At 61.6% G+C, this 91,845-nt stretch carries 82 protein-coding genes and 1 pseudogene (1 of these 83 running past the window's edge); 37 read left to right on the top strand and 46 right to left on the bottom strand.

Annotation, left to right across the window (positions count from 1 at the left end):
* A partial coding sequence (locus tag BT125_RS02305; RefSeq protein WP_139271660.1) for an OprD family outer membrane porin occupies positions 1-695 on the bottom strand: 695 nt, incomplete at its 3' end.
* A gap of 702 nt (positions 696-1,397) precedes the next feature.
* On the opposite strand from BT125_RS02305, the gene BT125_RS02300 reads away from it, so the two are divergent.
* Positions 1,398-1,742 carry a DUF6124 family protein gene (locus tag BT125_RS02300; protein WP_072404937.1) on the top strand — a complete coding sequence of 115 codons (345 nt, stop codon included), beginning with the start codon at positions 1,398-1,400 and terminating at the stop codon, positions 1,740-1,742.
* 125 nt (positions 1,743-1,867) lie between these two features.
* Positions 1,868-2,488 (top strand): TetR/AcrR family transcriptional regulator, encoded by a 621-nt coding sequence (locus BT125_RS02295; RefSeq protein WP_060741719.1) that lies wholly within the window; start codon positions 1,868-1,870, stop codon positions 2,486-2,488.
* 145 nt (positions 2,489-2,633) lie between these two features.
* Here the strand turns inward: BT125_RS02295 and preA are convergent, their stop codons facing one another.
* From preA to hydA, 3 genes are all read right to left on the bottom strand, one after another.
* Positions 2,634-3,908: an NAD-dependent dihydropyrimidine dehydrogenase subunit PreA gene (preA, locus tag BT125_RS02290; RefSeq protein WP_072404936.1), complete on the bottom strand. Its 1,275-nt coding sequence runs from the start codon at positions 3,906-3,908 to the stop codon at positions 2,634-2,636.
* Entirely contained in the window at positions 3,909-5,276 is a 1,368-nt protein-coding gene (locus BT125_RS02285; RefSeq protein ID WP_072404935.1) for an NAD(P)-dependent oxidoreductase, read from the bottom strand.
* A gap of 181 nt (positions 5,277-5,457) precedes the next feature.
* Entirely contained in the window at positions 5,458-6,897 is a 1,440-nt protein-coding gene (hydA, locus tag BT125_RS02280; RefSeq protein ID WP_072404933.1) for a dihydropyrimidinase, read from the bottom strand.
* Positions 6,898-7,504: 607 nt separating this feature from the next.
* Here hydA and BT125_RS02275 point away from each other — a divergent pair.
* The 4 genes from BT125_RS02275 to BT125_RS02260 all read left to right on the top strand — a co-directional run bounded on the left by BT125_RS02275 (position 7,505) and on the right by BT125_RS02260 (position 12,512).
* Positions 7,505-8,989, top strand: a complete 1,485-nt coding sequence (locus BT125_RS02275; RefSeq protein WP_072404931.1) for an NCS1 family nucleobase:cation symporter-1 — start codon at positions 7,505-7,507, stop codon at positions 8,987-8,989.
* 150 nt (positions 8,990-9,139) lie between these two features.
* A complete protein-coding gene (locus BT125_RS02270) occupies positions 9,140-10,423 on the top strand; it encodes a Zn-dependent hydrolase (protein WP_072404930.1) in 1,284 nt (427 codons plus the stop codon).
* A gap of 118 nt (positions 10,424-10,541) precedes the next feature.
* Complete coding sequence (locus BT125_RS02265; protein ID WP_072404929.1) at positions 10,542-12,026, top strand: PAS domain S-box protein; 1,485 nt, start codon at positions 10,542-10,544, stop codon at positions 12,024-12,026.
* Between the two features lie 240 nt (positions 12,027-12,266).
* A complete protein-coding gene (locus BT125_RS02260; protein ID WP_072404928.1) occupies positions 12,267-12,512 on the top strand; it encodes a DUF1652 domain-containing protein in 246 nt (81 codons plus the stop codon).
* A 31-nt stretch (positions 12,513-12,543) separates the two neighbouring features.
* On the opposite strand, the gene BT125_RS02255 is transcribed toward BT125_RS02260, so the two are convergent.
* Both BT125_RS02255 and BT125_RS02250 read right to left on the bottom strand, forming a co-directional pair.
* Positions 12,544-13,929, bottom strand: coding sequence for a sensor histidine kinase (locus BT125_RS02255; protein WP_072404926.1), 1,386 nt, complete (start codon positions 13,927-13,929; stop codon positions 12,544-12,546).
* Positions 13,907-14,590 carry a response regulator transcription factor gene (locus BT125_RS02250; RefSeq protein WP_053122824.1) on the bottom strand — a complete coding sequence of 228 codons (684 nt, stop codon included), beginning with the start codon at positions 14,588-14,590 and terminating at the stop codon, positions 13,907-13,909. The genes BT125_RS02255 and BT125_RS02250 overlap by 23 nt, the downstream gene beginning before the upstream one ends.
* Before the next feature lie 276 nt (positions 14,591-14,866).
* Between BT125_RS02250 and hcnA the strand changes: the two genes are divergently transcribed.
* From hcnA to hcnC, 3 genes are read left to right on the top strand one after another with little or no spacing between them, the layout of a single operon-like run.
* Positions 14,867-15,190 carry a cyanide-forming glycine dehydrogenase subunit HcnA gene (gene hcnA / locus BT125_RS02240; RefSeq protein ID WP_072404983.1) on the top strand — a complete coding sequence of 108 codons (324 nt, stop codon included), beginning with the start codon at positions 14,867-14,869 and terminating at the stop codon, positions 15,188-15,190.
* Positions 15,187-16,596 carry a cyanide-forming glycine dehydrogenase subunit HcnB gene (gene hcnB / locus BT125_RS02235; protein ID WP_072404921.1) on the top strand — a complete coding sequence of 470 codons (1,410 nt, stop codon included), beginning with the start codon at positions 15,187-15,189 and terminating at the stop codon, positions 16,594-16,596. Before hcnA ends, hcnB begins: the two co-directional genes overlap by 4 nt.
* On the top strand, positions 16,589-17,848 hold the full coding sequence (gene hcnC, locus BT125_RS02230; RefSeq protein WP_072404919.1) for a cyanide-forming glycine dehydrogenase subunit HcnC: 1,260 nt from the start codon (positions 16,589-16,591) through the stop codon (positions 17,846-17,848). Before hcnB ends, hcnC begins: the two co-directional genes overlap by 8 nt.
* Before the next feature lie 225 nt (positions 17,849-18,073).
* On the opposite strand, the gene BT125_RS02225 is transcribed toward hcnC, so the two are convergent.
* Both BT125_RS02225 and BT125_RS02220 read right to left on the bottom strand, forming a co-directional pair.
* Positions 18,074-18,685, bottom strand: a complete 612-nt coding sequence (locus tag BT125_RS02225) for a glutathione S-transferase (protein WP_072404917.1) — start codon at positions 18,683-18,685, stop codon at positions 18,074-18,076.
* A gap of 29 nt (positions 18,686-18,714) precedes the next feature.
* The gene (locus BT125_RS02220) at positions 18,715-19,638 is read right to left on the bottom strand and encodes a MurR/RpiR family transcriptional regulator (RefSeq protein WP_003202885.1); all 924 of its coding nucleotides are present in this window, start codon (positions 19,636-19,638) and stop codon (positions 18,715-18,717) included.
* 314 nt (positions 19,639-19,952) lie between these two features.
* Between BT125_RS02220 and iolC the strand changes: the two genes are divergently transcribed.
* The 14 genes from iolC (at position 19,953) to BT125_RS02155 (ending at position 37,112) form a co-directional block, all read left to right on the top strand.
* Entirely contained in the window at positions 19,953-21,890 is a 1,938-nt protein-coding gene (gene iolC / locus BT125_RS02215; RefSeq protein WP_072404915.1) for a bifunctional 5-dehydro-2-deoxygluconokinase/5-dehydro-2-deoxyphosphogluconate aldolase, read from the top strand.
* Between the two features lie 161 nt (positions 21,891-22,051).
* Positions 22,052-22,945: a myo-inosose-2 dehydratase gene (gene iolE / locus BT125_RS02210; RefSeq protein ID WP_072404913.1), complete on the top strand. Its 894-nt coding sequence runs from the start codon at positions 22,052-22,054 to the stop codon at positions 22,943-22,945.
* On the top strand, positions 22,942-23,751 hold the full coding sequence (gene iolB / locus BT125_RS02205) for a 5-deoxy-glucuronate isomerase (RefSeq protein WP_072404911.1): 810 nt from the start codon (positions 22,942-22,944) through the stop codon (positions 23,749-23,751). The genes iolE and iolB overlap by 4 nt, the downstream gene beginning before the upstream one ends.
* Positions 23,752-23,781: 30 nt before the next feature.
* Positions 23,782-25,284, top strand: coding sequence for a CoA-acylating methylmalonate-semialdehyde dehydrogenase (locus tag BT125_RS02200; protein WP_072404909.1), 1,503 nt, complete (start codon positions 23,782-23,784; stop codon positions 25,282-25,284).
* A gap of 33 nt (positions 25,285-25,317) precedes the next feature.
* Positions 25,318-26,139 carry a TIM barrel protein gene (locus tag BT125_RS02195; protein WP_072404907.1) on the top strand — a complete coding sequence of 274 codons (822 nt, stop codon included), beginning with the start codon at positions 25,318-25,320 and terminating at the stop codon, positions 26,137-26,139.
* A gap of 166 nt (positions 26,140-26,305) precedes the next feature.
* Positions 26,306-28,237 carry a 3D-(3,5/4)-trihydroxycyclohexane-1,2-dione acylhydrolase (decyclizing) gene (gene iolD, locus BT125_RS02190; RefSeq protein WP_072404905.1) on the top strand — a complete coding sequence of 644 codons (1,932 nt, stop codon included), beginning with the start codon at positions 26,306-26,308 and terminating at the stop codon, positions 28,235-28,237.
* A 29-nt stretch (positions 28,238-28,266) separates the two neighbouring features.
* Positions 28,267-29,277 (top strand): bifunctional inositol 2-dehydrogenase/D-chiro-inositol 1-dehydrogenase, encoded by a 1,011-nt coding sequence (locus BT125_RS02185; RefSeq protein ID WP_072404903.1) that lies wholly within the window; start codon positions 28,267-28,269, stop codon positions 29,275-29,277.
* Between the two features lie 194 nt (positions 29,278-29,471).
* Complete coding sequence (locus BT125_RS02180; RefSeq protein ID WP_072404901.1) at positions 29,472-30,524, top strand: Gfo/Idh/MocA family protein; 1,053 nt, start codon at positions 29,472-29,474, stop codon at positions 30,522-30,524.
* 142 nt (positions 30,525-30,666) lie between these two features.
* Positions 30,667-30,819, top strand: a complete 153-nt coding sequence (locus BT125_RS29385; protein ID WP_170866794.1) for a hypothetical protein — start codon at positions 30,667-30,669, stop codon at positions 30,817-30,819.
* 51 nt (positions 30,820-30,870) lie between these two features.
* Positions 30,871-31,797: a sugar ABC transporter substrate-binding protein gene (locus tag BT125_RS02175; protein WP_072404899.1), complete on the top strand. Its 927-nt coding sequence runs from the start codon at positions 30,871-30,873 to the stop codon at positions 31,795-31,797.
* 74 nt (positions 31,798-31,871) lie between these two features.
* Positions 31,872-33,425, top strand: coding sequence for a sugar ABC transporter ATP-binding protein (locus BT125_RS02170; RefSeq protein WP_072404897.1), 1,554 nt, complete (start codon positions 31,872-31,874; stop codon positions 33,423-33,425).
* 148 nt (positions 33,426-33,573) lie between these two features.
* The gene (locus BT125_RS02165; protein WP_072404895.1) at positions 33,574-34,596 is read left to right on the top strand and encodes an ABC transporter permease; all 1,023 of its coding nucleotides are present in this window, start codon (positions 33,574-33,576) and stop codon (positions 34,594-34,596) included.
* A gap of 327 nt (positions 34,597-34,923) precedes the next feature.
* A complete protein-coding gene (locus BT125_RS02160) occupies positions 34,924-35,328 on the top strand; it encodes a TraR/DksA family transcriptional regulator (RefSeq protein ID WP_003202859.1) in 405 nt (134 codons plus the stop codon).
* 116 nt (positions 35,329-35,444) lie between these two features.
* Positions 35,445-37,112: a methyl-accepting chemotaxis protein gene (locus BT125_RS02155; RefSeq protein ID WP_371857776.1), complete on the top strand. Its 1,668-nt coding sequence runs from the start codon at positions 35,445-35,447 to the stop codon at positions 37,110-37,112.
* Between the two features lie 248 nt (positions 37,113-37,360).
* On the opposite strand, the gene BT125_RS02150 is transcribed toward BT125_RS02155, so the two are convergent.
* From BT125_RS02150 to BT125_RS02140, 3 genes are all read right to left on the bottom strand, one after another.
* A complete protein-coding gene (locus BT125_RS02150; RefSeq protein ID WP_060741743.1) occupies positions 37,361-37,597 on the bottom strand; it encodes a DUF2789 family protein in 237 nt (78 codons plus the stop codon).
* 87 nt (positions 37,598-37,684) lie between these two features.
* Complete coding sequence (locus tag BT125_RS02145) at positions 37,685-37,915, bottom strand: hypothetical protein (RefSeq protein ID WP_060741744.1); 231 nt, start codon at positions 37,913-37,915, stop codon at positions 37,685-37,687.
* Positions 37,916-38,046: 131 nt separating this feature from the next.
* Positions 38,047-38,283 carry a hypothetical protein gene (locus tag BT125_RS02140; RefSeq protein ID WP_139271658.1) on the bottom strand — a complete coding sequence of 79 codons (237 nt, stop codon included), beginning with the start codon at positions 38,281-38,283 and terminating at the stop codon, positions 38,047-38,049.
* Positions 38,284-38,711: 428 nt separating this feature from the next.
* On the opposite strand from BT125_RS02140, the gene BT125_RS02135 reads away from it, so the two are divergent.
* From BT125_RS02135 to BT125_RS02120, 3 genes are all read left to right on the top strand, one after another.
* The gene (locus BT125_RS02135) at positions 38,712-39,161 is read left to right on the top strand and encodes a hypothetical protein (protein ID WP_072404893.1); all 450 of its coding nucleotides are present in this window, start codon (positions 38,712-38,714) and stop codon (positions 39,159-39,161) included.
* Positions 39,162-39,313: 152 nt separating this feature from the next.
* Positions 39,314-40,324 carry an ABC transporter substrate-binding protein gene (locus tag BT125_RS02130; RefSeq protein WP_072404891.1) on the top strand — a complete coding sequence of 337 codons (1,011 nt, stop codon included), beginning with the start codon at positions 39,314-39,316 and terminating at the stop codon, positions 40,322-40,324.
* A gap of 299 nt (positions 40,325-40,623) precedes the next feature.
* A complete protein-coding gene (locus BT125_RS02120) occupies positions 40,624-41,061 on the top strand; it encodes a DUF3995 domain-containing protein (RefSeq protein WP_072404887.1) in 438 nt (145 codons plus the stop codon).
* A gap of 201 nt (positions 41,062-41,262) precedes the next feature.
* Here BT125_RS02120 and BT125_RS02115 read toward each other — a convergent pair whose 3' ends face one another.
* The 7 genes from BT125_RS02115 to BT125_RS02085 all read right to left on the bottom strand — a co-directional run bounded on the left by BT125_RS02115 (position 41,263) and on the right by BT125_RS02085 (position 48,614).
* Entirely contained in the window at positions 41,263-41,625 is a 363-nt protein-coding gene (locus tag BT125_RS02115) for a Na+/H+ antiporter subunit G (RefSeq protein ID WP_072404885.1), read from the bottom strand.
* On the bottom strand, positions 41,622-41,900 hold the full coding sequence (locus BT125_RS02110) for a K+/H+ antiporter subunit F (protein ID WP_003202841.1): 279 nt from the start codon (positions 41,898-41,900) through the stop codon (positions 41,622-41,624). The genes BT125_RS02115 and BT125_RS02110 overlap by 4 nt, the downstream gene beginning before the upstream one ends.
* Complete coding sequence (locus BT125_RS02105; RefSeq protein ID WP_072404883.1) at positions 41,897-42,385, bottom strand: Na+/H+ antiporter subunit E; 489 nt, start codon at positions 42,383-42,385, stop codon at positions 41,897-41,899. The genes BT125_RS02110 and BT125_RS02105 overlap by 4 nt, the downstream gene beginning before the upstream one ends.
* Complete coding sequence (locus BT125_RS02100; protein WP_072404881.1) at positions 42,382-44,067, bottom strand: monovalent cation/H+ antiporter subunit D; 1,686 nt, start codon at positions 44,065-44,067, stop codon at positions 42,382-42,384. The genes BT125_RS02105 and BT125_RS02100 overlap by 4 nt, the downstream gene beginning before the upstream one ends.
* Entirely contained in the window at positions 44,064-44,408 is a 345-nt protein-coding gene (locus BT125_RS02095; RefSeq protein ID WP_003202835.1) for a Na+/H+ antiporter subunit C, read from the bottom strand. Before BT125_RS02095 ends, BT125_RS02100 begins: the two co-directional genes overlap by 4 nt.
* Positions 44,408-47,332, bottom strand: coding sequence for a monovalent cation/H+ antiporter subunit A (locus BT125_RS02090; protein WP_072404879.1), 2,925 nt, complete (start codon positions 47,330-47,332; stop codon positions 44,408-44,410). Before BT125_RS02090 ends, BT125_RS02095 begins: the two co-directional genes overlap by 1 nt.
* Positions 47,333-47,609: 277 nt before the next feature.
* A complete protein-coding gene (locus BT125_RS02085) occupies positions 47,610-48,614 on the bottom strand; it encodes a DMT family transporter (protein WP_177344970.1) in 1,005 nt (334 codons plus the stop codon).
* Between the two features lie 12 nt (positions 48,615-48,626).
* Between BT125_RS02085 and BT125_RS02080 the strand changes: the two genes are divergently transcribed.
* Positions 48,627-49,190 carry a helix-turn-helix domain-containing protein gene (locus BT125_RS02080; protein ID WP_072404875.1) on the top strand — a complete coding sequence of 188 codons (564 nt, stop codon included), beginning with the start codon at positions 48,627-48,629 and terminating at the stop codon, positions 49,188-49,190.
* Positions 49,191-49,207: 17 nt separating this feature from the next.
* The gene (locus BT125_RS02075; protein ID WP_072404873.1) at positions 49,208-50,647 is read left to right on the top strand and encodes an FAD/NAD(P)-binding protein; all 1,440 of its coding nucleotides are present in this window, start codon (positions 49,208-49,210) and stop codon (positions 50,645-50,647) included.
* Between the two features lie 174 nt (positions 50,648-50,821).
* On the opposite strand, the gene BT125_RS02070 is transcribed toward BT125_RS02075, so the two are convergent.
* The 3 genes from BT125_RS02070 to BT125_RS02060 all read right to left on the bottom strand — a co-directional run bounded on the left by BT125_RS02070 (position 50,822) and on the right by BT125_RS02060 (position 54,027).
* On the bottom strand, positions 50,822-51,937 hold the full coding sequence (locus tag BT125_RS02070; protein ID WP_072404871.1) for a Gfo/Idh/MocA family protein: 1,116 nt from the start codon (positions 51,935-51,937) through the stop codon (positions 50,822-50,824).
* A gap of 231 nt (positions 51,938-52,168) precedes the next feature.
* The gene (locus BT125_RS02065; RefSeq protein WP_003180553.1) at positions 52,169-52,936 is read right to left on the bottom strand and encodes an SDR family oxidoreductase; all 768 of its coding nucleotides are present in this window, start codon (positions 52,934-52,936) and stop codon (positions 52,169-52,171) included.
* A 23-nt stretch (positions 52,937-52,959) separates the two neighbouring features.
* Positions 52,960-54,027: a phosphotransferase family protein gene (locus tag BT125_RS02060; protein WP_072404868.1), complete on the bottom strand. Its 1,068-nt coding sequence runs from the start codon at positions 54,025-54,027 to the stop codon at positions 52,960-52,962.
* A 195-nt stretch (positions 54,028-54,222) separates the two neighbouring features.
* Between BT125_RS02060 and BT125_RS02055 the strand changes: the two genes are divergently transcribed.
* Positions 54,223-54,618 (top strand): DUF4280 domain-containing protein, encoded by a 396-nt coding sequence (locus BT125_RS02055; RefSeq protein ID WP_072404866.1) that lies wholly within the window; start codon positions 54,223-54,225, stop codon positions 54,616-54,618.
* A 77-nt stretch (positions 54,619-54,695) separates the two neighbouring features.
* Here the strand turns inward: BT125_RS02055 and BT125_RS29900 are convergent, their stop codons facing one another.
* The 7 genes and pseudogenes from BT125_RS29900 to BT125_RS02025 all read right to left on the bottom strand — a co-directional run bounded on the left by BT125_RS29900 (position 54,696) and on the right by BT125_RS02025 (position 62,110).
* A complete protein-coding gene (locus BT125_RS29900; RefSeq protein WP_371857781.1) occupies positions 54,696-55,196 on the bottom strand; it encodes a methyl-accepting chemotaxis protein in 501 nt (166 codons plus the stop codon).
* A gap of 372 nt (positions 55,197-55,568) precedes the next feature.
* Positions 55,569-56,723 (bottom strand): annotated as a pseudogene (locus tag BT125_RS29895) (FIST signal transduction protein); the annotation flags it as partial.
* Between the two features lie 518 nt (positions 56,724-57,241).
* Positions 57,242-58,081, bottom strand: a complete 840-nt coding sequence (yghU, locus tag BT125_RS02045) for a glutathione-dependent disulfide-bond oxidoreductase (protein ID WP_072404861.1) — start codon at positions 58,079-58,081, stop codon at positions 57,242-57,244.
* Between the two features lie 43 nt (positions 58,082-58,124).
* Positions 58,125-58,859, bottom strand: a complete 735-nt coding sequence (locus BT125_RS02040; protein WP_072404859.1) for a substrate-binding periplasmic protein — start codon at positions 58,857-58,859, stop codon at positions 58,125-58,127.
* 28 nt (positions 58,860-58,887) lie between these two features.
* A complete protein-coding gene (locus BT125_RS02035) occupies positions 58,888-60,231 on the bottom strand; it encodes a GGDEF domain-containing protein (protein WP_072404857.1) in 1,344 nt (447 codons plus the stop codon).
* Position 60,232: 1 nt separating this feature from the next.
* On the bottom strand, positions 60,233-60,991 hold the full coding sequence (locus BT125_RS02030) for a substrate-binding periplasmic protein (RefSeq protein ID WP_072404855.1): 759 nt from the start codon (positions 60,989-60,991) through the stop codon (positions 60,233-60,235).
* A gap of 123 nt (positions 60,992-61,114) precedes the next feature.
* Complete coding sequence (locus tag BT125_RS02025) at positions 61,115-62,110, bottom strand: aldo/keto reductase (RefSeq protein ID WP_072404853.1); 996 nt, start codon at positions 62,108-62,110, stop codon at positions 61,115-61,117.
* Positions 62,111-62,223: 113 nt separating this feature from the next.
* Between BT125_RS02025 and BT125_RS02020 the strand changes: the two genes are divergently transcribed.
* Positions 62,224-63,147, top strand: coding sequence for a LysR family transcriptional regulator (locus tag BT125_RS02020; protein ID WP_072404850.1), 924 nt, complete (start codon positions 62,224-62,226; stop codon positions 63,145-63,147).
* A gap of 229 nt (positions 63,148-63,376) precedes the next feature.
* Here BT125_RS02020 and BT125_RS02015 read toward each other — a convergent pair whose 3' ends face one another.
* From BT125_RS02015 to ppk2, 7 genes are all read right to left on the bottom strand, one after another.
* On the bottom strand, positions 63,377-64,120 hold the full coding sequence (locus BT125_RS02015; RefSeq protein WP_072404847.1) for an SDR family NAD(P)-dependent oxidoreductase: 744 nt from the start codon (positions 64,118-64,120) through the stop codon (positions 63,377-63,379).
* Between the two features lie 187 nt (positions 64,121-64,307).
* On the bottom strand, positions 64,308-65,075 hold the full coding sequence (gene phnE, locus BT125_RS02010; RefSeq protein ID WP_072404845.1) for a phosphonate ABC transporter, permease protein PhnE: 768 nt from the start codon (positions 65,073-65,075) through the stop codon (positions 64,308-64,310).
* The gene (locus tag BT125_RS02005) at positions 65,072-65,899 is read right to left on the bottom strand and encodes a PhnE/PtxC family ABC transporter permease (protein ID WP_072404843.1); all 828 of its coding nucleotides are present in this window, start codon (positions 65,897-65,899) and stop codon (positions 65,072-65,074) included. Before BT125_RS02005 ends, phnE begins: the two co-directional genes overlap by 4 nt.
* Positions 65,893-66,693 (bottom strand): phosphonate ABC transporter ATP-binding protein, encoded by an 801-nt coding sequence (locus BT125_RS02000; protein ID WP_072404840.1) that lies wholly within the window; start codon positions 66,691-66,693, stop codon positions 65,893-65,895. Before BT125_RS02000 ends, BT125_RS02005 begins: the two co-directional genes overlap by 7 nt.
* Positions 66,690-67,541 (bottom strand): putative selenate ABC transporter substrate-binding protein, encoded by an 852-nt coding sequence (locus BT125_RS01995; protein ID WP_060741774.1) that lies wholly within the window; start codon positions 67,539-67,541, stop codon positions 66,690-66,692. Before BT125_RS01995 ends, BT125_RS02000 begins: the two co-directional genes overlap by 4 nt.
* Before the next feature lie 284 nt (positions 67,542-67,825).
* Positions 67,826-69,445, bottom strand: coding sequence for an inorganic phosphate transporter (locus BT125_RS01990; RefSeq protein WP_072404838.1), 1,620 nt, complete (start codon positions 69,443-69,445; stop codon positions 67,826-67,828).
* A 67-nt stretch (positions 69,446-69,512) separates the two neighbouring features.
* Positions 69,513-70,430 carry a polyphosphate kinase 2 gene (gene ppk2 / locus BT125_RS01985; protein ID WP_072404977.1) on the bottom strand — a complete coding sequence of 306 codons (918 nt, stop codon included), beginning with the start codon at positions 70,428-70,430 and terminating at the stop codon, positions 69,513-69,515.
* Between the two features lie 302 nt (positions 70,431-70,732).
* On the opposite strand from ppk2, the gene BT125_RS01980 reads away from it, so the two are divergent.
* The 4 genes from BT125_RS01980 to BT125_RS01965 all read left to right on the top strand — a co-directional run bounded on the left by BT125_RS01980 (position 70,733) and on the right by BT125_RS01965 (position 75,132).
* Positions 70,733-71,668: a Ppx/GppA family phosphatase gene (locus tag BT125_RS01980; RefSeq protein ID WP_072404836.1), complete on the top strand. Its 936-nt coding sequence runs from the start codon at positions 70,733-70,735 to the stop codon at positions 71,666-71,668.
* A gap of 250 nt (positions 71,669-71,918) precedes the next feature.
* The gene (locus BT125_RS01975; RefSeq protein ID WP_072404834.1) at positions 71,919-73,016 is read left to right on the top strand and encodes a carboxynorspermidine decarboxylase; all 1,098 of its coding nucleotides are present in this window, start codon (positions 71,919-71,921) and stop codon (positions 73,014-73,016) included.
* A gap of 25 nt (positions 73,017-73,041) precedes the next feature.
* Entirely contained in the window at positions 73,042-74,286 is a 1,245-nt protein-coding gene (locus BT125_RS01970) for a saccharopine dehydrogenase family protein (protein WP_072404832.1), read from the top strand.
* 318 nt (positions 74,287-74,604) lie between these two features.
* Positions 74,605-75,132 carry a GNAT family N-acetyltransferase gene (locus tag BT125_RS01965; protein ID WP_072404975.1) on the top strand — a complete coding sequence of 176 codons (528 nt, stop codon included), beginning with the start codon at positions 74,605-74,607 and terminating at the stop codon, positions 75,130-75,132.
* A 39-nt stretch (positions 75,133-75,171) separates the two neighbouring features.
* On the opposite strand, the gene BT125_RS01960 is transcribed toward BT125_RS01965, so the two are convergent.
* Entirely contained in the window at positions 75,172-75,600 is a 429-nt protein-coding gene (locus tag BT125_RS01960; RefSeq protein WP_072404830.1) for a DUF1810 domain-containing protein, read from the bottom strand.
* A gap of 245 nt (positions 75,601-75,845) precedes the next feature.
* On the opposite strand from BT125_RS01960, the gene BT125_RS01955 reads away from it, so the two are divergent.
* Together BT125_RS01955 and BT125_RS01950 are read left to right on the top strand one after the other, a co-directional pair.
* Positions 75,846-76,628 carry a DUF3108 domain-containing protein gene (locus BT125_RS01955; protein ID WP_083564425.1) on the top strand — a complete coding sequence of 261 codons (783 nt, stop codon included), beginning with the start codon at positions 75,846-75,848 and terminating at the stop codon, positions 76,626-76,628.
* Positions 76,629-76,659: 31 nt separating this feature from the next.
* Positions 76,660-77,280, top strand: coding sequence for a LuxR C-terminal-related transcriptional regulator (locus BT125_RS01950; RefSeq protein ID WP_256573677.1), 621 nt, complete (start codon positions 76,660-76,662; stop codon positions 77,278-77,280).
* Positions 77,281-77,285: 5 nt separating this feature from the next.
* Here BT125_RS01950 and BT125_RS01945 read toward each other — a convergent pair whose 3' ends face one another.
* From BT125_RS01945 to BT125_RS01905, 9 genes are all read right to left on the bottom strand, one after another.
* Complete coding sequence (locus BT125_RS01945) at positions 77,286-78,938, bottom strand: sensor domain-containing diguanylate cyclase (RefSeq protein WP_072404826.1); 1,653 nt, start codon at positions 78,936-78,938, stop codon at positions 77,286-77,288.
* Between the two features lie 286 nt (positions 78,939-79,224).
* Positions 79,225-79,923 carry an outer membrane protein gene (locus BT125_RS01940; RefSeq protein ID WP_072404823.1) on the bottom strand — a complete coding sequence of 233 codons (699 nt, stop codon included), beginning with the start codon at positions 79,921-79,923 and terminating at the stop codon, positions 79,225-79,227.
* A gap of 45 nt (positions 79,924-79,968) precedes the next feature.
* Positions 79,969-80,439 (bottom strand): SRPBCC family protein, encoded by a 471-nt coding sequence (locus tag BT125_RS01935; protein WP_072404821.1) that lies wholly within the window; start codon positions 80,437-80,439, stop codon positions 79,969-79,971.
* Between the two features lie 57 nt (positions 80,440-80,496).
* Entirely contained in the window at positions 80,497-83,907 is a 3,411-nt protein-coding gene (locus BT125_RS01930) for a beta-ketoacyl synthase N-terminal-like domain-containing protein (protein WP_072404819.1), read from the bottom strand.
* A gap of 74 nt (positions 83,908-83,981) precedes the next feature.
* Positions 83,982-85,061 carry a phosphopantetheine-binding protein gene (locus tag BT125_RS01925; RefSeq protein ID WP_072404817.1) on the bottom strand — a complete coding sequence of 360 codons (1,080 nt, stop codon included), beginning with the start codon at positions 85,059-85,061 and terminating at the stop codon, positions 83,982-83,984.
* 119 nt (positions 85,062-85,180) lie between these two features.
* Positions 85,181-86,944 carry an FAD-dependent monooxygenase gene (locus BT125_RS01920; RefSeq protein ID WP_072404815.1) on the bottom strand — a complete coding sequence of 588 codons (1,764 nt, stop codon included), beginning with the start codon at positions 86,942-86,944 and terminating at the stop codon, positions 85,181-85,183.
* Positions 86,945-86,947: 3 nt separating this feature from the next.
* Positions 86,948-87,559, bottom strand: coding sequence for an HAD-IB family hydrolase (locus tag BT125_RS01915; protein ID WP_072404813.1), 612 nt, complete (start codon positions 87,557-87,559; stop codon positions 86,948-86,950).
* Entirely contained in the window at positions 87,549-89,069 is a 1,521-nt protein-coding gene (locus BT125_RS01910; RefSeq protein ID WP_072404811.1) for a class I adenylate-forming enzyme family protein, read from the bottom strand. Before BT125_RS01910 ends, BT125_RS01915 begins: the two co-directional genes overlap by 11 nt.
* Before the next feature lie 80 nt (positions 89,070-89,149).
* Positions 89,150-90,163: an SDR family oxidoreductase gene (locus tag BT125_RS01905; protein WP_072404809.1), complete on the bottom strand. Its 1,014-nt coding sequence runs from the start codon at positions 90,161-90,163 to the stop codon at positions 89,150-89,152.
* A gap of 510 nt (positions 90,164-90,673) precedes the next feature.
* On the opposite strand from BT125_RS01905, the gene BT125_RS01900 reads away from it, so the two are divergent.
* Entirely contained in the window at positions 90,674-91,270 is a 597-nt protein-coding gene (locus BT125_RS01900) for a TetR/AcrR family transcriptional regulator (protein ID WP_072404807.1), read from the top strand.
* A 385-nt stretch (positions 91,271-91,655) separates the two neighbouring features.
* On the opposite strand, the gene BT125_RS01895 is transcribed toward BT125_RS01900, so the two are convergent.
* Positions 91,656-91,845, bottom strand: partial view of a GntR family transcriptional regulator gene (locus BT125_RS01895; protein WP_072404805.1) — the 3' end only. It continues 554 nt past the right edge of the window; 190 of the gene's 744 nt are visible here — the last part of the coding sequence; its start codon lies beyond the right edge, outside the window; its stop codon occupies positions 91,656-91,658.

Genomic DNA, 91,845 nt, shown 5'->3' with positions numbered 1-91,845 from the left:
TTTTCGTTGAAGGCGTATTCACCGCCACCGAAGTTGAAACGGTCGGAGGTGAACGCGCCGCGGCCGTTCATCGACATGTCTTCCATGCTCGCGTCATTGCGCGGGCTGTTACCGCGGAACTGGCCGCCGTAGAGGTTCAGGCCGTTGATTTCGGTGGAGGTCACCTGGCCGCCACGGAAGGTTTGCGGCAGGGAGCGACCGTCGTCGGAACGCAGGATCGGCAGCACTGGCATCCACTCGCCGACCTTCAACTCAGTCTTCGACACCTTGGCCTTCAGGGCCACGCCCAAACGGCCGAAGTCGTCGGCCGGGCGACCGTCGTCATGCACTGGCAGCAACTGCGTACCCGCCGTGCCACGGCCGCCGTCGAGCTTGACCGAGTACATACCCAGCACGTCCACGCCGAAACCCACCACGCCCTGGGTGAAGCCGGACTTGGCGTCGAGGATGAAACTCTGGGTCCATTCTTCGGCTTTGCCCTGGGCGTTGTTCGGGTTGGTGAAGTTACGGTTGAAGTAGGCGTTGCGCAGGTTCAGCGTGGCCTTGGCGTCATCGACGAAGCCTTCGGCGCTGGCGGCGGTTGGCAGAAACGCGGTAAGGCTGCTGCAACCGAGCAGGATTAGGGCGGGGCTGGCATTGAGAAGGGTACGGCGGTTTGGACGGCGATCGGGCGAAAAACGGACACGTGTGCTCACTATGACGCTCCCTACTTTTTTGTTGTTTTTATTTTTGTCATACGTCGTCGTACAACATTGGAGGGATTATTTGGAAGCGGCTGCTCATTGTCAACTGGCCATTACCGGAATTATCCAACTCGGCTGTGCTTCAAAATGAGGCGTTTCAATGGCTGTTTTCTGAACGAGGACAAGATCGCAGGCCGTGGCGCCGGGCAGATCTGTGGTTTGAGGATAGCGGGGAGGGGGCTTGGTTGTGCGATGACTGGTCTAAGACATTAGTCGAATGCCCGCACTCTCATGGACGGTGAGGTCTCTTGTGGCGAGGGGATTTATCCCCTCGCCACAAGTGTGTGGTTGATCCTAATCCCAGTCTAAACAGGGCTGTGTTTATCCAGATGTAGGAACGTTCGGGATCAAGCTACGTTGTCTTGCGCCATTGCCTACACCTGCGCCAGAATCCGCCGGCTTGTGCGCCTTGCGGTCGGGTTTTATCGTTTCCGGGTCGCTGAGGAGTCAGCGATCGGGTTTGGTAGCCCGGTTTTTCTGGCGCAAGTGCACCTGATGCAGAAGATTTTACGCCTCTGCTTTATGGTGGTCATGCGTAGGGCGTCCTCGGGCGCGCCGGGTGCCAGATGACCGGTCTACCAACCTTCGTATGGCCACCACCCTTCGTTTGGTAGCGAGAGTGATGGCTCCAATTTTCTCATCTGGAGTTTCATCATGTTCAAAGCAACCCCGAATCCACCGAATACCGATCCAACGTCGCCGCGCAAGAAACTCGACGAAGCCGCTGAGCGCGCCATCGACTACTACCTCAACCCAAAACCGGACAAAACCGAAGCAGCAACTGCGCCCGGACAACTCTTCACCGTCGCCCATGGCGTCGACACCGAAACCCTGCTCGCCAACCTCAGCGAAAACCTGGCCTCGGCTAATGCCATGGTCAATGACCTGGCCTTCGACCTGGAAGGTCCCAGGCGTCACATCGCCTTGGGCATCCAACAATTGATCGAACTGAGCGGATTATTGGCGAACCGCGCGCTGGATAACGTCGAAGCACGCTAGCCGACTCACCACAAGGGCATTGTGTACATCCGCCTGAACGTGCACGGTCAATGGGAAGCGAGCCCCAGTGTTTTCGAAAGTGGGCGGATGCTAGTCTTGAGCAACGCTGTTGCCAGGGAGCCCTCATGGGCAATCACAAGATCGAGATTCGTCGCAGTAACGTCGAGAAAATCCTGCTGGCCGCCGAGAAGGTCTTTGCCGAGAAAGGCTTCGGCAGCACCGCCATGGCCGACATCGCCGCCGAAGTGCAATTGCCTCGTTCCAACCTGCATTACTACTTCAGCACCAAGAGCGAACTGTACAGCGCCGTGCTGTTCGATCTGCTGGAGGTGTGGAAGCAGGATGCCTTGTGCTTCGAAATGTTCGACGACCCGCGGGTGGTGCTCAGCAGCTACATCCGCGCCAAGATGAACCACTCCCGCAGCCGGCCCTACGGCTCCAAGGTCTGGGCCAACGAAATCATCCACGGTGCCCCGACCCTGGGCCAGGCGCTGGATGCCAGCCTCTATGACTGGGCCAAGATGAAGGAAGCGAAAATTCGCCAGTGGGTGGAGGACAAACGCATCCTCCCGGTGGAGCCCTCGAGCCTGCTCTACATGATCTGGGCCTCGACCCAGCACTACGCCGACTTCGACCACCAGATCAATATTCTCAACGACCACCAGCCGCTGTCCGACATGCAATTCGAACGGGCGGTGCAGACGGTGACCGGGGTGATTTTGCGGGGCATCGGGTTGGAGCCTTGAGAATTTTTGGTGAGGCTGATGGCCCCTTCGCGGGCAAGCCCGCTCCCACATTGGGTCTGTAGTGAACACACTATCTGTGAACGGCAGCGATCCATTTGTGGGAGCGGGCTTGCTCGCGAAGAGGACAGCCCTGACACCTCAAATTTCAAACCGCAACATGATAGGGATTGCGCGGATCATGGTTCCAATCCAGAAACGGCTTGCCGGTGTCCACCGTCACCATCTCGATGCAGTCCTGCACCGGGCAGGTGATCTGGCACAGGTTGCAGCCCACGCACTCTTCATCGATCACTTCATATTTACGCGTGCCATCAGCCTGCTTGAGACTGGCGATGGCCTGGTGTGAGGTGTCTTCGCAGGCGATGTGGCAGCGACCGCATCCGATGCAGGCCTCCTGGTCGATCTTGGCGATGACCTGGTAGTTGATGTCCAGGTACTTCCAGTCGGTAGTGTTGCCCACCGCGCGTCCGGAGAACGCCTGGAGGTTGGCGTGGCCGTGCTCGTCCATCCACCGCGACAAACCGTCCTTCATTTCGTCGACGATGCGAAAACCATGCAGCATCGCCGCCGTGCAGACCTGCACCGCGCCGCTGCCCAGGGCGATGAATTCCGCCGCGTCGCGCCAACTGCCGATGCCGCCGATGCCGCAGATCGGCAAGCCTTGGGTCTGCGGGTCGCGGGCGATTTCAGCGACCATGTTCAAGGCGATGGGCTTGACCGCCGAGCCGCAGTAACCGCCATGGGTACTCTGGCCGCCGACGCTGGGTAGGGCGACCATGCGGTCCAGGTCGACGCTGGTGATGGAGTTGATGGTGTTGATCAACGACACTGCGTCCGCACCGCCGCGATGGGCCGCCCGTGCGGCGACGCGGATGTCGGTGATGTTCGGTGTGAGCTTGACGATCACCGGCAACGAGCAATAGGTCTTGCACCAGCGGGTCACTTGCTCGACGTACTCCGGCACTTGGCCGACCGCCGCGCCCATGCCCCGTTCCGGCATGCCGTGGGGGCAGCCGAAGTTCAGCTCGATGCCGTCGGCGCCAGTGGCCTCCACCAGGGGCAGGATGCGTTTCCAGGATTCTTCGACGCAGGGCACCATCAGCGACACGATCAACGCCCGGTCGGGCCAGTCCTTTTTCACCTGGGTGATTTCCCGCAGGTTGATCTCCAGGGAACGGTCGGTGATCAGCTCGATGTTGTTAATGCCCAAGACCTCGCGGTTGGCACCGTAGTGGGCCGAATAACGCGAGGACACATTTACGGCTGCCGGATCCTCGCCGAGGGTTTTCCAGACCACGCCACCCCAGCCGGCCTCGAAGGCGCGGACGACGTTGTAGGCCTTGTCGGTGGGCGGTGCGGAGGCCAGCCAGAACGGGTTTGGGGCTTTGATGCCGGCGAAGACAATCGACAGATCGGCCATTTACGCAGCCTCCACGTTAAGCATCAGTTGAGCGTTGATCGCCTCGGCGGCGAGTTTGCCGTGCTGCACGGCCTGCACGGTGAGGTCCTGGTCCAGGCTGGTGCAATCGCCGCCGGCATAGACACCGGGAATGCTGGTGCGCAGGTGTTCGTCCACCAGGATTCTCCCGTCCTGGCGCTTGAGTTCCCGGGCCAGTGGGTCCACCAGTGCGTTGTCATCGAAGGCTTGGCCGATGGCTTTGAAAACGGCGTCGGCGGCCAGGTCGAAGGTCTCGGCCCCGATGACCAGTCGACCGTTTTCCAGATGGGTACGGGAAAAGCGCATGCCGCGCACATGCCCGGCGTCATCGAGCAACACCTGTTGCGGTTGGGCCCAGGTCAGCAGACGCACCTGATTGGCCTTGGCGATGTCTTGCTCATGCAAGGTGGCCCCCATGTCCTCAAGGCCACGACGGTAGACCAGGCTGACGTCCCGGGCGCCGAGGCGAGCCATCTGCACGGCCATGTCGATGGCGGTGTTGCCGGCACCGAGCACAATGCAACGATCGGCCAGGGGCAACTGGCTGAGGTCGTCGGCCTGGCGCAGTTCGCGGATGTACTCGGTGGCGGCCAGCAGCCCCGGCGCCTGCTCGTCGCTCAGGCCCAGTTGTTTGCTGGCGGCCAGGCCGAGGCCGAGGAACACTGCGTCGAATTGCTGGTGCAGGTCGCTCAGGCTCAGGTTTTCCCCGAGTTTCTGGCCATGACGGATTTCGATGCCGCCGATGTCCAGCAGGAAATCCAGCTCGCGTTGGGCGTAATCGTCCACCAGTTTGTACTTGGCGATCCCGTATTCGTTGAGGCCGCCGGCCTTGTCCCGGGCTTCGAAAATCACCACGTCATGGCCGTGCATCGCGCTGCGATGGGCGCAGGACAACCCTGCCGGGCCGGCCCCGACCACCGCGATGCGCTTGCCAGTGGCGGCGGCACGCTTGAACGGGTGTTCGCTGAAATGAGCGTTGTCTACGGCGTAGCGTTGCAGCTGGCCGATCAATACCGGCGCGCATTCATGGGCGTTGTTGCGCACGCAGGCTTGCTGGCACAGGACCTCCGTGGGGCAGACCCGGGCGCAACTGCCGCCGAGGATGTTGGCCGAGAGAATTTTCTGTGCCGCGCCTTGGACGTTGTCCTGGTGGATGTTGCGAATGAACGAAGGAATGTCGATCTCGCTCGGACAGGCGTTCACGCACGGTGCGTCGTAGCAGTACAGGCAGCGGGACGCTTCCAGGTGGGCCTGGCGCGCGTTGAGCGGCGGCGCCAGGTCGCTGAAGCGGGCGGCGAGGGTGGCCGGGTCTTCCTGGGAATGGGGGAGGTGACTCAAGGGCTGGATCATGGAGTGGGCCTCACGGTGTTTGAGGTGCTGCCTCTGGTGGGCAGTGGTTTTTTCGGTGTTTGGACTGACGCCTTCGCGGGCAAGCCCGCTCCCACAAGGGATTTGCGGCACACCACATATCTGCGTCTATCCCAGATCCAATGTGGGAGCGGGCTGCTCGCGAAGGCCGAAGGCCTGGATGTCAGCGTTTCACGGCGGTTGGCTTATTCAGCTCCGCCCGCTTGCTCAGCAAATCGAACACCGCCGGGTACGCCGGCCGTTCGATGTAGCGCCCGGCGCCGCGCTCGGCCCGCAGGTCGCCGTCGGCCCACACCAGCCGACCCTGGCTGATGGTGTGGCTGGGCACGCCGAGCACGGTCTTGCCTTCGAAGATGTTGAAGTCCACTTGCTGGTGGTGGGTCTTGGCTGAGATCGTGCGGCTGCCCTGAGGATCCCAAAGCACCAGATCCGCGTCGGCGCCGACGCGGATCGCCCCCTTGCGTGGGTAAAGGTTGAAAATCTTCGCGGTGTTGGTGGAGGTGAGGGCGACGAAGTCCTGCATCGACAATTTGCCGCTATTGACTCCCTCGTCCCAGAGCACCGCCATGCGATCTTCGATTCCGGCGGTGCCGTTGGGGATCTTGCTGAAGTCGTCACGCCCGGCGGCCTTCTGTTCGGCGCAGAAGCAGCAGTGGTCGGTGGCGGTGGTGTGCAGGTTGCCGGACTGCAAGCCGTGCCAGAGTGCCTCTTGATGCCCGCGTGGGCGGAAGGGCGGGCTCATCACGTAGCCAGCGGCGGTCTGCCAGTCGGGATCGCGATAAACACTGTCGTCCAGCAACAGATGCCCGGCCAGTACTTCACCGTAGACCGGTTGGCCCTTGCTGCGGGCATAGGTGATTTCGTCCAGGGCTTCCTTGGTGGACACGTGCACCAGGTACAGCGGCGTGCCCAGGGTTTCGGCGATGCGGATGGCGCGGCTCGCGGCTTCGCCTTCCACTTGCGAAGGGCGTGACAACGGATGGGCTTCGGGGCCGGTGATGCCCTGGGCCAGCAGCTTGCGTTGCAGGTGATAGACCAGTTCGCCATTCTCGGCGTGCACGGTGGGCACCGCGCCCAATTCCAGGCAGCGCTCGAAGCTCGCCACCAAAGTGTCGTCGGCGGCCATGATTGCATTCTTGTAGGCCATGAAATGCTTGAAGCTGTTCACCCCGTGATGGCTGACCAGCTCGGCCATTTCTTCGCGGACCTGTTCGCTCCACCAGGTGATCGCCACGTGGAACCCGTAGTCGCTGGCGCTTTTCTCGGCCCAGCCCCGCCATTCATGAAAGGCTTCCATCAGCGACTGTTGGGGGTTGGGAATCACGAAGTCGATGATCGAGGTGGTGCCGCCGGCGAGACCCGCCGCCGTGCCGCTGAAGAAGTCTTCACTGGCGACCGTGCCCATGAACGGCAACTGCATATGCGTATGGGGATCGATGCCGCCGGGCATCAGGTATTGACCGCTGCCATCGAGCACTTCGACAGCGGCCGGAACATCCAGGTTGTCACCGATGGCCTTGATCACGCCGTCGGCGCAAAACACATCGGCGCGATAACTTTCATCATGGGTAATAACGGTGGCGCCACGGATCAACAGAGACATTCCGAGTTCCTCGCAGGCATGACCGACTGTTGCCGGTTCTTTATGTTTTATCGATCACGGTAGGTAAAGTCGTGCCGGTTTATATTCTTGTCACAACTGTCAGGATTAGACGCTAGCTGGAGTTTATGAAATGAGCAAGATTATTTTTTATAAGCTTATTCGTTAAATAACTTATTGAAAATTAAGGATTAAATTATAAATTCACCAAAATGGTGAGCCTGCTCACCATTTTGACGCACTTGACAGGATTGTTATTTGAGCGAGATTTGTCATGGTAAATCAGCGGCTTGAAAGCGTTGCAAGTGCGGTCTAGACACCTCGCGTTGATCCGAGGTGCACCACTTTGAATCTTCCTCTCGACAGGGCGTGAAGGTCATCTAGCCTAAAGGGCGATATGCAGGGAGTGAAACAAGGCAATACCGTGGCTTTAAACGTTAAACATCAAAAGGTTGGAAGGGTTATATCGATCATCCGGTCAGCTCGGCGCATTATCCGGCACGGTTATTGAGTGCCGTCGTGGGTCTGGCGGGGTGGTCGGTAGCACGCGTGCAAGTACTCCGGCCATCGCCCGTCGATGAGCAAAAATAATGAAAACAGTGGAGCGGACATGACCAGATCAACAGTGACCGAGCGCGACGGATTGTTCGAGCTTGAAGCCGGCAGCGACGTCCTCGACAGCCCCCGTTATAACCACGACATCGCGCCGACCAAGGTGCACGAGCGAACCTGGAACAAATGGCACATCACCGCACTGTGGGTGGGCATGGCGATCTGCGTGCCGACCTACACCCTCGGCGGCGTGCTCACCGCTTATTTCGGCCTGACGGTGGGCGAGGCACTGCTGGCGATCCTGTTTGCCAACATTATCGTGCTGATCCCCCTGACCCTGAACGCCTTCGCCGGGACCAAGTACGGCATTCCGTTTCCGGTGCTGTTGCGCTCGTCCTTTGGCGTCATCGGTTCCAACGTGCCGTGCCTGATCCGCGCCCTGGTGGCGTGCGGTTGGTTCGGCATCCAGACGATGTTCGGCGGGCTGGCGATCCACCTGTTTCTTGGCTCGGTGTTCGACGGCTGGAAGAGCCTGGGCGGCACCGGCGAAGTGATCGGCTTCATGGTGTTCTGGGTCATCAACCTGTGGGTGGTGTTGCGCGGCGCCGAGTCGATCAAGTGGCTGGAAACCTTGTCAGCGCCGCTGCTGGTGCTGGTGGGTGTCGGCCTGTTGGTGTGGGCGCTGCCAAACGTTTCATTGACTGAACTGATGGCGGTCCCGGCCAAGCGGCCCGAAGGTGCCGGGGTGACCGGCTATTTCCTCGCCGGGCTGACGGCCATGGTCGGTTTCTGGGCCACCCTGTCGTTGAACATTCCGGACTTCAGCCGTTATGCCAAGAGCCAGAAAGACCAAGTCGTGGGGCAGATCATCGGCCTGCCGTTGACCATGTTCCTGTTCGCCTCCCTCGGCGTGGTCATGACCGCCGCCTCGGAAAAACTGGTAGGGGTGACCGTCTCCGACCCGGTGACCTTGATCGGGCACATCCAGAGCCCGGTGTGGGTGGCGCTGGCCATGGTGCTGATCATCGTCGCCACGCTGTCGACCAACACCGCGGCCAACATCGTTTCGCCCACCAACGACTTCCAGAACCTGGCGCCGAAACTGATCGGCCGCACCAAGGCCGTGATGCTCACCGGGCTGGTGGGGCTGGCGCTGATGGCCCATGAGCTGTTGAAGAAACTCGGCCTGATCGTCTCCGAGGTCAGCCTCGAGTCGGTCTACTCCAATTGGCTGCTGGGCTATTCAAGCCTGCTGGGGCCGATTGCCGGGATCATGGTGGTGGATTATTTCCTGATCAAGAAACAGCACCTGGACCTGGCCGGGCTGTACCGCGACGACATTTACCCGGCGTGGAACTGGAACGGCTTCATCGCCTTTGGCGTGCCGGTGGTGCTGACCTTGTTATCCCTGGGCAGCGACGCGTTCAGCTGGTTCTACAGCTACGGCTGGTTCACCGGCTCGGCGCTGGGTGGGGTGATTTATTACGGGTTGTGCAGTATGCAGGGGGCCAGCCCGGCTGTCGCCAAGTCACCTCTGCAATAACAGATGAATGCGGTTCCTGTGGGAGCGGGCTTGCTCGCGAATGCGGTGGGTCAATCAACATCAATGCGGGCTGATACACCGCATTCGCGAGCAAGCCCGCTCCCACACTGGACCGCGTTGAAATGAGATAACTGCCTGAAGGAGATCCCCATGAACGCAGCCATCGACGTCCTGCAATCCACCCACTCGCACATCAACCGCGACCGTCTGTGGCAATCGCTCATGGAGCTGGCCCAGCTCGGTGCCACGGTCAAGGGCGGCGTGTGTCGGCTGGCCCTGACCGACCTGGACCGCCAGGCCCGCGACCTGTTCGTGCAATGGACCGAAGCCGCTGGCTGCACCGTCAGCATCGATGGGGTGGGCAACATTTTCGCCCGGCGCCCGGGGCGCAATCCGAACCTGCCACCGGTCATGACTGGCAGCCATATCGACACCCAACCCACCGGCGGCAAGTTCGACGGCTGCTTTGGCGTACTGTCCGGGCTGGAGGTGCTGCGCACCCTCAATGACCTGAACATCGAGACCGAAGCGCCGTTGGAGGTGGTGGTCTGGACCAACGAAGAAGGCTCGCGCTTCGCCCCGTGCATGATGGGCTCCGGGGTGTTCGCCGAGAAATTCACCCTTGAAGAAACCCTCGCCAAGACCGACGCCGAGGGTATCAGCGTGGGCCAGGCGCTCAACGCCATTGGCTATGCCGGCCCGCGCCCGGTCAGTGGGCATCCGGTGGGGGCGTATTTCGAGGCGCACATCGAACAGGGGCCGATCCTCGAGGACGAGGGCAAGACCATCGGCGTGGTGATGGGCGCCCTGGGGCAGAAGTGGTTCGACCTGACCTTGCGGGGCGTCGAGGCCCACGCCGGCCCGACCCCGATGCACCTGCGCAAGGACGCCCTGGTGGGCGCCTCGATCATTGTCGGCGCCGTCAACCGCGCCGCCCTCGGTCATCAGCCCCATGCCTGCGGCACGGTCGGTTGTCTGCAGGCCTATCCGGGCTCGCGCAACGTCATCCCCGGCGAGGTGCGCATGACCCTGGATTTCCGTCATCTGGAACCGGCGCGCCTGGATTCGATGATCGCCGAGGTCAAGCAAGTGATCGAAGACACCTGCCGGCAGCACGGCCTGACCTTCGATTTGAAACCCACCGCCGACTTCCCGCCGCTGTATTTCGACCAGGGCTGCGTCGACGCCGTACGCGGTGCCGCCCAGGGGCTGGGCCTGTCCCATCTGGACATCGTCAGCGGTGCCGGCCATGACGCGATCTTCCTCGCCGAACTGGGCCCGGCCGGGATGATCTTCGTACCCTGCGAAGGCGGCATCAGCCACAACGAAATCGAAAACGCCGATCCGGATGACCTCGCCGCCGGTTGTGCGGTGTTGCTGCGAGCGATGCTGGCGGCCTCCCAGGCGATTGCCGAGGGGCGCATGGCGGCGTGAAGGGTAGAAGATCGCAACCTCGTTGCCCTCTACAGCTCCTATACGGCTGCTACGGGGAACGTGTCATCAATGGGAATGGTCGTAACTTCCATGCGCGCCTGAATCACATGGAGACCCAATGAATCAGCAAGTTCCGACCACCGATACCAACCGTCGTCAATTGCTGCAGATCATTGCCGGACTGTCCGACGGGGTGATGTTGATCGAGGTCGATCAGACCATCGCTTGGGCCAACGCAGCGGCCTTGACCATGCACGGGGTCGAGGACCTCAAGGCGCTGGGTGCCAACGCCGAGGAATACGCCCAGCGGTTCAATTTGCGTTACCGCAACAATCATCCGCTGACAGAAGACAACTACCCCATCGCCCGGGTTGCCCGTGGCGATGAATTCAGCGATGTGTTGGTGGAAGTCACGCCCCAGGCCGAACCGGATCGCACCTGGGTGCATCGGATCCGCAGTATGGTCCTGGCCGACCGCAACGGCGAGCCCGAACTGCTCGTGTTGATCCTCAGCGATGCCACCGAATGGGCCAGCGCCGAGCAGCGCTTCGAGAAAACCTTTGGGGCCAACCCGGCGCCGGCGGTGATCTGTCGCCTCAGCGACCTGCGCTATATCAAGGTCAATCCGGGGTTCCTGGAGATGACCGGCTACAGCCGCGAGCAGGTGATCGGGCGTTCAGTGTATGAACTGGATGTGCTCGAGGCTGCCGAGAAGCGCGACCTGGCCGTCGAGCGTCTGGGTCAGGGCGCGACGATTCCGCAGATGCAGGCCGAGTTGAAATTGCCCGATGGCACCAGCAAGCAGGTGGTCGTCGCCGGTCAGCCCCTGGACCTGCATGACGAAGACTGCATGCTGTTTTCCTTCATGGACATGGAGCCGCGCCGCAAGGCTGAAACGGCGCTGCGCCAGAGCGAGGAGCGTTTTGCCAAGTCGTTCCGGCTGTCGCCCGTGCCCACCCTGGTGTGCAGCGCCGAACAACAATTGCTGGAAATCAACGAAGCATTTCTCCAGACCACCGGTTACGCCAGCGAAGAGTTGCTGGGTAAAACCGTGGAGGAGATCGGTTTTCTCGACAAGGACGCCGGCGCCGCGCTGTTTGCCCGGCTGGAAAAGGCTGCCGCGGTCTCCAGTATCGACGTCAAGGTGCATAAGAAAGGCGGTCAGCTCATCGACTGTGAGGTCGCCGCCGACACCTTGCTCATCCAGGACAAGCCCTGTTACCTGTTGGTGCTGATGAACATCACTGAACGCAAGCGCTCGGAGCTGGAGCTGGTGGCGGCCATTGAGGAGGTGATGAAAGACGCCTCCTGGTTCAGCCGGACCCTGATTGAGAAACTGGCCAACGTGAAGAGCATCAACGCCCAGGTGCCGAGCGTGTCATTCACCGAGCTGACGGCCCGGGAACGGGACGTGCTGGGGCTGATCTGCGAGGGGCTGGCCGACAAGGAAATCGCCGCGCGGCTGAAGCTGGCGCCCAACACCGTGCGCAATCACGTGGCGACACTGTATTCGAAACTGGATGTCCACAGCCGCAGCGAGGCGATTGTCTGGGCGCGAGAGCGGGGTTTGTTCGCCGGCGAATGGCGGATGAAGGCACCATGATAGCCAGTGCAAATGTACCGGGTGTACTGGTGCAAATTCGGGTTTTGCACGGGGGGGCGGTTCCTTAGGCTATGAGAGTGCGACATCGTTTGTGATGTCGCGTCCCCCACGAAACACTCAAGGAATACGCCACGATGTGCAGTGAACGAACCCGATACGAGCGCGACAGGATATCTATTCGGACCAGGAGGTCGGCGCTGTCTACCGTTCATTTGTCCCCTCAGGGCTAAGGTGCATCGCATGACCCATTTGTCCCCCTTGCGTGCCCGCCTCGAAGAAAGCTTTACGCCGCTGGCCTGCGAATGCAGCCTCAATGGCGACGGTACCCTCACCGTGCGCCTGTATCACCGTGAAAGCGGCGAGGTGGACTTGGTGGTGAGCGGCATGAGCGTCGATAGCGTCCGCTCGGAAGACAGTATCGCGAAGCTGATCGATGAGCTGCGCTATGAACTGCAAAACACCCCGTTGCATCGCGGTGAGCTCTGATAGGTAAAGATCCAGCGCACCCATCCCATGGCTACAACAATGTCCCCCGGCAATCGAGTACCAATCGCGCGCCGCCGTGTTCGCTGCTGCCCACCTCCAATGTAAACCCGTGCAGGTTGACGATCGCTGCGACGATCGACAGGCCCAGGCCGAATCCGCCATGCTGGCTGCTGCCCTCTGCGCGGTAGAAACGGCGGAATACGGCCTTGCGCTCCGCCTCGGGGATGCCCGGGCCGGAGTCGAGCACTTCGATGCGCGTGCTGTCGCCCTGGTCGACTCCACGCAGGATCACGGTGCCCCCCGGCGGGGTGAACTTGATGGAGTTGCTCAGCAGGTTCGACACCGCCTCGAACAGCAAGGCCCGGTCGCCGTTGAGCAGGGGCAGGGCGTCGGGCGCCTCCAGGATAAAGGTCAGTTCGCGCTCCTCGGCCAGGGGCAGGTAAAAATCATGCAACTCCTGCAATAACTGCAACGGGTCGAGGCGTACGAAGCCCGAGCGCCGTTGCTGGTCTTCCAGTTCGGAAATCCGCAACAAACCGCGAAACCGCGCCATCAGGGTGTCGGTCTCGGCGATCACCTGGTCCATCTGCAAGGCCTCGGGGGAGCCGTCCGGCGCTTGCTGCTGGATGCGATAAAGCTGGGCACGCAGGCGCGTCAACGGGGTGCGCAGATCATGGGCGATGTTGTCGCACACGCCCTTGACCTCGTTCATCAAGCGTTCGATGCGCTCGAGCATGGCGTTGACGATCGCCGCCAGCATGTCCAGCTCATCGCGCCGGCTCGACAGCGGCAGGCGATGGGTCAGGTCGCCGGCGACGATGGCTTCGGCGCTGGCCTGCAACTGGCGAATCCGGCGTAGCGGGCGGCGGCGCAGCAGGTGCCAGCCAGCGATGCCTGGCAGGATGGTCAGTGATACGCCCCAGAACAGCGCGTGCAAGATGATCCGTGTCACTGCGAACAGCGAGCCGTTGTCCCGGGCCAGGATCAGCCAGCGGCCGTCCTGGGTCCGGGTCGCCACCGCGTCGCAACTGTCGGAAGGCACGCCCGGGTCATCGGAATCGACGCAGCCGCCGAGCATGTGGATCTTGCCGTCAAGGGGCAGGTCGGCGGGCACACGCAGGATCGGCCCGCTCAAATGGCGCAGTTGCGGATCGAACAGCCCGTAGGCGTCGACACCGCGCTCGTCCAGCGTCAGGCTGGCCATGAGCGCATCTTCCAGTTGGTCGCCGTGGATCCGGGCGAACAGGTGCTGGCGCTGCATCAGGGAGTGTTTGGCCAGGCTGTCGAGGTAGCCAAACACTTCGTAATACATCACCCCCATCAGGATCGCGCTCCAGATCACGAACAGCGAACTGTACAGCGCCAGCAGGCGGCTGCTGGAGGAGCGCCAGCCCTTAGCGGGGTTCAGCAATGACATAGCCGGAACCCCGTACCGTGCGAATCAGCGGTTCCAGGCCCGGCGGGTCGATTTTCTTGCGCAGGCGGCCGATGTGGACGTCGATCAGGTTGGTGCCGGGGTCGAAGTGATAGCCCCAGACTTCCTCGAAAATCATCATGCGCGAGAGGATTTGCCCGCTGTTGCGCATCAGGAATTCCAGCAGCTTGTATTCGGTGGGCAACAGGCTGAGCAGTTGTCCGTTGCGGCTGGCTTCGCGGCTGATCAGGTTCAATTCCAGGTCGGCCACCCGCAGCGCGGTTTCCGGCTCGCGGGTGCCATTGTTGCGCCGCAGCAGCACTTCGACCCGGGCGGCCATTTCGTCGGTGGCGAATGGCTTGGTCAGGTAATCGTCGCCGCCGGCCCGCAGGCCACGCACGCGCTCGTCCACATCGGAGAGAGCGCTGATCATCAGGATCGGCGTGGCCACGCCCATGGTGCGCAGGGTGGTGACGATCACCAGACCGTCGAGCTCAGGCAGCATGCGGTCCAGCGTGATCAAGTCGTAGTCGCCGCTGACCGCCCGTTCCAGGCCTTCGCGGCCGTTGTCGACCCAATCGACGTCCAGGCCGTTGCGGGTCAGCTCGGCAACGATTTCACGGGCGGTCACGGCGTCGTCTTCGATGGTCAGGATGCGGTTCATGGGCGGTACCGTGTGAGGAAGTTGGAGCGATTGCGCAGCATTCTGCCAAAAATTACCTGTCGGCTTTCTGAAAAAAAGTTCATGGATCGATACGTCGATTCGCTGGCCTGGATCAACACTTGGTCACAAATTATCCCTAACATGAATTTCGCTCGCACTATCATGTTGCGTCTGTTGCCCCGCCTCGGTGCGCTGTTGCCGGGTACCGACGCGAACCGGTGGATGTGTGCCGCAAGGAGCCGAAACCTCACTGAACCTTCAAGGAAGAGCAGCATGATGCAACCTCAAGACGTTCTACGCCGAACATTCGATATCCAGCCGTTGACCCGCGCCGACATGACGGTGCGCCTGGACGGGCAAGCCGTCAACGCCGCCCACGGGGAAACCGTCCTCACCGTCATCCAGTCCCTGGGGCAACGCCAGGTCGCCCGCAACGACCACGACCAGATCAGCGGCGCCTACTGCGGCATGGGCGTGTGCCAGTGCTGCCTGGTCAAGATCGACGGCCGCCACAAGCGCCGCGCCTGCCAGACCCTGGTGCGCCCTGGCATGCAGATCGAAACCCGGGCCAACCGCATGACCGAAACGGAGGCGCCATGAGCCTCGATCCGGTGATTGTCGGCGGTGGGCCGGCGGGCATGGCTGCGGCCATCGAGCTGGCCACCCACGGGGTGCGTTGCACCTTGCTCGAAGAAGCGCCACGCCTCGGCGGCGTCGTGTACCGCGGGCCGCTGCGCGATGGCGTCAGCCTGGATTACCTGGGGCCGCGCTACAGCGAAGCCCTGGAAAGACTCCACGGAGAATACCAGCGCCACGCCGGGTTGATCGAGGTGCGATTGGGCAACCGTGTCATCGGTGCCGAAGGCTTCCGGGCGTTGATGCTGCTGGATGCCGACGAGCGCCTGGGCGAGGTCGCCTATTCCCACCTGGTCCTGGCGGCCGGTTGTCACGAACGCAGCGTGCCTTTTCCTGGCTGGACGCTGCCGGGAGTGCTGATGCTCGGAGGCCTGCAATTGCAGATCAAGAGCGGCGTGGTCCGGCCACCAAGCCCGGTGGTGATCGCCGGCACGGGGCCGTTGCTACCGCTGGTGGCCTGCCAGCTGCACGCTTCGGGCGTGGCGGTGGCGGGCGTCTTCGAAGCCTGTGGGTTCGGTCGGATCGCCAAGGAAAGCCTGGCGTTGCTGAACAAGCCGCAGTTGTTCCTCGACGGCCTGAGCATGCTGGCCTACCTCAAGCTCAATCGCATTCCCGTGCGCTATGGCTGGGGCGTGGTGCAGGCTGACGGCGAGGGTGAGTTGAGCCACGTCACCGTCGCGCCTTATTCCGCGACCTGGGAGCCGGACCTCAAACGCGCCGAACAGGTGCCGGCCCAGACCCTGGCGGTGGGCTACGGGTTTATCCCGCGGACTCAATTGAGCCAGCAGATGGGCCTGGAGCACGGTTTCAGCGAGGACGGCTATTTGCGGGCCGTGTCCGATGCTTGGCAACAAAGCAGCGAAGCGCACATTCATCTGGCCGGCGACATGGGCGGGATCCGTGGCGGTGAAGCGGCCATGCTCAGCGGGCGCATCGCGGCGTTGTCGATCCTCATGCAACGCAACGTGCTGGATCCGTCCACGGCCCGGGCCCACCGGGAGCGCTACCAGACGCAACTGGCGCGGATCATTCGCTTTCGCGCCGCCGTGGATCGCTACACCCAGCGTGGTGCCGGGCAAACCGCGTTGCCTGCCGCCGACACGGTTATCTGCCGCTGCGAGCATGCTACCCGCGCCGATATCGACCTGGCACTGGAGCAAGGCGTGCAAGACATGGCCAGCCTGAAGATGCGCACCCGCGTGAGCATGGGCGATTGCCAGGGGCGAATGTGCGTCGGCTACTGCAGCGATCGCTTGCGCGAAGCCACCGGACGCGCCGACGTGGGTTGGCTGCGGCCACGTTTCCCCATCGATCCGATTCCCTTTTCAGCGTTCCAGAACGTCGGCACGGAGACCGTTTCCCATGATTAAGGACTATGACGTGGTCATCGCCGGTGGCGGTGTGATCGGGGCCTCGTGTGCCTATCAACTGTCCAAGCGCAAACACCTGAAAATCGCCCTGATCGACGCCAAGCGCCCTGGCAACGCGACTCGCGCCTCGGCGGGTGGGCTGTGGGCCATCGGTGAGTCGGTGGGCCTGGGTTGCGGGGTGATCTTCTTTCGCATGATGTCGGCCAACCGCAAGCGCCAGACCCAGGGCGCCGCGGTGGCGGTGGATGCCAGCACGCCGCACATCCTGCCGCAGTCGTTCTTCGATTTCGCCTTGCAGTCCAATGCGATGTACCCGCAGTTGCACCGCGAATTGATCGACCGTCATGGCATGGATTTCAAGTTCGAGGAGACCGGGCTCAAGTTCGTGATCTACGACGACGAAGACCGTTTGTACGCCGAGCACATCGTCGCCTGCATTCCCCACCTGGCAGACCAGGTACGCTGGCTTGACCAGGCGGCCCTGCGTGCGGCGGAGCCGAATGTGAGCCATGAGGCCCTGGGCGCCCTGGAGTTTCTCTGCGATCACCAGCTCAGTCCGTTCCGCCTGGCCGACGCCTACACCGAAGGCGCCCGGCAGAACGGGGTCGACCTGTTCTTCAACACCAACGTGACCGAGGTGGTGCGCAGTGGCACACGGGTGACAGGGGTGCAAACCGCCGAGGCGGGGACCTTCCACTGCCGGACCCTGATCAACGCGGCCGGCGCCTGGGCGGCGGACCTGAGCGAGCAGGCCACCGGCGTGCGGATTCCGGTCAAGCCGGTCAAGGGCCAGATCCTGCTGACCGAGCGCATGCCGAAAATCCTCAACGGCTGCCTGACCACCAGCGACTGCTATGTGGCGCAGAAAGACAACGGTGAAATCCTCATCGGCAGCACCACCGAAGACAAGGGTTTCGACGTGACCACGACTTATCCGGAGATCGAAGGGCTGGTGCAAGGCGCGGTGCGCTGCATTCCGCAGTTGGTCGATATCAACCTGAAACGAACCTGGGCCGGCCTGCGCCCGGGTTCGCCTGATGAACTGCCGATCCTGGGGCCGATGCGCGGGGTGGAAGGCTATCTCAACGCGTGCGGGCATTTCCGCACCGGCATCCTGACCTCGGCCATCACCGGCGTGTTGCTGGACAAACTGGTGAACAACGAGTCCTTGCCGTTGGACATCACGCCGTTCCTGGCGGACCGCTTCGAGGTGGCACCGGTGGTAAAGCCAAAGGAAATGGAGCTGGCCTGAGCAAATCCTGTGTGGAGTCTGTGATCAATACATATCCCGCAGTCACCCGAAAACAAACTGTGGGAGTTGTGGTAAGTGCATATCCCGCAGACGTCCGGGAACAAACTGTGGGAGCGAGCTTGCTCGCGATGGCGTCAGGTCAGTCAGTATCCATATTGACTGGTACACCGCTATCGCGAGCAAGCTCGCTCCCACAGCGATCCAGGGTGAATCGCAATCCTGCGCTTATTCCATCGGCGTGCTGACAAAAGCCTCCAACCCTTCGACATAGGCGGTGAACGCGCTAATCGATGGGAATGACTTGCCCTGCACCTGGTCCGGCACCACCAGGTTGGTGAAGCTCCAGGCCACTGCCACGGTGATGCCCGCCTGATCGAGTGTGCCATCGGTGGCCAGGGGCTGTTTCACCAGTTCCTGTTCGAGCATGCCATAGGCCGCCGCCAACTGGCCTTCCACGCGTTCGACCCAAGGGGCGTGTTGGATTTCTGTCGGCCGCAGGTTGCGTTCGTAGTAGATCTGCACCGACTTCTCGCACGCCGCCAGGGCCAGGCCGATCAAGCGCAGTGTGCGCAGCCGTTGCCCACTGTCGACCGGCATCAGGCTTTTGCCCGGCGCGCCCAAGGCCTCGAGGTAGTCGATGATCAATGTGGAGTCCATCAGCACGTTGCCATCGTCCAGCACCAGGGTAGGGGCCTTGACCACCGGGTTGATGCGCTGGAACTGGTCGAAATGCCGGAACACCGAAACGGACTCGTGTTCCAGGGCAACCCCCAGGCACTTGGCGGAAATGGCGACGCGTCGCACGTAGGGCGAGTCCAGCATGCCGATCAGTTTCATGACGTCTCCTTGAGAAAATCTTGCGGGCGTTAATCCTCGAACCCGACCTGTTCATGGATTTCATCGACCTTGAGTTCCAGCCGGTAAGCCACGGCGATGAACAATGCCTGGCACAGGCACAACGTGGCGCTCAACGAACGAAAGGCGAACGAACTGCCTTCGTTCACCAGCAACACGGCGTTGGCCCGCTTGGCCAGGGGCGAGAGGTTGCTGTCGGTGATGATCAGGGTCTTGGCCTGATGATGCTGGGCAATACGCAGGCAGTGCTGGGTTTCCTTGCCGTAGGGCGTAAAGCTGATGGCGATGACCAGGTCGTTGGCCCGCACACTGCGCATCTGCTCGCGGTAGCTACCCCCCAGGCCGGACACCAGGTGAATGCGTTTGTTGGTGTGTTGCAGGTTGTAGACCAGGTAATCGGCGACCGCGAACGAGCGGCGTACGCCCACCACATAGATGTTGTCGGCGTTGACCACCAGGTCCACGGCCTTTTCGAACGCCTGGTCGTCCAGCTCCAACCCCAGGCGCTCGATGCCCGACAGGGTCGCGTTGACGCACTCGCGGGCCAGGTCGCCGCCGCTGGCTTTCTGCGACTTGTTGGCGATCATGCTGCGGATGCGCTGCTGGTAGTTCTGCACCGGCGTGGTCTTGTGGGTGTAGGCCTCGCGGAACAACGCCTGCATTTCGCTGAACCCACTGAAGCCGAAGCGCTGGGAAAACCTGACGATGGCCGAGGGGTGCACTTCGCATTCCCGGGCGATGTCACTGATGCGATCGACCATGATCCGGTCGCTCTGCTGGCTCATGTAGCTGGCGATGCGTTTGAGCTGGCGCGGCAGGCTTTCGTATTCGTCGGTGATCAGTTGCAGCAGGCGCTCGGCATTGATCGGTGGGCTCGGGAGGGCGGGTTCGGACGCGCTCTCGGACGGCGCCGGCAGATCATCGGGGCGGGTCATAGAAAATCCTTCTGGCTTGTTCTTATAGGGCGGCCCGAAAAAAGGCCGGCCCTCGACAATAGGTTGGCTGGTCGCAGTCTACAGCGTAGGCGCAGGGAAAATCATGGGCGGACAAATGTTGCAGCAGGTGCTGAAACGATGCACTGGGTCTGGTTTCGCTTTGGTCATAGCGTATTGGAAAAAATATTCCACGTAAAAAACTTATAGAATAATTATTGATTTTTGCGCGCTGCTCGTTTTAGTCTGCATGCACCAACAGCGTTGCCGCCGGTGTCGGCGACAAGCGCAGGCTGATAAAAATAACAGGAGCCAGCATGGGCCAGACTCGTTTTGCCAGTGGGCGTCAATTGGATGTGATCTGCCTGGGACGCCTGGGCGTCGACCTTTACGCGCAGCAAGTCGGCGCGCGCCTGGAAGATGTTTCGAGCTTCGCCAAGTACCTTGGCGGTTCCTCGGCCAACATCGCCTTCGGCACGGCGCGCCTGGGGCTCAGGTCGGCGATGTTGAGCCGGGTTGGCGATGACCACATGGGGCGCTTTCTGGTGGAATCCCTGGCCCGCGAAGGCTGCGATGTCAGTGGCATCAAGGTCGATCCCGAACGTCTGACGGCCATGGTCCTGCTGGGGATCAAGGACCGGGAAACCTTTCCCCTGGTGTTCTATCGGGAGAACTGCGCCGACATGGCGCTGCGCGCCGAAGACATCGACGAAACCTTCATTGCTTCCAGCAAGGCTTTGCTGATCACCGGCACGCATTTCTCCACCGACGGCGTCTACAAGGCCAGTATCCAGGCGCTGGACTATGCGCAAAAACATCAGGTCAAGCGGGTCCTCGACATCGATTACCGGCCAGTGCTTTGGGGCCTGGCGGGCAAGGCCGATGGCGAAACGCGGTTTGTGGCCGACCAGAAAGTCAGCCAGCACGTGCAGAGCATCCTGCCGCGTTTCGATCTGATCGTCGGCACCGAAGAAGAATATCTCATCGCCGGCGGCAGCGAAGACCTGCTGACCGCGTTGCGTACCGTGCGCTCGCTGACGGCGGCGACCCTGGTGGTCAAGCTCGGCCCCCAGGGTTGTACGGTGATCCATGGTGCCATTCCGGCCCGGCTCGAAGACGGCGCCATTTACCCTGGCGTGCGGGTCGAAGTCTTGAATGTACTGGGCGCTGGCGATGCGTTCATGTCCGGATTTCTCGCCGGCTGGCTGGAGGACGCCAGCGACGAACGCTGCTGCCAATTGGCCAATGCTTGCGGTGGGTTGGTGGTGTCGCGCCATGCCTGCGCCCCGGCAATGCCGACCCGGGCCGAACTCGACTATTTATTCGACAGCCCGGTGCCCATCACCCGGCCGGACCAAGATGTCGTGCTGCAACGGCTGCATCAGGTCAGCGTGCCCCGCAAGACCTGGAAACAGCTGTTTATCTTCGCCTTCGACCATCGCGGACAATTGGTGGAACTGGCCCAGAAGGGCGGCCGCGAGTTGAGCAGCATCGGCGAACTCAAGCAGTTGTTCATCCAGGCGGTGGCGCGGGTCGAAGCCGACCTGCGGCACCAGGGCATCGAGGCTGACGTCGGTCTGCTGGCCGACCAGCGCTTCGGCCAGGATTCGCTGAACGCTGCCACCGGCCGCGGCTGGTGGGTGGCGCGGCCGGTGGAAGTGCAGGGTTCGCGGCCACTGGCCTTCGAGCATGGGCGCTCCATTGGCAGCAACCTGATCGCCTGGCCACAGGAACAGATCATCAAGTGCCTGGTGCAATTTCACCCTGACGACGAACCGCTGCTGCGCCTGGAGCAAGAGGCGCAATTGATGGGGTTGTACAAGGCCTCCCAGGCCAGCGGCCATGAATTGCTGCTGGAAGTCATTCCACCCAAGGATCATCCATCCCCGCACCCGGACGTGCTCTATCGCGCCCTCAAGCGCCTCTACAACCTGGGTATCTTCCCGGCGTGGTGGAAGATCGAGGCCCAGAGTGCGCAGGAATGGAAACAGCTTGATGAGTTGATTCAACAGCGCGACCCGTATTGCCGCGGCGTAGTGCTGCTGGGCCTCAACGCCCCGGCCGCGGCCCTGGCCGAAGGGTTCCGCCAGGCCAGCCAGAGCAGCACCTGTCGCGGCTTTGCCGTGGGCCGCACGATCTTCCAGGAACCGAGCCGGGCCTGGCTGGCCGGGGAAATCGATGATGAAACGCTGATCCAACAGGTGCAGGGCCGGTTTGTGGAGTTGATCGAGGCCTGGCGTGCTGCGCGGGATTGATGAGTTAACGCAAATCCAATGTGGGAGCGGGCTTGCTCGCGAAAGCGGTGTGTCAGGCGACATCAATATTGAATATGCCGCCGCCTTCGCGAGCAAGCCCGCTCCCACAAGTGTTCAGCGTCGTTCTTACTGATTTGTGAAAAACAATAAAAGGTGCAGCCATGCCCGCTATTCGAATTGGCATCAACCCGATTTCCTGGAGCAACGACGACTTGCCATCGTTGGGCGGCGAGACGCCGTTGAGTACGGCGCTGAGTGAAGGCAAAGCCATCGGCTACGAAGGCTTCGAACTCAACGGCAAGTTTCCCAAGGACGCCAAGGGCGTCGGCGATGTGCTGCGGCCGTACGACCTGGCGCTGGTCTCCGGCTGGTATTCCAGTCGCCTGGCCCGGCGCTCGGCGGCCGAGGAAATCGACGCCATCGCCAGCCACGTTGAGCTGTTGTCGCACAATGGCGCCAACGTGCTGGTCTACGGCGAGGTCGCCGATTCCATTCAAGGCCAACGCATTCCATTGGTCGAGCGGCCCCGTTTTCACACCGACGCGGCCTGGCAAGCCTACGCCGACAAACTCACCGAACTGGCGCGTTTCACCTTGTCCCAAGGCGTGCGCCTGGCCTATCACCACCACATGGGCGCCTACATCGAGTCGCCCGCGGACATCGACAAATTGATGGCCCTGACCGGCAGCGAAGTGGGTCTGTTGTTCGATTCGGGTCACTGCTACATGGGCGGTGGCGAACCATTGCAGGTGCTGCGCAAACACATCGAACGGATCTGTCATGTGCACTTCAAGGACGTGCGCAAACCGGTGGTGCAATTGGCGCGCAATAACCTTTGGAGCTTCCCCGACTGCATCATCAACGGCACCTTCACCGTGCCGGGGGATGGCGACATCGACTTCGCCGCGTTGCTCGATGTGCTGCTGGCCGCCGACTACCAGGGCTGGCTGGTAGTGGAAGCCGAGCAGGACCCCGCCGTAGCGCCGAGTTATGCCTACGCCAAGAAGGGCTACGACACCCTGCGCGCCTTGCTGCAAGAAAGGAGACTGTCATGAGCCTGTTGATCAAGAGCCACTCCAGCGGCCGGACCATGGTCCAGTTGCCAGCGGGCGAGCTGGAATACGTCGGGTTCGCCGCCTACCGCCTGAGCCTGGGTGAAACCCTGCCGGTGGCCGCTGGCGACCAGGAACTGTGCCTGGTGCTGCTCAGCGGGCGAATCAGCCTGAAGGGCGAAGCGCCGGGGCAGGGCGCCTTTGATTGGGACAACCTCGGGGATCGCCAGTCGGTGTTCGAGGAAAAGTCGCCCTATGCCGCGTACCTGCCGCCCGGCAGCCAGGCCCAGGTGACCGCCCTCAGCGATGTACAAATCGCCGTGTGTGCCGCACCGGGTTCGGCCCAAAACGAATACGGCCCGCGGTTGATCCGGCCCGACAGCATGAAGCGCAGCGTGCGCGGCAAGGGCGCCAACACCCGTTATGTCTGCGACATTCTGCCGGACAGCGAACCGGCCCACTCACTGCTGGTGGTGGAAGTGCGCACGCCGTCGGGGCACTCCTCGAGTTACCCGCCGCACAAACACGACACCGATGACCTGCCGCACCAGAGCTTCTTGGAGGAAACCTATTACCACCAAGTCAACCCGTCCCAAGGCTTCGTGTTCCAGCGGGTCTACACCGACGACCGCAGCATCGACCAGGCCATGGCCGTGGAAAACAGCGACCTGGTGGTGGTGCCCAAAGGTTATCACCCGGTCAGCGTGCCCTACGGGTATGAGTCGTATTACCTGAACGTCATGGCCGGCCCGAAGCGGGTCTGGCAGTTCCATAACGACCCGCAGCACAGTTGGCTGCTCGACCTCTGAATGCCACACCTTCCATGGAGAACAAGAACAATGAGCGACGCCCCGGTAGTAGGCCATTACATCGACGGTCGAATTCAGGCCAGCGACAACGCGCGCCTGAGCAATGTCTTCAACCCGGCCACTGGTGCGGTGCAGGCCCGGGTGGCCCTGGCCGAATCGGGCACTGTCGACGCGGCGGTGGCTTCGGCGCTGGCGGCGTTCCCGGCCTGGTCCGAGCAGTCGTCCCTGCGCCGTTCGCGGGTGATGTTCAAGTTCAAGGAATTGCTCGATCGGCATCACGACGAACTGGCGCAGATCATCAGCCGTGAACACGGCAAGGTGCTGTCCGACGCCCATGGTGAAGTCACTCGCGGCATCGAGATCGTCGAGTACGCCTGCGGTGCGCCGAACCTGCTCAAGACCGATTTCAGCGACAACATCGGTGGCGGCATCGACAACTGGAACCTGCGCCAGCCCCTGGGGGTATGCGCCGGGGTCACGCCGTTCAATTTCCCGGTGATGGTGCCGCTGTGGATGATTCCCCTGGCGCTGGTCGCCGGCAACTGCTTCATCCTCAAGCCTTCGGAGCGCGACCCGTCCGCCAGTCTGTTGATGGCTCGGCTGCTGACTGAAGCTGGCTTGCCGGACGGTGTGTTCAACGTAGTCCAGGGTGACAAAGTGGCGGTGGATGCGCTGTTGCAGCACCCGGACATCGAGGCGATTTCCTTTGTCGGCTCCACGCCCATTGCCGAATACATCCACCAGCAGGGTACGGCCCATGGCAAGCGAGTCCAGGCCCTGGGCGGGGCGAAGAACCACATGATCGTCATGCCCGACGCCGACCTCGACCAGGCGGCGGATGCGTTGATCGGTGCGGCCTACGGCTCGGCCGGCGAACGCTGCATGGCAATTTCCATCGCGGTGGCGGTGGGTGATGTGGGGGATGAATTGATTGCCAGACTGTTGCCCCGCATTGATCAACTGAAGATCGGCGACGGCCAGCAGCCCGGTACCGACATGGGGCCGCTGGTCACCGCCGAACACAAGGCCAAGGTGGAAGGTTTCATCGACGCCGGCGTGGCCGAGGGTGCCCGACTGATCGTCGATGGCCGTGGCTTCAAGGTGCCGGGGGCCGAGCAGGGGTTCTTTGTCGGCGCGACGCTGTTCGACCAGGTCACCGCCGAGATGAACATCTACCAGCAAGAGATTTTCGGGCCGGTGCTGGGGATCGTCCGTGTACCGGACTTCGCCACGGCGGTGGCGCTGATCAACGCCCATGAGTTCGGCAACGGCGTGTCGTGTTTCACCCGTGACGGCGGCATCGCCCGGGCGTTTGCCCGCAACATCAAGGTCGGCATGGTGGGGATTAATGTGCCGATTCCGGTGCCCATGGCCTGGCACTCTTTCGGTGGTTGGAAACGCTCGCTGTTCGGCGATCATCACGCCTATGGCGAAGAAGGCCTGCGTTTCTACAGCCGCTACAAAAGCGTGATGCAGCGCTGGCCCGACAGCATCGCCAAGGGGCCTGAATTCAGCATGCCGACTGCCCAATAATCCGTTTTTTACAGTGCCGGAGGGAGAACAACAATGAATAAGCCCCTGCGTTTTGCCTTGAATCGAATGGTTGCCCCGCGCCTGTCACTGCCCGAATTCATTGACCTGGCGCTTGCGTTGAAAACCGATGCCATCGAGATCCGCAACGATCTGAAGGGTGTCGAGATCGAGGACGGCATGCCGCCCGGCCGCGTGCGTGAGTTGTGTGAGGAAAGGGGCATCAAGGTGCTGTCGATCAATGCCCTTTACCCTTTCGACGTGTGGAACGAGGAGCGTCGCGCCCAGGCCGTGCGGCTGGCCGATTACGCCCGTGAATGCGGCGCCGAGGGGCTGGTGATGTGCCCGCTCAACGACCGCGCCGACCCGCGCAGCGAAGCTGAACGGGCGGCGGGGCTACGTACCGCCCTCAGCGAACTGGCGCCGATCCTGCGCGCCTTCGGCATCTACGGTTTCATCGAACCCCTGGGTTTCGAAGAGTGTTCGTTGCGGCGCAAGCGCACGGCAGTGGAGGCGATCAAGGCCATCGGCGGGCTGGATGTGTTCCGCCTGGTGCACGACACCTTTCACCATCATCTGGCGGGGGAGCAGGAGTGCTTTCCCGAACTGACCGGGCTGGTGCACATCTCCGGGGTCGAAGATGCCCAGGCGCCGTTGACGACCATTCGCGATGGCCATCGGGTGCTGGTGGGCGCGGCTGACATTCTTGGCAATGCCAGGCAGATCGAGGCGTTGCGGGCCGGGGGGTATGAGGGCTACCTCTCCTTCGAACCGTTCGCCGAGAGCGTCCATGAACTGGCAGATATCCGCCAGGCGCTGGGGGCGAGTATGAATCACCTGCGCAATCCCCAGGCCTGACACGATTGTTGGTCTGGCGCCGACCCCATGTGGGAGCGGGCTTGCTCGCGAAGGCGGTGGCACATTCAACATCGATTTCGCCTGGCACACCGCTTTCGCGAGCAAGCCCGCTCCCACAGGAAATTTGGGCCAGCCACAAGATGTGCATTCCAAAAAAGGTGCAAGCATGACCACAACACGACTGACCATGGCCCAGGCCCTGGTGAAATTCCTCGATAACCAATACATCGAGGTCGATGGCGTCCAGAGCAAGTTCGTCGCCGGGGTCTTTACCATTTTCGGCCACGGCAACGTGCTGGGCCTGGGCCAGGCGCTGGAACAGGACAGCGGCGACCTGGTGGTCCATCAGGGCCGTAACGAACAGGGCATGGCCCTCGCGGCCATCGGTTTTGCCAAGCAGCACCTGCGCCGCAAGATCTACGCTTGCAGCTCGTCGGTCGGCCCTGGCGCGGCGAACATGCTGACGGCCGCGGCCACCGCGACGGCCAACCGGATCCCGTTGCTGTTGTTGCCCGGCGATGTCTATGCCAGTCGCCAACCGGACCCGGTGCTGCAGCAGATCGAGCAATTCCACGACCTGAGCATCAGCACCAACGACGCCTTCAAGGCCGTGAGCAAATACTGGGACCGCATCAACCGCCCCGAGCAGTTGATGACTGCGGCGATCCAGGCCATGCGCGTGCTCACCGACCCGGCTGAAACCGGCGCGGTGACCCTGGCGCTGCCCCAGGACGTGCAGGCCGAGGCCTACGATTACCCGGATTACTTCCTGCAAAAACGCGTGCACCGCATCGACCGTCGCCCGGCCACCGAAGCGATGCTCGGCGATGCCCTGGCGCTGCTCAAAGGCAAGCGCAAGCCGTTGATCATCTGTGGCGGCGGCGTGCGGTATTCCGGAGCCAATGCGGCGTTGCAGGCCTTCGCCGAGCGTTTCGACATTCCCTTCGCCGAGACACAGGCTGGCAAGAGTGCCGTGGTGTCGAGCCATCCGTTGAACGTCGGTGGCGTCGGCGAGACCGGCTGCCTGGCGGCGAACCTGCTGGCCAAGGACGCCGATCTGGTCATAGGCATCGGGACGCGCTACAGCGACTTCACCACCGGCTCCAAATGGTTGTTCCAGCACCCGGACGTGCGGTTCCTCAATCTCAATATCAGCCCGTGCGACGCCCTGAAGCTCGACGGTGTGCAGTTGTTGGCCGACGCCCGCTCAGGCCTGCAGGCGCTGTCTGCGGCAATGGGCGACTACCGCGCCGAGTGGGGCGGCCAGATAGCCGATGCCAAGGCTCGCTTGGACGCCGAGGTGGACCGCGTCTACCAGGCCGATTACCGCGTCGAGGAGTTTCTTCCGGAAATCGACGACCACATGGACCCGGCGGTGTTTCGCGAATTCATCGAACTCACCGGTTCCTGCCTGACCCAGAGCCGCGTGCTGGGCACCCTCAACGAAACCCTGGCCGACGATGCGATTATCGTCGCCGCCGCCGGCAGCTTGCCCGGCGACTTGCAGCGCGCCTGGCGCAGCAAGGGCGTGAACACCTATCACGTCGAGTACGGCTATTCGTGCATGGGCTATGAGGTGAATGCGGCCTTGGGCGTGAAACTCGCCGAGCCCGACAAAGAGGTGTACGCCCTGGTGGGCGATGGCTCCTACATGATGCTGCACTCGGAACTGGCGACCTCGATCCAGGAGCGACGCAAGATCAACGTGGTGCTGTTGGACAACATGGCCTTCGGCTGCATCAACAACTTGCAGATGGGAAATGGCATGGACAGCTTCGGCACCGAGTTTCGTTTCCGTAACCCGGACACCGGCAAGCTCGACGGCGCCTTCGTGCCGGTGGACTTCGCCATGAGTGCCGCGGCTTATGGCTGCAAGACCTACAAGGTGACGACCCTGGAAGAACTGCGCGCGGCCCTGGCGGATGCGCGGCGCCAGACGGTCTCTACCTTGATCGACATCAAGGTCCTGCCCAAGACCATGATTCACAGCTACCTATCGTGGTGGCGTGTGGGCGTGGCGCAAATCTCCACCAGTGCCCGCACCGATGCCGTCGCCAAAACCCTCAATGAACGACTGGCCCAGGCCCGTCAGTATTAATTGCCCCAACCCTACGAAAGGAGTTCTACATGTCTTTGAAGCTGGGCGTCATCGGCACCGGGGCCATCGGCCAGGACCATATCCGTCGTTGCAGCCAGACCTTGCTCAACAGCCAGGTGGTGGCAGTGACGGACATCAACCTCGCCCAGGCGGCGAAGGTGGTGGCCGATTTGAAACTGACCGCCGAGGTGTATCCCGACGGTCATGCGTTGATCAAGGCGCCGGACGTGGAGGCGATCCTCGTCACCTCCTGGGGCCCGAGCCATGAAGAGTTTGTGCTGGCGGCGATTGCGGCGGGCAAACCGGTGTTCTGCGAAAAGCCCCTGGCGGTCACGGCCGAAGGTTGCCGCAAGATCGTCGACGCCGAAGTGGCCCATGGCAAGCGCCTGGTGCAAGTCGGTTTCATGCGTCCTTACGATGAAGGCTATCGGGCACTCAAGGCGGTGATCGACAGTGGCCAGATCGGTGAGCCCCTGATGCTGCACTGCGCCCACCGTAACCCGCGCGTGGGCGAGAACTACAAGACCGACATGGCGATCACCGACACCCTGATCCACGAGCTGGATGTGTTGCGCTGGTTGCTGGCCGATGACTATGTGTCGGTGCAGGTGGTGTTCCCACGCAAGACCAGCAAGGCCCTGGCTCACTTGCGGGACCCGCAGATCGTCCTGTTGGAAACCGCCCGGGGCACGCGCATCGACGTCGAGGTGTTCGTCAATTGCCAGTACGGCTATGACATCCAATGCGAAGTGGTGGGGGAGACCGGCATCGCCAAGCTGCCAGAACCGTCCCAGGTGCAACTGCGCAGCGGCGCCAAGCTGTCCAATGCGATCCTGATGGATTGGAAGGACCGCTTCATCGCGGCCTACGATGTCGAATTGCAGGCCTTCATCGATGGCGTGCGCGCCGGGCAAGTGGGCGGGCCCTCGGCCTGGGATGGGTTTGCGGCGGCGGTGGCGGCGGATGCCTGTATCGAAGCGCAGCAGAGTGGGCAGATCGTCAAGGTCGACCTGCCCGAGCGCCCGCGTTTCTACGTCTAACCCCAATCCCTTGTGGGAGCGGGCTTGCTCGCGAAGGCTTAGTTTCAGTCGACATCAATGTTGAATGTACCGCCGTCTTCGCGAGCAAGCCCGCTCCCACAGTCGGCTGCGTTCTCTCAAAGGTACTCGGTCAAACTGTGGGGGCTCAGCTCCCACAGGGATTGCATTCATTCAGTGATGAACAAGGAGCTTTCATGCGAATCGGACTAGTCGGCTACGGCAAGGGTGGGCGGTTCTTTCACGCGCCGCTGATCAGCAGTCTGCCGGGGGCTACTTTCGTCGGCGTGGTGACCCGGTCCGCCGAGCGCCGCCAACAATTGGCCAGCGATCACCCGCAGGCCCAGGCCTTCGATACCCTCGAACAATTGGTGGCGGCCGGCGTCGATGCAGTGGTGGTGTCCACGCCTTTGGACGGTCGCCCGGCCATTGTGATGCAAGCCATTGAACTCGGCGTGGCGGTGGTCAGCGACAAACCGTTCGCCCCTGACGCCGCCCAGGCCGAGGCGATGGTGCTGGCCGCCGAGCGTCGCAATGTACCTTTGAGCGTGTACCAGAACCGCCGCTGGGATTCGGATTTCCTGACCCTGCGCAAACTATTGGCCTCCGGGGCGCTCGGGCAAGTCATTCGTTTTGAGTCGAGTGTCGAACGTTATTCGCCAACCTCGGTAGGCAAAGGCAGCGGTGGTGGGTTCCTGCGGGATTTGGGCAGCCACTTGGCGGACCAGGCGCTGCAACTGTTCGGGCCGGTGGTACGGGTCTACGCCGAACTGGACTACCGGCAGCCGGACCAGGTGTTCGACAACGGCTTCTTCATGTCCTTGACCCATGCCAACGGCGTGATCTCCCACTTGAGCGGCAATTGCGTGCAAAACGCACCGCGCCCGCGCTTTCGGGTCAACGGCACCCAGGGCTGCTACACCGTCGATGGCCTGGACGGGCAAGAAGCCCAGGCATTGGCCGGCTTGAGTCCGGCGACCGAGGGCGAGCGCTGGGGGGCTGAAGAACATCGGCGTTGGGGCTGGTTCGAACACGGCACCGAGCGCGAGCGGGTGACCTCGGAGCGTGGCTGCTGGCTGACGTTCTACCAACACTTGCAAAGCGCGTTGGTGGGCGCTGGCCCGCTGCCGGTGGAGGCCCGTGATGCGCTGGCGACCACCCGCATCCTCGACGCTGCCAGGCAGAGTGCCGAGCAGGGCGACGTGGTGCGGTTGTCCACACCGGTGGGTCATGGAATAAAAAACGAATAAAATTCTAAAATCAGTTGATATGGAAAATATTTTCCAATAAAGTCGATTCCAGGTTACCGACAACCCTGTTTGTCTTCCGCCATGCCAGCTTTGAACGGACGATAGACGAAACAAAAACAAGAAACACAGCTAGGTACCGTCGATGAAAACCTTTAGCCGCTCTGCGTTTCACCTGCCACGTCTACTGCGCCTGTCCGCAGTCTTTTCCCTGTTCGAATCCCTGTGTATCCAGCGCAACGGCGCCATGGTCTGTTGCGTGCCCGGCGCGCCCATCGTGCGCTTGCCCCGTTCCTGATCCGCTACGCCTTATCCATAAAACCAACAAAAAAGTGGAGAAAGACCGTTCATGAAGACCAAGACCCGTATCGCCTCGCTGGCCCTGTCGTTGATGCTCACCAGCGGCGCTGCCCTGGCGGACCTGAAGATCGGCGTCAGCATGTCCCAGTTCGATGACACCTGGTTGACCTACCTGCGCGAATCCATGGACAAGAAAGCCAAGTCCCTGCCCGACGGCGTCACCCTGCAGTTCGAAGATGCCCGCAGTGATGTGGTCAAGCAACTGAGCCAGGTGGAAAGCTTCATCAGCCAGAAGGTCGACGCAATCATCGTCAACCCGGTGGACACCGCCGCGACCCAGCGCATCACCAAGGCCGCCGTGGCCGCCGGTATCCCGCTGGTCTACGTCAATCGCCGTCCCGACGACCTGAAACTGCCGGCAGGCGTGGTCACCGTGGCCTCCGACGACCTGGAAGCCGGGCGCATGCAGATGCAATACCTGGCTGAAAAAATGGGCGGCAAGGGCAACATCGTGATCCTGTTGGGTGACCTGGCCAACAACTCCACCACCAACCGCACCAAGGGCGTCAAGGACGTGCTGGCCAAATACCCGGGCATCAAGATCGAACAGGAACAGACCGGCACCTGGTTGCGCGACAAGGGCATGACCCTGGTCAACGACTGGCTGACCCAGGGACGGGAGTTCCAGGCGGTGGTGGCCAACAACGACGAGATGGCCATCGGCGCCGCCATGGCCCTCAAGCAAGCGGGCACCGAGAAGGGCAGCGTATTGATTGCCGGGGTCGATGGCACGCCGGATGGCTTGAACGCCATCAAGAAAGGCGAAATGGCGGTCTCGGTGTTCCAGGACGCCAAGGGCCAGGCCGATGGCTCGATCGACACGGCGGTGAAAATGGTCAAGAAGCAGCCGGTCGAGCAGGCCGTCTGGGTGCCGTACCGCTTGATCACGCCGGAAAACGTCGATCAGTTCAAGTGACGTTCAACCCGGCCCCACCACAATAATAAGCAGGCAGGGTCGCAACGCCGACCTTGCCGAGGGAGTACCTGATCATGTTCGCTTCAGCGACTGCTTCGAGCGCCCCGGCCATGACTTTCCAGCCGGATGTATCACTTGATGAGCCGTACCTGCTGGAAGTCGTCAATGTCAGCAAGGGCTTTCCCGGTGTGGTGGCCCTGTCCGATGTTCAATTGCGGGTACGCCCCGGCTCCGTGCTGGCCCTGATGGGCGAGAACGGTGCGGGCAAATCCACCTTGATGAAGATCATCGCCGGCATCTACCAGCCCGACGCCGGTGAACTGCGCCTTCGCGGCAAGCCGGTGAGGTTCGACACGCCGCTCGCGGCGTTGCAGGCCGGCATCGCGATGATCCATCAGGAACTGAACCTGATGCCCCACATGAGCATCGCCGAAAACATCTGGATCGGCCGCGAGCAGCTCAACGGCCTGCACATGGTTGACCATGGCGAGATGCACCGTTGCACCGCCCGGCTGCTGGAACGCCTGCGCATCAAGCTCGATCCCGAGGAGCAGGTGGGCAACCTGAGCATCGCCGAGCGGCAGATGGTGGAGATTGCCAAGGCCGTCTCGTATGACTCCGACATCCTGATCATGGACGAGCCGACCTCGGCCATCACCGAGACCGAAGTCGCCCACCTGTTCTCGATCATTGCCGACCTCAAGTCCCAGGGTAAGGGCATCATCTACATCACCCACAAGATGAACGAAGTGTTCGCCATCGCCGATGAAGTGGCGGTGTTTCGCGACGGCGCCTACATCGGCCTGCAACGGGCCGACAGCATGGATGGCGACAGCTTGATTTCGATGATGGTCGGGCGCGAACTGAGCCAGTTGTTCCCGGTGCGGGAGCAACCCATCGGTGAGTTGGTGCTGTCGGTGCGCGACCTGAGCCTGGACGGCATTTTCAAAGGTGTGTCCTTCGACCTGCATGCCGGGGAGATCCTGGGCATCGCCGGGTTGATGGGCTCGGGCCGGACCAACGTGGCCGAGGCGATTTTCGGCGTGACCCCGAGCACCGGCGGCGAGATCCGGCTGGACGGCCAACCCGTGCGCATCAGCGATCCACACATGGCCATCGAGAAGGGCTTCGCGCTGTTGACCGAGGACCGCAAGCTCAGCGGCCTGTTCCCGTGCCTGTCGGTGCTGGAGAACATGGAGATGGCGGTGCTGCCCCATTACGTCGGCAACGGCTTCATCCAGCAGAAAGCCCTGCGCGCCTTGTGTGAGGACATGTGCAAGAAGCTGCGGGTCAAGACCCCGTCGCTGGAGCAGTGCATCGACACCTTGTCCGGCGGCAACCAGCAGAAAGCGCTGTTGGCGCGCTGGCTGATGACCAACCCGCGCATCCTGATTCTCGACGAGCCGACCCGCGGCATCGATGTTGGCGCCAAGGCCGAGATCTATCGGCTGATTTCCTACCTCGCCAGCGAAGGCATGGCGGTGATCATGATTTCCTCGGAACTGCCGGAAGTATTGGGCATGAGCGACCGGGTCATGGTGATGCACGAAGGTGACCTGATGGGCACCCTCGACCGCAGCGAAGCGACCCAGGAACGAGTGATGCAACTGGCTTCGGGCCTGTCCTGATGCCTATTGGTAGAGAAGTGACATCGAGCAATATTCCCGTGGCGAGGGAGCTTGCTCCCGCTGGGGCGCGAAGCGGCCCTGTTCAAGAGCAACGGCGGTGCCCAGCGGCGACGAGCACCCTGGACAAAGAATAAAAAGGTGAATGGCTATGAACGCAATACTGGAAAACAAACCCGCGGCAGCACCGACCAGGCCCCGGCGGCGTCTGCCGACGGAGTTGAGCATCTTCCTGGTGCTGATCGGTATTGGCCTGGTGTTCGAAATGTTCGGCTGGATCATGCGCGACCAGAGTTTCCTGATGAACTCCCAGCGCCTGGTGTTGATGATCCTGCAAGTCTCGATCATCGGCCTGCTGGCCATCGGCGTGACCCAGGTGATCATCACCACCGGTATCGACTTGTCGTCCGGCTCGGTGCTGGCGTTGTCGGCGATGATCGCCGCCAGCCTGGCCCAGACCTCGGACTTCGCCCGGGCGGTGTTTCCCTCGCTGACGGATTTGCCGGTGTGGATACCGGTGGTGGCGGGGCTCGGGGTAGGGCTGCTGGCCGGGGCGATCAACGGTAGCATCATTGCAATCACCGGCATCCCGCCATTCATTGCCACCCTCGGCATGATGGTCTCGGCCCGTGGCCTGGCGCGCTACTACACCGAAGGCCAGCCGGTGAGCATGTTGTCCGATTCCTACACCGCCATCGGCCATGGCGCCATGCCGGTGATCATCTTCCTGGTGGTGGCGGTGATCTTCCACATCGCCCTGCGCTACACCAAGTACGGCAAGTACACCTACGCCATTGGCGGCAACATGCAGGCGGCGCGGACCTCGGGCATTAACGTCAAGCGTCACCTGGTGATCGTCTACAGCATTGCCGGGTTGCTGGCGGGCTTGGCCGGCGTGGTGGCTTCGGCGCGAGCGGCGACCGGGCAGGCGGGCATGGGCATGTCCTACGAGCTGGACGCGATTGCGGCGGCGGTGATCGGCGGCACCAGCCTGGCGGGCGGGGTGGGACGCATCACCGGGACCGTGATCGGGGCGCTGATCCTCGGGGTGATGGCCAGCGGCTTTACCTTCGTTGGCGTCGATGCCTATATCCAGGACATCATCAAGGGCTTGATCATCGTGGTGGCGGTGGTCATCGACCAGTACCGCAACAAGCGCAAACTCAAGCGCTGATCCCCCTGAGGTTGCGACAAAGCGCCACGCCTGACCCGCGTGGCGTTGCCATTTGTCTTCTTAATACAGCTATTGCACCGAATTTCTTGTTATAAACGCACTCCGATGACTGCCAAAAGCCTGTCAGAGAACATTTGAGGGGGTTGTCGGACATTTTCCCTATGTTTTCAGTTGCTGAGGCCTCGACTCGGCCTTAGACTGCCGCCCCTCGTAAATTGAGTGCCGGGTGGCGCTTGGAATAGACGGCGCCTTCCCGATGAGCGTGGCAGCTGCGCTGCGGGACGCTCCATAATTCGCCTTAATGCACGTTTTTTTATAGAGAAATCAATGACAAAGGAAAAGTTGCTGGCCATGCCGGCGGATGACTACATGAATGCCGAGCAGCTGGCTTTCTTCACCAAGCTGTTGCAGAACATGAAGGTCGAAACCCACGAGCGCATCGAACAGAACCGAATCGCCATTGAGAGCCTGGACACCCCGGCCGACCCGGCGGACGCTGCTTCCGTAGAAGAAGAGCGTACCTGGCTGGTCAACGCCATCGATCGCGACCAGCGCATGCTGCCTCAACTGGAGCAGGCCCTGGACCGTATCAACGACGACAGCTTCGGCTGGTGCGACGACAGCGGCGAGCCGATCGGCCTCAAGCGCCTGCTGATCAGCCCGACCACCAAGTACTGCATCGAAGCCCAGGAACGTCACGAACAGATCGACAAGCACCAGCGTCAGGCCTGATTCGCGTTTTCCGAAAAAAGATCGCGACCTTTTGACGAAGGCCGCGATCTTTTGCTTTCGCCTGTGCCTGTTCGCCTACTTCCGTTGACCTGCTGCAAGAACCCGACTAATGGACCATGGATAATGGCTCGGTAGTGGCGTTTAATGCGGTCATAACAACGAAAATGTGGGTGACGAACATGGCGACAGACGGAACGCTGGCGGGTGCGGTGCCGGCCTCGGTACCTGCGACAAAAAGCGCGGCACGCTGGCTGACGCCGACCTTGCAGAGCCTCGCCCTGGCCTTGCTGCTGTGCGGCATGGCCCTGGGCGGTTGGTCGCTGTACCTGGGCCTGCCGCTGGTCATGCTCATCGTCTGGTTGCCGCGCCTGCGTTCGCGCGTGGCCGCGGCACCCGCATCCACGACCGACACATTGGCCGAGCTGACCCGCGACCTGTCCTACACCACCAGCCATAACGCGCTGTCGGCGGCCGGTGTCGCCTATTCGGTCAAGCAACTGGCCGGCAAAGTCCAGTCCCAACTCGATGCGGCGGCGCAGATCGTCAGCAATGCCGAATCGATGATCGCCACCGAACAGGCCACTTCGCAACTCAGCCAGCAGGCCTTGGGCGCTGCCAGCGAGGCCCATCGCAGCAGCGTGGCCGGGCGTAGCGAACTGGTGGAGTCCATCAGCCGCATGCACCAGCTCAGCCAGCGCGCGAATGACAGCCGTGAGTTGATCGAAGCCTTGAGCGTACGCAGCGATGAAATCCAGCGAGTCAGCCTGGTGATCCAATCGATTGCCAGCCAGACCAACCTGCTGGCGCTGAACGCGGCCATCGAGGCGGCCCGCGCCGGTGAGCATGGCCGTGGGTTCGCGGTGGTGGCCGATGAGGTCCGTGGCCTGGCCGGGCGCACCGCCGCGGCCACCGGCGAAGTCGGGGTGATGGTGGCCGACATCCAGCAGCGCACGACCCAGGTGGTGGAGCAGATCCGTCAATTGGCCGCTGACCTGGACAGCGGCGTGCAGCAGGTGGAGCACACCGGTCAGCATCTGGAAAACATCGCCCGGCTCGCCGCCGGCGTCGAAACCCAGGTCAGTGCCATCGCCCAAGGCACCGATACTAATCGCGAACAACTCGACAGCCTGTTCCATGCCATCGAGCAGATGCGCAGCGACCTGTCCATCAGCGACCAGCAGACCCAGCGCCTGGCCGAGGCGGCGGTGCAGATGGAAGGCCAGGCCGAAACCATCAGCGAACGCCTGGCCGAGGTGGGGCTCGACGATTATCACCAACGGGTCTACGACCTGGCGCGGGAAGGGGCGAGCCAGATCGCCGCGCAGTTCGAGGCTGACATCGACCAGGGCCGTGTCAGCCTGGAGGACCTGTTCGACCGTAATTACCAGCCGATCCCCAATACCCAACCGGCCAAATTCCAGACCCGTTTCGACCGCTACACCGACCAGGTCCTGCCGGCGATCCAGGAGCCGTTGCTGGCCCGCCACGAAGGGTTGGTGTTTGCGATTGCCTGCACCCAGCAGGGTTATGTGCCGACCCACAACAAGGTGTTCAGCCAGCCACTGACTGGCGATACCCAGGTGGACACGTTGAATAATCGCACCAAGCGCAAATTCTCCGATCGCACCGGGATTCGTTGTGGCAGCCACCAGCAACGCGTATTGCTCCAGACCTACACCCGCGACACGGGAGAACTGATGCACGATCTCTCCGTGCCGATCATGCTCAAGGGGCGTCATTGGGGTGGTTTGCGGTTGGGCTATAAACCCGAGAAGCCGCGTTAGGCCTGATTGCAGATGGTGGGATTCCTGCCACCACAATCCTGTGGCGAGGGAGCTTGCTCCCGCTGGGCTGCGCAGCAGCCCCAAAGAGCTGGATGCAGCCAATAGGGTGAAATACCGAGCCGGCAGCACGCAGGGCGACTGCTGCGCAGTCGAGCGGGAGCGAGCTCCCTCGCCACAAGAGCTGCCTTGCACTCAGTCAAAGGTCCTGGCTGCCATAGCAGTCTTGGCTCTGGCTAAAGGTCTGGCTGCTATTTACCGTCGTGCAGCCGCACATTCAGTTGATCCACCAGCACCGCTTCTTCGCCGTCGGCCAGCAGCCATTCGCGCAGCAGGTCTTTTTGCTGGTCCGACCAGAAGTCGGCTTCCACCAGCTTGATCTCCGGAGCCAATGGGTGCGCCACGATGAAGTCGTCGATGGCGTTGCCGTCCGAGGGCAGGCCGAGTTGGTCGAACAGGGTGCTGAGTTCGTGAGAAGGCTGTTCCATGGAAGTCTCCTTTAGGTGGGGCGCCGTCGTGGCGCCTCGGGGCTTACCTTTATCTGAGGCAAGCGGTCATCAGGAGTTCGATTGGAATCAGGCTTTCAAGGCCCCTTCATCCACGGCGGCCTTCAACGCCCTGGCTGCTTCCCTGGCAGCCTCGGCCGCGAGTTGCGAAGTCTTGAACCAGCGATCCTTTTCCACCTGGTGGCAACTGACGGTGGTCAACGGTGGTTTGGCACGCATCACGATGACGGCCTGGAACTCGCCTTCGACTTCTCTGGCTTCGCCCCGGATAAAAAACTCGCCAATATCAAATTCCGTCACGTCGCGCCTTCTCCTCGAAACCATTATGGGTGCGCGATCCGCCGATTTACGACGATCTTCGCTGGGCGGGCAGTATGGCAGTAGTTGCCCATCGGCGGCTGAGTTAACTCATGTACGGACACATAAGCGTTTCAGGCGCTGTTTTCGAGGCGTCTGGCGAGGTAGCAGGCCTCGTTATGGTCGGTGCGGAATCCTCTTACACGTCCAGTCGATGTTTCTTCAATGTGAAAAAAACACTTGCCGGCCAAGACGACCCGATAACGCGGTTGAATCAACGAAATTGGCAGGCAATCGGTGCCGTCGACGCTGTTGCCTGGTTCAACGATGCACGGGGCGGCGGGGAGGGCTTGAGTGGTGAAAGTGGCCATTGTGAATTCCTTTTCATGGTTTACCGACGAATTGCCGGGTACTTCGAGTAGTCTCCACGCCTTCGGCTGCTCTAGAATCGGCAGCGTCTTGTGGACGGTTGCGCCTATCTAAAGCAATTTTTTTTGGGCTCGATGTCAGAAAAATGCTTTTTTAAGTGAGAAATTTCCCTAAAGTTAGTAGTCCCATCTTTTCCGATGCTCAGAGTGGCGTTTTCCTTCAGCCTCTGGCGACCCCCCGGGAAAGACGGCGAGAGCGGCAACCTTTAGTCTGCTCTCGGCTCGGGACAGGGGCGCGCCGTTCATTTCGAATTTCAGTGACAGGTCCATTACGACACTACAGTCGGTACGGGTTCTCGTGGTCCGTCCTTTGCGCAGGGCGGGTCTTTTTCAAAAATGGGGATGTTTCCTTGGCAGTAAGTAATCTCGACATGCATGCGTTATTTGTACTTGGTGACCTGCGGGCAAAACTGGTCAAACAATTCCAGTCGCGTTTCGTCTACATCACCGAGCAGACCGCCGAAGGTATTTATGTCGCCGAAATCGACACCGAGTCGGCCCTGGTGGTCGATGACAAGCCCAGGCTCGAGCTCAAGGTCGGTGATCATTTTCGTGCAGCGGTATTGCCCAGTCGCGAAGGTGGCAAGTTTGAAATCCGCTTTCGCGAAATCAAGCTGACGGTCTATGGCCTGGGCGATTACGCCTTCGTCACGACCTCTGGTGGTCACGCCATCCTGTTCAAGGAAGGTCACAGCGTGGTGACCGTGTTTGCGGCCAACGAACAGTTGCAGGAAGGCTTGACCAAGACCTTGAAGGCGGTGACCGCCAAGGCCGCCAAGTGGCGCAAGGGCGAGCTGGTGACTTTCAAGGCCAGCGAGTGACTGTTTCGGAGCCTGTGCGCCCAAACCACTGACAGTTTCGCAAGAACTCGCTGGAACCTCGGCTACAGTCAATTGACTGAACTATTCAGGGGCTTGCGTTCGGTTACGCAGGGCCGTTCAGCTATTGCTGTATCTGGCATGAGGTGCAAAGCATGAAACGAGTTCGACAGTGGCTGGCTGCCTGGGCCACCTTCGCTGTGTTGGTTTCACCCCTTCCGGTGTCGGCTGCCACAGCGCCGATCCACTTTGCCGACTTGAACTGGGAAAGTGGCAGCCTGATCACCGATATCCTGCGAGTCATCGTTGAAAAGGGCTATGGATTGCAGACCGATACATTGCCCGGCACCACCATTACCCTGGAAACCGCCCTGGCCAACAACGACATACAGGTGATCGGCGAAGAATGGGCCGGTCGCAGCCCCGTGTGGGTGAAGGCCGAGGCCGAGGGCAAGGTGGTCGCCTTGGGCGATACGGTCAAAGGCGCGACCGAAGGCTGGTGGGTGCCTGAGTACGTCATCAAGGGCGACCCGGCCAAGGGCATCAAGCCCCTGGCGCCGGACCTGCGCAGCGTCGAAGACCTGGCGCGCTACAAGCACGTGTTCAAGGATCCGGAGAGCCCCGACAAGGGCCGCTTCCTCAACAGCCCCATCGGCTGGACCTCCGAGGTGGTCAACAAACAGAAGCTCAAGGCGTATGGCTTGTCCGACAGCTACGTGAATTTTCGCAGCGGCTCGGGGGCGGCGCTGGATGCGGAAATCACCTCGACGATCCGCCGGGGCAAGCCGATCCTGTTTTACTACTGGTCGCCCACGCCGCTGCTCGGGCGCTTCAAGCTGGTGCAGTTGCAAGAGCCGCCGTTCGATGCCGAGGCCTGGAAAACCCTGACCGATGCCGATAACCCCAACCCGAAGCCGACCCGCTCACTGGCCTCGAAACTGTCGATCGGTGTCTCGGTGCCATTCCAGAAGCAGTATCCGGAGATTGCCGAGTTCTTCAGCAAGGTCGACTTGCCCATCGAGCCGTTGAACAAGGCCCTGGCCGACATGAGCGAGAAGCGCACGCCACCCCGTGAAGCCGCCGAGGCGTTCCTCAAGGCCCATCCTGAGGTCTGGCAGGCCTGGTTGCCCAAGGAGGTCGCCGACAAGGTGTCCGCCGGCCTCTAGTGTCCTGTATCACAAATACTGTTCCTTTTTGACGGCGTCTGTTGTCGTGATGCTGCGTTGCCGTTCCTCGCCGTAGCGGGCTATGACTCGTCGCGGCGCCTTGCCTGACGACAACAGCCACTCGCCAAAAAAGAAACGTATTTGCGAAACAGGACACTAGGGTGGCGCGCGTGCCAGCGGGTTGAACGCTTGATCCTGGGCAATGAATCATTCACTGGAAACTGGCACCCTGCGCCCGTCCAGCGAAATGCCAAATTCGAGCTAGGATGATTGTTCAACCTTTTTCAGGAGGCTGGCGAATGACGCTTTTATTGGCTCGGTCGCTGGTCGCAGTGTTTGCGACCATCAGCTTGATTCATTTGTATTGGGCCCTGGGTGGGCGGTGGGCGGCCCTGGCGGTGGTGCCCCAGGTGCCGGTGAGGCAGGGGGAGGCGCTGCGACCGGCGTTCGACCCCTCGGGCTGGCTGACGTTGCTGGTCGCCCTGGCACTGCTGATGATTGCGCTGCTGGTGTGCCTGCGGGTCGGCCTGCTGGCCCAGCCGGTCACCCATCGGGCGTTGCAGTGGCTGATCAGTGCGATCGCCTTGCTGATGTTCGCCCGGGCCATTGGCGAGTCGAACCTGGTGGGCTTCTTCAAGGAGGTCAAGGGCTCGACGTTCGCCAGGCTCGACACCTGGGTCTATTCGCCGTTGTGCGTGGTGCTCGGGGCGGGGTTGCTGACGGTGGCGTGGGCCTGAACGGCAGTGCAAGGGTGGGAGGGACTTACACAAGACGACCCGTTTTTGTGGCGAGGGAGCTTGCTCCCGCTGGAGGGCGCAGCCCTCCCAAAAGCTGAACACAAACAGCCTGACACTCCGAGGTGACAGGTCTCGGGGCTGCTGCGCAGCCCAGCGGGAGCAAGCTCCCTCGCCACAAGGGTGTTCGCCTCAAGGTAGCGGTCAGCCGTCCTGTCCGGTTCGGCGACTGCTCACTTCCGCCGGCACATCATCCCCAGCCATGCGTTTGCGGAACAACGCTGCCCGTGCCAGCAGCAGGGTGGTCACCGGTACGGTGATCGACAGCAGGATCGGGATCAGCCAGGCGTGCAACACCGGCCCGGACTTGAGCGCCGAAAAATACACGATCGAGGCCAGCGCCACGCACCAGGCCCCCAGCGTGGAGGCCAGCGCCGGTGGGTGCATGCGCTGGAAAAAATCCTTCAAGCGCACCAGGCCGATCGCCCCGGCCAGGGCGAAAAGGCTGCTGAGTACCAGCAGGATCGCCACCGGGATTTCAACCCACATCGACAGCTCGCCGTTCATTCGATCACCTCGCCACGCAGCAGGAACTTGGCCAGGGCAAACGAGCCGACAAAGCCGAACAGGGCGATCAGCAGCGCCGCCTCGAAATAGGTGTCACTGGCATAACGGATGCCCAGCACCAGCATCATCAGCATCGCCACGATGTACAGATAGTCCAGGGCCAATACCCGGTCCTGGGCCGAAGGGCCCTTGAACAGCCGCCACAGGGTCAACACCATCGCCAGGGAGAACAGGAACAGGCTCAACAGGATCGCATTGGACAGCAACGGGCTCATTCGAAAATCTCCATCAACGGGCGCTCGTAGGTGGCCTTGAAATGCGCGATGAATGACGCCTCGTCGGCCAGGTCGAACACGTGCATCAACAGGATGCTGCGATCCAGGGCCAGTTCCGACCAGACGGTCCCGGGAATCACCGTGGTGATCATCGACAGCGCGGCCAGGCCGTTGGCGTCGCGCAGGTCCAGCGGCACCTTGATGAACCGTGAGCGAGGTGGCCGGCGCCAGGCGTTCAGCACACCCCAGGCCACCGCCAGGTTGGACACCAGCACGTCGCGGCCCACCAGCAGGAACAAGCGCAACACCATCCATGGCCGACGGATACGGATGGGCCGCGGTCGCAACGGGCGCATCATCAACGGGGCCAGGAACCCCAGTGCAGCACCCAGCAGCAGATGGCCGGCGCTGAGGGACACGTTCAACACCAGCCACAACAAGCACAGCGCCAGGGACAACCACGGGGCGGGAAACAGGCGCTTCATGGCTGCACCTCCCGCAACACGGCGCGGGTTTCGGGGTTGGGCACGGCGCGGGTGGCAAGTACCGACATCACGTAATGTTCCGGGTTGTTCAGCGCATCCGCGGCGGATTGGGTATAGCGCAGCAACGGCTCGGCCTTGAAAGTCAGGGCGATGCCCAGGGCCAGGAGCACGACGATCGGCAGGCATTCGAACGGCCGCAGCAATGGGGAGGGTCGCTCTTGCGGCGTCCAGAAGCGCTGGATGCCCAGGCGCGAGAAGGCGATCAACGAGGCCAGCCCCGACAGGATCAATAACGCCAACAAGGCCCAGGCCTGGTTCGACACTGGCGTCCCGGCACTGGCTTCGAGCCCTTGGGGATTGAGCAGGGCACTGAGCAGGCTCAGCTTGCCGATGAACCCCGAGAGCGGCGGCATGCCGATGATCAACAGCGCACAGAAGATAAAGCTCAAGCCAAGGAACGCCATGGTCCAGGGAATCACCTGCCCGACCACGGCTTTTTGCTCGTCATCCAGGTTGATGCCCTTGGGCGGCTGCAAGGATTCCAGCGGTCGCGGCAAGGTGTCGAAGTCGTCGTCCAGGGACAGTTCATTGGCCGAGCGCGAACGTTCGATCAGTTCGGCCAGCAAGAACAGCGCACAGAGCGCCAGGGTCGAACTCACCAGATAGAACAGCGCCGCACCCACCAGGTTCGGTTGGGCGAAGCCGATGGCCGACAACAGGATCCCCGCCGAGACCAGGATGCTCAGGCTCGCCATGCGCTCCAGGCGCTGGGCGGCGAGAATGGCGATGGCGGCGCAGACGATGGTCGCCATGCCACCGTAGACCAGCCAGTCGGCGCCGAAATACGCCGAGGCGCCGGCCTGGCCGGAGAACAGCAGCGTCCACAGGCGCAGAATGGTATAGACGCCAACCTTGGTCATGATCGCAAACAGCGCCGCAACCGGTGCGCTGGCGGCGCTGTAGGCCGGCACCAGCCAGAAGTTCAGCGGCCACATGCCGGCCTTGGCCAGGAACGCCACCGCGAGAATGCCTGCTCCGGCATGCAGCAAGCCGCGGTCGGCCTCCGGCACCAGCGGGATTTTCAGGGCCAGGTCGGCCATGTTCAACGTGCCGGTGACGCCATAGATCAGCGCCGCGCCGATCAGGAACAACGACGAGGCCAGCAGATTGATGGAGATGTAATGCAGGCCCGACGACACTCGCGCTCGGCCCGAGCCGTGCAGCATCAGGCCGTAGGAAGCCGCCAGCAGCACTTCGAAGAACACGAACAGGTTGAACAGGTCCGCCGTCAGGAAGGCGCCGTAGAGGCCCATCAATTGGATCTGGAACAGCGCATGGAAACTGGCACCGGCGCGGTCCCAGCGGGCCGTGGCGAAGAGCAGTGCGCTGACGCCGATGATGCCGGTCAGTACCAGCATCAGCGCCGACAGGCGATCGACCACCAGGACGATGCCGAATGGCGCCTGCCAATTGCCGGGCAGGTACACGCCAATGGAGGCGGGCAAGGCCTGGTCCTGGGTCCAGTAGAGCAACAGCACGGCGATGCCCAGGCTCAGCAGGCTGGAAAACAGATTGATCCGGGCCTTGAGCGGGCGGTGCTTCTCGCCCAGCATCAGCATCACCGCGGCGGTCAGCAGCGGCAGCAGGATGGGCGCGGCGATCAAATGGGGTGTCACTATCATTCCTTGGGCTCCCGACCGTCCACATGGTCGGTACCGGTCAGGCCCCGGGACGCCAGCAGCACCACCAGGAACAGCGCGGTCATGGCGAAGCTGATCACGATGGCGGTCAGCACCAGCGCCTGGGGCAGCGGGTCGGTGTAGTGCAGCAGGTCCTGGGGTACGCCGTCCTTGATGATCGGTTCCTTGCCGATGAACAGGCTGCCCATGCTGAAGATGAACAGGTTGACGCCATAGGACAGCAGGCACAGGCCCATGACCACTTGGAAGGTCCGTGGCCGCAGCACCAGCCAGACGCCGGAGGCGGCCAGTACGCCGATTGCGATTGCGATGACTTCTTCCATCAGACGGTGGCTCCTGTGACGGGGGCGATGGGTTTGGCTTGCAGGCCCGGCTTATGGGCCCGCACCGACTGGTGCGCCAGGGCGGTGAGGATCAACAGGGTGGAACCGACCACCACGGCGTACACACCGATGTCGAAGAACAACGCGCTGGCCAGGTGAATGTCACCCAGCAACGGCCATTCGAAATGCCAGGTGTGGGTGGTCAGGAACGGATAACCCACGGCCATCGCCCCCAGGCCGGTGGCGGTGGCGAACAACAGGCCGGTGCCCATCCAGCGCAGCGGGCGCAGGCTCATTTGCGCCTCGACCCACTGGGTGCCGGCGACCATGTATTGCAGGATGAACGCCACGGACATCACCAGCCCGGCCACGAAGCCGCCACCGGGTTGGTTGTGGCCGCGCATGAACAGGTAGAACGACACCACCAGGGCGATCGGCAGCAGCAGGCGCACCAGCACCGACGGCACCATCATGAAGCCCAAGGCGGTGTCGCTGGCATGGCGCGGGTTGACCAGGTCGGTGACCACGTCCGGCGCCAGCAGGCGCTGCTGCGCCGGTAGCTGCATGCTTTCCTTCGGTGGTCGGAAACGCCGCAACAGGGCGAACACCGTCAGGGCCACCGCCACCAGCACGGTGATTTCCCCCAGGGTGTCGAAGCCACGGAAATCCACCAGCATCACGTTCACCACGTTGCTGCCGCCGCCTTCGGGCAGAGCGCGGCTCAAGTAGAACGACGAAATGTCGTTGGGCGTCTGGCGCGTCAGCATGGCGTAGGACAACAGCGCCATGCCGCCGCCCACCGCGATGGACAGCAGCAAGTCCCGCAGGCGCCGGATGCGCGCGCGCCGCTCGCTGTTGGGCAGTGGCGAGACGTCCTCGATCCGTCGTGGCAGCCAGCGCAGGCCCAGCAGGATCAGCACCGTGGTCACCACTTCCACTACCAATTGCGTCAAGGCCAGGTCGGGGGCGGAGAACCAGACGAAGGTCACGCAGGTCATCAGGCCGCAGACGCTGACCATGGTCAGGGCCGCGAGCCGGTGATACTTGGCCTGCCAGGCCGCCCCCAGGGCACAGATGATTGCCAGCAGCCACAGGGTGACGAAAACGATGGAGCCGGGGATCTTCGGCCGGTCGCCCCAGACCAGCGTGCTGTGCAGCATCGGGATCAGCCCCGCGAGCACGGCGGCCAGGACCAGCCAGAACAACTGGGCCTGCAGGCGGCGGGTGCTGATCCGTCGTTCCAGGCGCCGGCCCTGGCGCATCATCAGCACCAGGCAGCGCTCGAACAGGCGCTTGCCGCTGAGTCGGCCAATGAACGGCGGGTGCTTGATGTGGCCTTGCCGGAACTGATTGCGCAGCAACAGGTACAGGACGATGCCGCCGGACATCGCCACCAGGCTCATGATCATTGGCGCGTTCAGGCCGTGCCAGATCGCCAGGCTGTACTCGGGCAGCGTGCCGCCCACCACCGGCAATGCGGCGGCGGCGAGCAACGAGCCGACCACCTGGGCCGGAAAAATCCCCACCAACAGGCAGGTGAACACCAGCAACTCCACCGGCGCACGCATCCAGCGCGGTGGTTCGTGGGGGGTATGGGGCAGGTCGGTGGCGGTGGGGCCGAAGAACACATCCACGGTGAAGCGCAGGGAGTAGGCGACGCTGAACGTCCCGGCGATGGTGGCGATGATCGGCAGCGCCAGCTCGATCCAGGCGGTGGCGGAAATGAACACCGTCTCGGCGAAGAACATTTCCTTGGACAGGAAACCGTTGAGCAACGGTACCCCGGCCATGGCCGCGCTGGCGACCATGGCCAGTGTCGCGGTGAACGGAATCAGCCGCACCAGGCCGCTGAGCTTGCGAATGTCGCGGGTGCCGCTTTCGTGGTCGATGATACCGGCGGCCATGAACAAGGAGGCCTTGAACGTGGCATGGTTGAGGATATGGAACACCGCCGCCACGGCCGCCAGTGGACTGTTCAGACCCAGCAACAGGGTGATCAGCCCGAGGTGGCTGATGGTGGAGTAGGCCAGCAAACCCTTGAGGTCGTTCTGGAACATGGCGCAGTAGGCGCCCAGCAGCAAGGTACAGGCCCCCGCGCCGCTGACGATGTAGAACCATTCTTCACTGCCCGACAGCGACGGCCATAACCGTGCCAGCAGGAACACCCCGGCCTTGACCATGGTCGCCGAGTGCAGGTAAGCCGACACCGGCGTGGGGGCGGCCATGGCGTGGGGGAGCCAGAAGTGGAACGGAAACTGGGCGCTTTTGCTCAGGGCGCCGATCAGGATCAGCGGCAACAGGATGGGGTAGAGGGCATGGGCACGGATCAGGTCGCCAGCGGCCAGGACCTTGTCCAGCTCATAGCTGCCCACAACATGGCCGAGCAGCATCACCCCCGCCAACAGGCAAAGCCCGCCGGCACCGGTCACCATCAAGGCCATATAGGCTCCGCGCCGAGCGTCGGCGCGGTGGTGCCAGTAGCCGATCAACAGGAACGAGAACAGGCTGGTCAGCTCCCAGAAGAACACCATCTGGATCAGGTTGCCGGAGATCACCAGCCCGAGCATGGCCCCCATGAACGCCAGGAAGAAGGCGAAGAAGCGCGGCACCGGATCGTCTGGCGACATGTAATAGCGGGCGTACAGCGACACCAGCGTACCGATGCCCAGCACCAGCAACGAAAACAGCCAGGCGAAACCGTCCAGGCGCAGCACGAAATCCAGGCCCAGGCTGGGCAGCCAGTCATAGTGCTCGCGGATCACGCCGCCGTCGGCGATCTGCGGGTACAGCAAGGCCACCTGAACGGTGCCGGCCAGGGCGACGAGGCCGGCCAGCAGGGATTCGGCGTTACGGGCGTTATGCGGCAGCAGCGCCGCGACACAGCTGCCGATGAAGGGCAAAAGCAATAGAACTATCAGTGACATAGGCTTCTATTCGGCGGGAGGTTGTGAGGGATCATACGTGGCGTATTCCCGATCACCAACCGTGAGGGTGTCGCAGAATCCTACAAGGTAGGCAGTGTTTTCCGAATTTGCGTTCTACATATCATCCGTGGCGAGGGGGCTTGCTCCCGCTGGGCTTGTGTAGGAGCTGCCGAAGGCTGCGATCTTTTGATCTTTCGCTTGGGGTTCAAGTGTCTGGGGAAAGATCGCAGCCTCGTTGCACTCGTCAGCTCCTACACAGGCTCAAACGCCCCCGGCCTCACTGCTCGCGCTCAAGCACCTCATCCACCTTGATGGCGTCTTTATTGCGGGTCTTCAGCTCACTGACAATCACCGCTGCCACGATCAGCGCCGCGCCGAACAACGCGATCGCTGGCAGTCGCTCGCCTGCCAGGCGCCCGGCGATGCCGGCCCACACCGGTTCGCCGGCATAGATCAGCGTGGCGCGGGTCGGCGAGACGCTTTTCTGTGCCCAGTTCATCGCCACCTGGATCGCGGCGCTGGCGGCGCCCAGGCCCACGGCACTGACCAGCAGCAACAGGGAAAAATCCGGGATCGCTTCCTGGGTCGGCACCACCATCAGGAACGCCAGCACCGCCGTGCTTGCCAGTTGCACCACGGTCACCCGGCGCACGTCGACCTGGCCGGCATAGGCGCTGATCAGGATGATCTCGGCGGCAATCGCGATGGCGCTGATCAATGTGGCGATTTCACCGGGACTGAAATTCAATGAAGCGCCCGCCGGCCCCGACACCAGCATCAAGCCGGTGAACGCCAGCATGATGCCGATGCTGGGCATCAGCCCAGGGCGACGGCCCAGCACCAGCCATTGCAGCAATGGCACGAACGGTACGTAGAGCGCGGTAATGAACGCCGATTGGCTGCTGGGAATGGTTTGCAGGCCGACGGTCTGCAGACCGTAGCCGAGCATGATGGCCACGCCGATGAAGCACCCGGCCTTGAGTTCGAACAGCGTCAGGTCGCGCAGGTGCCGCCAGGAAAACAGTGCGACGAGCGCGGCGGCGGCCGCGAAGCGCAGGCCGACGAAAAACATCGGTCCGCTGACCGTCATGGCGTGCTGTACCAGCAAGAACGTCCCGCCCCAGATCATGGTGATCAGCACCAGCACGCATTCGGCCTTACTGAACCGGGAGAAACGGGAGGAAGCTTGAGGAGAGTTCACCGATGCCATGACCTTGCGCGCTATTTGAGGCGGACGCACAATGCGTCCGAAGTTGGGCAGTATAATGCGCAGCCCTACCATGTGAGCAATATAGTGCACAAAGCATCCGGCCAGCGGGCTTCCGTCCTGCAACACGTCAGCCAGAACATCCGTCGCCTGCGCCATGCCGCGCAGCTCAGCCAGACCGCGCTGGCGGAATTGTCCGGGGTCAGCCGGCGCATGCTGGTGGCCATCGAGGCGGGGGAAAAGAACGTCAGCCTGACCACCCTCGACCGTGTCGCCGAAGCCCTCGACGTGGCCTTCAGCGATCTGATCCAGGCCCCCGAGGCGCGTGACCCGAGTCGCATCAACGAAGTGGCCTGGGCCGGTACCATCCCCGGCAGCAAGGCCGTGTTGCTGGCCAAGGCCACCGCCAGCCGTGAAGTCGAGCTTTGGGAATGGCGCCTGGAGCCCGGCGAGCATTACCATTCCGAACCCGACGCCGATGGCTGGAGCGAGCAGCTTTACGTCTTCGAAGGTTGCCTGACCTTGCTGTTGGGCGATGAAGCGCGCCAGATCGGTGCCGGTGAGTTTTTCATGTTTGCCAGCAACCAGCCCCATGCTTATCGCAACGATGGGCCGGTGGCGGCGAGATTCGTACGCAACGTGGTGATTTGATTCCTGGGGAGAGCGGTATGGACACAGCGCTGGAACGACAGGGGAGTGGCCTCATCCGCGAAGCCGATATCCTGATCATCGGCGGCGGCCTGAGCGGTACCATGCTGGCCGCGCAATTGCTGCGCCTGCCGGGCCGGCGCGAGGTGCTGATCGTCGAGCCGCGCAGCGAGCTGGGCCGAGGCGAGGCCTACAGTGCCGTGGAACTGGGGCACACCTTGAACGGCAACGCGGCGCGCATGAGCGTCGATCCGGACAACGCCGACGACCTGACCCAATGGCTCACCGCATTCATCGAAGCCGGCGGCTGGCCCGAGTCGGATCAGCAACACGTGCCGATCAGCGAGTTGTTCCCGCCCCGGGGAATCTTTGGTCTGTATGTGCAGCAACGCCTGGCCGAGGCTCGCGAGATGGGCGCAAAAAACGGTTCGACTGCCGAGCATGTGCGCGGGGAGGCAGTGGACCTGCGGCTTGCCGACGATGCCGTGATGGTTTCGCTTGCCGACGGCCAAGTCTTGCGAGGTGGTTTCGCGGTGCTGGCCACCGGCATGTTCCCGGCGGCGCACACCCCGCAAACCGAATCCAGCGGCTTGAATGCCGCGGCCCTGGATCCCTGGGATGTGGCCGCGATGCGCCAGCTCGATCCCCAGGCCACGGTGCTGATCATCGGCTCGGGACTGACCATGGTCGATGCCGTCGTGTCCCTGGAGCAGGCTGGGCACCGTGGCCCCATCGACGTGTTTTCCCGCCATGGGCTGTTGCCCCACGTGCGCCGCCAGCCGCCGGCCTGGGTGGATTTCCTCGCCGAAGATCACAGCCTGCGTTCGCCACGCCAGTTGATGCGGGCCCTGCGTGAGCAATGCCGCCAGGCCCAAGCTCAAGGCATCGATTGGCAAGCGCCGCTGGACACGGTGCGTGCGCATATAGGGCGTTTGTGGAACCAGGCCAGCGAGGTGCAGCGCCGGCAATTCGTGCGGCATGTGCGGCCATGGTGGGAGAGTCATCACCATCGCTCGCCGCCGTTGAGCGCCGAGCTGGTGGCGCGTTTGCATGGGGAAGGGCGGTTGCGGATTCAGGCGGCGTCGTTCAAGGGGCTGGCGTCGGCTCCCGAGGGTACAGTAGGTATTCACCTCCGCCGACGGGGCGAGGCCGGGCTGACCGTAGTGCAGGGCGCAGCGTTGATCAACTCTAGCGGTATCGAATATGACTGGCGCCGCGTTGCACGGCCGTTGCCGCAACAGTTGTTATCCCGGGGACTGGTCCAGCCGGGGCCGCTGGCCCTGGGCATCGCCGCCCGTGCCGATGGTGCGGTGCTGGATGCCGAAGGCAGACCCGCCGAGCGCCTGTTCGCCATGGGCCCGCCACTGCGGGGGATGTGGTGGGAAAGCACCGCCGTGACCGACGTGGCGAGTCAGGCCAAGGCGTTGGCGGGGCGGTTGGTTCAATTGCAAACCCAGTGAACGCGGTCCCCCGTGGCGAGGGAGCTTGCTCCCGCTGGGCTACGAAGTCGCCCTAAAACCATTCACCCGGGTGTGTCAGGTTGGTCGCATTCAGCATTCAGTCTCTTTAGGGTTGCTGCGCAACCCAGCGGGAGCAAGCTCCCTCGCCACAAAAGTGTTCACTGAGGTGAGCGGTTACAGCTCGCTGACTCTGACCCAACGCTCCTCCCGCGCCGCGATGCGTATTGCCGCCGCCAGCCGTTCCACTTCCCAGGCCTCATCGAAGTCCGTGCCGCTGCCGCCTTCGCCAGCGAGGGCCATGATCAGTTCCTGCACCTCCAACGTCTTCAATTCGTTGTAGCCCAACTGGTGTCCGGCGGCGGGGCTGAATGCGGCATAGCCGGGCAATTCCGGGCCGGCCAGCAGGCGTTGGAAACCTGGCTGGCCGACGCGACACAGGCGCAGTTCGTTCAGCCGCTCCTGATCGAACGCCAGGGTGCCGAGGGTGCCGCTGATCTCGAAACTCAGGTGGTTCTTATAGCCATGCTTGAGCCAACTGCTGCTCACCGTGCCTCGGGCGCCATTGGCGAAACGCAGCAGGGCGTGGACGTGGTCGTCCACCGCAATGGCCCGTTGTTCGGCATTGCCGGCGCTGGCAGGGCGTTGGTGATGCACGGTCTGACTGTCGGCGCACACGGCCTCGATATCGCCCAACAAGTGTCGGGCCATGGCCAGCAGGTGGCTGCCCAGGTCGGCCAGTGCGCCACCGGCGTGGGTCGCTTCGCAACGCCATGACCACGGCGAGGCGGGATCGGCCATGAAGTCTTCGCTGAACTCACCCTGGAAGCTGATGATCTGTCCCAGTTCGCCGCGTTGGATCATGTCCCGCGCCAGTTGGATGATCGGGTTGTGCTGGTAGTTATAGCCGACCCGGGTCACCACCCCGGCGGTCTTGGCCGCCTGGCGCATCTGCTCGGCCTGCTCCAGGGACACCGCCAGGGGTTTTTCACAATAGACCGGCTTGCCCGCCGCCAACGCCGCCATGGCCATCGGGAAGTGCAGGTGGTTGGGTGTGGTGATGGCGATCAGGTGAACCTTCGGGTCGTCGATCAGCCGTTGCCAGTCGCTGTGGGCCGTCTCGAACCCCCAACTCTGGGCGCACTGCCGGGCACGCTGTGGATCGGCGTCGGCCAGGGCCGCGAGTGTCAGGTTCAGGGGGAGGTCGAACACCGCTTTGGCATTGTGGAACGCCAAGGCATGGGCACGGCCCATGAAGCCGGTGCCAATCAGACCGATGCCGAGTTCACGCATGAGAAAGAGCCCTTTGAATTGTTATGTTCAGAAGGTTCTTTATGGAATAAATATTCGCTAATTGCAAATGTTGGAATAAATATTCATTTCTTCGAACACAGAGGATCCCTTGTGGGAGCGAGCTTGCTCGCGATGGCGGAGTGTCAGTGAAAAAGCTCTTGGCTGACATACCGCCATCGCGAGCAAGCTCGCTCCCACAGGGTTCTCACAGGTCTTCCATGGCGTTCGCTATCAGGACAGGAACCCACCATCCACATTCAACGCCACACCCGTGGTGTAGCTCGACGCATCGCTGGCCAGGTACAACACCGCGCCGGCCATTTCGCTCGGGTCGGCCACGCGCTTGAGGGGGATCTGCGCCAGGGCGGTTTTCAGGATGGCGTCGTTCTTGACCAGCGCCGAGGCGAACTTGGTGTCGGTCAGGCCCGGCAGCAAGGCGTTGCAGCGAATGCCGAACTGCGCGCACTCCTTGGCGAAGACCTTGGTCATGTTGATCACCGCGGCCTTGGTCACTGAATAGATGCCCTGGAAGATCCCCGGCGAGATACCGTTGATCGACGCCACGTTGATGATGCTGCCGCCGCCGTTTTCGCGCATCAGCTTGCCGGCTTCCACCGACATGAAGAAATAGCCGCGGATGTTCACGTCCACGGTTTTCTGGAACGCACCCAGGTCGGTGTCCAGGACGTTGCAGAACTGCGGGTTGGTGGCGGCATTGTTCACCAGGATGTCCAGGCGCCCGAACTGTTCGCGGATACCGGCGAACACCTGGCTGATCTGCTCCATTTCCCCGATGTGGCAGGCGATAGCGGTGGCTTTGCCGCCGGCGGCGATGATCGCATCGGCCACGTGCTGGCAACCGTCGAGCTTGCGGCTGGACACGATCACATGGGCGCCTTGCTGGGCCAGCAGTTTGGCGATGGCTTCGCCGATACCGCGGCTGGCGCCGGAAACGAAGGCGATTTTACCGTCGAGGTCGAACAACTGGGTCTTGGACATGCTGTTTCCTTGTGATGGGGCGCTCAGAGCGTGGATTTACCGATGACCTGCAGGCTCATCTGCTCCAGCAGTTTGTTCATCTGAACGAACTGCGCGAAGCGTTTGTCCTGGGTCTGGCCGTGGAAGAAGCGGTAGTAGATCTGCTGGACGATCCCGGCCAGGCGGAACAGGCCGTAGGTGTAGTAGAAGTCGAAGTTGTCGATGCGGATCCCGGCGCGCTCGGCGTAGTAATCGACGAATTCGCGGCGGGTCAGCATGCCGGGGGCGTGGCTCGGCTGGCGGCGCATCAGTTGCACCGGCGCCGGGTCGTCCGCCTCGATCCAGTAGGCGAGGCTGTTGCCCAGGTCCATCAACGGGTCGCCCAGGGTGGTCAGTTCCCAGTCCAGCACACCGATGATCTGCATCGGGTTCTCGGGGTCGAGGATCACGTTGTCGAAACGATAGTCGTTGTGGACGATGCTCGACGTGGGGTGGTCGGCGGGCATCTTGTCGTTGAGCCAGGCCTTGACCGTCTCCCATTTCGGCGCATCAGGGGTCAGGGCTTTTTCGTAGCGGTCGCTCCAGCCACGGATCTGCCGGGCCACGTAGCCTTCGGGCTTGCCCAGGTCAGCCAGGCCACAGGCGTTGTAGTCGACGCGGTGCAGTTCGACGAGCCGGTCGATGAAGCTCTTGCACAGCGCTTCGGTGCGGGCGGCGTCGAAACCCAACTCCGGCGGCAGGTCGGAGCGCAGGATGATGCCCTTGACCCGTTCCATCACGTAGAACTCGGCGCCCATCACCGACTCGTCAGTGCAATGCACGTAGGCTTTGGGGCAGTACGGGAACGCTTCGCGCAATTGGTTGAGGATGCGGAACTCACGGCCCATGTCGTGGGCGGACTTGGCCTTGTGGCCGAACGGCGGCCGACGCAGGACGAATTCCTGTTCGGGATATTCCAGCAGGTAGGTCAGGTTCGACGCGCCACCGGGAAACTGGCTGATCCGTGGCAGGCCGGTCAGGCCGGGAATGTGGGCCTTGAGGTACGGGTCGATCAGGTTGGCATCGAGTTCTTCACCGTCGCGCACGCGGGTGGACTGATCAGTAAACGCCATGCTTATCCCTTCTGCTTATTTTGGAGGCCATCGATCATTGGCTAATCTAATGGCGCGTGGGAGGCGTCACAAGCACGCCAAGGTCTTATAGGTTAGCGTGTTGCCGGATAATCAGCGGGCTTGATGCATGGCGGCGTGCGCGTCGGAAGCGGGCGAGCTATGGTTTGGGGGAGTCGCTGTCAAAGGAGCCACGCGATGGGATGCCCGCAAGTCTGTAGCACCGCGACCCTGCAATGCAGCTTCGGCGCAGCCCCGGCGGTGCTCAATGTGCTGCCGGTCAATCGCCTGCTGACCGGCGGGATGCCGGCGGCGAACATCATGGATCACATCCCGCTGGTGAACATCACCACCTTCGGCATGTGCATGAGCCTGGCGAATCCCACCGTGGCCGCCGCCACCGCGGCGGCCCTGGGCGTGCTGACCCCCATGCCCTGCATCCCGGCCACTGCGGCCCCATGGATCCCCGGCGGCGCACCGACCTTGCTGCTGGGCAACATGCCGGCCATCGATGCCAACAGCACCTTGATGTGCACCTGGGCCGGGGTGATCAAGATCGTCGTGCCGGGGCAGGTGCAGATGTTGATTCCCTGACGGTGACGCCTGTGAACAGCCACAAGGGGAATTGTGGTGGTCACTCAATTTCGATCCATCGCCGGGGCGACTCGGCCTCAAGCATTGGCGTGGGTCAGCCCGGTCAAGGTGTCGGCGATGGCCTTCGTGCGTTGTGCCGTGCCTTCGGTGGTACGGCTGGAGTCTTCCAGGGCATCGAGCATCTCCCGCAGGGCGCCCACGGCGACGGACTGGTCTTCGATCTGTTGGGCAACGCCTTGGATCTCCGTCGAGAGCAGGCCGATGTCCACGCCGATTTCCGCGGCATTCTGGCGGGTGATTTCCGCAAGTTTGCGGACCTCATCGGCCACCACCGCAAAGCCTCTGCCCATCTCACCGGCCCGCGCTGCTTCGATGGCGGCGTTGAGGGCCAACAGGTTGGTCTGGCCGGCGATTTGCTGGATGACCTGTACGATCGACTGGATACGCAAGCTTGAGCTGGCGAGCGCACGGGCACCCACCACCGCTTCACCTGCTTGCGTGGCAAGCTGCTCGACGGTGGTGCCGGCCTGCTCGGCGACGCTGTTTTGCCGGTCGATCGTGCCCGTCAGGTCATCCATCGACAGGTGCAGTTCGCCGGAGTAATGCTTGATTTGCGTCGCCATCAACGCTTGTTGCTGGCTGGCCTGCGCCAATACCTGGCCCAGGTCCGTCAGGCCGTCGAACACCGGCAGGATCGTCTGGTCCAGGCCGCGAGTGTCCAAGGCGCTGCTGAAGTCATTCATCTTGAACGCCATGATCTGCTTGACCACGACATGATTCAGACCCGCCAGCTTCTTGATCTGGCGACGTAGGAAAAATGCCTTGAACTCGCCATAGTGGGTGATGAAGTGATCGACGTACTCGTCGACAAAACCGGCGCCCTTGGTGACCCTGAAGAAGAAAATCGCCGTGAGTGTCTGGTTAAGGTTCAAACCGAGGATTTCACCAAACGTCGAGAAGCCGGCCAGAGGCACATCTCCGAAAATACCGGCCATGCTGCCCAGGTCGCTGCTGTTGTTGAGCCGGCGCAGGATGCAATCGTTGAGAATGGCGGCCACCGGCCGGCCACCCTTGCCCTTGAGGAATTTCTCGTAGTCGAGCCGGGTCGCCTCGCGCAGGGGCGTGCGCTTGATCACCACCAGCTCTTCGCCGGGCGCCACGTCGCAGAACAACTGGATGATCTGCTGCTGATGGTCGATGCGGGCAATGGAACGGACGAACAGCTCATCACCCACGCGGATGGCGAATGAATAATCGGCCAGCTTCTTTTCCAGCGCCTGGGCACTGCACTCGAAGGCATCGCACAGCGCCTGGACCATGCTCTTGATGTTTCCACGGCTGTCGATGACCTGGTCGATGGTGCGGTCTTCGACTGATGCGGTGAGCACGCTGAATGTCAGCCCGGCAGGTTGGAAGTTCTGGCTCTTGAACACCCCGAAGCGCACATCCTCTGCGGTTTTCAGAAAAACGATCTGCGCATGGTTCTGGTAACTGCGCTGCCCATCACTGATCAGGGTCTTCTTGAAATCCGCCTTGCCACCGGCTGAGCCGCCAACGAACAGGCAGGGGAAACGGCCTGATTCATAGAGCGCTTCCATAAAGAACGATTCGGAAGCCGAAAGACCATCGAACACCACGTAGGCCAAGGTATCGCGATGGTCAATGGGCGTGCTCACCTGCGCCTGCTTGATGTTATTCACCAACCGAGCGATTCGCTCACGCATGGCCAGGCGCTTGCCGCCACCGCGAATGTCCTCGCACTCCAGCGGCACCATCACCACCTCGGCTGACGCAATCACACTGGCGTCGAACAGCTGCAGCACCACCCGGTCCCAGGTCTCGCCGGTCTGGCAATACAGCGTGTCCGCACCGTTGCACAGCTCACCCGACGTCGTGCACAGGCTGATGGCGCTTTGGGGAAAACGCTGCTTGACCTTGGCGGCGACCCGGTCGATGTCCAGGTGAGGGGAGACAAACCCGGCGATCAATACCGGTGTGATGCGTACGTTGGCCAGCGCCTGGTCCAGTTCGTTCAACGTGCAGGCCACGCTGACCGCCCCTTGTGTGCGGGCTCGGGCTTTGTTGAAGAGATTCGATAGATTCATGGCGGGACTCGGTTGAGCGCGATGTGACGCGTACGAGGTATGCGTGCGGAGTCCTTTCCCTGTAGCGATCATGGCTGGGGACTTGTATGGGCGTGAGCTTGTGCTATTTGCGGGGGCGGTCCATAGGGGCTTTTGGTTGGGGGTTGCTCCGTCTGTTGGATAGCGACTTTCGTATTGGTCCTGGGAAACCTGCGGAAAAATCAGTATTTGCAACCGCTGAATACTGGATAAAAAACTGTAGGAGCGAGCTTGCTCGCGATGACGTCGGCATATTCAGCATGAGGCCAACTGATCCACCGCTATCGCGAGCAAGCTCGCTCCCACAGGAGGGGCTGTGCCAGTCGAGAAAGCGAGGTTCACCCCCGATCCAATGTGGGAGCGAGCTTGCTCGCGAAGACGTCGGCACTCCAGCATCGAGGCCAGCTGACCCACCGCCATCGCGAGCAAGCTCGCTCCCACAGGGGGGCTGTGTCAGTTGAGGAGCCAGGTTTATCACCGATCCGGCGTGCGACCTGGCCTCAGCCCAAATCCCCAGCCTCATGCCGCTCCGGCACTTGGCTCGCCTCATCTCCCCACGTGCGGTTGACCCGCTGTCCGCGCAGGACGGCGGGGCGCTTGGCAATGTCTTCCGCCCAGCGCTGCACATGGGTGTATTCGTGGGCACTCAGGAATTCGGCGGCGCCGTACACGTTGTTGCGCACCAGTTGGCCATACCAGGGCCAGACCGCGATGTCGGCGATGGTGTAGTCGTTGCCTGCCAGGTATTGGCTTTCGCCGAGGCGGCGGTCCAGGACGTCGAGTTGACGCTTCGCTTCCATGGTGAAGCGATTGATCGGGTATTCGAGTTTCTCTGGCGCATACGCGTAGAAGTGCCCGAAGCCACCACCCAGGTACGGGGCAGAGCCCATCTGCCAGAACAGCCAGTTCAGTGTTTCGGTGCGGCCCGCCGGATCGGTGGGCAGGAAGGCGCCGAATTTTTCCGCCAGGTAAAGCAGAATCGAGCCGGATTCGAAGACCCGAACGGCGGGTTCCACGCTGCGGTCCAGCAGGGCCGGGATCTTGGAGTTGGGGTTGATCTCGACAAAACCGCTGGAGAACTGGTCGCCCTCGTTGATGCGGATCAGCCAGGCATCGTACTCCGCGCCCGTATGACCCAGCGCCAGCAGTTCCTCCAGCAGGATGGTCACCTTCACGCCGTTGGGCGTGGCCAGGGAATAGAGCTGCAGCGGGTGCTTGCCAACCGGCAAGGTTTTGTCATGAGTCGGCCCGGCGACAGGGCGGTTGATGCTGGCGAAATGGCCGCCAGACGGGGCGTCGTTTTTCCAGACCTTGGGCGGAACGTAGGACGCTTTACTCATCGGGACATACCTCATCGTTGCTTGCGGTGTGATCCCCCAGAGTCTACCGCTGTTCGTTCATGATTCGTGCGACTTCACCGGAAGCCTTGAGTTTTTCGAACGCGCGCTGGGCCTTGGCGACGACTTCGTCCGACGTGCTCAGGCTGAAGGCCAAGTGGACCCTGTGGGGTTGTTCGTCGAGGGTATAGACCTCTTCCAGAGAAGCGAAATCCACTTGGGCATCCTGGCTCATCAGGCGTGCGGTGTTCTCCGGCATCGGCAGCAATTGGATCTGGCGATTGAGCAGTTTCTGAAAGTTGTCGTGGTTGTTGGCCGAGATGACCAGCCGGGTGAACCCGCGCTGCTGCAGGTAAATCTGCTTGGCGTCGTTTCGCACCACGCCGATGCTGTACTGCTTGGCCTGTTCGAGGCTGCTGACAGTGATGTCGCGGTTATCACGCATTTTATAGAGCCGGCTCGCCACCCGATGTATTTCACCCACCCATTTGAACAACGTCTCGCGGGCCGGGGTGCGGTCCAGCGGGAAGATCAGGACGTTGGGCTCGTGCAGCGCTTTTTCGTAAGCCCGGGCCCACGGGTACAGCGAGAGGCTGTAGTCGGTGAGCTGCGCGCTTCTGAGTGTCTCCTCGGCAATGCGAATGCCCGGCCCGACGACCTTGTTGTCACGCTGATAGGCGTACAACGAGTCTTCGGTGACGACTTCGATTGTGTCGGCGTGGCTTGCCAGGCTGATCGAGGCGAGTAGCAGGCATGAGCAGAGTGTCAGGCGAATGTGCATATGCAGACCTCATGGCGCGCGGTGGTTGTTACAGGGCGACGCGGTCGCGTCCCTGGTGTTTGGCCCGGTACAGCGCCTGGTCGGCGCGTTGCAGCAATTGATCGAAATGGTCCATGGTCTCCGGGTCCAGCTCGGCAACGCCGATGCTCACGGTGACGAAAGGCGAGACCTTCGAGCCGCTGTGGGGCAGCTCACGTTCCGCCAGGCTGGTGCGAAAGCGTTGAGCCGCTTGGCAGGCCTGTGCGGCGTCGACATTGGGTAGGACCACGACAAACTCTTCGCCGCCTACGCGGGCGGTCAGTTCGCCAGAGCGGCCGAACACGCTGCGCAGGGTCTCTGCGATTTCTTTCAGGCACAGGTCGCCCTGCATGTGGCCGTAGGTGTCGTTGTAGATCTTGAAGAAATCGACGTCGCACATGAGCACGGCCAGCGGGGTGTTGTGGCGGATTGCCCGGCGAAACTCGATTTCCTTCAATTCGTCGAAGTAGCGACGATTGGCCAGGCCCGTCAAGGCATCGTGACGGGACAGCGCTTCGAGCGACTGGTTGGCGGCCTTCAGTTCCGCGGTGCGTGCCTCCACCAGTTCGGCCATTTGATCGCGGCTGGCGGCCAGGGCCAGTTCGTCCGAGCGCTGGCGTTCGAGGTGGGCGCACAGATTGTCCTGGAGTTCATTGACCTGGAATTCCAGCAGGCTCAGTTCGTCCTGGCGATGCACCGCCCGTTGCAGCTTGAGGTGATGTTTGAGGGTATGCGGCGCGAGTTCGCCCAGGTGACGGGCGATATGTACCACATGCACGGTCACCAGGCGGTTGAACATGGTCATGACCAACCCGGCCAACAGCAGGGACTGGATGAGCTGGGTGATGACGATGCTGCGTGCTTCGCTCCAGAGCCGCTCCCACAGCAGGTTATTGTCGCCTTCGATGGTCAGTTCACCGACTTTCTCATGGGCCCCGGCGTAGGGCTCGGCGATGAGCTGGCGATGCAGCACCGGCACCACGCCGGATTGATCGACGGCGTATCGATTGAGTTCGATGACTTCCGGCGCTTGCCCGGGACGCAGGATGTTCAACACCACGCGCCCCACGGGGGCCGCCGCGGCGACGCTGGTGATTTGCTGGTCGAGGGATTCACGGTCCAGTTCCCAAATGGCGTGGGCCAAGGTGTTCTGGAACACCTGATCGATCAGGGCCAGCTCCGAATTCATCTCCGCCAGGTTGTTTTCCCAGGCCAACCAGGTGCGCCAGGTGACCATCGCCAAGGTAAAGAACAGGCAGAACAACAGCGTTGCCAGCACCAGGCGCCGACCCAGGGAGCTGAACGCCTTGGTGGGTGGGGGTTGGGAGGACGCCGTGCGGAAAGGATCTCCCATGTCATAACCATTTGCGCAGGATGGCGTCGTAGGTTCCATTGCGACGGATGGTCTCAAGGCCGGCGCGGAATTTCTCCACCGTCTCGGCCGGCGTCTTGCGGCTGAACGCCATGCTCAGGCCGTCCGGGCTGCTCAGTTCGGGAAGCGCCAGCGAGCGGATCAGCACCTTGTCCGGGTCTTCGCCATTCTGGCGAGTCAGGTACAGCGCGTTGAGTTCGTTGGAAATCCACAGCTCCACGTGATCGACCTTGAGCTTGCGGTAGTTGTGTTCGTACTTGGTGCTCGACTGCAGTTCCTCGCCGATGCGAAAACCCTTTGAGACCAGGTATTGCTCGCCCACGTCCTGATTGACCGTGGCGATCTGGTGACCATGGGCGTCGGCCAGCGAGTCGAGTTTTACCGGCCGGTCCGCCAGTGAGTAGATGTACCACTGCGTCGGGCCAATGGTGCCCACCCACTGGAAAAGCGATTCGCGTGCAGGCGTGCGGACGATCGAATAGATCAACACATTGCTTTCGTTGAGCGCCAACTCGTAGGCCCGGGCCCAGGGCATGGGCTGGATAGGCGCATCCATGCCGACCTCCTTGAGCACGGCCTGGACCACTTCGGTGCTCATGCCGGTCACGCGTCCGTTCTGCGTCATGTTGTAGGGCGGCAGCTCCTCCGTCACGATGCGCAGAGGGGGCTCTGCCGCGCAAGCGCTTGCAGCGAGGAACATCAGGACGCCCCACATCAGCAGGCGATTCAGCGGCAAACTCATTGATCGTTACCCTATGCAACTGGCAGAGCCCGGCTAGGCCTGGGGCTATTATTGATAGGGTTATCGGCTGGGCTGGCGCCTGCTTGAATCCGGCCTGTCGAAACCGACAGCCCAGCCGACGGATCAACCGTTCAACAACGTCATCGTCTGTGCCTGGTATCGGTCGCCCGCGACCACACCTTCGCCTGCGAAAATCTCATCCAGCTGGGCCAGTTCGTCTGCGCTCAACACCACCGAAGCCGCCGCCACATTGCTCTCCAGGTACTTGCGCTGCTTGGTGCCCGGGATCGCAATGACGTGGTCACCTTGGGCCAATACCCAACCCAGGGCCAGTTGCGAGGCGCTGATGCCCTTGTCCGCGGCCAAGGCCTTGACCCGTTCGACCAGCGCCAGGTTGCGCTGGAAGTTGTCGGCCTGGAAGCGTGGGCTGAAGCGGCGATAGTCATCGGCGGCGAAATCCTCCGGTGATTTCAGCTCGCCGGTCAGAAAGCCCCGACCCAAGGGGCTGTAGGCGACGAACGCGATGCCCAAGCGCTTGCAGGTATCGAGCACGCCATTGTGTTCAGGCTCGCGGGACCACAACGAGTACTCGCTTTGCACCGCTGCCAGTGGATGCACGGCGTGGGCCCGTTGGATGGTCTCGGCGCTGGCCTCCGAGATGCCGATATGGCGGACCTTGCCGGCCTTGACCAGTTCGGCCATGGCGCCGATGGTTTCTTCGACGGGCACTTGCGGGTCAATGCGGTGCTGGTAGTAGAGGTCGAGGTAGTCGGTGGCGAGGCGCTTGAGGCTGCCCTCGACCGATTGTCGGACGTATTCGGGGCGGCCATTGACGCCCCGGGCATGGGGGTCGCTGCTGCGCACGAGGCCGAACTTGCTCGCCAGGTACAGGCTTTCACGCTTGCCTCGCAAGGCGCGTCCCAGCAATTGCTCATTGGTGTAGGGCCCGTACATGTCGGCGGTGTCGAACAGTGTCACGCCCAGTTCCAGGGCGCGGTGGAGCGTGGCAATCGCTTCTCCCTCGTCCACGCCCGTGGTGTAGAAGTCCGACATGCCCATGCAACCCAGGCCGATGGAAGAAACGTTAGGGCCGTATTGGCCGAGTTGGCGGGTCTTCATGCTGATAGCTCCTGAAAGTGAACGACCTGTGCAGTCTCCAGCAAGGGGTTTTCTGGATAAATCCTCGATTATTGGTTTAACTATTCGGGATATCTAAATAATGAGGCGCGACAGTGGACCGATTACAGGCCATGCAAGTGTTCCGGCGTATCGTCGAGCTGGGCGGTTTTGGCAAGGCGGCCGATGACCTTGGCTTGCCCCGGGCCACCGTCAGCCTGTTGATCCAGCAGTTGGAAGCCCATCTGGGCGTGCAACTGTTGCAGCGCACCACCCGGCAGGTGCGCGCAACGCTCGATGGCCAAGCCTATTACCAGCGCAGCGGCCAGTTGCTGGACGAACTCGATGACTTGGAGAGTTCGCTGTCGGTGCAACGGAGCCAGCCGCGCGGCACCTTGAAGGTGGACATGCCGATCGCCTTTGGTTGCACCTGGATCCTGCCGCGCCTGCCGGATTTCTACCGGCGCTACCCGGCGTTGCAGTTGGACATCGGTTTCCACGATCGCCAGGTTCATCTGCAGCGCGAGGGCGTGGATTGTGCAATCCGCGCCGGCACTATCCTTGATCAAGGGTTGGTCGCGCGGCCCATCGTGCGGCTGCACCAGCTGACCTGCGCCAGCCCCGGCTACCTCGCTCGCGTCGGCACGCCTCGGCGGTTGGAGGACCTGCCGGCGCACCAGGCCATCGGCTTTGCCTCTGGCAATGGACGGTTCTTCCCGTTCGAATTCGAAGTGGCGGGTCGGGTGCGCGAAATGCACTTGCCGAGTGAGTTGACCGTCAATAATGCCGACGCTTATGTAATGGCTTGTGAGGCGGGATTCGGCTTGATCCAGGTGCCGCGTTACCACGTGCAACGGCAGTTGGCCGAGGGCAGGCTGGTCGAAGTATTGAGCGAGTACGGCGTGCCGACGTGGCCGATCTCAGCGGTGTACCCGCCGCATCGACAGCTGTCGCCCAGGGTTCGGGTGTTTATCGATTGGGTGGTTGAGTTGTTGCAGGGAGAGACGGATGGGCAACGGGCGTTGATGGAGAGGGCGTAAGGTTGCTGTACCCCTTGGGGAGGACCGACCGCCCTTGTGGCGAGGGAGCAAGCTCCCTCGCCACCGCTCGGCACGAAAGAATGACCAGTGGGAGCGAGCTTGCTCGCGAAGACGAGGACCCAGCCGACATTGATGTCAACTGACCTGACCCTATCGCGAGCAAGCTCGCTCCCACAGGGTTACATGCGCAGCCAGACATACTGTCTCTTCTAGCCAGGACGCGCCGCAATCAACGCAAGGTGTAGCCGCTGTCCACAACCCAGTCCTGACCATACACGCCCCGTGCACCCTGGCCCAATTGGAACAGGATGACATCTGCCACGGCTCCGGGTTCGAGGAATTGCCCGTTCAGCAGGCGCTGGTTGACGGTGCTGGCCACTGAGCCCAGAGCCTCTGCATCGAGGCCCAGGGTACCCCAGATCGGTGTGGCGGTAGGCCCCGGCGAAACCATGTTGAGACGAACGCCAAGAGGCGCCAGTTCAACGGCCAGGGTGCGCATCTGCGCGCGCAAGGCCGCTTTCGATGCAATGTACGCGGCCAACCCCGGGAAGGTGACCTGTTCGAGGAACGTGCCGATGAACACCACGGACGCCTCGGCTGCCAGGTGCTCGCGCAGGCTGCTCAGGGTATTGAGGGCGCCCGCACCATTGATGGCCCATTGCCTGTCGAAAGCGGCCAGGTCCAGGCCGTCGGCCAGTTGCGCGATTCCCGCATTGGGTACCAGGCAATCCACCGGGCCGATGGAGGCGGCCAGTTGTGCCAGCCTGGCCTGGTCGGTCGCCTGTGTCACGTCGCCGGGCAGCCAGGACAGCCTGTCGCCAAACCGCTCGACCAGTTCGCCGAGGCCGCCGATCTTTCGCGACATCGCGATTACGTTGGAGTCGCGCTCCAGCAAACGTTGGGTGACGGCTAGGCCAATACCCGAACTGGCACCGGTGACTACGCTAAGACCAGGCTTGAATTCATTACTCATGTGGCTTTCTTCCTAGGTTCGCCAAAAGGGGCAGAAGACCTGATCAGAAAGTGTGCCAGTTAATAATGCCTTGTCAGTCAATGGGTTGGCGGTTTTTGGGTTATTTTGACTCGGTTGAAATATGGTCATTAAGACCTGGTTCTTGGTCTTTATGACCAATTTCCTATTCGTTGCTGTGCAACAGCCTTCAAGCCTTGATCCAACGTTGGCGACTCCAACCGCTCAACGTATCGACCGCCAGAACCAGCAACAGCATCGCCAGGATCACCGTGCTGCCCTGGGCCTCCTGGAACAGGCTGAGGCTGACATAGAGCATTTGCCCAAGCCCTCCGGCACCGACAAAGCCGAGCACGCTGGCCATGCGGATGTTGTTTTCCCAGCGATACAGGACGTAGGCCAGCAGTTGCGGCATCAGGTTGGGCAGTGTCCCGTAGCAGAACGCCAATACTGCGTTGCCGCCTTGCAAACGGATGGCGTCGGCCGGTTCGGAAGGAGTATTTTCCAACGCCTCGGCGAACAAGCGACCGAGTACGCCGGTGGTGTGCAGGGCGAGCGCCAAGGTGCCGGCATTGGGACCGAGCCCGGCGGCCAGGACCATCAGTGCGGCCCAGACCAGCTCCGGAACCGCGCGCAAGGCATTGAGTATCAGGCGCGAGGCACTCTGCATAGGCCAGCCGAAGCGTCCGGCCGCGGGCAAGGCCAACAGCAGTCCGAGTACGGCCGCCAGCAGCGTGCCGAGGGCGGACATGGCCAGGGTTTCCAGGGCGCCGTGACCGATCGCCTTCAAGTGACCCGGGCTCAGGTCCGGGCTGAGAAAGCGCTGCGCATAAGCGCCCATCCGCTGCAGATTGCCGCTGTCACCGAGCTCGCCCAGGTCGATGCCCAGATAGACGAACGAGGCGACGACCGCCGCGACGATGCACAGGACCATGACCGTGTTGATCAGACGATTCATGCCAGCCTCCAGCGCAGCAGGCGGCTGAGTTGATCGGCAAGCAGCACCAGTGCCAGGAACGTCAGCAGCAGGCTGGCCACTTCACCGCCGGCGAACATTCGCAACGACAGGTCCATTTGCTGGCCCAGCCCTCCGGCACCGACGAAGCCCATCACCACCGAGGCGCGGATCGCACATTCCCAGCGATACACCGTGTACGACAACAGTTCCGCGGCGACATTGGGCAGGATCCCGTAGCAGAAGGCGGCGAGCCGACCGCTGCCTGACCGCAACAGCGCGTGGGCCGGGCGCTGGTCCACCGACTCGTAGATTTCCGCGTAGACCTTGCCCAGCATGCCGCTGTAGGTAATGGCGATGGCCAGTACGCCCGCCGTCGGGCCGAGGCCGACCGCGCGCACGAAGAGCAGGGCCCAGACGATTTCCGGGACGCTGCGCAGGAAGATCAGCAGGCCCCGAACCGGCCAGCGCAGCCATCGCCCCCAGGGGCCGGGGTGACCGCCTCTGGAGGCTGCCGACAACGACAGGGCGCGGCTGGCCAACAGGCTGGCGGGCACTGCCAGCAGCAACGCCAGGGCCATGCCGGCCGTTGCGATGGCCAGGGTTTGCAGGGTGGCCTGCCAGAGCAACTCAAGGAATTCCTCGCCATGGGCCGGCGGCCAGAAGGCTGACACGAAACGGCCCATCTCGCTTTGACTGTCACTCGCCAGCAGCACTCGCAGGTCCAGTTCGCTGTAGCGGATGCCCGGCCACAACAGGACAAGGGCAAGCAGGCTGAGCTGCAGGCGCGGTCGGCTGGCTGGATCTCGGGTATCGCGTGTCAGCATCGGGGTATCTGTACGCTCAGGGACGGCAAAGGCAGCGGCGAAGACGACTGCAACTGTTCGTTGGCGTAGAGCTTGTCGAGCAACGCACGGTCGATGGCGCTAGCCGGCAGGTCGAAAAGAACCTGTCCGTCACGCAGGCCAATGATCCTGGAAAAGTGTTCGAGGGCCAGCTCCACCGCATGCAGGCTGGCGACCAGGGTGACGTTGTGCTCCCGGGCATGACGGCAGAGCACCGACAGCGTATGCCCGGCCAGTACCGGATCCATCGCCGAAACCGGTTCATCGGCCAACAATACCTCGGGCGCCTGGTACAGCACGCGGGCAATGCCCACGCGCTGCAGTTGTCCGCCGGACAGTTGCTGGCATTGGGCGAACAATTTGTCGCCCAGGTCCAGCCTGGCCAGTGCCGCCCGCGCACCCGGCACATCCAGCGGGTGCAGCAGGTTCAGTAGGCTCTTGCCAATACCCCATTGTCCCAGCTTGCCGGCCAGCACGGCGGTGACCACACGTTGGCGCGGCGGGAGCGGCGGCGTTTGATGCACCAGGCCAATACGCGCCCGTAAGCGCTGGCGCTGGCGGGCAGACAATTGCCAGGCGCGCTCGCCCAATATTTGCGTGTCGCCGCTACCCGGTTGCAGGGCGGTGGCCAGTACATTGAGCAAGCTGGATTTCCCCGCGCCGGACGGGCCGATGATGGCGACCTGTTCGTTCGCGCCGATGTGCAAGTCCACGCCACGCAGCGCCTGGATGCCGTTGGCATGGGTAACGCTGACCTGGGTCAGTTGCAGGGTCATTTGAGCAGTTCGGCGGCGCGTGCGGCTTCCTCGATGCCCTTGTAGTTCTCAGGCTTGGTTTCGATGAAGCGGCTGGCGGCTTGCAGGTCGAGGATTTCCTTGTCCTTCGGATTGGCCGGGTCGAGGGCCAGGAAGGCGGCCTTGATCTTGGCCGCCAACGCGGGGTCGAGGGTTCCGCGCACCGTCCAGTTGTAGTCGAAGTAGGCTGGGGTGGTGGCGAAGACCTTGACCTTGGTCGTGTCGACCTTGCCGGCCGCCACCAGTTTTTCCCAGACGCTGGCGTTCAGTACCCCGGCATCCACTTTGCCGGCCTGGACCCAGGCGACGGTGGCGTCGTGGGCACCCGAATAGCCGACACGGCTGAAGTAGCTCTCTGGCTTGATACCGTCCTGGAGCATGAAGTAGCGCGGCATGAGACTGCCGGATGTCGACGATACCGAACCGAAGGCGAACGTCTTGCCCTTGAGGTCGGCGAGGGATTTGACGGTCGGGTCGGCGGTGATGAATTTGCTGGTGAACTGGGCGTCCTGTTCGCGCTGGACCAGCGGGATGGCGTTGCCGGTTTTCAGACGCGCCTGGACGAAGGTGAAGCCCCCCAGCCATGCCATGTCGATCCGGTCGGTGGCCAGTGCCTCGACCACGGCCGGGTAGTCGCTCACGGGGACGAACTCGACCTTCATGCCGGTTTGCTGTTCCAGGTAAGCCCCCAGCGGCTTGAACTTGCGCAGCAGCTCGGTGGGCGCCTCATCGGGAATCGCGCTGACTTTCAGGGTGTCGGCGGCCTGCGCCAGCCAGCTGCAAAACGACAGGGCAACACCAGCGGCCAATGCCAGGGACGGCTTGAGCATGGAAGATCTCCGGTAAGAAAGGCAAGGAATGTCGAAGCATCACGCCCACATGGAGGGCGGTACGCCGTTCTGTGAGGGTAGACGAAGGAGAGGGATGTTAACCGTTTCTGGTTGTGAACTCACCCAATCCCCTGTGGGAGCGAGCTTGCTCGCGATAGCGGCGTGTCAGTCACGAACCTTGCCAATGATCCTCCGCTATCGCGAGCAAGCTCGCTCCCACGGGGGGGCTGTGGTGGACGGGAGAACCGAGGCCTCTGTCAGGTGAGGCCTCGGCGAACAGCAGGTCAGAACAGCTTGGTGAACAACCAGTAGAGGCTGCCGGACAGCAGGATGGCGGCAGGCAGCGTCAGTACCCAGGCCATCAACAGGTTGCGGATGGTGCGCATCTGCAGGCCAGAGCCGTTGGCGACCATGCTGCCGGCCACGCCGGAGGAGAGCACGTGGGTCGTTGACACCGGCAAGCCGAACATGTCGGCGGCACCGATGGTGAGCATGGCGACGGTTTCGGCCGAGGCGCCTTGGGCGTAGGTCAGGTGGGTCTTGCCGATTTTTTCACCCACTGTCACCACGATGCGTTTCCAGCCGACCATGGTGCCCAGGCCGAGGGCGATGGCCACGGCGATTTTCACCCACAGAGGAATGAAGCGCGTGGAGGTGTCGATCTGCTGTTTGAACAATTGCAGCTGGGCGCTGGTGTCGGCATCGAAGTTACCGACCTTGTTCTTGTCCATCAGGCGAATGGTTTCGCTGGTCAGGTACATGTCGTTGCGCACGTTGCCCACGGCTTCGGCCGGCACCTTGGCCAGCGAACCGTAGCCCTTGACCTCGGCGCCGATGCTGCCGGTCATGGCGGCCAGGGCCGGCACCAATTGAGGCGTCGCTTCCTTGCTGCCAACGTAGGTGGTAAGGATCGCTCGCGGGTCTGTCGGGGCCGGTAGCGGCGAGTGCTTCACCAGGGCTTGCTGGGTGACTTGCGCCACAGCGGCGAATTGCAGGGCTTGATCGGCGGGCATGGTGCGGTTCAGCGCATACGCCATCGGCAGGGTGCCGACCAAAATCAGCATGATCAGGCCCATGCCTTTCTGGCCGTCATTGGAACCGTGGGCGAATGACACACCGGTGCAGGTCAGGATCAGCATGCCGCGAATCCACCAGGGCGGCGGAGTGTTGCCTTCCGGCGCCTTGTACAGCGAGCGGTTCTTGACGAAGGCCCGCAGCGCCAGCAACAACAACGCCGCGCAGCCGAAGCCCACCAGTGGCGAGAGCAGCAATGCATAGCCGATCTTGGTCGCCTGGGCCCAGTCCACGCCGCTGGTGCCGTCGCGCCCGTGCATCAAGGCATTGGCGACGCCCACGCCAATGATCGAGCCGATCAGGGTGTGGGACGACGACGCCGGCAAGCCCAGCCACCAGGTGCCCAGGTTCCAGAGGATGGCGGCGATCAGCAGGGCGAAGATCATGGCGAAGCCGGCGGAGGAACCGACTTGCAGGATCAGTTCAACCGGCAGCAAGGCGATGATACCGAAGGCCACCGCGCCGCTGGCGAGCAGCACCCCGAGGAAGTTGAAGAAGCCCGACCAGGCCACGGCGACGTTCGGCGCCATGGAGTTGGTGTAGATGACGGTGGCCACGGCGTTGGCGGTGTCGTGGAAACCGTTGACGAATTCGAAGCCAAGGGCAATCACCAGCGCCACCCCCAACAGCAGGAACGGCGTCCAAGTGGTCACCACGGTGCCGAGTTCGTTCATGTCGTGCATCAGGCTGTAAGCGGTAAACAGCAGGCCGCTGCCCAGTACCGCGAAAAACACCACCAGGGTGAGCACGCTTGGCTTGCGGTTGAGTTGCGGTCTCGAGCTGGGGGCGATGGCACTCGAGGAGTCCATGGTCAGGGTCTGGTTCGTCATGATGAAATCCGGCTCAGTGAGCGGTGGAAGTGGGGGCTCGGTGCCGGGCGTCCCTGCCTGGCGGGTCTCAGTAGACCTGGGGCACGATGAGCTCCGGTGGCGTCGGACTGCGGGAGTAGTCTTCCTGGCGTACCCGCTGCGGCAGTTCGATGGTCGGCAGCTCCACCTCTTCATAGGGCATTTGCCCAAGCAGGTGATGGATGCAGTTGAGCCGGGCCTTTTTCTTGTCGTCGGCCTGCACCACCCACCAGGGAGCCTCGGCGATGTGGGTGCGTTCGAGCATGATTTCCTTGGCCTTGGTATAGGCCTCCCAGCGCCGACGGGACTCCAGGTCCATGGGGCTGAGCTTCCATTGCTTGAGCGGGTCATGGATGCGGCTGAGGAAGCGCAGGTGTTGTTCCTGGTCGGAAATGGAGAACCAGTACTTGATCAACTGGATGCCGGAGCGGGCGAGCATCCGTTCGAATTCCGGCACGGTACGGAAGAACTCTTCGTACTGTTCGTCGGTGCAGAATCCCATGACTTGCTCGACCCCGGCGCGGTTGTACCAGCTGCGGTCGAACAGCACGATTTCACCCGCCGCCGGCAGGTGCGAAACATAGCGCTGGAAGTACCATTGAGTCCGTTCACGGTCGTTGGGGGCGGGCAGGGCTGCGACGCGACACACCCGGGGATTGAGCCGCTGGGTAATGCGCTTGATCACGCCACCCTTGCCGGCGGCGTCGCGCCCTTCGAACAGGATCACGACCTTGTGCCCGGTCTTGACCACCCAACTTTGCAGCTTCACCAGTTCGCCCTGAAGGCGGAACAGTTCGCTGAAATACAGGCGTCGGATTTCCTTCTCGCTGTTATCCGGGGCGTGTTCATCGAACAAGGCGTTCAGGTCATGCCCGTCTTCGGACAGCTCCAGCTCCAGTTCTTCGTCGCTGTGATCAAGCAGTTCGCGGTGGATGCGCTGTACCAAGGTGTCCTGGGTTGAAAGCATGATGGAAAACTCGGTCGTGGAGGCGCCATCCACGCTAGTTGCAATTTGTTACATAGTAGTGACCGTCATCTGTGCTTCATGCGCTGTCCTTGGCTAAAACAGTGATTCGGGCAATCAGGGCTTATCAATAACGCACGAGTACACAGGAGCCGCTGGAAATTTCGCCGACGCGCGTCTGTTTCCAGGCGGGGCTCAAGGGGTGTCATCCAGGTGTCATCGAACCCATGGCAGGATCTTCGCAAACCATCGTGGGATGCCCGCAGCGCTTGTGCCTGCTGGCTGATGAATCAAGGAACACCGCTATGAAAGGCGACGCCCCCCTGTTCGCGGCCATTGACCTGGGCTCCAACGCCTTTCGCCTGATGATTGGCCAGTCGGTCAAGCGCAATCGACAACGGGTGATCCAGGAAGTGAAAACCCTCCGCGAGCCTGTCCGATTGGCCGAGGGCCTGCAAGCCGGGGCCCTGGACGAACTGGCGCTGGATCGGGGCTGGCAGGCCCTGGCCCGATTTGGCAAAAAGCTGCGTGGCTTCGAAGCCGGAAGGGTGCGGGCGGTGGCGACCAGTGCCGTGCGCGAAGCGGCCAATGCCCAATTGTTCCTGGCCAGTGCCGAGCGGCACCTGGGGTTTCGGATCGACGTGCTGTCCGGGCATGAAGAAGCCCGGCTGGTGTATGCCGGTGTCGCCCATGCGGTGCCCGGTGTCGAGCGGACGCGACTGGTGGTGGACATCGGCGGTGGCTCGACCGAACTGATTCTGGGACAGGGCGCGCAGCCGCTGTTGACGGAAAGCATTGCCATCGGCAGCGGCACCTTTGGCGCGCGTTACTTTGCGGGCGGACGCATCACCGCTCAAGCGCTGCTGGAGGCTGAACGCGTGGCCGTCCTGCAGTTCGAAGCGGTGGCGGCGCGTTATCGCGCACAGGGCTGGCAGCAGGTGATCGGCTCTTCCGGTACGGCGCGGATGTTGGCCAAAGTGCTCAAGGCCAATGGTCTGAATGACCTCGGACAAGGCGGCATTACCTACAGCGGGTTGTTGCGCCTGTCGTTGCGGCTGCTGGAAGTCGGCCATGTCGACCGCCTCAGATTGGCCGGCTTGCAGAGCCATCGACTGGGCATCCTGCCCGGTGGCCTGGCGATCATGCTGGCGGCGTTCAAGGTCTTCGGTATTACAGACATGATCGTTTGCGAAGCGGGCCTGAGGTTTGGCGTCCTGCATGACCTGATGCATAAACACTGATCACCAATGGCCTGTTGCACAAGGCCGGTTATCCGCGACGGCTCAAGGTCGAGAGTCAGCGCCCTTTGGTTATCCTCCTTTGCCAGATTCAGCATTTCGTCGCCTGGGTGGCCGGTATGTCCGGTGATCGCAAAGCGTCGATCTGGATCAGGATGATTGCGCGAACGGGCCTTTTCGCTCTTTCGATCTGCAGTCAGTGAAGGCACAATGCGCATCCTTTTTTGGCTCGCCTTGCCCGGAGGCCTCGAAAATGATCAAAACGCCGTACTACCTCATCGACAAACAAAAGCTGCTGGCGAACATGCAGAAGATCGCCTATGTGCGTGAGCAGTCCGGGGCCAAGGCCTTGCTGGCGCTCAAGTGCTTCGCCACCTGGTCGGTGTTCGACCTGATGCAGCAGTATATGGACGGCACCACGTCGTCGTCGCTCTACGAACTCAAGCTCGGCCGGCAGAAGTTCGCGGGCGAGACCCACGCCTACAGCGTGGCCTGGGCCGACGATGAGATCGAGGAGATGCTCGCCAACTGCGACAAGATCATCTTCAACTCCATCGGCCAGTTGCAGCGCTACACCGAGGCGTCGGCCGGCAAGGTCCGCGGCCTGCGGGTCAACCCGCAAGTGAGCAGCTCCGATTACCTGCTGGCCGACCCGGCGCGACCGTTCAGCCGCCTGGGCGAATGGGATCCGGCGAAAATCGAACAGGTCATCGAGCATATCTCCGGGTTCATGTTCCACAACAACTGCGAGAACGGCGATTTCGGTTTGTTCGACCAGATGCTGGGCACGATCGAGGAGCGTTTCGGTCATCTATTGCATAAGGTCGAGTGGGTCAGCCTCGGTGGCGGCATCCATTTCACCGGCGAGGGTTACGCCCTTGACGCCTTTTGCGCACGGCTCAAGGCCTTCTCGCAGAAGTATGGCGTGCAGGTCTACCTGGAACCTGGCGAGGCCGCGATCACCCAGAGCGCGTCGCTGGAAGTCACCGTGCTCGACACGCTTTACAACGGCAAGCATCTGGCCGTGGTGGACAGTTCCATCGAGGCACACATGCTCGATCTGCTGATCTATCGCCTGGACGCCAAGCTGGCACCGAGCGAGGGCGAACACACCTACATGGTGTGCGGCAAATCCTGCCTGGCGGGAGACATCTTTGGCGAGTACCAATTCGATCGTCCGCTGGCGATCGGCGATCGGCTGTCGTTCATCGACGCAGCAGGTTACACCATGGTCAAGAAAAACTGGTTCAACGGTCTTAAAATGCCGTCCATCGTTGTGAAGCAACTCGACGGCAGCGTCGAGATGGTTCGCGAGTTTGTTTACGACGACTACTTGTCCAGCCTCTCTTGAGCTGGCGGAAGGAGAAATAAAGAAATTGAAGAAGAACGTACTTATCATTGGTGCAGGAGGTGTCGCCAAGGTGGTGGCCCACAAGTGCGCGCAGCACAACGACGAGCTCGGTCGTATTGCTATCGCGTCGCGCAACATCTCCAAATGCCAGGCCATCATCGACAGCGTCAAGGCCAAGGGTAGCCTCAAGCAACCCGCCGACATCAAGGCCTTTGCACTGAACGCTATGGATGTCGAAGCGACCAAGGCGCTGATTCGCGAAACCGAGTCGCAGATCGTCATCAACGTCGGCTCTGCTTTCCTCAACATGTCGGTGCTGCGTGCCTGCATCGATACCGGCGTGGCCTACCTGGACACCGCCATCCACGAAGAACCGGGCAAGGTCTGCGAGACGCCGCCCTGGTACGGCAACTACGAGTGGAAGCATCTCCAGGAGTGCCAGGAGAAGAACATCACTGCCATTCTTGGCGTGGGCTTCGACCCGGGTGTGGTCAATGCCTATGCGGCACTGGCGCAACAACAGCATTTCGACCGCATTGATTCGATCGACATTCTCGACGTCAATGCTGGCTCCCATGGTAAATATTTCTCCACCAATTTCGATCCGGAAATCAATTTCCGTGAGTTCACCGGACAGGTGTGGAGCTGGCAGGACAGCCGGTGGACCAGCAACACCATGTTCGAGGTCAAGCGTACCGACGACTTGCCAGTGGTCGGCTTGCAGAACCTGTACCTGACCGGTCATGACGAAGTGCACTCGCTGTCGAAGAACCTCGACGTGCCCAACGTGCGTTTCTGGATGAGCTTCGGCGAGCACTACATCAATGTGTTCACCGTCCTCAAGAACCTCGGCCTGCTTTCCGAGCAACCGGTCAAGACCGCCGAAGGCCTGGAAGTCGTACCGCTGAAAGTGGTCAAGGCCGTGCTGCCTGACCCGAGCTCGCTGGCCCCGGGCTATACCGGCAAGACCTGCATCGGTGACCTGGTCAAGGGCGTCAAGGATGGCCAGCCGCGCGAGATGTTCATCTACAACGTGGCCGACCACGAGGACGCCTACGCCGAAACCGACAGCCAGGGCATTTCCTATACCGCCGGCGTGCCAACCGTGGCCGCGGCCTTGTTGGTGGCCCGTGGCGAGTGGGACGTGCAGCGCATGGTCAACGTCGAAGAGCTGCCTGCCGAGGCGTTCCTCGAGGCGCTGGATGTGATGGGGCTGCCGACGCGCATCAAGGACGAGCATGGAGACCGTCCCTGGAACCAGAACGCCTGACGGACTCCAGGCCGGTTCCGCCCTGGCTCCCCCGATAGGAACTGCAGAATCGCTCTGGATTCTGCAGGCGATTGAACCAGGAGACTCACCGTCGCGTGCATACCTGGCAATCCGCGGGAAGCCTTGAAGAAATGCTCCGTATCGAAAGGTACGGGGCATTTTTCGTTTAGGGGGACCATCAAATAGGCCCGTGGCGAGGTAGCTTGCTCCCGCTGGGCTGCGCAGCGGCCCCAACAAAGGACCATTCAAGTAGAAACCCTCGCCATGAACGATCACTCGACCTTACGATTGCGCTTCACGGCCCAGGAGAAACAATCAGTGAAACCCTTCAGAATTCGCGAGCTGCAAATGACCGATGTGCAAGCGCTGCTGGACTTCGAAGTCCATAACCGTGAATGGTTCGAGTCGCAGATCGACGCACGCGACCCTGCCTTTTATTCATGGACGGGCGTCACCGATCACATTGAAGGCTATCTGGCCGATTTTGCCGTGGGCGTCTGGCACCCGTTTGTGATCGAAGACGCCAGTGGGAGAATAGTGGGGCGGGCGAATTTGAAAGGCATCCATTCACCACGCGGTTGCGCCGAGGTGGGCTATCGCATTGATCAACGCGCTTGCGGGCAAGGGCTTGCCACGCAGGCCCTGAAACATCTGATCGAGGCGGCGGGGATGCGTTGGGGGCTTACGCAACTGGTGGCTTATGTCTATGACAACAATGTCGGCTCAAGGAAGGTTCTTGAGCGGTGCGGGTTTGTGGCTGAGGTGCTGTCGTGTGAGCACCAAACCGGGAGTCCCTCCAGATGGTGTAAAACCCTTCAAGTGGAACTCCCGACGATCCAATCCTGAGGCCACGGCCACCTGTACCACAACGTCCATGTTTCGGAATCAGGCATTTTTTCTCTCGCGCTCCTTAAGTAACTCCAGTGTTCTCGAGTCGACACTCACGCCACCACTCAGCGCCTGGGCATACGCCGAATGCTCGCCCGCGGCCGCTGCGAACAGCGTCATGCAGGACGCGAATTTCATGGCGTCGAGTGTCCCCAGGAGTTTCTCTACCGTGACTTCCGAGTCCAGGACGGCGCGGGTTGCGCGCTCGAGTCGTGGTCCCAGAAGCGGGTGATGCAAATAGTCGCGCGCCTCTTCCAGGTCGCGCAGGCCGTAGTAGGTGGCGTTCTCGCTGACACCCAGGCCGCGTAATTGGGGAAAGATGAACCACATCCAGTGGCCTTCCTTACGGCCGTGCCGTAGCTCGAGTAAAGCGCGGTCATAGGTTGCCGCTTGCGCCTGGACAAAACGCTCCAGTGATTCGGTCATACGAGCCTCTGATACGGTTTCAAGGCTGAAGAATGAAGCGCGTCCAAGTTCGATCAAAAGCGGTGGCTTTATGATGTCATGGTCCGGCGCGTATCGGTAGTCTCGATCATCACACCCATCCAGAACGAGGGCAAAGCCTATAGCACACTTGCGCTATAGCGCCGGTCGGCACTCGACCCTAACCTATGAGCGCTATCGGGTTTTCGATCGGTCGCAACGAGCTTATTTGAACAAGGATCTGTTTTTTGAAAAGCACACCTGCCAGAAAGTCCAGCATCTGCCCGGCTTATCGCAAGCGCCTTGCAGCGGCATTCGCCGTCTCGGCCCTTGTCGCCAGTGGCTGGGGTTCTTTTATCGCCGGTGCGTCGGCTTCCCCTGCCAGTGAGACATCCTCGGCGGCTTGCACCAACGAGGCGGATTTCCAGGCCGGGACGGTGGTGGAGTATGAAAGCCGGGACAACCTGTCGCCAGCCACCAGTCGCGGTAAAACCGAGACGCTCGGGCGCGAGGCGTTTGCCGGCGCCAATCCGGTGGCTTCGGTGCACACGTCGTTCCTGAACAATACGCCGTTTTTCCTGACGACGACCTTCGCCGAGATCAAGGATGGCCGGCTGGTTCGTTACGGTGATCGCCATGGTGCCGGGGCATCGTTGATGACCACCACCTACCAGCCTCCCGCTTCCACACCGATTGATCTGCAACCTGGGCAGACCGTCACCGTCAGCTACAAAAACAAAGCGGTGAGCGCCGGGGGAACGGTCGAGTTCGATGTCGTCGAGAAGCTGACTTATAACGGGCGTGAAACGATCAAGACGGCCCTGGGGACGTTTGATACCTGCAAGTTCACCAATGAAATCTCCACGGGCCCGGTTTCGGCCGAGCAGCCGAAACAGGTTGTCGTTGTCCAGAATTGGTTTCCCGCGGACGGACCTTATCGTGGTCAGTCGATCCGATCCGTCACGCCTGCGGCCAATGGCGTCGCGCAGAGAATCAGTGAAGTCGTCAAGATGCAGTATGGGACGCGATGAGAGATGCGTCTCGGATCGGAAGATTTGCCGGATGATCGTGGCAGATGAGCATCCGCTGTTCCGAGAGGGAATGATGGTGTTGTTGGAACGCCTGATACCTGACGCAATGATCGAACAGGCGGGAAGTCTGGAGGAAGTACGGGCACTGGCAACGAATGGACAACCTCTCGATACGCTGATTCTTGAAATACGTCTTCCCGGCCTGGGTTCCATCAACGAGCTCGCGCAGTTGCGCCAGGCACTCACGCGCACTGTGGTGATTGTGGTTTCGACCCTGGATGACAGCGATGTCATTGGCCGTGTCATGGCCACCGGTGTAGACGGGTTTGTCGGCAAGAGCCTTTCTCCCGACCAGGTCGGCCAGGCCATCGCCGATATTCGCCGTGGCGAAGTGCTGGTCAAGTACGAGCCTTCGGGCCCGCTGCCACTCGGTCCCGATGATGACATGAGCAAGCTCACGTCACGGCAGCGAGAGGTCTGGCAATTGATTGCCGAAGGCAAGACCAACAAGGAAATCGCCGCGGCGCTTGAGATTTCTCCCTTCACCGTGCGCATTCATGTCTCTTCGTTGATCCGCGCACTGAACGTTCCCAACAGGGCGGTGGCCGCTGCTCGTTTTGCCGGGCGCGAGGCGCTTCAGACCTTGCGCTAAGCGCCTCAGACCTTCGATCCGGCATGTGCAACCTCGGTATGCGAGGTGTCATGGAATTTCGCCTGGGACTTGCCCGCGCGCTTGGCCCGGTAGAGTGCTTCATCGGCCTGGGCCAACGCATCGGCAAACTCGCCGTCGGTCCATAGCGTCCCGCCGATGCTGCAGCCGACCGTGATCGACTCCCCGGCCAGCACGACCGGCTCGGCCAGTTTGGCGATGATGCGCTGGGCGGCACCCTGCATGCTGGACAAGGATTCTCCGGTACGCAGGCGCAGCAGCAAGACGAATTCATCCCCGCCGTGGCGCACAGCGATGTCGCCATCGCGCACAGCGCCCAGGAGCCGGAGGCCGACCTCCTGGAGCAATGCATCGCCAACGGCATGGCCGAAGCAATCGTTGATGGGTTTGAACCCGTCGAGATCCAGGCACAGCACGCCGAAGCCAGGCTGTACGTCGACCTCGCTGCGTACCGCCTCGATGTACTTTTCCAAGGCTGCCCGATTCGGCAGGCCGGTGACGACATCGCGGTAGGCGATACCCTCGACCACCGCCAACTGACCCCTTTTGCGGGTGAGGCTGTCAACGAGGTGCCGGATCGCAATACTCAGCGTTTCGACTTCGCGCGTCCCCTTGAGCAAGGGAATCCCCACGTCGGCGCCTTCGGAAAGGTGCGCGGCGGCCTCGGCGATGACGTTCACCGGACCGGTGAGAATACCTGCCATGATCCATCCGATGACCGCGAACAGGATGGACAGCAGGCCGCCCCAGATGAGTATTTCATTGCGCATCTCACGTGCTGCCGCAAAGGCGATCTCGGCGGGCTGGCGCGTCACCACGGTCCACCCCAGGCCGGGATAGTCGTCGACGCCAGCACTTTGCGCCGCCCCTGCCAGATAGAGCTTGCCGTCCGGCCAGCGCTCGACCGACCAGCTTTGTCCGCGCCCATCGAGCGTGACGCCGGCGGGCTTGCCGATCATGTCCTTGGGGCCGAGCAAGAGGGTGCCGTCCTTGCTGATGACCAGAAACTCCAGGCCAGGCAGGCGCTCCTGCAAGGGTTCGAAAAGCGATCGGCCAACTTCCGCAGCCCATTCCCAGGAAAGATGCGCCGCGAGCACCCCCGTGAGATTTCCGGCGACGTCCTTGATTGGCATGCTGATATCGACGAATTTCATCGCTTCCCCGGAAGGATTCGGCAGCAACTTGGCCAGCAGGACGGCTTCGTGGACATCGCCAATGAACGTTTTTTCCCGCGCACTGGCAAAGACCGGCCGTTGCGAGATGTCGGCGCCTGCGAGCACCCCGTTGGTCGATGCGACCACTTTGCCGTGGGCGTCGGTGAGGCCAATCCAGGAATAGTTCGGGAACTGCTGGCTAAGGTGGTCGAGCAGGGCGCGTGCTTCGCCGGGGTTCGCAGTGTTGCGCAGGGTTTCCAGCTTGCTCAGGACCGTGAGCGCTTTTGACCGGTTACTCATGTCGCGATCGAGGCGATCGATCATCGAGTAGGCATATTCGCTCAGTTGCAGCCCGGTTTGCTCCTTGAGCCGCGAAATGGAGGACTCGCCGATGACGGTGCCGAAGATGCAACTGAGGAGCAGCACCACCAGCGCCACGACGATGGCGAAGCGTGCCCGTAAGCTTTGGAAGAGAGGGATGTACATGTCGGGCTGCCATGGGATGGGATTGGAAGGCCTTTATTCCATGGCGCTCTGGGCATGCATCCTCTCAAAATTTTCCGGTTTGGGGTACTGGTCCGGTAATCGCTGAGCGCGATGGCAGGAGCAAGGTCACTATCCGCCTTTCGCACGGCTCATGTCAGGCAGTGGCTGAGCGATGCCCTTGAGGCTGTCCATGGATACGGATCACGGCGCTTGAAAGGTCTCTACGGTCGAAGACCCCACGACCGGGCGCCTTGCAAATAAGGCAAGGCGCCGCTCCATCTACCGCTTACAACCAGTACCGCAAACCAAGCATCAGGGACTGGGCGTTGTACTCCGTTTGCACATCGCCCTGGGGCAAGCCCTGGATGTTGCCGAAGTGCGCTTCGCCGGTCTTGAAGTAGCGATAATCCAGGGACATGGACCAATGTTCGCTGAGCTCGTAAGCGACCCCGGCGCCGAGTTGCCAGGCCGAGACGGTGTCGCGATGGGTGTCGCCGAACTCGACGCCGCCGGCTTCCAGGCCGGTGATGGTCAGCACGGCGTAGCCCAGGCCACCGCCCACATACGGGGTGAACCGGCTCAAAGGGGCAGGCAGATTCGTGACGTCATACCAGAGGTTGGCCATGAGGCTGGTGGCTTCCTCTTCGCCTTTGCCGTCGATGCTGCCGCCACCTTCGTAGACCCGGTGATTGAACTGGGTCAGGGTGTTGCGGCGGTAGCTCAGTTCCACTTCAGGCCTTAGCCCGACCGGGAATCGCCAGCCCAGTGCCAGGCCGGTGGCGAAGCCGGAATGCACCGGTTGGTTGAATTCCATTTCGACGAAGTCAAGGTCGTTCTGGTTAAGGTCCTGCTCAGCGACCCAGTTCACGCCGCCCATGCCACTGACATAGGGGCCGAGCGTGTCGGCGAAACTCGACGCTGGGGCGGTAACATCCAGGCCAATGATGCCCATGACGAGATATCGGGTGTTGTTCTGTAGGTTCATGCTAGATCCGAAATGTTGCTGTTATCGATAAGTAGGCGAAGACGTTCATACGAGGTGCAAGGGTGTCGCGGTTTTCCCGCGCGCCGATGCGCCAATGGCCCGTTGTTCAGCCAGCCTGCACAGGTTGTCCAGTGCGATGGTCATCGCCTTGGTCAGCGCTTTGCGCAGAAGCCCGCGATACAGGAAACTCAAAGGCCCCGAGATCTTCGCGCTATGGATGACATGGGTTTCATCGGCAGAGAGCCTGCGCATCCGATGATCGAATTCGAGGTCGATCCAGAGCAGCCGGGCGCTGTTGCGATAACTTTCATGCGGACTCACAGCTTCCAGTTTCAGAGGCATCTTCAAGCCATTCTTGAGGACACATTGGCCGCGGGTTCCCGCCTGGAACGGACCGTCGAGTTGACACTGGCGAACGTCGGTATCCCAGAGCGGCGCTTCGGGAAAATCGCTCCAGAGCTTCCAGATTTCAGAAGGGGGCGATTTGACTATGACTTGCACGTTGACATCGTTCATTGCGACACCTTGGTTGTGGGGGACACGGTCATGCTGGGTGGGCAGTTCCATCAATGCTTAGGCCGCCGGTGCCGATTGACTCAGCACCTGGGCGGTAATGCTGGCTTGACCGATTTTTTCGCCCCGGTTGAACAGATCGATGTAGATGCGGTTGGTCTTGAAGGCCTGGAGCGACGCATCGAAACCGGCTTGCGGCGCCAATGACAGCGGGCTGTTCCTGGGGATGGGCCGATCCAGGGTGAAGCTCAAGGCCAACAGGTTCATCGGGGTATTGAGTGGGATCCGCAGGTGGCTGTGGGCGATCTGCATGTAGCACTGGCGAGCCACTTCGAGGAAATACACCATCGAGTAGTACTGGGGATCGCCTGCCTGGAAGAAGTGTTCTGGCGGTAGTTTCACGGTGTCCACGCTCAGGCCCTGGGCGACGCCGCTCATGTCACTGACGATGACGTTTTCCGCCCGGGCCTTGTGCAACAGGGCCTTGTCGCGGCAGGGCGCGGCGCTGAATTCGCCGGCCGGCGAGGTCTCGAATGCCGAGCTGTAGGCCATTGCGAGGACGCAGGTGCACATCACTTTTCCGGCTTGCATGACCTTCGCATTGAACACCTGGGGGGCTTCGCCTTGTTCGACGTGCAGATCGACCATGCCCTGCTTCTGGACGTAGTGCTGGAACTTGATCGTCAGGGTATTGATGTAGGCGACCCGCCCGCTCAGAGGCGGCATGGCCAGTTCGAGCAGTTGCAGCACGCCCTCCAGCAGCAAGATGCCCGGGATGTGATCCAGGGGATGATCGAAGAAGTACGGGTGCGCTTCATTCACCACGAGTTGGGCGTGCAGCGACTGAGGGGTGCGCTGGGCGTTGGTGATCACGCTGTGTTCGGCGCTGCGCTGCCAGTGCGCCGGGCGCTGGGCGGTATCGCCACGGTGCAGGGCGAACAGGCTTTCCATGGCACGCACCCGTACCCGCAGCCCGGAGAGCAGGGTGCTGGTGAGCATGTCGCTGAGCTGCTGCACGTCGACGCCATCGTTCTGCGGCTCGCGGACCAGGCTGACAGGCGTGATGACCTGCCGCAGTTCGTGGGATGACGAATGGGCAAAGCGCAACATGAACGGATGCTTGATGGGCGAGCCGACCTCGACGGTGGCCGGGCTCCACTGGCGAAGCTGCTCGGTAAACAGCCACATCACCACCTTGCCGGCCTCGCGCACTTCAATCACGGTATGGGTCGCGCCCCGCAACATCACCGCCAGCAGGGTTTCGATGCCACTGGCTTCAGCGAGGAAACCGGTGATTTCCTGCAGCGATCCGCTGGCAGGCGTCGCAACGGGCTGCAACTCGCAGACTTCAACGTTCGGACAGTGGCCGGGCGCTTTGCCCAACAACCGGCAAGCCTCTTCCAGCGAGCCCGCCGCATGGGCGAGGACCGCGGCGCGGATCACCAGCAAGGGTTTGTCGGTAGCCTGGGGTTGATAGCGACGCAGCGCGATCAACCCCAGGCCTTCACCTTGCTGGGTCGCGCTGCACCGAGCGCGCTCGACCTCGATTTCACCACTGACAAAACGCCCGGCGCCGAGCAGGAGCGTGGTGATGCCGTTGTCGAGCCATTGCGGCGAGGCCAGTAAGGTTTGCCAGAACAGGCCCGCCGTGCCGACCAGGGTTTGATGGAAACCCTTGAAGTCAAAAATCTGCGCCGGGTAGCCGGACAGCATGTTTGGCAACATGGTTGCCACGTCGGTCACCTCGACGCCCGGCGCCGCACCTTGCGCTCGGGAATAGAAGTTGTGGGCGCTGCTATAGGCGTTGCTGAAGCGTTCGCCGCCCATGTTGCAGCACATGACCATCGCGGTGCCGGGCGAACCCGCCACGCCCGGCAAGCGCCGCAGCAAGTGATTGACGCGATCGGTGATCAACAGTTTGAACGGATCGACATGGGCCAGCGGCTTGGGCCCCATGCCGAAGCCGTCGATATCGATGACGTGGTCCTGGGCGAGGAATTTGCCCACCAAAGGCTGACCGGGAGCCGGGGTGTAATCAACGAAGCGCCCATAAGGAAACACGACCGAGGGTGCGGCGGGTTGGTCGAGCTGCTGCTGGAATGCTTGCAACGAGCGGTGATTGCCCAGCGCTGCTTCAGCCTCGACAATGGCAAGGTCCAGCATCAGCACGCCGGAGGTGGTTGCGGGGGCTGCGCCAGGGTGGTCTTCGGGCAGGTACTCGTCCACCACCAGGTGCGCGTTGGCACCGCCAAAACCAAAGCTGGAGATGCCAATCCGGATCGCCGACGGACGCGCTTCCAAAGGCTGTACCTGCTGGGTGGCGAGTCGCAGGCAGGTGTCGTCGACCTTGGTGCTGGGGCGGTAGCCGGGCTGCGGTGGAATGCCTTTGTGGCGCAGTATCATCAAGGCCTTGGCGAGCGACGCACCGCCAGCGGCGGCCAGGGGATGGCCGATGACCGACTTGATCGAACCGATGGTGATTTTCCGGTCGTCTGGGCGATGGGGGGCGAAGAAGCTGTTCAACGAGGCCAACTCCGTCGCATCCCCCAGCGGTGTACCGGTGCCGTGAGTCTCGATGTAGTCCACGTCTCTTGGATCGAGGCCGCGATAGGCACGTTGGTAAGCCGAGTACTGGGCCTGTTTGCCGGGGGCGAACACCGAGCCCTCGGCGCCGTCGGCGGACATGCCCAAGGCGCGCAAGACACCCAGGGGCCGGCGCTGCGCCGTCAGGGCCTGGGCGACGGGTTCGACCAGAAACGCGACCGCACATTCGCCCGGCACAATGCCGTCGGCGTCCTGGCCGAAGGCTTCCATCCGCGCTCGCGCGGAAAACGCCGTCAACTGCGAGAACCCCAGGAACAGCGCCGGAGGCAGCACGGTGTTGAGGGCCATGACAATCGCGTTGTCCGCCTGTCCACTGTTGACCAGCGCCTGGGCCATATCCAGGGCATAGGGGAACGAACTGCAGGCCGTGTCCACCGATAACGCCGGGCCACCCAAGGCAAAGGCTGCGGCCAGTGCCGCCACTTGTTCACCCGGTGTAAAACCCGGCGGCGCAGCGGTTTTTCCGGACATGCCGGTGACGAAATAGCTTTCGTCGCTCCAAGACGTCGCGACTACCAGCGCCGTGCGTTTGCCGCCCAGTGGCGAGCCTTGTGCGGCGAGTTGGGTCAACAGCGTCTGAAGCACTTTCTTGCCGATGGCGACCTGCCGTCCTTCGTGCCGTGACGGGATCGAGGCGTCGTCGGTCAGGCAAAAAGCGCTGTCCAGGTACGTGCGATCCTTCTCGCCGGCCTTGGTTGAATAGATCGACGCCTTGTCCACTTCCCAGCGTGTCGACATCGATTCCATCGGTGCGACCTGCCCTTGGGCGAGCACCTGCCAGAGCGCCTCCGTTGACGGTGCCCCCGGAAACTCGCCCGCCATCGCGCTGAAGCAAAAATCGTCCGCTGTCGTTACTGCGCCACTCATACCCTGTCTCCTGATCACCAAAATGCTGGGTGACCTGTTCGGTCACCCGGATTCCATTCCTGTTGCTGCTGGGCTCAGCTCAGCCTGGCCAGCAGCGACAAGGCATCCTGGGGCGTGCGACGGGACATCAGCGCTTCACCGGCAAATTCGCTGACCGAGCACTGCTGCGCCATGGATTGGCAGAGTGCCTCCCGGGCAAAGCCGTTGAGACCCAACTGGGCGAAAGGTGTCTGGATATCGATCGCCTGTGCTGCGTCCGGGATCAGTGGCGACAGGGCGCTGAGCAACAGGTTTTCTTCTTGCCCTTGAGTGTTTGTCGCGGCTGGGGAAGGCGCCGCCTGTGGCTGGGGATCGGCGAGGGCCGCTTGAATCAGGGCGATGGTTGCCTGCGGGAACTTGGCATTGGCCAGCTCGGAACTGTGAGCCTTGAGCTGTGGCCACAAGGCGACTACCGACTCGAGGAAATCCAGCTGCACCAGCGAATCCAGGCCCAGGCTTTCATAGCTTTGTGTCGGGTCGATCTGCTCGACCGTAAAGCCGGTGATCGCCGCCAATTGGTCGAGTACCCAGCCCTGGACATCTAACGCCGGTACCTGCGGGTCGGCTTCGAGCCGTGCCAGCAAGGCGGTCGGGGTCGGGGCATCGAAGAGCTGCGAGGTGAGTGCTTTCTTGTCCGGGAAATGCTGGCCCAGGGATTCGAAAATATCCACCAGCCCCAGCGAATCGATCCCCAGGCTTTCGAAACTTTGATCGAAGTCGATCTGTTGCGCCTGGAACCCGGTGACCGTGCTGATTTCGCTGCGCAACCATTGCCCGTAGCTGAGTGCGGTGAGTTGTTCGACGGTTTCGGCGGCGGGCACCGGGGCCAGTATTGTCGGGCTCGAGTGAACAGGCTCCAGCACCGCAACATTGTGGCCGACGGAAGTTTCGATCCCATGGGCATAGACGCCCTCGAGAACTTGTTGATGAGCATTGAAATAGTGGGCAGTAACGGATTCGGCCTGTTCCAACACCCGCAGCAATATCGCTTCTTTGGCGATATTGGATTCGCACAATGATTCAATGATCTTTTCGGACAGAGAGAAATAGCTGTGGGCTATTCTTCCGTTGGACACGATGAATTCCTGCACCACATCGTTAAGTTGCATGCGCATAAGGTTCTCCTAACCAAAGTCGGTGGATATTTCTATACAGAAGAAAGATCAGAAATCGCGGCCCAGGACTGGGCCGTGTTTATATCAATGCAGCAAACTGGCAGTAGCCATGGAGCGACTTAAAGTTGGAGTTCCATTGCGCCGATCTCGCAAGTCAGTGTTTTTCTGGCGCCCTTGAGCAACCCGGACCTTACGCTCAGATACGTCACCAGGGTCATGGCATCCGCGCCCTGGAAAGCGATGTAGCCGTCAGGACGAATCAGCATCAACGTGCCTTCCTTGGCGTGGTAGCGCTTGTGCAGCCGCCAATCGGGGTCCAACAGTGTCGAGTGCCAGGCCGGTAGCCCGGCGCTGCTCAGGGCGTCGATCACGCAATAGGCCTTGATGCCTGGGTAGTCTTTTTCCACCGACTCGGCCAGCGCGTAATAGCCCGGCAATAACGGCGAAAACTGATCGGTCGCGCTGAAGATCAACAGCGTGAACGTTCCATGAAACAGGTCGATCAAGCGCTTCGTGGGCATCCCTTGCAGTTGCCATAACTCGACATCCGGCGCCAGTTGCCCGGCGCGGGGCGCGGCGGTCTGGAACTCGGGTTTTTTCCCTTTTTTGTTCCAGTTTTTGCGCTGCTTCTTCGTCAGCGATTCTTGGATGTAGTCACTCTTGTCATAGTGATACTGATGACCGGAAATCATCGACGGCAACCTGCGCTGGACCTTTTTCCGGTTGCTCAACAGCGGCAGGACATGGTCGCGCAGCCAGACCAGGGCGCGCCGCCGGACGGTAATCAGCCGTGTCAGGCGGTGTGCGGTGTTCTCGACTTCCAAGGCAACCGGATAACGCTCTTCGTTGTAGCTGTCGAGCAAGGACGGATCCGCCAGGCCTTGATCGACATAAGCGATTTTCCAGGCCAGGTTATAGGCCTCGGAAACCCCCAGGTTCATCCATTGGCCACCGATGGGGCTGCCGATGTGCGCCGAGTCACCCAGCAGGAACACCGAGCCTTGTTGCATCGTTTGCACGCGGCGATGCTGGAACGAGGCGATGGTGGTCGATGAGATGTTGGACAGCGTCATCTTTTGCCCGCGTCCTTCGCACAGGCGCTGGAAGTTCTCCAGGCTCAGGGACGGGCGTTCGCCTTCGGGTGGCAGGTTGTAGGGCATTTCGATGAACAGTCGATAACGGGACTGGGCGCTGATCGGTGCGACGGCCACATAACCGTCCTGCGCACCCAGGAAGAACGCGCCCTCATCCTGGCTGCCGGACCATTGGATATCGGCATCGGCCAGCATGAAGAAGCGGTCGTAGGACGAACCTTCGAAGGTCATGTCCAGGCGTTTTCTGATGTTGCTGCGAGCCCCGTCACAGGCGGCCACCCAGCGACTGGTGAAGGTTTCGTCGGTGCCGTCGGCATGCTTGAGCGTCATGCGCACCGAACCTGGCAGGTTTTCGATTTCCACCAGTTCGGTGTTCCACTCCACCTCGGCGCCCAGTTCCTTGAGCCGCTCCAGGAGAATCTTCTCGGTTTGCGGCTGTGGCAGGCTCAAGAGCAGGGGATAGCTCGCGTCCAGGTTGGAAAAGTTGTAGTTCAGGACCCGCTTGGCATTCGACTGCACGGAGAATTGCTTGATCGTGAAGCCGTCGTTGATGGCTTGCTCGGCAACGCCCAGGTCTCTGAAGATTTCCAGGGTCCGGGAGTGGATCGCCATCGCCTTGGTCGCCGTCGAGGGGCCGGCGTTCTTTTCAATGATGCGAAACGCCACGCCCCACTTTTTCAGCATGATTGCCAGGGACAGGCCAATGGGGCCGGCGCCGACGATCATGACAACCGAGGCGCTGCCAGGGCGCTTGAAATGCGGGGGGGCCAACGTGCTCAGAGTGTTCATCGATCAGTACCAGTTTCTGTAGAAGGGAGAGTTGGCGATGCCGAGCAGGGCATCGTCGCCTGATGAGTCGCCGTAGGCATAAATGTAAAAATCATCAAGGTTGCTCAGGCAGCCTTTGAGCCGCGTGACTTTCTCTCGCTCTACACAGTTGGTACCGGCTATCCCGCCAGTCAGTTTGTTTTTTGCTGTGGCCAGGCGGGTGCCGCACACATAGTCGAACCCCGCGACCCGGCCCCAGGGAAGCAGGTAGTTTTCCGGCGAGTTGCTGACCAGGGCGGTGACGTGCCCCATGGATTGATGCCATTGCAGCCGCCGCAACGCCTCGGGCCTGAGCCAGCGCGGGAGCTGTTCGCTGATGAAGTATTTGGCGTGCTCGCGTTCTTGTTCCAACGACAGCCCGCCCAGGTAACAGGCGATGAAGGCCAGGCGCGCTTGCATCAGCGGCGTGATGCCCAGGATCACGCTGAGCATCTTGGGCAGCAGGGGAATGATCCTGAGCCAGAACGAACGGGTGCCCACGATAAAGCGCATGTAGCGCCAGAACGTGTGGCGGTCGGTCAATGTGCCGTCGAAGTCGAAAACGGCCAAGACCGGTTGGGTGCTGTTAGCGTGCATGTGCCTCTTCCTTGAGCGAGATGATCTCGATGGTCTTGGGCAGCTTGAAGCCCGACAGGTAGCGTGAGAGCAGGGTGGAAAGCGCGTTCTGGTTCAGCTCGCCGGTCCCTTCTACGCACAGGTGCAGCACGTTGACTTCCTTGTGGTCCGGGACGATATAGGCCCTGGCCCGCATCACGTCGGGGTGCTTGAGGGCGATGGATTCGATTTCCACCAGGTCGACCATCTGCGCCTTGATCTTCGAGATTCGCAGGCGTTGGCAAAAGAAAAACACATGCCCGTCGTCGTCCCGCCAGACCAGGTCACCGCTATGGAACCAGCCATCGCGGAAGAACCGGGTATTGCTGTCCTCGGCGTCGTTGTAGCCGTCGATCACCATCGCGCCACGGATCAGCAATTCGCCGATGCGCCCGGGCGCCACGTCCTGGCCCTCGGCATCGACCACGCGCAGTTCCACGCCGTCGATCGGCTGGCCCATGGCGCCGCGGTGGACCTCGCCGATCGAGCTCTGGACAATGACCGGCATGCTTTCGGTCAGGCCATAGCCTTGCAGCACGGGACTGCAACCCAGCAGCTTGCCCAGTTTTTCGGCTTCATCGGCCGGCAGGTGGCTGCCGCCGGAATAGATCATCAGTTGCGGGTGCAGCGGCAACGGCGCGCCTTTGCGTTTGGCCAGGCGCGTATTGAAGTAGCGAATGACATCGGGCACCAGGCAGGCAAAGGTGACCTGATGCTCGGACAAGACTTCGGCGAGGTCGCGATTGAGCAGGGTGTTGGTCATGAGCAGGGTGGCGCCCACGCTCAAGGGAAAGACCATCATCACCGACAGGCCGAAAATGGCATACAGCGGCAGCGTCACCAGGTGCACGGAGCCGACGCCCTGCAGGTGAAAGTGCTCGTGCAGGCCATCGCTCGATTGCGTCAGGTCGAGGTAGCGGTGAGAGACCGCCAGGGGCCTGCCGATACCACGATAGGTGAACTGCACCGAGACGATCGGATTGCCGTCGGGCAACGACAAGGGTTCGAGCTGTCGAGGAAGTTCAGAGGCGGCCGTTGCATTGGCGGGCAGGGGCGATGACGGTTCGTTCCCACCGTCCAGCACCAGGGAGTGCCGGACGCCGTTGTCCGCCTGGAATACCTCGCTGTGTTGTCCCCATATCGCTTCGGTCGTGACCACCAGCGTTGGCCTGGCGAGGCTGACGACACTGTTCATTTCGAAGGGGGTCAACTTGTAGTTGAGGATGACCGGAATGGCACCCCGCCCGATAATCGCCAGGTAGTAAGCGATGAACGCCACCCCGTTGGGCAGCACCAGCGCTACTTTATCGCCTGGCAATACACCGAGTGCCGTCAGGTTACCGTTGCAGGCTTCGGCCTTGATGCGCAGCTCGCGGTAAGTGACGGTATCTTCTTCCGTGTCCAGGTGCCGGATAGCAACTTGTTCGGGGAACGATTCCGAAAAACCGACAAAGCGATGCAGAAAACCTTCTTTATATGAAAGGCTTTTCATTTACCAACCTCTTTCAATCCTTGGATATAGGGTGCGTCAAAAAAGTACTACAGAGGCAGGCTTTATCTGAGGTGTCTCAATTAAGCGTCTGTGTAGTTGTTATTCCGATACCAGTCCAAGGTATCGGTCAGGGTTTCAGCGACAGGGCGGAACTGGCATTCCAACTCCCTTGAACTTTTGTTGTGGCTGAAATGAGTACGGCCTTGTTCTTGCGCCATGAGCTTGACCGTGGAAGTACTGATGAGTACCGGTTTCTTGGTAATCCGGTAATAACCTTCATAGATAAGCGCGATGATTCGCAGCATGAACAAGGGCACTTTTCGTTCCGGGGCTTTCACGCCACTGACGCTGGACAGCGCCTGGAAAATGCTTTTCATGTCCATGTGAGTGCCGGCGGCGAGGTAACGCTCTCCGGACCTGCCGCAGGTGATGGCCGCGATTTGATGTTCGGCCACATCCCGTGCATCGACGACGGAAAAGCTTCCGGGAAGTACGCCGGGCAATTTTTGTCCGACAAAGTCGAGCAGGAACTGGCCTGAAGAGGTCGGGCCGATATCCCCCGGGCCGAACATCCACCCTGGCAAGACCATGGCAATGAACATGTCCGGGTGCTGCGACAGGAATTGTTGGACCTTTTGTTCGGACAATATTTTGCTCAAGTAGTAATCGTCAGCCTCCTGTTCACTGCGAGACATGGTTTCATCGATCACTTGATCTTTATTGCCTTTCAACACGGCGATGGAAGAGGTGTGGACAGCACGACGGATACCGGCGGCATAAGCGGCCTGCAACAACCGCTCGGTGCCGGTTACATTCGTGTCGTAGAGTTTTTGCCAGTGTTTCCCGCCTTTGTAACTGTCGCGGAAATAGGCCGCCGTATGAAACAAGGCATCGCACCCTTGCAGGGCATGACTGAAGGCATCGACATTGAGCATGTCGCCTTCGACCCATTCCACGGGCAGGTTGGCGAACTGTTTCTTGGCTTTCTCTGCGGAACGAACCAATGCTTTTACTTTGATGTTTCGTTTTAACAGTGCGCGGACGACATTATTGCCGAGCAGGCCAGTAGCGCCTGTAACGAAGGCATATTCCATTAAAATACCGCTCCTGTGAGATGTCCTGTCATTGCATCGAGACCCGTGTCACGGACGCGATGCCTGGATCAGGCGTTGGGTTCCACCAACGGCGCAATTAAAAACCATTCGGTATCTGAGAATCAAGTGGTATTTAGTAGTAATGGCAAATCAGTAGCTCTAAACCGGGCCTTACGCGGATTTTGTTACGCTGTGGTATGCCGTGGGGCGGTGGGGAAAATGCCTCCTTGAGGGGTAGGAGGCGCTCCATCCAGCTTGCTCAGGCAAAAACCACAAAGGTTTGACTTGCCTGGAGCCAGGTAAAAAGTGACTGCTTAGTCATCTTGCCTGCGCCGCAAGATTGTCCCGGTTACATGGCACATACATGGCACGGGATGAAAGTTAAAATGTAAATGATTGAACGAGGTGCGTATAAGATATGATGGCGAAAATGGATTCCATACAGTGAGGAGCCGCTTCGTCGCATTTAGTTACAGGTGCATATTTTGACTGGCCAAAGGAGCCGAGGGCGTGATTAAAAAGAGACTAGGTCGAGAAGAGAGCCAGCAAGTAACAAGAGATAAATTATTCGACACTGCCACTGAGCTGATGATCAGCAAAGGCTTTCATGCCGCCAGCGTCAACGTTATCGCCGAGGAGGCCGGCTTTTCCAAAGGGGCCTTCTTTTCCAATTTTTCCAGTAAATCGGATTTGCTCCTGCAACTGACTCAACGCTTCAAGCGAGTTGAAATCGATCGCTTGAGCGCGACCCTGGCGTCGGGCTATTCGGCGGAGCAGTTGAGCCATGGCTTGAATGCCTATATCGACACCCTGAAGAACAACACCCGCTGTGCGATCCTCGATGCCGAGTTGCAACTGATCGCCCTGCGTGACGAAGAGTTCTCACAGCATTACTACGACTTGCATGAGGAAAACAGCGAAGCCCTGGGCAAGTTGATTACCATCATATTCAACCACGCTGGCAAGAAACCGCCGCTGGACTATGCCGCGCTTGCGAAGACCTTCACGGCCCTGGCCGAAGGCTTGATATTGCAAGGGCATAAAGATCCGGCGATTGAAATAAAGTTGGTGCTCAATTCGCTCATCCAGACCGCGGAGCCTCTCTAGCCCTCCACCATCATCGCTGACAGGCCAGCGACGGGTGTCCAGCATCCGGTTCGCTAATACCGTTGCCTGGATCGACGGTCCCATGAGCCGATATTGACCGTGCAGCCGTCATCGCCAGCAAGCTTGCTGCCACATTTTTTGGAGCGGCTGCAAAATTCATGTCCGCCGCAAATCCCCTTGTGGGAGCGAGCTTGCTCGCGAAAGCGGTGGGTCAGTTTGCATCAGTATTGACTGTGCCGCCGTCTTCGCGAGCAAGCTCGCTCCCGCAACGATCCAGCGCTGAATGTAATGTTCATGACACCCCAGATCCTGTGGGAGCGCGCTTGCTCGCGATTGCGGTGGTCCAGTTGGCAGTGCTGCTGGGGTTAGGGCCAAGCCCGATTTTTTAACTGCTTGGATTCGATTTGAAAACTCCACTGAGCACGAAGGCATAGCGTTCCGGGCGGATGAAAAAGGTCGTGCGGTCGCAGCAACGGCCGTCGGCGAAATAGGACGTGCGCTCCATGACCAGCAGCGCGGCACCGCGTTTGACGTGCAGCGCGCTGGCCAGGCTTTTGTCGGCTTCCTGTGCACGG

It is taken from the genome of Pseudomonas sp. NFACC04-2 (assembly GCF_900119265.1).
Classification (GTDB): Bacteria; Pseudomonadota; Gammaproteobacteria; order Pseudomonadales; family Pseudomonadaceae; genus Aquipseudomonas; species Aquipseudomonas fluorescens_AA.
The sequence above is the reverse complement of the archived record's forward strand: the minus strand, read 5'-3'. Positions and strand labels throughout refer to the sequence as shown.

Coding starts and splice junctions, on each gene's coding strand:
- BT125_RS02165 (WP_072404895.1), top strand. CDS start 33,574: ATGAACGCAATACTGGAAAACAAACCCGCGGCAGCACCGACCAGGCCC.
- BT125_RS02250 (WP_053122824.1), bottom strand. CDS start 14,590: ATGAACCGCATCCTGACCATCGAAGACGACGCCGTGACCGCCCGTGAA.
- BT125_RS02040 (WP_072404859.1), bottom strand. CDS start 58,859: ATGCACATTCGCCTGACACTCTGCTCATGCCTGCTACTCGCCTCGATC.
- BT125_RS02105 (WP_072404883.1), bottom strand. CDS start 42,385: ATGAAGCGCCTGTTTCCCGCCCCGTGGTTGTCCCTGGCGCTGTGCTTG.
- BT125_RS02170 (WP_072404897.1), top strand. CDS start 31,872: ATGTTCGCTTCAGCGACTGCTTCGAGCGCCCCGGCCATGACTTTCCAG.
- BT125_RS02060 (WP_072404868.1), bottom strand. CDS start 54,027: ATGGCGTTTACTGATCAGTCCACCCGCGTGCGCGACGGTGAAGAACTC.
- BT125_RS02255 (WP_072404926.1), bottom strand. CDS start 13,929: ATGTCATTGCTGAACCCCGCTAAGGGCTGGCGCTCCTCCAGCAGCCGC.
- BT125_RS01990 (WP_072404838.1), bottom strand. CDS start 69,445: ATGACGAACCAGACCCTGACCATGGACTCCTCGAGTGCCATCGCCCCC.
- BT125_RS02000 (WP_072404840.1), bottom strand. CDS start 66,693: ATGACCCTGCAACTGACCCAGGTCAGCGTTACCCATGCCAACGGCATC.
- BT125_RS01975 (WP_072404834.1), top strand. CDS start 71,919: ATGATCAAAACGCCGTACTACCTCATCGACAAACAAAAGCTGCTGGCG.
- BT125_RS02200 (WP_072404909.1), top strand. CDS start 23,782: ATGAGCGACGCCCCGGTAGTAGGCCATTACATCGACGGTCGAATTCAG.
- BT125_RS01920 (WP_072404815.1), bottom strand. CDS start 86,944: ATGAACACTCTGAGCACGTTGGCCCCCCCGCATTTCAAGCGCCCTGGC.
- BT125_RS02120 (WP_072404887.1), top strand. CDS start 40,624: ATGACGCTTTTATTGGCTCGGTCGCTGGTCGCAGTGTTTGCGACCATC.
- BT125_RS02195 (WP_072404907.1), top strand. CDS start 25,318: ATGAATAAGCCCCTGCGTTTTGCCTTGAATCGAATGGTTGCCCCGCGC.
- BT125_RS02295 (WP_060741719.1), top strand. CDS start 1,868: ATGGGCAATCACAAGATCGAGATTCGTCGCAGTAACGTCGAGAAAATC.
- BT125_RS01915 (WP_072404813.1), bottom strand. CDS start 87,559: ATGCACGCTAACAGCACCCAACCGGTCTTGGCCGTTTTCGACTTCGAC.
- BT125_RS01995 (WP_060741774.1), bottom strand. CDS start 67,541: ATGCTCAAGCCGTCCCTGGCATTGGCCGCTGGTGTTGCCCTGTCGTTT.
- BT125_RS01940 (WP_072404823.1), bottom strand. CDS start 79,923: ATGAACCTACAGAACAACACCCGATATCTCGTCATGGGCATCATTGGC.
- BT125_RS02025 (WP_072404853.1), bottom strand. CDS start 62,110: ATGAAGACCCGCCAACTCGGCCAATACGGCCCTAACGTTTCTTCCATC.
- BT125_RS02030 (WP_072404855.1), bottom strand. CDS start 60,991: ATGAGTTTGCCGCTGAATCGCCTGCTGATGTGGGGCGTCCTGATGTTC.
- phnE (WP_072404845.1), bottom strand. CDS start 65,075: ATGAATCGTCTGATCAACACGGTCATGGTCCTGTGCATCGTCGCGGCG.
- BT125_RS01945 (WP_072404826.1), bottom strand. CDS start 78,938: ATGTACATCCCTCTCTTCCAAAGCTTACGGGCACGCTTCGCCATCGTC.
- hcnB (WP_072404921.1), top strand. CDS start 15,187: ATGAGCCTCGATCCGGTGATTGTCGGCGGTGGGCCGGCGGGCATGGCT.
- BT125_RS01935 (WP_072404821.1), bottom strand. CDS start 80,439: ATGAACGATGTCAACGTGCAAGTCATAGTCAAATCGCCCCCTTCTGAA.
- BT125_RS01905 (WP_072404809.1), bottom strand. CDS start 90,163: ATGGAATATGCCTTCGTTACAGGCGCTACTGGCCTGCTCGGCAATAAT.
- BT125_RS01930 (WP_072404819.1), bottom strand. CDS start 83,907: ATGAGTGGCGCAGTAACGACAGCGGACGATTTTTGCTTCAGCGCGATG.
- BT125_RS02075 (WP_072404873.1), top strand. CDS start 49,208: ATGGACACAGCGCTGGAACGACAGGGGAGTGGCCTCATCCGCGAAGCC.
- BT125_RS02135 (WP_072404893.1), top strand. CDS start 38,712: ATGCATGCGTTATTTGTACTTGGTGACCTGCGGGCAAAACTGGTCAAA.
- BT125_RS02090 (WP_072404879.1), bottom strand. CDS start 47,332: ATGTCACTGATAGTTCTATTGCTTTTGCCCTTCATCGGCAGCTGTGTC.
- hcnA (WP_072404983.1), top strand. CDS start 14,867: ATGCAACCTCAAGACGTTCTACGCCGAACATTCGATATCCAGCCGTTG.
- BT125_RS02055 (WP_072404866.1), top strand. CDS start 54,223: ATGGGATGCCCGCAAGTCTGTAGCACCGCGACCCTGCAATGCAGCTTC.
- BT125_RS02155 (WP_371857776.1), top strand. CDS start 35,445: ATGGATAATGGCTCGGTAGTGGCGTTTAATGCGGTCATAACAACGAAA.
- BT125_RS02140 (WP_139271658.1), bottom strand. CDS start 38,283: ATGGCCACTTTCACCACTCAAGCCCTCCCCGCCGCCCCGTGCATCGTT.
- BT125_RS01980 (WP_072404836.1), top strand. CDS start 70,733: ATGAAAGGCGACGCCCCCCTGTTCGCGGCCATTGACCTGGGCTCCAAC.
- yghU (WP_072404861.1), bottom strand. CDS start 58,081: ATGAGTAAAGCGTCCTACGTTCCGCCCAAGGTCTGGAAAAACGACGCC.
- BT125_RS02110 (WP_003202841.1), bottom strand. CDS start 41,900: ATGAGCCCGTTGCTGTCCAATGCGATCCTGTTGAGCCTGTTCCTGTTC.
- BT125_RS02275 (WP_072404931.1), top strand. CDS start 7,505: ATGACCAGATCAACAGTGACCGAGCGCGACGGATTGTTCGAGCTTGAA.
- BT125_RS02085 (WP_177344970.1), bottom strand. CDS start 48,614: ATGGTAGGGCTGCGCATTATACTGCCCAACTTCGGACGCATTGTGCGT.
- BT125_RS02070 (WP_072404871.1), bottom strand. CDS start 51,937: ATGCGTGAACTCGGCATCGGTCTGATTGGCACCGGCTTCATGGGCCGT.
- hydA (WP_072404933.1), bottom strand. CDS start 6,897: ATGTCTCTGTTGATCCGTGGCGCCACCGTTATTACCCATGATGAAAGT.
- BT125_RS02150 (WP_060741743.1), bottom strand. CDS start 37,597: ATGGAACAGCCTTCTCACGAACTCAGCACCCTGTTCGACCAACTCGGC.
- hcnC (WP_072404919.1), top strand. CDS start 16,589: ATGATTAAGGACTATGACGTGGTCATCGCCGGTGGCGGTGTGATCGGG.
- iolB (WP_072404911.1), top strand. CDS start 22,942: ATGAGCCTGTTGATCAAGAGCCACTCCAGCGGCCGGACCATGGTCCAG.
- BT125_RS02285 (WP_072404935.1), bottom strand. CDS start 5,276: ATGATCCAGCCCTTGAGTCACCTCCCCCATTCCCAGGAAGACCCGGCC.
- BT125_RS02065 (WP_003180553.1), bottom strand. CDS start 52,936: ATGTCCAAGACCCAGTTGTTCGACCTCGACGGTAAAATCGCCTTCGTT.
- BT125_RS01960 (WP_072404830.1), bottom strand. CDS start 75,600: ATGACCGAATCACTGGAGCGTTTTGTCCAGGCGCAAGCGGCAACCTAT.
- BT125_RS02035 (WP_072404857.1), bottom strand. CDS start 60,231: ATGGGAGATCCTTTCCGCACGGCGTCCTCCCAACCCCCACCCACCAAG.
- BT125_RS01950 (WP_256573677.1), top strand. CDS start 76,660: ATGATCGTGGCAGATGAGCATCCGCTGTTCCGAGAGGGAATGATGGTG.
- BT125_RS02175 (WP_072404899.1), top strand. CDS start 30,871: ATGAAGACCAAGACCCGTATCGCCTCGCTGGCCCTGTCGTTGATGCTC.
- BT125_RS02220 (WP_003202885.1), bottom strand. CDS start 19,638: ATGACCCGCCCCGATGATCTGCCGGCGCCGTCCGAGAGCGCGTCCGAA.
- ppk2 (WP_072404977.1), bottom strand. CDS start 70,430: ATGCTTTCAACCCAGGACACCTTGGTACAGCGCATCCACCGCGAACTG.
- BT125_RS02300 (WP_072404937.1), top strand. CDS start 1,398: ATGTTCAAAGCAACCCCGAATCCACCGAATACCGATCCAACGTCGCCG.
- BT125_RS02015 (WP_072404847.1), bottom strand. CDS start 64,120: ATGAGTAATGAATTCAAGCCTGGTCTTAGCGTAGTCACCGGTGCCAGT.
- BT125_RS02160 (WP_003202859.1), top strand. CDS start 34,924: ATGACAAAGGAAAAGTTGCTGGCCATGCCGGCGGATGACTACATGAAT.
- BT125_RS02260 (WP_072404928.1), top strand. CDS start 12,267: ATGACCCATTTGTCCCCCTTGCGTGCCCGCCTCGAAGAAAGCTTTACG.
- BT125_RS02185 (WP_072404903.1), top strand. CDS start 28,267: ATGTCTTTGAAGCTGGGCGTCATCGGCACCGGGGCCATCGGCCAGGAC.
- BT125_RS01910 (WP_072404811.1), bottom strand. CDS start 89,069: ATGAAAAGCCTTTCATATAAAGAAGGTTTTCTGCATCGCTTTGTCGGT.
- iolC (WP_072404915.1), top strand. CDS start 19,953: ATGGGCCAGACTCGTTTTGCCAGTGGGCGTCAATTGGATGTGATCTGC.
- iolD (WP_072404905.1), top strand. CDS start 26,306: ATGACCACAACACGACTGACCATGGCCCAGGCCCTGGTGAAATTCCTC.
- BT125_RS02100 (WP_072404881.1), bottom strand. CDS start 44,067: ATGATAGTGACACCCCATTTGATCGCCGCGCCCATCCTGCTGCCGCTG.
- BT125_RS02095 (WP_003202835.1), bottom strand. CDS start 44,408: ATGGAAGAAGTCATCGCAATCGCAATCGGCGTACTGGCCGCCTCCGGC.
- BT125_RS02180 (WP_072404901.1), top strand. CDS start 29,472: ATGCGAATCGGACTAGTCGGCTACGGCAAGGGTGGGCGGTTCTTTCAC.
- BT125_RS02005 (WP_072404843.1), bottom strand. CDS start 65,899: ATGCTGACACGCGATACCCGAGATCCAGCCAGCCGACCGCGCCTGCAG.
- preA (WP_072404936.1), bottom strand. CDS start 3,908: ATGGCCGATCTGTCGATTGTCTTCGCCGGCATCAAAGCCCCAAACCCG.
- BT125_RS01925 (WP_072404817.1), bottom strand. CDS start 85,061: ATGCGCATGCAACTTAACGATGTGGTGCAGGAATTCATCGTGTCCAAC.
- BT125_RS02270 (WP_072404930.1), top strand. CDS start 9,140: ATGAACGCAGCCATCGACGTCCTGCAATCCACCCACTCGCACATCAAC.
- BT125_RS29900 (WP_371857781.1), bottom strand. CDS start 55,196: ATGGATGACCTGACGGGCACGATCGACCGGCAAAACAGCGTCGCCGAG.
- BT125_RS02225 (WP_072404917.1), bottom strand. CDS start 18,685: ATGAAACTGATCGGCATGCTGGACTCGCCCTACGTGCGACGCGTCGCC.
- BT125_RS29385 (WP_170866794.1), top strand. CDS start 30,667: ATGAAAACCTTTAGCCGCTCTGCGTTTCACCTGCCACGTCTACTGCGC.
- BT125_RS02265 (WP_072404929.1), top strand. CDS start 10,542: ATGAATCAGCAAGTTCCGACCACCGATACCAACCGTCGTCAATTGCTG.
- BT125_RS02115 (WP_072404885.1), bottom strand. CDS start 41,625: ATGAACGGCGAGCTGTCGATGTGGGTTGAAATCCCGGTGGCGATCCTG.
- BT125_RS02130 (WP_072404891.1), top strand. CDS start 39,314: ATGAAACGAGTTCGACAGTGGCTGGCTGCCTGGGCCACCTTCGCTGTG.
- iolE (WP_072404913.1), top strand. CDS start 22,052: ATGCCCGCTATTCGAATTGGCATCAACCCGATTTCCTGGAGCAACGAC.